Consider the following 114,591-nt stretch of genomic DNA (forward strand, 5'->3'; position numbering starts at 1 on the left):
TGGATCGGCAAGCATCCCGAGTACACCGACCTGGTGCCCGAGGCGAGGCGCGCCCGCTTCGGCCTGTGAAGCACCACACGAACACCACATATCCGCCTCCCGCATCCCCAGCCCCATCACCCGTCACGCACCAAGGAGTTCCCCATGCCCCGACACGCCCGCCCCACCGTCGTCCTGGTCCACGGCGCCTTCGCCGACGCCTCCAGCTTCGCCCGCGTCATCCCCGAACTGGCCGCCGCCGGTATGGAAGTGGTGGCCCCGGCCGTGCCCAACCGCAGCCTCGTCGACGACGCCGCGTACATAGCCTCGGTGATCCGCGCCGTCGAAGGCCCCGTGATCCTGGTCGGGCACTCCTACGGTGGTGCCGTCATCACCCTCGCCGGCGCGGAGGACAACGTCCGCGCACTGGTGTACCTCGCGGGATACGCACTGGAGGAGGGCGAGAGCCTGGGCGAGCTGCAGGGCCGCTTCCCCGACTCCGGCCTCGCCGACGCGCTCGTCTACACCCCGTTCCCGGTGGCCGGCTCCACCGAGACCGGCACTGATGTCTCGGTGGACATCGAGAAGTTCCCCGCCCTCTTCGCGGCGGACGTCGACCCCGACCTCGCCGCGGTGCTCGCCGTCTCCCAGCGCCCCCTGGCAGCACGTGCCTTCTCGGAGGCGGCGCCTGTCGCGGCGTGGAAGACCAAGCCCTCGTGGGGCCTGGTCGCCTCCTCCGACCGCACGATCAACCCCGATGTGGAGCGCTACGGGTACGAGCGCGCCGGCATGACCACCGTCGAGGTCGACTCCTCCCATCTGGTCATGCTTGCCCAGCCCAAGGCCGTGGCAGAGCTGATCCAGGACGCGGCCCGGTCCACCGCCCACTGACCCGATCGTTCAGGATCGAACGATTAGTCGATAATGTTCGAGCGCTGGTAGCTTCTGATCGCCCCTGAGGACCCCTCGGCGGGCGATCGGAGGAGATACACCCATGAGGTTCGGCGCGAGGCTCGCGCTCGCCGGCATCGCCCTCGCCGTCCTTGCCACCGCCTGCGGTGTTCCGCAGGACAGCGGTTCGCAGTCGCACACCCCCGTGGACTGTGGGCCGTACGCCAGGTACGGCGAACACCCCGGCACCAAGGTCACCGTCTACGCGGAGAACCGGGACCGGGAGGCCGACCTGTTCGAAGAGACCTGGGCGGACTTCGCGGACTGCACGGGAATCGACGTCCGGTACGAGGGGGACGGGGAGTTCGAGGCCCAGATCCAGCTCCGGGTCGACGGCGGGAGCGCACCGGATGTGGCGTTCTTCCCCCAGCCGGGGCTCCTGGAACGCTTCGCGCGGGCGGGGAAGCTCAAGCCCGCGAGCGCCGGGGTCGTGGCCCTCGCGAAGAAGGGCTGGTCGGCGGACTGGAACAGCTACGCGACCGTGAACGGCACCCTCTACGGCACGCCGCTGGTCGCGAACGTGAAGTCGTTCGTCTGGTACTCCCCGAAGTTCTTCCGCGACAGGGGACTGAACGTTCCCCGCACGTGGTCCGAGCTGATGGCCGTGACGGAGAAGGTCGCGGCGTCGGGCGTCAAGCCGTGGTGCGCGGGCATCGAGTCCGCCGAGGCAACCGGCTGGCCCGTCACGGACTGGATCGAGGACGTCCTGCTGCGTCAGCAGGGCACGGACGTCTACGACCAGTGGGTCGCTCACCAGATCCCGTTCAACGACCCGCGGGTGATCAAGGCCATGGACACCGTCGGGTCCCTCCTCAAGAACGACCGGTACGCCAACGGCGGTTTCGGTCCGGCCCGTTCGATGGCGTCGATCTCCTTCCAGGAGGCCGGCACACCGGTTCTCTCAGGCGACTGCGCGATGCACCGCCAGGCCTCGTTCTATGCCGACATGTGGCCGAAGGGCACCGAGATCGGACCGGACGAGGACGTCTACGCCTTCCTCCTGCCGGGGGCCGACCCGGCCGACCGGCCCGTCCTGGGCGGTGGGGTGTTCACCGCGGTGTTCGCCGACCGTCCCGAAGTGCGGGCGTTCCAGGAGTATCTGGCCTCCGCGGACTTCGCGAACGCGCGCATGAAGAAGGGCCCGTTCGTCTCGGCGAACAAGGGCGTGGATCCGGCGAACGCCGCCACCCCGGTCGACAGGCTCTCGATCCAGCTGCTCCAGGACTCAGGCACACAGTTCAGGTTCGACGGTTCGGACCTGATGCCCGCTTCGGTCGGCGCCGGGACGTTCTGGAAGGGAGCCGTCGACTGGATCGGCGGCGCGAGCACCCGACAGGTCGCCGACTCCGTCGAACGGTCCTGGCCGAGCCACTGATGCCGTTCGACGCCGTCGCCCAGCAGCCCAAGCTGCTGTACCTGCTCCAGGGCGTCGCCGCCTTCGCGGCGGTGGTCTCCCTGATCCTGCTCGCGCTGCACCGGGGGCCGGTTCGGAGAAGGGCCGCGGCCCTGATCCTGCTGACCCCCGCGCTGCTGCTGCTCACGGTGGGTCTCCTCCTGCCCGGTCTGCGCACCCTGGCGCTGTCGTTCACGCAGAACGGGGGAGACGCCTGGGCCGGCCTCGACAACTACGTGTGGATGGTCACCGACCCCCGGGCGCTGGTCGCGCTGCGCAACACTCTGGCGTGGGTGGTGCTCGTGCCGCTGCTGGCCACCTCGGTTGGTCTGCTCTACGCGGCGGCCGTCGTACGGTCGCGGTTCAGAGCGTTCGCGCTGCTCCTAGTCCTGATGCCGATGGCGATCTCCTTCGTCGGCGCGGGCGTCGTCTGGAAGTTCGTCTACGCCTACCGTCCCGCGGAGGCCGGGCAGATCGGGCTGCTCAACCAGCTCGTCGTCGCGTTCGGCGGCGAACCGAGGCAATGGCTCGTGGACTCTCCCTGGAACGTACTGTTCCTCATCGTGGCGATGGTGTGGACACAGGCGGGCTTCGCGGCCGTCCTGCTGGCCGGCGCGATCAGGGCCGTTCCCGGCGAGCTCACCGAGGCGGCCCGACTCGACGGCGCGTCCCCCCGCCAGATCTTCTGGCGGATCACCCTGCCGTCGATCAGACCCACGCTGCTCGTCGTGGTCCTGGCCCAGGCGATCGGCACTTTCAAGGCCTTCGACATCGTCAAGACCATGACCGGCGGGCAGTTCGACACGGGCGTCATCGCCCACGAGATGTACGACCAGGCCTTCCGCCACGGCGAGACGGGCCGCGGCGCCGCTCTCGCCGTGCTCCTCTTCATCCTCGTCACCCCCTTCGTCGCCCACCAGGTCCGGGCACAGCGGAGGGCAGCGTGAACGGCGTCCGGGAGCGTCTGGCCTCCCGCGCCTTCACGTCGATCGCCGTGGTGATCGCGATCCTCTGGACGACACCGACCCTCGGTCTGCTGCTCTCCTCCTTCCGTCCCGAGGAGGAGATCAAGACGACGGGCTGGTGGACCGTGTTCGGTACGCCACACCTCACGCTCGACAACTACGGCGAGGTGCTGTCCGGCGGCGGGAACGGGTCGGGGCGGTTGGCGGAGTACTTCGTCAATTCCGTCGTCATCACCCTTCCCTCGGTGCTGTTCCCGCTCGTGCCGGCGTTCTTCGCGGCGTACGCCCTGGCGTGGATCGACTTCAGAGGGCGGGACGCGCTCGTCGTCGGCATCTTCGCGCTCCAGGCCGTGCCGCTTCAGATGGCGCTCGTCCCCCTCCTGAAGCTGTTCTCCCAGGGCTGGCTGTTCCTGCCCGCGTGGCACCTCACCGGTCCCGCGCGTTTCGGCCAGGTCTGGTTCGCCCACACGGTCTTCGCGCTGCCGTTCGCGGTGTTCCTCCTGCACAACTTCCTGGCGGGACTGCCCCGGGACCTGATCGAAGCCGCCCGCGTTGACGGCGCCTCGCACGGGGCGCTGCTGCTCCGGATCGTGCTGCCCCTGGCCCGCCCGGCCCTCGTCTCCTTCGCCGTCATCCAGTTCATCTGGGTGTGGAACGACCTCCTCGTGGCACTGACGCTGTCGGGCGGAACGGCCGAGACCGCGCCGATGACGGTCAGACTGGCGAGCCTGGCCGGGACGTACGGCAACGAGTGGCAGCGGCTCACCGCAGGAGCCTTCGTGGCGGCGTTCGTCCCGCTGCTCGTCTTCATCGCCCTCCGTCGGCACTTCGCACGGGGACTGCTCGCCGGATCGGTCAAGGGATGAGCCTCGACCGGCCCGAGGGAGAAGGCACGGCGGTGCCCGGGAGCGCGGCGCTGAGCCGGCCCGGGCTGCGGGGCCGCGAAGCCGAGCTGGAGCGGCTGCGCGCCCTGGTCGAGGCGGTGCGCGACGGCGAGGGAGGAGCGGTCGCGCTGCTCCTGGGCGAACCCGGGATCGGGAAGACCGTACTGCTCCAGGAGACCGTCTCTATCGCGCGGGCTCACGGGTTCGTCGTCAGCCACGGGCGCGCCGAGGAACTGCACGAGCTGGCACCGCTCGCCTCACTGGCCTCCGGCCTCCTGCGCGGTGACCCGCCGCTGCTTTCCAGCACGGACTTCGCAGACCTCGCGGGCCATCACGACCAGCGCATCTGGCTCGTCGAACGACTGGCCCAGCTGATCGAGGAACGCTCGGCGGGCACACCCGTACTGATCGCGGTCGACGACGTCCAATGGGCCGACCCGCTCAGCCGGTTCGCCCTGAGCGTCATGCCGGCGCGGCTGCTCAGCTCCCCGGTCCTCTGGCTGCTCACGGGCAGGAACGACCCGGAGCCGTACGGGCAGGGGCCGCTGGCGACTACCCTCCCCCTCCGACCGCTGTCCGACACGGCCCTGGCCGAGCTGGCACGGGACGTCCTCGGCGGGGACGTACCGGAGCAGGTCGCGGAACTCCTCGACGGGGCGGGAGGCAACCCCTTCCTCGCGGCCGAGCTGCTCACGGGCATCGCGGCGTCGGGCGGGGACGCGGACGTGCCGGAGCCGCCGGAGCGGCTGGTCCTCGGTGTACGCGACCGGCTGGCCGGCCTCCGGCCGGGCACCCTCCACTTCCTGCGGATCGGCTCGGTCCTCGGCCGCGCGTTCTCGCTCGCGGACGCCGCCGCGCTGTGCGGCCGGCCCGCCTCCGGACTCAGCGCCGAAGTGGACGAGGCGATCGCCGCCGCCCTCCTCCACGACGATGGCGAACGCCTCCTGTTCCGCCACGACCTGCTCCGCCAGGCGGTGTACGCCGATCTCGCCCCCTCCGTACGCCGGGCGCTCCACCGTGAGGCCGCGAGCCGGCTCGTCGCGGCGGGCCGGAGCTCCACCGACGCGGTCCCGCATCTGCTGAAGAGCGCCGACCCCGGCGACCAGGAGGCGATCGGGCTGCTCGGCACGGCCGCCACGGACGTGATCGCCGTGATGCCCGACCTCGCCGCCGACCTGGCCGTACGCGCCCTTGAACTCGTACCGCCCCACGCGCCCATGGTGTTCGACGTGGGCGAACGGGCCATCGTCGCGCTGACCCGCGCGGGCCGGTACACCCAGGCACGGGACACCGGCGACACGCTGCTCGCCCGGCAGCCGCCCCTGGACGTCTTCGCCCGTCTGCAGTCCGTACTCGGCGACACGCTGTGGCACCTCGACGACATCCACGAGCTGACCCGACGTTCGACGGCAGCACTGGCCGCAGTCACCGACCCGACAATCCGCGCCCGGCTCACCGCCCGGCAGGCCCTCGCCCGGTCCCGCGGGCGCGACCTCGGGGCCGCTCGCGAGACCGGCGAACGGGCGCTCGCCGAAGCGGAGCGGTCCGGTGACCGGGAGGCCCGTGTCCTCGCGCTGTGGGGCCTGGGCGAGATCGCCCTCAACGCGGGCGATTGCGCCGCCGCCGCCGAACACCACACGGCGCTGAGCGTGTTCGACACGGCCTTCCTGCCCGAGGAGGCCGTCGCCCGGATCCACATGGACGACTTCGATACCGTACGGCGACTGCTCCGGACGGCGGGCGACGCTCCCCTGCGCCCCGCCATGCTGAGTTGGGCCCAGGGAACCCTGAACATGGGGCTCGGCCGGCTCGACGACGCGGACGCCGACCTCGTCACCGCCGAGCGGCTCGAAGCGGACCTCCACGTGCCCGGCAACCTGGTCAACATCCGCGTCAACCGCGGCCTCCTCGCGATGCTGCGCGGCGACCGCGAAGCCGCGCGGGAACACCTGGACGTCGTGCGGGCGACCGTGGCCGAGCGGCCGAACACGGGCAACCACGCCACGCACCAGTATTTCGAGGCCGTCGTCGCCGACGCCGACGGCGACCACGCGGCAGCGGCCGAACTGGTCCGATCCGTGCAGCGTGACCATTCCTTCCTCCGATGGCGGCTCCTGCGCCCCCATGTCGTCCAGGCCGTGCGGATCGCCCTGCGCGGCGGGGATCGGAACCTGGCCGAGGACCTCGCGGCCCAGGCTGTCGAACACGCCACCCGCAACCCCGGCGTGCCGACCGCCCAGGGGGCGGCCGCCCACGCATCCGCCTTGGCGAACGCCGACCCCGGACTCCTGGAGCGATCGGTCCGCATCCTCCTCACCGGCCCCCGGCCGCTGCCCCTCGCCGCCGCATCCGCCGACCTCGGGCGCGCTCTTCTTGCGGCAGGCGACCCCGCTGCGACACCCACTCTGACCAGGGCCCACGACATCTACGCCCAGGCGGGGGCCGATGTCGAGGCCGATCGGGTCCGGGCCGATCTGGAACGGGCCACCAGCCGCCCCGGCCGACGCACCGGAGGCCTCCGGCCGCGCCCCGGCCAGGGCTGGGACGCGCTCACGGCCTCGGAACGCAAGGTGGCCCGGCTGATCGCCGCGGGCCACACCAACCGGTCGGCCGCGGAGGCCCTCGTCGTCTCCCCGCACACGGTCAACACCCATCTGGCGTCGATCTTCCGCAAGCTCTCGGTGCGCTCCAGGGTCCACCTGGCCCGGATCGCGCTTGCGGAGGGCGACGCCGGAACAGTCACCGGCGGCTGAGTGACCTCTGCGCCCCGGTGCAAGGTGTGGTGCGCGGTACGGCAACAGGAGGTGCAGGACCGGTCCTAGCGTGACGGGCATACCGCGCCGCTTCGAGGCGCGGACCAGCCGACCCGAATCGAGGAAGCATCCCCATGCCGTACATCACCGTGGGCCAGGAGAACACCAACCCCATCGAGCTGTACTTCGAGGACCAGGGTGCCGGGCAGCCGGTCGTCCTCATCCACGGCTTCCCGCTCGACGGCCACTCCTGGGAGCGCCAGAGCGCCGCTCTGCTCGACGCCGGCTACCGCGTGATCACGTACGACCGGCGCGGTTTCGGGCAGTCCTCTCAGCCGACCATCGGCTACGACTACGACACCTTCGCAGCCGACCTGAACACCGTGCTGGAGACCCTCGACCTGCGGGACGCCGTCCTGGTCGGTTTCTCCATGGGCACCGGAGAGGTCGCCCGCTACGTGTCCACGTACGGCTCCGGCCGGGTCGCCAAGGTCGCCTTCCTGGCCTCGCTCGAGCCCTGCCTGCTCAAGAGCGACGACAACCCGGACGGCGTCGCCCCGAAGGAGTTCTTCGACGGCGTCGTCTCCGCCGTCAAGGCCGACCGCTACGCCTACTACACGGCCTTCTTCGACGACTTCTACAACCTCGACGAGAACCTGGGCACCCGCATCAGCGAGGAGGCCGTCCGCAACAGCTGGAACACCGCGGCCCGCGGTGGCTCCTTCGCCGCGTCCGCCGCGCCGTCGACCTGGTACACCGACTTCCGCGCCGACATCCCCGCCGTCGACGTGCCCGCCCTGATCCTGCACGGCACCGCCGACCGCATCCTGCCGGCCGAGGGCACCGCGCGCCCGTTCCACAAGGCGCTCCCGTCGGCCGACTACGTCGAGATCGAAGGCGCCCCGCACGGTCTGCTGTGGACCCACGCCGAGGAGGTCAACACCGCCCTCCTCGCCTTCCTGGCGAAGTGACGCCGCACCGCCCACCCGCCGGGAGATGCCGGAGCCCCCGGCGTCACCCTGGCCCCCGGTTCCCCGGCGCGGGAACCGGACGAGCTCAGGAGAGCAGACACCCCATGCAGTTCGGCATCTTCACCGTCGGGGACGTGACCCCCGACCCCACCAACGGTCGCACTCCGACCGAACGCGAGCGCATCAAGGCGATGGTGGCCATCGCGCTCAAGGCCGAGGAAGTCGGCCTGGACGTCTTCGCGACGGGCGAGCACCACAATCCGCCGTTCGTCCCGTCGTCGCCGACGACCATGCTCGGCTACATCGCCGCCCGCACCGAGAAGCTGATCCTGTCCACCTCCACGACGCTGATCACCACGAACGACCCGGTGAAGATCGCCGAGGACTACGCGATGCTCCAGCACCTGGCCGACGGCCGGGTCGACCTCATGCTGGGGCGCGGCAACACCGGTCCGGTCTACCCGTGGTTCGGCCAGGACATCCGCCAGGGCATCAACCTCGCCAAGGAGAACTACGCGCTGCTGCGCCGGCTGTGGCGCGAGGACGTCGTGGACTGGGAGGGCACGTTCCGTACGCCGCTCCAGGCCTTCACGTCGACACCGCGGCCCCTGGACGGCGTCCCGCCGTTCGTCTGGCACGGATCCATCAGGTCCCCCGAGATCGCGGAGCAGGCCGCCTTCTACGGCGACGGCTTCTTCCACAACAACATCTTCTGGCCGGCCGACCACACCCGGCGCATGGTGCAGCTCTACCGGCGCCGGTTCGCGCACCACGGCCACGGCCGGCCGGAGGACGCCATCGTCGGCCTGGGCGGACAGGTCTTCATGCGGAAGAACTCCCAGGCCGCCGTACGGGAGTTCCGTCCCTACTTCGACAACGCTCCCGTGTACGGCCACGGCCCGTCGCTGGAGGACTTCACCGAGCAGACCCCGTTGACGGTGGGCTCTCCCCAGCAGGTCATCGAGCGGACCCTGTCGTTCCGGGAGAGCGTCGGCGACTACCAGCGCCAGCTGTTCCTGATGGACCACGCGGGCCTGCCCCTCAAGACCGTCCTCGAACAGCTGGACATCCTCGGCGAAGAGGTCGTGCCCGTGCTGCGCAGGGAGTTCGCGAAGGGACGTCCGGCCGACGTGCCGGAGGCCCCCACGCACGCGTCCCTTCGAGCCGTCCGGGGGGTGTCCGCCGCATGAAGCTGATCGTCGTCTCCGCGGGGCTGAGTACCCCTTCCTCCACCCGCCTGCTCGCGGACCGGCTGGCCGAGGCGGCCCGCGACGAACTCGCCGCCAGGGGGCAGGTGCCGACGGCCGAGGTCGTGGAGCTGCGGGAGCTGGCCGGTGACATCGCCAACCACCTCGTGACCGGCTTTCCGCCGCCGCGGCTGAGCGCCGCGATCGACGCGGTGACGGCGGCCGACGGCCTGATCGTGGTGACTCCCGTGTTCGCGGCTTCCTACAGCGGTCTCTTCAAGTCCTTCTTCGACGTGATCGATCCGGACACCCTTTCCGGGAAGCCGGTCCTGATCGCGGCGACGGGCGGCACCGCGCGCCATTCCCTGGTCCTTGAGCACGCAGTGCGCCCGCTCTTCGCCTATCTCCGCGCCGTCGTCGTCCCCACCGCCGTGTTCGCGGCTTCCGAGGACTGGGGCTCGGGGGGAGACGAGTACACCGACGGCCTTCCCGGCCGCGTGCGCCGGGCGGGCGTCGAGCTCGCCGCGCTCATGGCGGCGCGCCCGGTCGGTGAAGAGCCCGAGGACGACGTCACCGTCCTCGAACGGCAACTCGCCGACCTGCGCTTCGACTGAGACGGGCCCCTGGGCCGGGCGACGGCGGGGTGGTTCATATGGTTCATACTGTTTCGCCGTATGAGCGTGAACCGAGTGACGACAAGGACCGTGCCCGAGGAGCTCGACGGCGTACGGACACCCCTCCGGGGCAGGGACGCCGAAATGGCGTTCATCGAGGAGCGGCTCGACGCGCTCGGCCGGGGCGAAGGCGGGATCGTCCGCGTCGAGGGCCCCGCCGGCATCGGCAGGTCCAGGATCCTCGCGGAGGCCGCGGCAGCCGCGAGACGGCGCGGGACGAGGGTGTTCGAGGGAGCGGCGGACCCCGACGAACAGTTCGTGCCGCTCGGCCCGCTCCTCGACGGTCTGCTCTCCGGCGAGGAACCCCTGTCCGGCGCCGTCCGCCTCAGGGACCTCGCCACGACGCCCGGCCAGCGCTTCTGGCTGCTCCAGGAACTGGGGGACCGCCTGCGGGAGACGGCGCGAAACGGCCCCCTGCTCGTCGTCCTCGACGACCTCCAGTGGTGCGACGACCTGACCCTTCTCACCTTCAACACCCTCGCGGCCGGACTCTCGTCGCACGCCATCCTGTGGCTGGTCGCCGTGCGCGGCGGCAGCGTGCCGTCGGGAGTGCGCACGACCCTGGACCGGATCCGGCAGGCAGGCGCACACGAGCTGGCGCTGGGAGCGCTGGAGGACCAGGCGACCACACGGATCACCGAGGACGTCCTCGGCGCCGCTCCCGACCCGGACGTCCTCCGCGTCGCCCGCCGCGCCGAAGGAGTCCCGCAGCTGCTGGTCGAGCTGCTCGGGTCGCTGCGGGAGGCGGTGACGATCGAGAACGGCACGGCCGGGCTGTCGGCCGGACCACCCGCCCCACGGGAACTCCCCTCGGTCGTGCGCCGCCTCGACCGGCTGTCCGACGAGGCACGGGAGCTGGTGCAGACGGCGGCCGCCGTGGGCGCCCCGGTCACCGTCGCGCTGCTGGCCGAACTGCTCGGCAGGTCCCCGGCGGCGCTCATCACAGCGGTACGGGAATCCCTCGACGCCGATCTGCTCACCGAGAGCGGCGATCGCCTCGCCTTCCGCCACGGCCTGATCCGTGAGGCGGTGGAAGCCGGCCTCCCCCTGTCCCTGCGTCAGGCCCTGCGTGGTCAAGCCGCCGAGCCGCCGCCGGGGAGCGCGGCCTCCTCTGTCGAGCATCCCGGGCCGTCGGCCGGGAGAGCACCGGCAGCTGCGGCGGAGGCCGGGACGGGAGACGCGGCGGAGGCCGACCGGCTGCGCACCGCCGCGGCGGAGTACGCGGCCACGGCTCCCGGACCCGCTGCGGAACGCAGCCTCATGGCCCTGGAACTCACCTCCGCGGACGCTCCGGAGCGGCCGCGGGTCATCGCCGAGACGATCCCGCTGCTCTGGCAGACGGGCCGGGCCGCCCAGGCGCGTGAACTGGGAGCCACCGCCCTGGCGGCCGGCGGTCTCGGACCCGAGGACGAGGCGCTCATACGCCTGGCCCTGGCACGCCTCGCCGTACAGTTCGACTTCTCCGAGGCGGTCCGGCAGGCCCGAGCCGGGGCGGCACTGCCCGGGATCTCCCTGACCGCGAGGGGGCGACTGCTCGCCATGCTCGCCGTCGGCCTGTCGATGTCGGGCGAACACGCGGCGGCCGAGCAGGTCGCCGCGCAGGCGTGGGACACCGCGGCGGCAGCGGGAGACCGCACCGCCGAGGCCACGCTGACGACGGTCCGCTCGGCCGTGAGCTTCCACCGCATGGACCTGGCCGAGGCGTTCCGGCAGGCCGAGAGGGCCGCCGCGCTGGCCGACGCCCTGGGCGTCAGCACCTCGCTGTGGCTGCCGGAGGCCTTGTGGCACGCCCTCCTGTCGAACACCACCGGACGCACCGCGGAGGCGCTCGCCGTCGCGGAGGAGGGCATCCGGATCACCAGGGAGCAGGGCCGGACGGCCGCCACCCGCATGTGGCTTATGACCCGCACCCGCATCCATCTGGAGACCGGACGGCTGTCGGACGCCCGGGCCGACGCGGAAGCCGCGTCCCCGGCGACCGACGAACCCGGCCCGGGCAACCTCGCCGATGTCACGCTCCGGTACGTGATGCTGCGCGTCGCCCTCCACACCGGCGACCGGCAGACCGCGGAGGCGTACGCGGCACAGGCGCGGCGCATGCGGAGCGACGACGCACCCGTCGTCCGGCACTTCGGCACCTGGATGCTGGCGCTGATGGCCGACTACGAAGGCCGGACCGACCGCGCCATGGCCGAGCTCGACGCGGTGATGACGTCGCCCGCCGCGGACCGGCCCGCCTACGCCGGCCTGATCGACCCTGCCGACGCCCCGGTGCTCGTCCGCCTGGCGCTGCGCGCGGGCAGGCACGAACGGGCCGTGCAGGCGGTCGCCATGGCCGAGAAGCGAGCCGTGCTCAATCCCGACCTCCCGTTCCTCGCCGCAACCGCCGCGCACGCCCGGGGGCTCCTCGACAACGACCTCGCCCCTCTCGTACGCGCCGTTCGGCTGTACGAGAACTGCTCTCGGGTGCTGGCCCGGGCGTCGGCGCTGGAGGACGCCGGACGCAAGCTGGCGGTCACCCGCAAGCCGGAAGCGGTCCCGTACTTCGAGACGGCCCTCACGCTCTATGTGCGAGCGGGCGCCGAGAGGGACGTCGCACGCGTCCGCCGGCGTCTGCGGGCCGCTGGTGTCCGCCGCCGGCCCTCGACGGCCGGGCTCTCCGGGGCATGGCCCGAGCTGACGGCCGCGGAGATACGGGTGGTACGGCTCGTGGCACAAGGGCTGACCAACCAGCAGGTGGCCGAGTACCTCTCCCTCTCGCCGCACACGGTGAGTTCGCACCTGCGCCGGGCCTTCACCAAGCTGGACACCACCTCGCGCGTGGAGCTGACCCGGCTGGTGAAGCATCGTGACAGCGGAGAGTAGTCACTTCGTATCCCCCGTGGGTGTCATGGCAATGGACGATTCGTGTGATGTGCCGACGTCGTCGCTTCCTCAGAATGATCAAGAGCCGCGGAATGGAGAAGTCCGCGGGGAACCGTTGATCGAGAGAGGAACAGCGCGTGACCGTAAGGCTCCTGCGAGCCCGCCCCGGCAGCCCCGAGCTCCAGGCGCTTGTCGACGAGCTCGCGGAGCGGCTCGGCCGGTCCGTCGCCGTCGACGACCCGCTGGTCCGCATGGTCTGCACGAGCCGCCACTTCGGCGACGAGGACCCGGTCCGCATCGGCACCCTGTTGCAGGGCCGCGCCGACAACGCGACCATCCGCTACGTCCTCGCCCAGGGCGTGACCCAGTGGTCCCGAGCCGGATTCATCGACGGCCGTGACGATCTCGGACTGCTGCCCCGTTACGTCGTGCCGCTGCGCGAGCGCGGGCACCTCCTCGGGCTGCTCATGGTGGTCGTGCCCGAGAAGGCGCTAGGAGAGCGGGAGACACATGCCATCGCCCGGGCCGCGGACGCCATGGCCGCCCAGATGTTCGGAGAGTACATCGCCGCCGACACCCGGAGGGTCGACGAGCGGGACCTGGTCCTCGCACTCGTCGGTACCGACGTCGCCGCCCGTACCACCGCACGGCGGCGAGGCAAGGAACTCGGACTGCTCGGAGCGGCGGAGCACGTCCTTGTCACCGTCGTCCAGCTGAGCTGCGCGACGGAGTTCGTGCGGCAGTCCGAGGCTGCCCTGTGGGGGGCGTTGGAGGGGTTCCGGCAGACGCGCTCTGCCCAGGGCCTCATCGCGATCGGCAGGGAGCGGGCGACGCTGCTCCAGCTGCGCGACCGCCCACCCGGCCAGGACGAGGTCACGGCACAGTCCGCTCGCATCCTGGACGAACTCCGCACCTTCCTGGGCCCGTCGGCGGACCCGGTGATCGGCGTCGGTGGCCGACACCCCGGCCTGGACGATGCATGGACGTCGTACGAGCAGGCGCTGGTGGCGGCGCGCGCGGCACGCCGACTGCCCACCCTGAAGAGCGCCGGTGACTGGGAGCTGCTCGGGGAACTCGCCGTGCTGCTCCAGCTCCCCGAGCACGCCCTGAACGCGTCCCTGGTCCCGAAGCCGCTCCGTACCCTGAGCGAGGCTCATGCCGGCGACCGCCTGCGGGACACGCTGCGCTGCTTCCTCGAACACGCGGGATCGATTCCCCGGACCGCGGACGCGCTGGGAATCCACCGCACCTCGCTCTACTACCGCCTGCGCCAGATCCAGGAGATCACCGGACTGGACCTCGACGACGGCGCCCACCGGCTCACTCTGCACCTCGGCCTCAGGATCGAGGAACTCCTCGCCCCCGGCGGCGACGGGGCCGTCTGACCACGGACTCGCTTCGACAAAGCGAGGAGGATCCACGGCCCGATTCCTACAGCTCGCGGTGGTGCGGGCGGCGGGCCCCATTCGATGATGTTCGGGACGGGCGGGAGCGATGCACCGCCTCTGACCAGGGGAGAGGTCATGAAGGAACTGATCACGACGGACGGCGCACGGCTCGCGTACCAGGACACCGGCGGCGAGGGCGTCCCGCTGGTGATGCTGCACGGCTGGGGGCAGACGCAGGCGATGTTCCGCCACCAGATCGAGGGGTTGGCGCCCGGCCGTCGCGTCGTCACCGTCGACCTCCGCGGCCATGGGAAATCCGGCAAGCCGCGGCACGGCTACCGCATCGCCCGGCTCTCCCGCGATGTGCTCGAACTCGTCGACCATCTCGGTCTCGACCGTTTCGACGCACTGGGCTGGTCCATGGGTGTCTCGGTGTGGTGGAGCTTCATCGACCAGTACGGGACCGGACGGATCCGGCGCTTCGTCGCCGTCGACCAGCCCGCGGCGGTCGCCGCCGTGCCCTGGATGACCGAGCGGGAACAGCGGGACTCCGGTGCCATCTTCGATGTGTCGGGGCTGTTGTACCTGGGTGCGGCCCTCGCGGGGCCGGAGGGCGACACGGTCCGCGCCGACTTCGTGCGCGGCATGTTCTCCGGCGAGCCCGACCCCGAGGTGCTGGCCTTCGTCGGCGAGGAGATCCGGTCGACACCCGCCTACGCGGGCGTACCGCTGCTGTTCGACCACTGCGCGCAGGACTGGCGCGACGTGCTTCCCCGGATCGATGTGCCGACCCTGGTGATCGGCTGTGAGGGAAGCCATGTGCACCCCGATTCGCAGCGCTTCGTCGCCGAGCGGATTCCCGGCGCACGCCTGCACGTCTTCGCCTCCGACGTGGCGAGCTCGCACTTCCCCTTCCTGGAGAACCCGCCGGCCTTCAACGCCGTGGTGGAGAAGTTCCTGGCCGAGGAGCCGGCGAACGGGGCGTGAATCCGCCCTCCGCCCGCACGCACCTACGGCTAGGAATCCCCATGACCCCCACACTGATGTCACGTGCGCCCGAACGGGTGCCCCGGCGAGCGCCCGATCCGGCCTCGCCCTCCTCCCGCTCGGGGTGGCTGGTCCAGATGCTTTCCGAGATGCCGGAGACGAACGACCGGACCCACGTCTACCTCGGCGTCCATGTCCGTGGGCCCGTCACCGTCGTCCACGAGCGCGCCAAGAGCCTGTTGGAGCCGAACGACCTTGTCTTCTGCGACCCGGCCCGACGGCATCTGCTGCAGTTCGGAGAAGACTGCCAGATGATCTTCTTCCGGGTGCCCCGGTGCTATCTGGGCGTCACGGAGTCGGAACTGAACCAGGTGCTCGGCGTACCCGTACGCGGCGGGGAGGGGATCGGGGCGCTGGCGTCCGACTTCCTGACCGCGCTCGCCGGCAAGGCGGAGTTCCGCCGGTCCACGATCGGGGACCGGCGTGCCCGGACGGCCGTACACCTCCTCTCCGTCCTGGTCATGGAGCTCCTCGAAGCGGACACGACGGACGAGGCCGACGACGCGTCCGGGGCCGTCAACGAGATGCTGTCCCGGATCCGCGCCTACATCGAAGAGCATCTGATGGACCCGGACCTCTCACCGGAGTCGATCGCACGCGCCCACCACATCTCCGTCCGGTACCTGCAGAAGCTCTTCCAGAACGACGGCAGCACGGTGAGCCAATGGGTGCGGGAACGCAGGCTCGATTTCTGCCGGCTCGAACTGGGCCGCTCCAGCCGGAGAATCACCATGGCCGCGGTGGCCCACCGCTGGGGCTTCAGCAGCCCCTCGCACTTCAGCCGCACCTTCCGTGGGGCCTATGGCATGAGCCCCAGCGAATGGCAGGCGCTGGCGACCTCGGCCTTCGCGCCGACGACTGCCGACGCCCAGAACGAGCGAAGTCGCTGAGCCGCGTGTGCGCCGTCGTGCCAGCGCGGATGCGCGCACGGACAAGAGGTGCCGCTTCCACGGCTCTACCGTGAGTAACGGTCGCACGGGCCTCCAGTCGAACTCCGGGCCGCACCCACACCCTGACCGTCGTGACGACGCCCCCCACGTGGCCCGACACCGAGAAGAGAACTCGCATGACCCACCCCACCGTCGTCCTGGTGCACGGTGCCTTCGCCGACGCGACAGGCTGGATAGGCGTCATCTCGGAACTGCGGAGCAGCGGTATCCCGGTGATCGCTCCGTCGAACCCGCTGCGGGGCCTGACGTCGGATGCCGCCTACCTCGCCTCCGTCCTGGCCCAGCTCGACGGCTCGGCCGTACTCGTCGGCCACTCGTACGGCGGTGCGCTGATCACCGTGGCCGGCACCGCGGAGAACGTCGTGGCGCTCGTCTACGTGGCCGCCTACGTGCCCCACGAGGGCGAGAGCCTCGGCCAGCTCCAGGCGGGCTTTCCCGAATCCCCCCTGACGGGCAACCTGAAGGAGTGGACGTACCCGCTCCTCGACGGTGACTCGGCGGTCGAGGTCACCATCGAGGAGACGGCCTTTCCCTCCGTGTTCGCGGCGGACGTGCCCGAGGACATCGCCGGCGTCCTGGCAGCGGCCCAACGCCCGCTCGCCACGGCCGCCTTCACGGAGACCGCATCCGCGGCGGCGTGGCGGACCAAACCGTCCTGGGCCCTGGTGGCCGGGTCGGACCGCACGATCAGCCCCGAGGTCCAGCGCTTCGGCGCCACACGGGCCGGCGCCGTCGTCGTCGAACTTCCGGACGCCTCCCACGCCGTCGTACTCTCCGAGCCCGCACGGGTCGCCGACCTGATCAGGGACGCGGTACGGGCGGCGAGCTGACCCACCGACCTCCGCGACGACAGGAGCGGGACCCGGCCAGTCGGGGTGCCACCCCTCGCTCGGGCCGGGCTCGGACCGGAAGGCCTCCACACCTGGCCGCGCGAGCGCAAGTAGCGGTAGCGGTACATCGGTGCCCGGCGCTGCCGCAACGGATCGAAGGGGCGTGACGGCGGCGGACGGCTGTCCGGGGTGAGGGTGTGGATCAAACCTTGTCGATGGCCACACGGCTGTGAGAGGTGGTGAGTATTCCGATGTCTTTGGCCGTCTTCAGAAGGCCGCAGCGGTCGCCCAGACGAAGGGCCTGCCCGACCTCAAGGACAGGCCACGAGGGAGCTGCAGAAGATGAAGTTCGAGGATCTCGGGATGCAGAAGGTGGGCGGCACACTCCGCCTGCCCACCGAGGCGTTTTCCCAGCGGGCGGCGCGGATGGACACGCCCGCCACGCTCCCCGAGGCACTCTGGCTCCTCGCTCGCGACCCCTCTCCAGCAGGTACCGCTGACGATGCCCGGCGCGCCGCGACCGTGATGCAGGAGGCTGGGCCCGTGGCCGCCAGTCTGCCCAGTGCCCGGGTCAACGATAACGGCCCGGTCCTGGTGACCGAGGCAACCGCCGATCCGCAAAGGCGTCTCGAAGCGAAGGCCCGCGTCGATCGGATACAGCTCATTGGCCACTTGCTTGTGGGCGCCCTTCTCCGGCTCCGTGACCGCTTCAACCCCGACGAGGCTGAACTACTGGAGATCTTCTTCGCCCCTGGGGCGCCCGAGACCTCAGCCGCGGGCATCGCCGTGCGTCGGTGTTGGGTCGTCGGGTGGTGTAGCGGCCAGGGTCTGCTGGTAGCCGGGTGGTCCGGAGGTCGCCCTGGCCCATGTATGGCCCGGATCTTTCCTCTGGAGTGGGATATCGGAGAGAAGTGACTCTGGAATCGAACGGTTTTTTATTGCTTCCCCGAGGCCAAAGAACGGTGCCCGACTGTGGCGTTTATGCAGGTCAGGCACCGTTCTCGGCTTCTTAGAAGAAGCCGAGCTTCTTGGGGGAGTAACTTACTAAAAGGTTCTTCGTCTCCTGGTGGTACAGCAGATGCACCCATGCTGACCAGGGCAAACGGCAGTTGGTATGGCTCCTTGGAGGAGGCTGGTCCGGAAATGGTCCGGATCGCGGTGCGTGCGGTCCTGGGGCGGCGGGGATGGGGTGGGACGGGAAGTTCTGGTAGCGATCGGGAGCGGGGAGCCCGGCGCAGTCGGGCGAGCTGGGGTCCTGCCCTCCACGATGGCCGGCGACAAGCGTGCCCCGCTGGCCCGAGCTCGCGGCCGCCGTTATAGCGGGCCCACGAGCAAGGCGATGTCCGTGTCTATCGAGTCGCGGGCTGTGCGGTGCACGTCATGGATTCCCGGGCCCAGTTCGTACGCGGCGATGCGATGAGGCTGCCGTTCCCGGACGGCGGGCGTCGGTGGCGATCAGCGGCCTGGTCCTCAGCTTCGTCCCTGCTCCTGAGCCGGCCGTCGCAGAGATGGCCCGCATCCTGCGCCCCGGCGGCACGCTCGCCGCGTACCTCTGGGACTACACCCAGGGAGGCATGGAACTCATCCGCTACTTCTGGGAAGCCGCCGTCTCCCTGGACGAGGGCAGCCGGGAGCTGGACGAGGCTCTCCGGCTCCCCCTGCGCGCGCCCGGTCCGTTGGACGAGTTCCTGCGAGCGGCCGACCTGGCGGACGTGGAGGTCGACGAGATCAACATCCCCACACGCTTCAGGAATTTCGACGACTACTGGGCCCCGTTCCTGGGCGGGCAAGGGCATGCCCCGCCTGAATCTCACGGGCGTGTCTCCCGGTGCCGGAAGGGACCTCGCCGCCGGTCGGTGCGGCGAGGTCCCTTCCGTACAGTGCGCCAGCGGCAGGCAGCGGATCGCAGGATCTACAAATTGCAGAAATCTGCAATTTCATAGATGCTGTGGGTGCTGTGTCCGTAGGTAGCCGCGGACACAGCACCAGGCATTTGCCCCGTTCGGGGTGGTGAGAAGGGGTGCGAGACCGTGCCGGTTCCGCTGTACCAGGCCAAGGCCGAGTTCTTCCGGATGCTCGGGCACCCGGTGCGGATAAGGGTTCTGGAGCTGCTGCAGGACGGGCCGATGCCGGTGCGGGACCTGCTGGCCGCGATCGAGGTCGAGCCCTCCGCCTTGTCCCAGCAGCTCGCGGTCCTGCGCCGCTCGGGGATCGTCACCTCGACCCGTAACGGCGCTACCGTCGTCTACGCACTGGCCGGCGGGGACGTCGCGCAGCTGATGCTGGCCGCGCGGCGGATCCTGACCGAGGTCCTGACCGGGCAGAGCGAGCTGCTCGAGGAGCTGCGCGCGTCCAAGGTTGCGGCCTCGTGAGCGTGAACACCGCCCTGACGGCCGTGCTCGGCCGGGTCCGTTCCGTCCTGCCCGCCCGGGCCGATTACGCGGTCATGGCCCGCAACCCCCGACGGGATCTCCTGGCCGGCCTCACGGTGGCGATCGTCGCCCTTCCCCTCGCCCTCGGGTTCGGGGTCTCCTCCGGGCTGGGCGCGGAGGCGGGGCTGGCCACCGCCGTGGTCGCGGGCGCGCTCGCCGCCCTCTTCGGCGGGTCGAACCTCCAGGTGTCCGGCCCGACCGGCGCGATGACCGTCGTCCTGGTGCCGATCGTCGCCCGGTACGGGCCCGGCGGTGTCCTGACCGTCGGGCTGATGGCCGGCGTGCTCCTGATCGGTCTCGCCCTGCTGCGGGCCGGGCAGTACATGCGGTACGTGCCGGCACCGGTGGTGGAGGGCTTCACCCTGGGGATCGCGTGCGTGATCGGCCTCCAGCAGATACCCAATGCCCTCGGGGTCGCCGAGCCGGAGGGGGAGAAGGTCCTGCTCGTGGCGTGGCGGGCGCTCGTGGAGTTCGTCGCCTTCCCGAACTTGACGGCGATCGGCCTCTCGGTGGGTGTCGCGGCGGTGATGCTGGCCGGGGCCCGGTGGAAGCCGAGGGTCCCGTTCTCGATCGTCGCGGTCATCGTCGCAACCGTGATCGCGCAGGTCTTCCGTCTTGACGAGGCGGCCCCGATCGGTGACCTTCCCTCCGGGCTCCCCGCTCCGTCCCTGGCCTTCCTCAACGCTTCCGCGTTCGGGTCGCTGCTGGCCCCGGCGGTCGCGGTCGCGGCGCTCGCCGCGCTGGAGTCGCTTCTGTCGGCGACCGTGGCGGACGGGATGACGGTGGGGCAGAAGCACGATCCGGACAAGGAGCTCTTCGGGCAGGGCATCGCCAACCTAGCGGCCCCGCTGTTCGGCGGCGTGCCGGCCACCGCCGCGATCGCCCGCACGGCCGTCAACGTCCGCACCGGCGCCTCCTCCCGGCTGGCCGCGCTCACCCACGCCGCGGTACTCGCAGTGATCGTGTTCGCCGCAGCCCCCCTCGTCTCGAAGATCCCCCTCGCCGCACTGGCCGGCGTTCTGCTGGCGACCGCGATCCGCATGGTCGAGGTCGGCTCACTAAAAGCGATGGCCAAGGCAACCCGCTCGGACGCCGTCGTCCTCGTCCTGACCGCCGCCGCCACCCTGATCCTCGACCTCGTGTACGCGGTGATCATCGGCCTCGTCGTCGCGGGAGCCCTCGCCTTGAAGGCAGTGGCGAGCCAGGCTCGGATGGAGCAGGTCGACTTCCGCCCGGACCTGCCCGGCGAGCACAGCGACGAGGAACACGCCCTGCTGGCCGAGCACATCGTGGCCTACCGCATAGACGGCCCCCTCTTCTTCGCCGGCGCCCACCGCTTCCTCCTCGAACTCTCCGAAGTAGCCGACGTGAAGGTGGTCATCCTGCGCATGGCGCGGGTGACCACCCTGGACGCCACCGGCGCCCTCGTTCTGAAGGACGCGGTCGAGAAGCTGAACCGGCGCGGCATCGCCGTCATGACCTCCGGCATCCGGCCCGGCCAGCGCCAGGCCCTGGACGCCGTCGGCGCCTTGGACCTGCTGCGCCCGGAAGGCCGTGAGTACGCCACCACCCCCGAGGCGATCGCCGGCGCCCGCAAACACCTGGAGCAGGCGGGCCTGCTGCCCCGTACGCATCACCGACCGCACCGCATCCGGAAGGCCGCACGATGACCGTCCCCGCCGACCTACGCATGATCGAGGTCTCCGGCACCGAAGCCCTATGGCTCCTCGAAGGCTCCGCCCAAGGCCGACTCGTCTACATCCAGCGGGAGGTGGCCGTCGTCCGCCCCGCCGCACACGTCGTGGAGTACGGACGCCTCGTCGTCCGCGCCCCCGTACAAGCCGCCACCATCCCCGGCCGGGCACTGCTGACCTACCAGGTCGATGAGATCCGGAGCCTGGCCGGGACCGGCTGGACGGTCAGCGCCCACGGCCCGGCCGATGTCATCGCCGACCCCGACGAGGCCGCCCACTACCGGCGCACCCTGCCCGGCTGGGCCCACGGCCCCCATGACACACTGCTGCGCCTGCGCCCGCAGCAGGTGTCCGGGTTCCGCCTGGCCCGCACCGTGAACGGGGCGGGCCGGTGAGCGTCCAGGTCGAGACGATGCCCTACCGGCACGTGCTGGACGTGCCGGCCAGGGGCTCGGCCGTCCGCATCGCCCGCGAGACCACCGAACTCGTCCTAGTCGAATGCGGGGTGGGCCTTCGCCACCCGAGCGTCGGCCCGGCGCTGCTGATCCTGGCCGAACTGGTCACCAACGCCGTCCGCCACGCCGCCGTGACGTCCCCGATCATCACCGTCACCTACGCGCACGGGCCGGGGGCGTTCGCGTTCGCCGTCCACGACCGCCACCCCTACCAGCCCGCCCTGTTCGGGGCGCTCGCCACCGCCCCGGGCAGCGGCCTGGCCATGGTGGTCGAAATGACGATGGAGCTCGGCGGCACCGCCGTCGTACGGGCGGACGCGGACGGGCGCGGCAAGGCCATCTGGATCACCCTTCCCCTGTGAAGCCGAGGAGCTGACGATGACGATCGAATGGCGCTACACCACCCGCCAGGACCTGGGCGTGCTGTCCCTGGCCGGGTATCTCGGCGCGGACGCCACCGACCGGTTCACCGGCGCCATCGGCTGGGCGCTCGCGAGGGGCACCGGCCCGGTCATCCTGGACCTGACCGGTCTGCTGGGCTGGTCGGCCGGCGGGCAGATCGCCGTTGCCCGGGCCGCCCACCGCCTCGCCGAGAGCGGGCGCCGACTCGAGCTCGCCGCGATACCGGCGGACGGCTCCCTTGTCCCGGACGCGACCTGTCCGCCCGTCCCGGTCCACTGCGACCTCGCCGCCGCGCTTGCCGCTCACGGAGCCCACGGGACGATCAAGCAGTGGACCACTGATGACTGGCCCACTCCGCAGTCCCCTGAGGCACCCGCCCTCACCTGAACCCAGCACACCATCCGCAAGATCAGCGACGAAGGACATCGGCACCATGAGCGACATCATCTTCAAGGACTCCAACGGCACCGTCCTGGAGGACGGGGACTCGGTCACCCTGACCAAGGACCTGAAAGTCAAGGGGACCTCCGAGACCCTCAAGCGCGGCACCCTGGTCAAGAACATCCGCCTCACCTCCCGCCCGGGCGAGGTCGAGTGCAACACGAGGAAGGTCAAGGGCCTGGTCCTGAAGACCGAGTTCCTCAAGAAGGCCTGACCGGCGAAGGTCCCACTGCGGGAGGCGAACGTCACGAAGGTGCCCCGCCGGGTCCCACGAGTTGCAAGGATCTGCAATTGTGGAGGTCGCAAGGTGTGAAGAGGGGCGAACGGATGCCTCTACGAAGGAACGGTTCCGGGTGGATGAGATGGGCAGTCACGGCAGGGGTACCCAGGTGAGCGCACCGCTGTACCAGCTGAAGGCGGAGTTCTTCAAAACGCTGGGGCACCCGGTCCGCATCCGCGTCCTGGAACTCCTCTCCGTACGCGAGCACGCGGTAGCCGAGATGCTCCCCGAGGTCGGAGTGGAGGCCGCGAGCCTCTCCCAACAGCTCGCCGTCCTGCGCAAGGCCAACCTGGTGATCACCCGCCGGGAGGGCTCGAACGTGTACTACAGCCTCACGCACCCCCAGATCGCCGAGCTCCTGCGGGTCGCCCGCGGCATCCTCTCCGGCGTCCTGGAAGGCCAGGCCGAACTCCTGGCCGACCTCAAGGCCAGCCGCCACGCCTGAACGGTGCCCCACGGTGCGGGCCCTGCGGGGCCGGCACCCCACATACGGCGGCCGTCTTCCGATAGTGCGGGTTCAACGCGCTTCTGACACCGGAAGACGGCCGCTCCCTCATATGCCGAACCTGCTCCGCAGGCGTGCGGGCCCCATTTCGGTCCCGGCCTCACTTCTGGGCGTGCTGCCCCAGGTAGAACAGCAACCAGATGAACCCGGCGAACACGTGCGTGCCGAAGATGTAGAAGAAGGCCCGCATCGCAACGCCCTTCTCTTTCCACTTCTCGTGCTCCGCCGCCGTGTCTCTCTCGGGCAGGTTGTCCGTCATGACGCGTCTTCCTTCCTGGTGCTCGGCTCCTCGACAGGGCGGCGGCACGGGCGGACGCGGACCTGCATGCCGTGTTCGCCGGCGTACTCGATGACGGCCGCGACTTCGCCGGCCTCTACCGTGCGAACCTCCGGCTCATGGCCGGTTCCGAGGTAGGTGATCTCGTACAGCTGTACGTCCCTTTGGTTCCTGCTGGTCACGGTGTGCCTTCCGGCAGGATGAAGCGGACGACCACCGTTTTGCCGTGCCCGCCGGAGGAAGGCTCGATACGGACGTCGCCGCCGAACGTGCGCGCCAGGTCAGCCACCGTGCGCAGCCCCTGCCCGGAGGTCCGACCAGCATCGGCCAGCGTTATCGGGCGCGGGTCCAGGTCCTCGACCGAGACCACGAGCAGGTGCTCGGCCATGTGGAGAGTCACCTCCGCATCCGGGGAGTCCTGAGCGTGCCGGACGGCGTTGGCCACCAGCTCGCTGACCACCAGGAGCACGGCGCCGAAGAGCGCGCAGGAGCTCTCCAGGCCGAAGAGGACCAGGGACCGTTCGCTGCGCTCGCGCGCGGCCCGCACGGAACCCGGCACCAGCGGCACCGTCCACACGTGCTTGAGCGCCTCGACGGCCGATTGCCCGCTGGGGTGCCGGGCCATCACCGACGCCTCGGACACGCCAGTGACACTGTCTGGTTCACCGGCTGTCTCCGGCTTCGGTGGCCACGCCGTGATCGTGGGCCACGCGCAATGCGTCCTCCAGCTCCTCCGCGGCCTGTGCCTCCTCGAAGGCATCGTCAGCTTCCTGTGCAGCCTGGAGACGAGCCCGCGCCACACGGGCCCGTTCCAGCGCCGCTTCCTCGAACCCGGCCACACCGCGACCCCCGTCCGCCATATCTAGAACTAGTGAATTGCATAACTCTGCAAGTCTAGCGGGTGTGGGACCGTTGGGAGGTTCACCGGCCGTGGATGATCAGGGCACCTTGCGTACCATCTGGCGGGTCAGCTCGTAGCGGGCGCCGACTGCGGCCAGGCAGCCATCGTCGACCCGGGCGGCGAGGTCCGGCTCGGCGGCGAGGTCCGGCTCGCGGCGAGGCGTGCCCGGACCCGGCGGACGTTCTCGGTGACCGCCGCACATCGCCTACCTGGCGGACCGGATCCGACCGGCAATCGACCACAGTCTTCAGGGTGAAGCCCGGATCGACGCAGTCGCTGTGAGCACGGCTTTGACGTAGCCGACGGTGTCGCGTGGACTCGGCCACGTCGCCAGGTGGCGGGGCTCGGTGGGTGCCTGCTCGAAGCTGCCGATGCGCAGGAAGACGGCGGACGGCCCGCACTTGTCCGCGTACAGGCGCCCCAGAGCCTCGACCGCGACCTTGTTCACCCCGTACAGGCCGTCCGGGTGTACGGGCTCCTGTGGCCCGGTGAGGTGCTGCGTCGGGTAGAAGCCGGTCATGAGGTTGCTGCCGGCCGGCACCACCCGCCCGATTCCGTTGCACTTGGCGGCTTCCAGGACGTTGTGCGTGCCCCGCGGAGCGAGTTGCAGAGCCTGAGCCGTCCCGCTACGCCGTGCCACCACGCGTGTCAGAGGGCGTCGCCTGCCTCGCCCCCGGGCGGGAGTCTGGTCCGTGACTGGTCCGGGAGGCGTGACTGAGCGGCTCCTTTCCGCACTTAACGTGATAGTCCTGTGTCGATGGGTGACGCTTCGGAACTGCCTTCGGGAGGGTAATTTCCGTTCCGGGAGCTCGACTTGGCGCTCTAGAAGAACCCAACTGCTTTCGGGGAATAGCTGCAATAAAGGTTCTTCGTCTGCTGGTGGTACAGCAGTTGCACCCATGCTGACCAGGTCAAACGGTAGTTGGCGCGGCATCCTGGCGAGGGTTGGTCCGGGAATGGTCCGGATCTTGGTGTGTCTACGCCGCCTCGGGCCATGTCTGTGCTGACGTAGGTGGCGTCAGCCCTCATCCCGGACGGGTAGTGCCGCTGCCTCGAACACGGACAGGTGCTGCGTGAGGCAGGGGACCAGGTCCGGATCTTGGTAGCAGCCGGCAGCGGATGCCGCCTGGTAGATGTCGGCCAGGTAGAACTCGCCGAGCGATACGACGCCCCGGAGGCCTTTGAAGAACCTGGCGGTTTCCTCCACCGTCGGCTCGACCATGGTTGACGCTGTGTAGGCGACGCGCCAGAGTTCGGCAGCCTTCGACTGCCAACCACTGACCCCTGTCACCTCAAGTTCGGAGTCGGACAGTCCGTGATATATCCGAGCCGACTTGTGCGTCCCCGCGTGACTGGCCGCCCGCACGAGGCGGTGCACGTTGATCTCGGCGTCGAGGAGGTTGCCGATCTGCTCCCTGACCCACTTGCGCTGTATGTCCGTGGGGCCACCGACGATCTTGCCGCCCCATTCTTCATCACCCGGGACCCACGTAGTTGGCCATGCTGAGTTCCATGCGCGGGTGACCGCGTCGTGGTCCATGTCCCGCCGTGCTTCGGCAAAATTGCTCATCCCGAAGTAGGTGGCGTACTGAGCGGCCTGAACGATCAGCTCGGGATCCGTCAGATCGGCCTCAGTAAGGCCTGCGAGGCTTTCGCGGAACTCGTCGACCTGTTTGGGGGTCGGGGCGTCCTCGCCGTCGCTCAAACCGCAGTGCCACACCGCAAACGCTGCCTCGAGCACCGCTTGACGCATGTCGAGATGGGCGGGCGGCCGGGTGGCACCGACGATCCGCCGGGCTCCGTCCTGTAGGACGCTGACTTTGTTCCACGCAATGCCGCAGCAGTACTTGAACTTGTTGGGGTCGAGGACCTTGTCGTAGCCCATGGCGGTGTCGATGATCTCGCCCCAGACCCAGGCGGGCAGTCCCGCGACTCGAAAGCGTTCGACGCTTGGCTTCCAGTCGCCAGGCAGCTCGATGGCTTTGCGGTCGTCGCCTTCGCCGTAGCCCCAGCGGTTCCACTCCTTCAGGAATGCGACGCGGTACTCGAGCTTGGGCTTCTCCTGTTCGAGAAGGTTGTCGGCGGCCTGCTGCATGGCGGCGGCCCAACGGAGGGCGTCGTCGGCGACGTTCTTGACCAGGGCGCTGTCGACGGTGGCGGAGCTCTTCCCGCTGTTGCAGGGCTCGCAGCTCGTGACGAGGTTGTCGGGGGTGTCCGTGCCGCCAAGCGCAACGGGGGTGACATGGTCGACGCGCAGTGGGACGTCGGGCGCGGAGGCGCCGCAGTATCGGCAGGTGTGGTTGTCCCGGCGGAGGACTTCGTATCGGAGGCGTTTGGAGACGGCCATGGAGCATTCTCTCTGGCTGTCGAGGGTGCGGTCTAGCCGGAGGTTCGGTGTGCGGCTCTCTGAGCCCAGGAAGCTGTGACTAGTACCGCGGAGCGTATGAGCAACCGGCCCTTCGTGTAGCCAGAGAGGCCGGCCCCCTCCTGCGCGTCGCAGCCGGCAAGGGTGAGGCAGGGGCGGGTCCGGGATTGGTTGGGACCTTGGTGTGCCTGGACCTGGCGGAAATGACTGTCGACCTGCGGGTGTTATCCGTCGGCACGTGTGACAAGGGGGCGTTGAGTCTGAAGCTGTTCTACACGAAGGACGGCGTGACCGAGGTCATGCAGAGGTTGGCCGAAGCTGAGGCCGATGTACAGAGCCTGGTCGAGGGAGCGATGGAGGCGATGCTCGGAGCGCGATTCCTTGCCTCCGAGTACAGCACCGGACCCGCGCACGGTGGACGCATTGACTCGCTGGGGCTCGACGAGAACGGTGCTCCGGTGATCATCGAGTACAAGCGCGCCACCGACCCCGGCGTGCTGTCGCAAGGGCTTTTCTACATGGCCTGGTTGATGGACCACCGCACCGAGTTCCAGGCGTTGGTCCGCGAGCGTCTCGGGATGACGGCGGCGTCGCAGATTCTGTGGAGCGCGCCCCGGATGATCCTGATCGCCGGCGACTTCACCCGCTACGACCTGCACGCCGTGCGGGAGCACCGCCACTCGATCGACCTGGTCCGCTACCGGCTGTACGGGGAGCACCACATTGGCCTGGAGACCGTCGCCTCGTCGCAGGGCAAAGTGCCGCAGCGCCGCCGACGCCGAAGCGACGATGGGTCTGTACCCGTTCGTCGCGCGAGCGAGGCGATGGCGGACCTGGCGATGGCCGTGGACCAGGCGCTGTTGGGGCTTGGCGGGGACGTGGCGAAGATCCAGCGCCAGACGTACGACGCGTACCGGCGGCTGCACAACTTCGCCTGCGTCACGAGCCGCCAAGACAAGGTCCTCGCGTACCTGAAGGCGGCGCCGACCACTGTCGATCTTGCGCCGGGATTCACCAGGGACGTGACGGGGCTTGGGCATCACGGCACCGGCGACCTGGAGGTCCAGCTGCGCTCGGACAAAGACCTCGAACGAGCGATGGAGCTGTTCCGGCTGTCCTACGACGCGGCGGCCTAGGCCGGCGGAGTCGGCGTTTGGTTCGAGGTTTCGGTATTGGGCCTTTCGGTAGGGCGGGCGAGGACGTGGCGGTGGAGTAGTCCATCTTCCGCACGATCCCCGGTTTCGGAAACCGGGGATCGTGCGCTATATATCGCCCATCGGTGCCGCGCGGGCCTCCTTCCGCGGGGTGCCGGGCCCTCCGAGATCGCCTGGGTGCTCTGCGCCAACATCGAGCGTGCGCACCGCCGAACAGGCAAGACGACCCCATGACGGAGCGGGCCCGGTCAGCGGTCTCGGATTTGCTCGATGCGCTGAACTGACCGGTTGGGCAAGGACATCAGGTGAAGCCCTTGATGTGCGCCAGCCACTCCTGGAACATCCCGGATGACAACACCCCATCGGGCGGGGCCGCCCGAGCCCGCTGGCCTAGCGGGCCGGTGGCTACCGGCTGCGGCGGGTGGTGATGAGTTGCCCGTTGTGGAGGCGGTGGTCGAGTTCGAGACCGCTATCGAGCATCGCGAGGACGTCGAGGTGGCGGTCGGCCGGCACGGTCGCCACCCGGCTCCGGTCGCGGCCGACGCGGATGGTTGGGTGGCGCTCACTGGGCCGTGCGACGTCGACCGGGCCGTCGGGAGTCCCCGGTACCAGCCGGGTCAGCGGAGTGGTGGTGGCGCGGTCGTCGAGAAGCCGGTTGATCGGGTCGGAGGGAGTGCGAACGTAGTCGAGGAGGTCCTGGATTTCGTAGTCGCTCGCCCCGTACTGCTGCGCCCAGCCATCGATGTGGTGTTGGGCAGTCCACCGTCGGAGGTCGGCTGAGCGGTGCCCGAGACGGGCGGCGTCGCGGCCGAGGAGGTGAGCGATGCGCCGAGAGGTGACTCCAGAGGTGAGGAGGGTCAGGGCCTGTTCGGTGTCGACGCCGTGCCGGATGTGCCAGGCGGTGTGCGTGTTCAGCCTGGGAGCGCCGGGGGAGAGCGTGGGGCTGGTGTTGACCAGGTTGATCAGGGCGCCAACAGTCCAGCTCAGGGCGTGCCCGAAGGCGGTGCTGATGTTGCGTACCGCCTGTTCGAGCGCCCACGCGGCGGGAATATCGGACTGCCAGGAGCGGGCGAGGTCGGGGATCGGGGTGCCGGAGATCCACTCGCGGAGCGCGGGGGCGATCGGGACGCTCATCTGCGTGCCCCGGGTCTCCTTGTCCTTGAAGCTCCAGGTCTTGGTGACTTCCGGGAGGTGCTCGAGCAGACGGTCGAAAACCTGGTGCTCGGTGAGGAAGTCGAGGGTGCGCTGCAGCGGCCACTCCGCCGGTTCAGTGCGCCAGTCGCCCCCAGCGGTTCCGGCGGCGTCGTCCACCGTGTGCCGGTTGAGCAGCACGGCCAGGTGCTTCGCGAGCCAGTCGAGGTAGCGGGCCGACCCCAGGCTGGTGCCGGTCCCAGCCCACCGGCCGGCTAGGGCGGGGTCGGTGCGATCGAACACAGTCGCGACCTGGTCCGAGAGGGTGAGCCACCGGCTGGTGGTCCGCCCGTTGCCGGTCTGGGACAGGGCGAACAGCGCGTCCAGGGCGTCGAGGGGTCCGCCCTGCGACGCCGGCGAGGCAGCGTGGAGGTGCAGGACGAGCCAGACGAACGAGGCGAAGTCCGCGGCGACGCCGTCCGCCAGCGCGAAGACTCCGTCTGCGTCCTGCCGCAGGGCGTCCTCGGCTGCGGCGAGATCGGCGAGGGCCTCGCTGGTCAGCAGCGTGGAGACGACGCTCAACTGCTCCGAGTCGGGGTTGAAGGTGTCGAACTCGGTGGTGCGGGGCGGGTAGGGACGGGTCAGGAAGATCCAGCCCTCGCTTTCCCGGCCGGCCCGCCCGGCGCGGCCAATCGCGTTGAGGAGTTCGGCAGGGGACAGGGCGCGCTGGCCCTCGTAGGTGAGCGGGTCGCCCTCGACCTTGTGGTGGATGATGACGGTGCGCACGGGCAGGTTGACGCCGTCGGTGAGGGTGCTGGTGCTGGCGATCGCCAGGAGATCGTCGCGGCGCAGCGCACCCTCGACGGCGTGCAGGACGTCCTCGGGCAGGGCGCCGTGGTGGTAGGCGACGCCGTGCCGGGTGCAGCGCACCAGCGGGTGCTCCTCGCCGAGGGTGTCGGCAAGGTAGTCGGTCAGGGCCGCGGTCTCGGGTCGCTCGGGCAGGCGGTCGGCGATGGCGAGCGCCGCGTCACGGGCCTCGCGCCTGGTGCCGACGACCATCAGGACGCTGCCGGAGTCGGTGAGCTCCGCAGCGCCGGCGGCGAAGACCTTGTAGTCGGCGATCCCGCCCTGAAGACGGGTCCGGGCGTTCCACCGACCTTCGGGGCCGGCGAAGCGCCGCGTGCCCACCTCGCCGGTGGTCAGCCGGGCGATGGTAGAGGAGGCGGTCGGCCGGACGGCGAGGAGGGTCTCGACCGGCACGGTGGCGAGCACTGGCGAGGGATGCTTCGTCGTCGGCAGCCGCTCCGCCAGCTCGGCCTGCTCAGCCATCAGGTTCGGGTACATGAGGCCGTGCATCCGGCGCGGGCCTCGCCAAGTGTCGGTGAAGTAGACCTCCCGCTCGGGGCGCTGCGGGTCGAGCCACGAGGCGATGTCGCCCTTGTTGCCGACGGCCGCGGACAGCAGCACCAGCCGGATGTCGCTGCGGGCCTGCAGCAGCGCGAGCAGGCTCTCCAGCACGAAGCCGCGCCTCCCCTGGCCCAGGTGGTGGGCCTCGTCGACCACGACCAGCCCGACGTCGGCCAGCGCCTCGCCAGGGTTGTTGCGGATCATGTGCATGAGCCGCTCGGGGGTGACGATCTCCACGTCCCCACCGTCCGACTCGGCTGACGAGGCCCAGGTGCCTAGTGGGAACTCCGGCTGCTCCGCCGCCAGGCGCCGCCCGAGCACCCGCAGTCGGCCTCGCAGCGCCGAGCGCATCTCCCGCCCGAGACTGCGCATCGGCGACACGTACACAACGCGCCCGGGGCGCTGCGCCAGGTGCGAGCAGATCACCAGCTGGGCCATAAGCGTCTTGCCCGCGCTGGTCGGCACGCTGATCAGGCTGCGTGACGTCGCCGGATCGAGCGGGTTTCCGCGCTCCAGCTTCAGGAGCTGGCGCTGCGGCGGCCAGAGCGTCATCACCGGCGGCCTCGACAGCGCGAAGCTTCGCGCCACTGCCGGGGGAGTCCCCGGGGGGAGTAGCCGGTAGAGGCTGCTGGCCGACATCTCCCCGCTCAGCTGGAACAGGTGCGCGGCGACCCACCGCGCCAGCCGGTCACCCCGGCCGGCCGTCTCCGTCATCACGTCCAGTAGCAGCCGCTGTGCGGCCAGCAGATCCTGCTCCTCGCCGAACCCCAGGAACTGGTACAGATGGAAGACCGCCTCCACGACGGCCTCTGCCGGCCCGTACATGGTCCCGGTCAGGGACTCGCGGCGCATCACTGCCCGCACCCCGCGCAGCTGCCGCCGCCACGCCCGCAGCGCCCGGCCCAGCTCAGGCCGGTCGAAGCCGAGAAAGACCACGCCGGCCTCCACAGCCAGGGTGCCGATGTGCAGGCGGAGTTCACCGATGTGGTCGATGAGAGGACGGGCCTGTCGGTAGACGGCGGTGGCGTTCGGGTCCTGCTCGCTGCGCCGGTATCCGGCCTGCGCGGCGAAGGCGATCTGGAGCCGTTCGACCGCCGGTCGCCGTTCGTCGCCCAGGGCGAGGTCCATTAGGTGCGCGCTGGTGGCGAAGGCCTGCCGCACGCGTACCGCGTCGTAGCCGGGAGTATCCGGGTCGAGTGCGGCGAGGCCGTGCAGAAACCACGCGGTAGCGAGCGTCTCGTCCTCGATCTCCCGCTCACCGCGGAACGCCGCGACCTCCAACTCGGTCATCGCCGCTAGCAGGTCGTCCGCGCGGGGCAGCACCCCGCCCACCCGGTACTCGCCGAGCGCGGACGCGAGCACCTCCGGGTCTAGAGTGCGCTCCACACGTACCTCCTTACGGTCTTGGCGAAGTCCTCAAGATCATCGATCGCCACCACCAGGCCCTGCAGCGCTCCCACGTGGGTATGGGTGGTGAAGTGCAGGTGGGAGCGTTCGAAGGCCGTATCCGGAGTGTCCGCGGCATTGATGGCTACGCTGACCCCGCCGCTTCCCGACCCCTTCGCGTCCACCCACTGCCGCGCCATCGAAGCGACGAACACCCGGGTGTCGGGGGCGAGCTCCCGCCCTCCCCACGAGATCTGACCCAAGTACCGCGCGCCCCAGGTATTCAGCTGCTGCCATGCCTTGCGGATGGTGTCGCTCGGCTTCGTCTTCTCCGCGGTGAACTTCTTCATCTCCCACAACCGAAAGACGAACCCCAGCTCGCTGCCGGGCATGCGGTGGATCACCAGCCCGTCGGGCCCGCTGTCGGTTACCGTCGACGACGGCGGGTCCAGGATTTCCACGCTGCGCCCGGGTTCAGGGGGAAGGTCGCGGGTGGTGAGGTACCAGAGCCACTCGCCCACGTAGCCGGTAACACCAGTATCGTCGTTGGCCTCGAACACGGGACCCGCGTACAGAAGGACGTGCGCACGGTCGGGGCCGGTCAAAGTGGTGCCAGCCAGGACGTTGTCGCGCCAGAGCCGGTAGGCATGATCGTCCAGGTCGGTGCGGGCCCGCATCATCTCCTCCGCGATGATCCAGGCAGCCGCGGCGCGGCCCTCGGGCTCCTGGCCGATGGTCACCACCAGGTCCCATGGGCACAACTGCCCATGGCCGCGGCTTTCCCTCCGGGTGAGATCGACCAGGCGGCCGCCGACGGCCAGGGCGTGCTCCATCGCCTGCTGCGCAGGTATCGACACCCGTCCCACCTCCCGCTTTTATTCTGCGCCGGGACCTGGGGGCCGACACGGGCCACCCTATCGAGCGGGAAGATCGCCGCGCAGCCTCCTGCGGAGAAATCGTCGAGTGGCTCACCGAATGCACCGTCCTGCCGTTCGCTCGCGATCTCCGGAGTCAACGAGCAAGACGGCCAGTCCTGATTCCGCTCGTCGAGGCGATCCCGTCGATCCGCTGGCGCGCCTGCGGCCCTTGTCGGGTTGGTATCGCGGGCAGATTCTGTGCCGGTGGAGACATGGACCTCACCGTCGCGAAGGGCCGCCCACTGAAGGACCTCCCGGGCACACGACTATCGGTGACCGCTCGCATCAACGCCCCGCTCGGCACCGGGAGATCGCCTAATCGAATCGGCTGCCGACGAAGGCACGGGGTCCCGGGGCGAAGTCAGCGCCCGATCGCGAACGGTGGAAGCGGCGCGCTCCTTTCAGCGACGCAGTACCTGAAAGCGCCTCGTCCGCTTCACGACATAGGACGCGGCTTTACGGAACGGCCGTAGCCCGGCAGGGCGGCAGGGAAACCGTCGGGTCGCCCAGCAGGACCAGGCTTTGGCGGTCGAGCGCGGCGAGGCGGATGCGTCGCATCTCATCAAGGACCCTGGTGTCGGCGTCGTCGTTGAGCCGTGCCTGCAGTGTGAACCACTTGTAGTACAGCTGGCCGACGTCTGCCCGGTAGTCCGCGAACGCATGGGCGAGCGGTACACCGTCGTACAGCTTGCTGGACAGGGCGTTGACGATCCGTCCGCCGAGGATCTGGCCGGTCGATTTCACCTGCAGCGTCCAGCTGAAGGTCGGCTCGACATGACCCAGCACGGCCCGGACCGGGTTCTTCCGGCCCAGTACCTCCAGTGCCGCCGGAGCCACGACCGGACCGCATTGGGCCACGGCTTCGACCGTGGCCGCGGCGGGCCACTGTGGTTCCAGGAGCGCGGTGTACAGACTGGCGCCCGCGCCGCCCGCGGAGCAGCAGGCTTGGGCGAACCAGATGCACCCGCCGGGCAGGTCCGCGGAGAGCTGTTCCACCGTGACCGGCACACGGTTCTGGTCGACCGGCAGGCCCAAAGTGGCCCGCAGCGCGTCCGGGTCGTCGAAGGGCTCCACGAGCCCGTGGCTGGAAGTGACCACGAGGCCTGGGCGGGTCGTCCCCAGCGCTTGGGAAAGGGCGCTGCCGGTGGCCTGGGGACCCACGATCTCCTGGAAGCCGGCGAGCGGAGGCGGGCTCAGCGCCTTCGCTAGCGGATGGCTGATCACGGTCCGCATCAAGCGCGTCATGACATCGCCGCAGTCGACGGTCCACACAAGGGCCTGGTCGGGCACGGCCTCAGCACCCTCCCAGTCTGTGATCAGGGCGTGGACGTAGCGGTCCAGGGCATCGCCTTGGAGGGGGATGCGGCCGACGGCGTGCCGCGTCCCGAGCGAGTACTGCACGGACCACGGGATGGCTTCCGGGCCGCCGATGATGGCCACGTACTTGGGAAGGCAGTCATTGGCCACGCCGAAGTCGGAGAGCCCGATGGCCGGGTCGTTGAAGGGGGAGCCGTCCGCGTAGTAGCGGCGGAGGTGGTCATCGCCCAGGCCGGCGTCGGGGCTCCAGCGCAGGACCACGCTTCCTTCACGGGCGGCGAGCAGGTCCTGCACGGGCCCCGGGGCATCCGCGCCTGCAGCCTTCTGCGCATCGGTGAACCGGTCGCTCTCGTCGTCCCGGAGGAGGACCCCGTACCCCACCTTGGGGTCCCGCCAGGCCGTCATGGGCGGGTCGGGACCGAACTCCAAGACCTGCTGTTCCTGCGGCATACCGTCCTGCCCCTCGCCCCACCAGGCGGCCTGTGCGCCCAGTTGTCCGTGTGCCTCCTCTGTGCCGGTCCATGCGTTGAGGCGGATTTCGGACGGCATGGGGGTGGGCGTGTTCATGGCTCCGCGGCGATGCGCGCCTGGGTCTGCGCAATCCGCGTCTCCACGTAGTCCCTCACCCGGGGTGGGGTGGTGTCCGGGAGGCTGTCGCGGTACTCCTCCCAGAACTTGAGGTAGCCGAGGAATTCGACCTTGCGGAACGAGCCGGGATGCACTCGGAACGGGCTGTGCTGTACGTAGAGCACGGGATAGGTCCACGCATCGGTCCGCTCCGGATCGGACCCGGCGAGCACTTTGCGCGGTGGGGTCAGGGCCGCCGCCCACTCGATCACCGGAACTTCACCGTCTTGGACCGCGGTCAGGATGGTGGACACCACCGCCGGGTAGAACGTTTTGCAGAACCGGTCGGCGACGCCGAGGCTCACCGTTCGGCGCATACCGACCGCTGCCGGTATGCCGAGGGAGACCAGTTCATGGGCCAGGGGCCGCGTTTGCACGGCGGCCGCGGTCTGGCAACCGCCCAGGACCACCAGCCACGGCGCACACGCCTTGAGGACGCACGCGAGGTCCTCCGCCGAAAGCAGGAGTGAGCCTATACCAGCCGGCTTGCCGACCTTCTGCGCAGCGTAGTCCGCCACCGTGGCGAACGAGAACACAGGCTCGTTGGCCCTGATCCCGCCGTGGCCGAGCAGGTGCAGGATGTGCGGTCTGGCCGCCGTGATACAGCTGGTGAGACCCGGTTCGGTGCCCGGCAGCGCCTGGACGGTGATCACCGGCCGGTCAGCCTGGCCCTCGGCCCGTTGTGCCTCCTCCTCTTCGGCAGCCCTTGCGACTGCCAGGAGTTCCTCCTGCGCGCTGATGATGTGGAGGTGCACCCCGAGCGCTCTCGCGTCACCGGTCCTGGCCGCGTTCAGCAGCCCGGTCAGTTGTGCCGTGCCGTCCCGCCCTGCGGCGGAGAGCACCGCGACGATGCGCAGCGGTGGCACGAAGCCGCAGGGGTCCACGTCCTGCTGGATCCGTGCGATCCGCCCGATGGGCCACCTGCTGAGGGCGCAGAATCGTTCCCCGTCATAAAGGTGCTCCCACGGCACCGCGTCGGCAGGGGTGGAGACCATGTGGAAGTAGAGCGGGCTGGCGGTGCCGATCTGCTGGGCAAACGCGTTATCCAGGCCTTTTGCCACCGGTGGGTGCTGTGACATTAGTGCACGGAGGGCCGCTCCGTACTCCGCCAGCGAGGGCGGGCGGTCTGCGGGGACGGCGGGCAGAGTTGTGTACTCCAGCTTGCCGATGTCCGGGATCTTCACCGGGCAGACGGCCAGCTTCATCAGTGTGCGCTTGCCTCGCTGTTCGAAGGCCACGACTGTGCGCATCACTCCTCCTCGGCCTGGAGGTAGTCGTCATCGACTCCGAAGCTGTCGACGTGGAGGTGATCCCGGTAGACCTGGGCCTGGGTGAGCCGGCGCAGTTCACCGAGGGCCTGCGCCATGCCCCGGTCGTACGCCTGCTTCATCGGCGGGGTCTCGCCGGGGACGGCGGCCGCCTCAAGCAACTTTGCGGCCTTCGCCTCCAGATAGCGTTCGGTAGCTGCCGCCCAGGTCGGCACGGATGCAGCCGAGGCATAGCGGGCCACGATCTGCTCGTCGTCCGGCACGGCCTGAAAGGCCGGAGTCAGCTCCTGACTGGTAGCGGCGTCACCCATCGAGGTGCGTCCGGTGAGCCAGCCCCGGTTCGGCTGGTCGGGGTCTGGCCACGCTTCCCCGAGCAGGGCGCCCACCCGCCGGGGCTGGAGATGGCAGAAGAGGGAGGAATGTTGGGGGATCGGTTCCGACCCGGACGGGTCGCTGAGGAACGCGTGCGCTTGGGCCAGCGCCTCGCCGCGCCGGTCGTTCCCCAAGTCGCTGTAGAACGTCGGGCCGGCCCGGTGCCGCCCCAGCGCATCGGCCAGCAAGCGCGTGGCGGCATCACACGGGTTGTCCTCAGCAGAGCCCACGCACAGCGTCGATGCGCCGACCCTGTCGGCCAGTTGCTGCAGGTCGTTGACGGTCACGTAGGCGCAGTCGTCAGGGTCGGCGGGCCTCCGCGGATCCGGACTCATGGTCAACACCGGCCGACCGCCGTCGTACGCGGCAGGGGCGACCACATACAACGCCCGTACGGCCCTGCCGCCGAGGGCGGAGGCGATCCAGTCCGGCCACAGGAACTCGGTGGGTGCTTCGGCGGGACTGTCTGCCTGAGGAGCCTCGCTCACCGGGAGGTCCCACCCTGCCGGCACCGCATCCGTGACCGGGTACAGGTGTGCTTGGACCTCGTACTTGGGAATCAGCCTGCTCAAACCCTGGTACGTGACTCCGTCCGCGAAGACGTGCGCTTCCACTCCCGGCCCGATCATCCGCTGCAGCATTCCGATGAACTCGGCCACGTAGTGGGGCGCCCAGTGGGTCTCCGGCGCCTGGTTGTGCGGCATCGCGTTTACCACGATGCCCACGCTCCACACCCGCCCCAGGTCGGCGGCCACAGGCAGCAGATCCGGCACCCTGAGCACGGGCCGGTCGATCTGCGGGATGAGCTCACGCTCCCAGGGAACGGCGCCCAGATGGCCGTACGGGGGAACCAGGCGCAGCCACATGCCCCAGGGGCTGCCGGCACGCTGCGCCATGAACGGAACCACGGTGTCCAGCAGTTTGGCCGGCACGCCGGCACCGGTCGTCGGCTCGCTGTCCGCGCTAAGCCCGTACTCGGTGACTGGCAGCCGGACCGGCTCGCCGTAGGTGCGCTCCGCTCCGTCGGGGTAGCCGACCAGCTCGGCGACGACTTCCGGCACGGTGTGCGCGAGGTCGAGCCGGACGCGGAGTATCGACCTGTGCCCTCCGCCGTGGGGTTCCATCGCAAGCTCCGGATTCCGGTGTAGTCCGTCTTCAGTCGCCCCGGGTGAGGTCGTGCAGCGCCCACCAGGTGAAACGGTTGCTGATCTCGCCGTGCCCGCGAATGGGCACCTCGCCGTCGACCTCGGCTCCTCCCTTCATGGCGATCACCCGCGCTCCTTCGGCCAGCGGGTAGTGCCCCTTGCCGGGGGCCACCGCGTCACATGTGGTCGACTGTCCGTCTAGCCCCAGCGGACCGAAGCCGCCGAGCGCGCCGTACCGGTACGTGTCCCCGACCGCGGCGGTCTCCGGCTGCTCGCCGAGGTTCCTTCCGCGCATCGCGAGGTGGAAGACGTTCGTGAGCGGCTTGTCACTGGAGGAGAACGTGGTCAGGATCGGCTGTTCGACCTTCGCCAGCACGGAGTGGTAGCCGCCTGGCTGCCCTGTCCCCACGACCTTTGGAGCGAGGCACCAGCGATTGACGGCCGGCTGGAGCAGCAGCATCGAGTGCGCCGACCGCCCGGCGGCTGCGGCGCTGAGGGCGGAAAGTACGACGCGGGCTCCGAAAGAGTGGCCGATCAGGTGCAGGCGCACGGGTGGATCGCGGTGCAGGATGCGCTCCACGAGGGGGGCGACGCCTTTGGCGCCGACCACCCCGGCGCGTGCTTTCATCTGCCAGACCGAGGCGACGCGCAGGATGTCTCGCGGATCGTAGCCCACGCCCGCGGGGGCGGGCGGGCCGCCCCTGCCTCCGCTGCCCACCGGGCCGAACGAGCCGAGGTCTTCGGAGGGTTCTGGCATCGGCTCGCCGCCGAGTTCGGTCCAGATGTCGAGCAGCCCTGCCACGTCCGGGGGCGCCGACCCGTCGTCCGGGTCAGTCGTCGCGCGCAGATTCCGCAGGACGATGGCGGCCACCTTCTCGGCGGTCATCTTGTCCACGGCCGTGCGTCCGTCCACGGCGTCGACAAACGCGCGGTCTTCGTCGGCGTTCATCTCGGCGGTGGCCAGCGCGAGAAGTTCCTCCTGCTCCGCGGCGGCGGGACCATCTGGATCGGGCGGGCCCGCGATCACAGGGCCGGTCTCCCAGGGCATGACGAAGCTGGTCGACGGCCAGATAGCGCCGACCAGTAGTGGCCGGTAGGGGCCGGGGCCGGGGTCGGCAATCCTGAACTCGGCCCGCTGTGCGATGTATCCGGCGGCGAAATTCCGGTAGCGGTCGAGGGCCTTAGCGAAGATGTTGTTCCAGCCGTGGGCGAAGAAGTAGACGTCCGTCGCCTTGGCGAGCCTTTCCTCCACTTCGGCTTCGGCGGCCGGACTGCGAAGCAGGCCGTCCTTTCCGTAACGAAGCAGGTAGAGGTCGACCGAGGCACCACCGCTGATCGGGAGAGTTTGGAACGGACCGGCCATGGCGGTCTCCTGCACGCCAGGCTGCACCCCGTTGCAGCGATCTTGATTCCATGCTCCACCCGACCCGCGAGTAGCACAAGCGGCAACTGGTCCCAAGCCGCCGCCGCGCCCAGGAGCGGTTCTCGAGGGCAGGACCGCTGCTGACGAAGAAGGCCACCTGGACCTGATCGCCGATCACTGGGAAGACTGCTGCGGCTGGCGGGGGCGCTGAAGTACGGGACGCCAAGCCCCCTGATCGTCGGCAAGCTTTCGGCGTCTTGCCGGCAGAACGCGCTAGCCGCCGCGCTGAAGGAGTGCGGGCCATCCGCAGAACGATCTACGCGGCGAAATACCGGCAACCGAACAACGGCGATTCCTTGCATGCCCTGCGCCGCCAGCTCCACTATGCCCAAAACCAAGGTCACCCGCCGTCAGCCCGAGCGGCAGAACGAGCAGGCGTGGTGCTTGGCGTGGTGACGAACGCGGTGGTCTGCTGGCACAGCGTCTACGCCGGATCCGGCAACGACATGATCAGCGGCGGAAACGGCGCCGACGCCCTCAACGGCGGTCCCGGCACCGACACGTGCTCCGCTGGCCCCGGCGACACCGTCACCACCTGCCCGTAACGAAGACCCGACGTACCCGGGGCGGTCTCGGTGACCGTCCGTCGTGTGCCCGCCCCACTGCCCTGCACCCCGTATTCACAGTGGGGCGGCTTGAGCCCGACGGCGAGGCCGACGGAGCTTGCGTGGCCGAACTCGTCGGCGACGTCCTGGACGGTTGACCTGCCTCCCAGGAAGGCGGGGGCTGCCGCCGTGGTCGACCATGGGCCGCAGCGGATTGTCGGCGGTCCGACGAGGTAGCTGATTCGGTATTTCAACGCCCTCTGCCAGTTCTACTGGGCGCGGCGAAACGAGGCCTTCTCCGGGTCCTGTGGCGGGACTGACACAAAGAAGGACGCGGCAGTCATTCGGACGCCCGCCTGAGCGTCGCACTTGGCGAACGGTGCCAACTTGCGTGCGCAGTCACAGGCGTGACAGGGGCTGGGGTTTCGGGGGATACCGGGACTGTTGTGCTGTGGAGGGCTTGACGGACGCGCTGTTCGAGGTCGGTTTGCGGGGCGGGGCCAGGACGGACGGCGACGGTGTAGAGGCTGTAGAACTCCGCGAGTGCCTCGGCTTCGGTCTCGAAGGTCATAGCCACCTGCCGCAGGTGGTCTTCGCCGTGCAGGTGGACATGGCGCCGGACACCGGTGGCGTACGTCCCCACGGCGACGGTGGTCTGGCCGTCGTCGGCGTGAAGGTGGATGATCAGGCGGCCTTCGGCGATGTCGTCGTGGATGCGCTGGGCTTCGGCGCTGACCTCACGTACTTCGTCGCGGGTGCACCAGGGGAAGGGATAGTTGCCCCAGGTCCATTCCGTGTCGATCTCTCCTTGAAGGGCCGTTTCGATCTCGACGGTGAAGCCGTATCGACTCAGCTGCTTGGCTGAGGTGTTCGCGTAGTACGGCTCCTCGTGGTCGATGCGGGCGAGGACCATGGTGTCCGGTCCGATGCTGCGGAAGCCGAGGTCGTACAGGTGAGAGCGGGCGGCGTCGCTCGTGGAGCCCGACGTCGTGGCGATCACGGCCGGGTGGTGGTCTGGGTGGAGGGCGAAGCGGATGTGCGCGTCGGCGGGGGCGTGAGGCATGAGGGGCTTTCGGTCGGGGCGGGAATGGTCATCGGCCTGGCCGGGCTGGGGTTCGTGCGGCGGGGCCGGCTCGTACGGCCGGAGTCCGAGGGGCGGCGGACGGGCGGGATGGGGGCTTCGCGCCGGGGTCGTTGGTGGCGTGGTGCCAGCGGGTCCGGACGGAGGACAGTGCGGAGAGTGCCCGGCGGCTGCCGGTGGCCAGTTGGTGGACGGAGCTTGCCTCGTCCGACGTCAGCGTCGCGATCCGGGCGGCGACCGTGACGGCCTGACTGAGGAGGGCGCGCTGGAGGATCTTCTGGCCCCAGTGCTCGGGTGCCCCGGCGGGATGGGAGACCAGGTCGAGGACCTCGTCAGGGCCGAACCCGGCGTGAAGCAGGCCGCGTTGCTGGGCTTCCCACAGCAGGGTGATGGGGTCCACGGGCGCCCCTCTGCGGGCGAGGGCGGTCAGGCAGGCGAAGAGGGCGGCGTGCACGGGGACGGTGAAGTCCCTTTCGTGTAGCCAGCGCATCCTCGGTAGGTCGTCGGGGCGGCCGGTCGCTGCGGCCAGCAGCATCCGTTCCTCGTCTTCCGCCTCCGCCGGAGCCTCGGCTGCCGGGTCGGGTGCCGCCGGGGTTCGGGGCATCGACCCGGGGTGAGAGGGGAAGGCCGTGGCCAGCTCGTCGAGGTAGACGGCGAGCTGGTCGGCGCGGGCCAGTACCGTTCCGGCCGGGTCGGGCCCCGGAGTGCGGGCGGCCTGGGAGAGGAGCCCGGCGTGCCGGCGCAGGAGACGGCGGGCATGTCCGGAGCGGACCATCTGAGCATAGGCCGGGGCATGGGCGTCTGTGGGACAGTTGCTGATGAGGATGTGCAGGTAGGCGGCTGTCAGGGCGCGGGTCTGGGCGGCGGCGAGGAGCTGGTTCGGCCACACCGGGCTGGTGCGGTGGACCTCGGGCGTGGGCGGGGGCACCGTGCGCATCGCCGCGAACAGGCTGCCGTGGGCGGCGCTGGAGAAGTGCTCGGGCTCGAGCGGGCCGATGGTTTTCAGGCGGGCGGGTACCAGGAGCAGGGCGCCGAGCAGGGCCTGCTCGGCGTAGTGGACCACGGGCAGAGGTGCCGGATCGCCGAGGAGATCCTCCTCGGCTGCGGCGCGGGCGTGGTCGGTCATCACGCCGCCAGGACGAAGTCGTCGCGGTTGAGCGTGCGTTCCACGTGCGGGGCGATCAAGTGCCCTGCGAGCAGTGGGGGGACGGCGTTGCCGATCTGGGAGAAGCGTTGGCCCTTGGTGCCCTGCCAGGGGTAGGACGCCGGGAAGGTTTGCAGGATCCCGGCTTCCTCTGCGGTGATCCGGATTGCCGGCGCCGCGGCGGCGGAGCCCAGGGTCGTGGTGGAGCGGGTGGTCCAGATGCATTCGTTGGCGCGGTTGCCGAAGAACAAGGTGGCGGCCGGCTCGGTCACGGGGCGGACGGCCGCGTTCGCCTGGCTGTTGCTGCGCAGAACCCAGTCCGGTCCGGCCGTGCAGCGCGGCGACGGCCGGGCCCCTTCCCGGCACCTGCACGGCGAGCTGGCCTTGGAGCTCCGGGAGGGTTCCATGCGGGGCGGGGGGCTTTGCCAGGCGCCGCGGTCGCGGGCGTCGGACAGCGTCTTTCGGGAGCCGGACGGGAAGGGTTCGGGTCCGCCCCCGGGTCCGCCGCCGGCGCACACAGTGGGCACGGGCCCGTCCGTGCGGCCCCAGCCCAGGGCTTCGGCCATGGACACCCATCGCTGGCGGCCGGGTCCGAAGAGGGATTCCTGCTCGCCGAGCTTGGCGTGCGTGGGTTCGGGCGGGGCGGCCCGACGAGTGCGGGAGGCGATCAGGATCGCCCTCCTCCTGGTCTGCGGTACGCCGTAGTCGGCCGCGTTCAGGATGCCGCTCCAGGTGGAGAACCCCCAGGTGCGCAGCACGGCGGCGTACTGCTTCCACAGCGGTGCGACGTCGGGCACCTCCTCCATCAGCACCCACTCCGGCTCGCCCGCGGTGTGGAGGGCATGGAGGTATCGCATGGGCTCGGCGGCCAGTAGCGACCGCGGGTCCTGGCAGGCGGCAAGGAGCTGGGGCCGGGTGTCGCGGCCGACCGCGAGGTCGGCGACCGCCTGGTGGACGAGAGGCTGGTCGACAAGACCGAGGCGCTTGCCGGCCATGCTCCATGCCTGGCAGGGCGGGCTTGCTATCAGCCCGCGGGTTCGCCCCACGAAGGGTCGGACCGGGTAGAGCGCGACGTCGGTACGGATCGTGGTCTGCCCGACTGCGGCGCGCGTCTTGCAGGCCCATTCGTCCCACTCCAGGCCGACGTCGCGCACACCCAGCACGTGCAGGGCGTGCCCCCAACCGCCCGGACCGGCGAAGAGGTCCACGATGAGGTCCCTCATACGGCCAGCCCGAAGTCGTCCCGTACCGGTTCGGGCTGCTCACGCCGGCAGGCCCACGGTGAGCAGCCGTCCACGACACCGGCTTCGAGAGCCTCCGCGTCCGGACCGGCGGGGGCGGCGATCTCGCGTTCAAGGCGGTCGAGGTGCTCGTACACCTTCTTGGGTTCCCAGCCGGTGTCCCACAAGACCGCGACGTCGATCTTGGGGAGGGTGCTGTCCGCGGACAGGCACCACAGGGCCGAGCTTTGTACCCCGGCACTCGGTGAAAGGGCGCGCAGGGCCGGGCGGAGGGTGGTGGCCGCCGTGCTGGTGGCCGGCTGATGCGGCGTGGTGGAGGTCTTGGTGGTCGTGGGGATGGCGGGTCCTTGCGGGTGGTGCCGCCCGCGGCGTGGGCGGCGTCGGTCATGGGCGGGGGCGGGAAGAGGGGGGAGACGGTTCCGTCAACGGCTTCGTGTCGGCGCCGTCGTCGCGGGCGCTGGTGGCACGGCAGGGGTGGCGTACACGGGGGTGGTGGGGGGAGCCGCGAGGAGGGTGGCGACGGCGGTCGTTCCGCCGGCGGTGAGGCGGATGCGGTCCTGGGCCGGGCCGTTGTCGTAAGCCGGTGGCGCGGTGGCGGGCTCGCGCGTGATCAGGCCCTTGCTTTCCAGGGAGCGCAGGGTCCTGATCCGGACGCGGCCGTCGCGGCTGTGGACGTACTGCCGCCCCAGGCTCTGGGCCATAACGACGTGGCCGCGGGCGGCTGCGTGGAGAGCAGAGAGTTCGGCGGCGGCCAGGCCGTCGGATGCTCCTGCCGCGGCAGGCCGGCGCCGCTGCGTTTCACGGGCGATGCCGGTGGCGGACTCGACGGCTGCCTCCGGAGCGAGTGCGGTCAGCTCCTGCGCCAGCTGCACCCAGCGGTCGACGCCGTCGGGCGGGCCGGTGCGTTCGGGGTCTGCTGGGGACGCGGCGCTGACCAAGGCCTGAGCTTCGGCCAGGTGGCGGGCCGCTTCGCTGCTGAGGTAGGCGATCTGCTTGATCCGTACCGTGGCGTCGATCAGGTCGGCGCTCGCGTACAGCTGCTGGTCCTGGACGGCTTTGACGGCCGCGAGGGACTCGTGTGCCAGCTGCGCCGCGGAGTTGGCGTGTGCACCCAGCTCTGGACCGGAGGTGTGGGTGGGTCGGAAGAGGGCGAGGGCGTCGTTGTGCCGGGTGTAGTTGCCAGCCAAGGAGAGGAGGAGTTCGACGGGTGTGCGGGGCTCGGGCACGTCGAACAACTGGTCGGCGGTGGGCTCGGTCATAGGCAGGAAGGGCCTTCGGGTGGGGCCGGGTGCCGAAACGCTCGGGACGCGGCGGGGCGGGGAGCCGGGAAATCCGGGAGGGGCGGGGAGGTGGGCCTCAGCAATGCGCGGGAAGTGCCACGTTCAGGGCTGCCGCCGAGGTCGGCTTCAGAGCCGGGATCGTGCAGCTGATGCGGCAGGCGCAGGGAGGCTGGGTGCCGGCGCGGCGGGCGTGCCGGGCTGCGTGAAGGCAGGCGCTAGCTGTTGGAGTTCGCCGGCCAGGTGCTGGGTGAGTGCCTGGCTGGTGACGAGACGGGCGTGCACCGTCTCTGGCAGTCGGTTCCAGCGGGCTTGGAGTCGGGCCCGTTCGATGAGCGCGGCGGCGGCCTCCAGCTGGGCAGAGACCAGGCCGAGCACGTTCGAGCGGAAGGCCGTACAGCTGGGCGTGCAGTGTGTTGGCGAGGCCGAGCACGGGTCCGCCGGAGGAACGGAAGTCGTAGCGGGACTCGGCGCTGCGCAGCAGGCCGAAGCTGACGGTCACGACGTGCGGCGGAGGCGGCGGGCTGGTGGAGATGCGGGTGGCGAGGGCGCGTGCGATGTCGGCGGGGGTGGGTGCGCCGACGTGGTTGGTGGGGGGCGTGAGATCTCCTAGGTGGGTACGGCGCGGTGGGGGTGGCCCGGCCGCTCAGCGACGGGCAACAGCCGGGCCTGCCAGCTTCGTTCTCGCCGGAACGGGGGGCGTGGCGGTGACGGAGCGGACCCGACGGGTACTGGCTGCGAGGAGAGCCTGGACGCCGGCGGTAGTGAGCCGCAGACCGAATCGGTCCTGGTGCTCCGGGAGCGGCGTGACGGTGATGAGCTGTTTGGTGGCGAGGGCGTCGACCGTGGCCGGCAGGACGTGCGAGGACAGTGGGGATACCACCTCCCGGATGCCGTAGTGCTCGCGGAATACGCCGTCGCCCCGCACCAGGGAGGCGAGCCCTTTGCGCTGGGCGTCGCTGATCGTGACGGTCTTGCCTCCCGCGCCCAGGCCCTCCCGCGCGGCGCGGATCTGGGCGTAGAGGAGGCCGTCGTGCCGCAGCAGGGCGGCGCGGATCTGCTCGACGGCCGACGGTGCTCGGGACAGCGGGGCGCGGGTCTGCTCCACGAGGCAGTCGGCGGAGGCGGCGTCGTCGTGAGCGAGAGCCGAGATGGTGTCCGCCGCCCGTGCGGCGGCGGTCGTGGCGGCCTCGGTCAGCTGGCGCAGGAGGGCGACGGCCTCCCGGCCGTCGAGGGTGGTCGGCGCGTCGCTCAGCGCCGCCTTGGAGAGCAGCTGGCCGCAGAGCAGCGAAGTCCGGTGCAGGGTGCCGCTGATCCGCACCATCTCCTCCAGCCGCCCAGGGCCCGCGCTGCGCTGCTTCTTGAGGCCGTCGAACCCGTACGCGGCATCGAGCAGCAGGTTGGTGAGGAGCAGTAGTTCCTCGTTGCTCGGGCCGAGGGCGAAGGACTGGGGCAAGGGGTCTCCTGGGATAGGGGAAGGCGGATGCCTGATGGCGCAGGTGCGGGCGATGGGGCGGCCCACCGTGGCGGCCGGTCGCCGTAGCCCGGTCTCGGCGGCGGCGCTGACGGCGAAGGCCATCCAGGCCGGTGGCGGGTGGCGGCGTCAGGCACGGATGAAGGCATTCGTGTAGCGGAACCGCAGGGTGTGAGGTGCGGCATCACGCGGCCTTCTTGAAGTCGGCTTGCGCAGGGGCGGCTTTGGCGACGGCTCGCGCTGTGATTGCGTCCGAGGCGGCTTTGGATGCGGCGGCCAGGTTGCCCGCACCCGGTTCGAGGTACCAGGGGCGCAGGTCGAGCGCGGCCGGGCGGAGCCCGGTGGCGAAGAGGAGGGCGGTGCCCTTGGGTAGTGCGCGGATCCGGTCCGCGGGCAGGATCCGCTCCTGCCGCATGCTGATCGAGGTGGACTTGCCCGAGTCGGAGATGGAGGTGGACTTCGTCTCGACGTCGTGGTCGCCGATCAGTCGACTGAGCTTGTCCGCGAAATCGGGATCGTCGATGCCGGCGCCGATGACCTTGATCGTTGCCGCCGACCACATGGCGTCCATGCCTGCGTCCGACCACACTTTCTGGCCCTGCCGGTAGCTCTGCAGGATCGTGATCGGGATGATCCCGCGGGAACCCAGGTGCGAGTACAGGTCCGGCAAGTCGGAGATTTTGCATACGTTTGCGGCCTCGTCGAGGATCGCGAGCATGGGCGGGTCGAGGCGTCCGCCGGTACGTTCGGCTCGGGTGGTCGCGGACCGCATCACCGAGTCCGCGCACGCCGCGATCAGCGCGGAGGCTCCGCCGCCACCGTCCTTGGAGAGCAGGAACAGTGTGTCGCTGGAGGCCACGAAATCGGCCGGGCGGAACTCCGGGACGTCCTTCTGTGGGGTCACCCAGGTGGCGATGTCGGCGCTGAGCAGGGCGGACGCGTACTGTCTCGCGGTCTCATACACGCCGTCTCTGGTTTCCGGCGGGCCCTCGACCGTTCCCTTCAACTGGGCTGCGACAGCGGTGAATCCGTGGTCGCGCAGGATGTCGAGGGGGCGCCGGTCGGCGGGGAAGGCCAGCCACTGCATCACGTCCGTGATCGGACGGTTGTCGAGGGCCGCGGCCAGGAACAGCTGGCTCAGGACGTTGCTGCCGGCCTTGGACCAGAAGTCCCCCTGCTGGCTCGCATCCACGGACGCGGCGAGGAAGTGTCCCGCCAACCGCCCCGCACCCTCCAAGGACTTCGCGTCCGCCAACGGGTTCCACCACATGGTGCGCGGTGCGTGGGCGATCTGCTGGGGGTCCATCGACCACACCCGACCCACCCGGCTGCGGGCGTCGAAGCAGGCCGTATAGGCGTCACCAGCTGCTTTGTTGCTGGTGAGGAGTACGGCGCCGGGCGCGGCCAGGATGGAGGGAATCGCCAGCGAGGTGGTCTTTCCGGAACGGGGGGCCATGATCGCGACCGCTACGTCCTCCCACCCCATCCGGACTTCGGTCTTGCTGCCCTGGAGGTTGCCAAGGAGGATCCCGGTGTCGGACGGGGCGATACGTTGGGCGTCCTTCAGGCTGGGGCGCAGGCTGCGGGCTTTGTCGGTGATCGCGGCGGCCAGGACCGGTGCGATGTCCTTGGCCTTTGCGGTGCCCACGATGCGGCGCTTCTTGTTGCCGCCGAACGTGGCCTTGTGGCGGCTCCACCACAGGCCGCTGGCGGAGGCAAGGGCGAGCAAGGCCAGGACGGGCAGGATCCGCGCACCGATCAGCAGGGACGTTTCTCCCAGGCCGGGCCAGAGCTGGTCGGGGCGTATGAGGGCGTCGGCGGGCCGGTAGGCGGCCCACGGGTGTCCGGTGAGCAGGGCGGTGAGGTTCCCGCCGAGCCAGGCGAGGTGGGCGAGGGGGATGGCGACGGCGAAGGCCCCGAGGAGGACCTTGAAGGCTATGTCGTAGCCGTCGGAGGAGGAGCTGGGCTGGGACAAGGGCGCGCGATTCCATGGAGGGGTCGGGGACGAAGGGGGTCAGCGGGTGCGACGCGGCAGCGATCCGCCGGGTGGCTGCGGCGGCAACGGTGTGCCGGTGCGGTGGGCGGCGAGGCGGTCGACCCTGTCCCACAGGGCGTACTCGGCCTGATGGGCGGGAACGCGTTCGCGGGCGATGCGAACGCTGTAGCGCAGGAAGGGGGCCATCTCCTTCTCGTCACGCAGCAGCGGCTCCGTGGAGACCATGCCGGCGAGGACCGCGGCGGCCAGGTGGGGCGGGGTGTGGTCGGAGAAGTACGACCGCCAGGCCGTACGGGCAGTGGGCTCGGAGGCCCAGGGGCCGTCGTGGGCCGTGACCTCGATGTTCAGCGCGCCGAGAGGGTGCCGGGAGACGGTGACGAATCCGTCGGGCGAGGAGATCTGGTGCTCCAGGACGGAGCGCTTCCAACCGGCCTGCTCCAGGACCTGCATCGGATCGGCCGCGCTGTCGGCCGGGCCGGTGGTGAGGGCGTCGGTGGCCGCTGCGACGATCTCGGCTGGTGTCCGGGCGCCGAAGCGCATGGTCCACGCCTTCTCGCCAGCGGTGGTCCCGGTGTGGTGCAGGGTCCACCAGTGTTCGTCCGGGTCCGGTGACAGCAGCAGTTCGGCCTGCCGGTCGCGGCGGGTGAGCCGTACGACCGGGCTGAGGGGGATGTGCGCGGGCTGCCAGCGGAATGCCTTCTGTAGCGGGGCTGTCACCCAGCGCGGGTCACCGCCGCCGGCCAGATACCGGGGGGTGACCTGGGCGAGTACCGGCGGCTTCTCGGGCTCGTTCACTCCCGCCCGCTGTCCGTGACGGCGACGGCTATGTGGTTCGCGGTGACCGTGCGGCGCGCGACGGCGAGTTCCAGGGTGTCGGCGTGGGTGGCGAACAGGCCGATGCGGGCGGAGTCGAGGTCGCCTGCGGGCGGCAGCAGGACCTCGTCGCCTTCCTCCATCAGCCAGGCCGGTCCGTGCACCCACCCGGCGGCCTCGGTGAACCCGCCGACGATGGCCCGCTCGGCGAGGGTGCCGGAGGCGGGGGCGTAGAGGACCTTGATGGCGACGGCCTGCTGCCGGGCGGGGGTGAGGTCGGGGGCCCAGCCGACGGCCAGGTCGGCGGCGATCCGCGGCAGGGACAGCCCCGTTGCCCGCCAGACCGCCCAGCCGATCCAGTCCCCGCCGATCCTCGTGTTGACCTCGATCACGCGCGGTCCGGAGGGGGGAGCCGCAGTTCCACGTGCTGAATGCCGTTCATGGTGCCGGTGGCCTTGACCGCCGCCGAGGCGATGGGCGCGACGGTCTCCAGCAGCTGGTCGCCGGCGGTGAGGGTGTGGCCGATTTCCTCGAACAGCGGCTCGGCCCCGAGTTCCTTGCGGGTCACCGCGACCGCGGTGGTCACGCCCTGGTACGTCACGCACTCGACGCTGACTTCCTCGCCGGATAGGTACTCCTCGACCAGGACGACGGTGTTGTCTCCGCCGTGGAGCTGGACCCCGCGGGTGGCGAAGGCGTAGGCGTCGGCCAGGTCCTCCTGCGTCTCGGCCTTGATGACGCCGATGCTGCCGCCGACCGAGGCGGGCTTGACGACGACCGGATAGCCGATGGCAGATGCTGCCGAGAGGGCCTCGTCCAGGGAGTTCGCCGCGGTGGACCGGGCCGACGGAACACCGTGGGCAGCGAACGCGGCGCGGCTGGCGGCCTTGTCCCGGCAGGTGCGGACCGACTCCACGCTGGTAGTGGCGAGACCGAGGTGCTCGGCCAGCCGGGCCACCGCAGTCAGGTGTCCTTCGGCCCAGGTCACCACGCCCGCGATCGGGCGGCGCTCGGCAAGCGCCTCACCAGCCGCGAAGAGGCCGGCCTCATCCTCGATGTCGCTGACGATCTCGTGGTCGACCACGTGGGGTCCTTCCCAGGTGATCGGACCGGTCGTGATGACGGCGACGTCGTAGGCATCGGCAAGCTGGCGCAGGCAGTAGCCGCGATAGATGTCGTCACCCGGGGCGACGACGAGGACGAACGGACGCAGGGACAAGCGGACTCCAAGGCAGAAGGGAAGAGAGGTTGGTTCAGCGGCGGGTCGTGCGACCGGCGGTGGCCGGCGGAGCAGGTGGCGGCGGGGTGGTGGTGTCGATCCGAGGGCCCGCGGCGGTGCGTACGGCGGAGGTGTGGATCTCCAGGACGGCACAGCCGTGGACGAACCAGCCGTACAGGGCGTTCCACGCCTCCGCGTTACGGGCGTCAACTGCAGCCTGGCGGGCCTCCGCGCTTGCATGAGGGTGGGCAGCGAGGAGGGTTCGGTACTCCGTCCTGATGGCCGCTATCTGGTCGAGCGCATCGCGCAGTTGAGTCAGTTGCCAGGCCCAGCGGTTCTGGACGGAAGGGGCGGGGACCCGTTCGAGGTCGGCCTCGGCGGCGTCGAGCAGGACGCCGGCCTCCTCGCTGACCGGTTCGAACGCCTTCCACACCACGTGGTCCCGGTCGGCCTTGCGGTCGTCGTAGCTCTCCGGGTCGTACGGCCAGCCATCGAGATCGGTGTGCTCGTCGGAGTACAGGTCCCAGGCGTCGACCGCCGCATCCGCCGCGCGCAGGAAGGCCGTAAGCCGGCTGACCATCTCCTGAAGGCCGGGGACGGAAGTGCTGCCGGAGGGGACGGATCGGGGCACGGGCTAGCCTTTCGGATTTCAGGGGCGGGATGTACGGGAGGGCGCCGGACTTGCCGGGGCGGCAGCCGGGGCCGGTAGGCGGGTGGCGATGTGGGTGCGGCGCTGGGAGCGGGCCTGTGCCCGGGCGGCGTCGATGCGGGTGAAGTGGGCTTCGACTGCCTGCTGGGGAGTGAGCGGGCTGGGGTTCTGCCGGGCGCTGTAGTGATCGAGGTCGTACATGCCGCGCAGGACGGGGACGGCCGAGACGAGCTGTTCGGCCAGGCCGGCCATGAGGTGCTCCGGGACCGGGCCGCTGATCCACATCTTCCAGATCGGCGCACCGATGTGGTCGGGCTGAACGATGCGTCAAGCCAGGTGGTCGGAGGAGTCGTTGAAGATCGGACGCAGTTCGGCACGGATCGGCAGCTCCGGTGCAGGCGAGCGGGCCTGGCCGGTGCCGTCCGGCTGGCGCTCCACGGCCCAACCCGCTTTCTGCATGTGCTCCCACGGACTCCTGTCGCCCCGGCGCGGTCCGTGGAGAAGGCCGTCGGTGAATCCGGCGATGATCTCCGCCGGCACCATCCGGTCGAAGGAGGCGTTCCACGTCCAGTCGACGGACTGGATCCGCCACGGCGAGCCGGAGGCGAACGGATCGATCACCAGCTGGTGCCGGGCCTCGTCGGGGCCAGCCAGGGCGATCCGGAGGTCGCCGGGGGCGGAGGTGAGGGTCCAGCCGGCGGCGAGCAGGGCGTGGGTGACGTGGCGTGGATCGCCGGGCCCGGCGAGGGGGCGGGGCGTGGTCTCGAAAGGGATCTTCGTGGCGTGATCCTCAGCGTACGAGGCCCGCTGGGCGGGGCTCACCGCCACGGGACCGCCTGGGCGGGTGCCCTGCGGACGGAGGCAGTCCGCAGGGGTTCCAGGGTGAGGTCGAGCAGCCGCAGGTCCTGCAGGACGGATGCGGCCTCGATGTACTCGCCCAGGGTCGCCTCGACGGTGTCGGTGCGGGGAACGGTGGTCTCCTGCGCGAGGTAGCGGGCGATGCCGCGCAGGGCTTCGCCGAGGCGGGCTGCGGTACCTGTATCGGCGTCGACGAGCGCGGCGATCAAGGGAAGGGCATCGGCCAGGCTGGGACCGGTCCGCAGGTGGGCGGCGAGGCGGTGCAGGGTCTGGGCGGACGCACGGATCTCTTCCGCGGTCAGCTGGGCGGTGGGTTCGTCGGTCATCGAAAGCTCCAGGGAGGGGAAAGGCGGTTCAGGAGCGCGGGGGTATCAGGCCGTGACCGGGCGGTGGAGGCGCCGGGTGCCGGGCCGGGCCTGGTGGTCGGGGTGAGATGTCGCCCAAGGGCGCGGCCGAGGAGGGGCGACGATGGACCGGGCCGGTCACCGGGTTCTTGCATAGCCGGGTGCCTTGCTGGTCCGGGCACGGGATGAGACCCAATTGCGGCCCCACGTGGCGGCGCGGGCGGCGGAGAGGCGGGCCTGCTGCCAGGCGCCGAGCTGGTCGGGGCGCACGGACACGGAGGTCACCCGGATCCGGTTGCTGAGCGGGACGTGTCCGCGCGGACGCATCACCGGCTCCGGGTCGGCCAAGGCCGTGGTCAGGGACTGCATCAGGTTCAGCGGGGTGCTCGCGGTGGCCTGCACGTTCCACACGGGCCCGTGCTCGTTGCGGGCGCCGACCCACCAGTGGTCCTGGCTGCCGTCACCGCCGGCTTTGACGTACTGCACGACGGCGTGCCGGTCGGGGCTCTGGGCTACGAAGTAGTCGTCCTGCTGCATGCTCCACGACTTCTCGGTGAGCGGCGCCCACACGTTCGGGGCGTGCGCCGAGCGGGGCTTGGTGAGAGCGTCGGTCAGGCCCGCGACGATCTCCACCGGGGTCTGCGGGGTGAGGGTGACCTGCCAGGCCGGCTGATGTCCCTGGGCGGCGCCGTGGATCTGCCAGCCGCCCGGCGGCTGGTAGGCGACGCGCACCATCTGGTCGGGCGAGTCGAAGGCGAGCGTCGTGCCGGACTTGCGGGTGATGTCCATCCAGCCCGAAGCGCGCAGGAACTCGCTGACATGCCGCAGGTCACCGCCGCCGGCCAGGTAGCGCGGTTCGATCAGGTAGTGCTGCTCAGCCTGCTGGGCCTGACCCCAGCCGGTCCACTGCTGCTGTCGGCTCACCGGTGCCTCCCGCGCGCCACCAGGGCGGTGGCCTGCGTGGCCGCCGGAGACGACGTGGTCAGGGGGCGGCGCGTGGCGATCTCCTCGAAGACTTCCTGGTGTTCGTCCAGGTCGAGGGCGAGGTCGTACAACGTGTTGGCGGTGCGCCCGAGAGCCAGCCACATCTCCGCCGGGAAGACGCCGCTCTGGGCATGGTGCTTGGTCACGTAGGTACCGGTGCCGACCAGGGCTGACAGCCTGCCTAGGACGCCGCTGTCGGCATCCAGGACCTGCCGGAGGATCTGGGCGGCCTGCTGCGGCCCGGCCTGGGACAGCCGCTCGGAGAGCTGGTCGAGCTGCAGGGTGATGCCGGCGGTGAGGGCGTCGGCGGTGACGGGTGGGGTCATGGGCGGTCCAGGGGGCTGTGCGTTACCCACGACGGCGGTCAGCGGGTGTGGCGGTGGATGGAGGCGGCCGGTGCGCCAACGTGGCGCGGCGGTGACATCGCGGGCCGGGGCCGGTCGGTGCCTGCGGCTTTGACGACGACGGCGCGCAGGTAGCGGCGCAACAGGAAGCGGGCGAGCACCGGTCGGCGGGCCGCGCTGAGCAGCGGGACACGGGGCCGACCGTCAGGAGTGTCAGCCGATGGCTGGGGGCGGTTGGTCTGGCGCGGGTCGGGCGCGGTCACCGGGTTCGGGCGGTGGTCCGGGCGCCGGGCTGGGGCGTGGGCAGTGTGGTCTCCGCGGATGGGCGGGCGGCGGCGCGCAGCACGGTGGCGATACCGAGGCGGGCGAGGCGGGCGCCGGCGGCCCGGACGGCGTGGGCCTGGGCCCGGGTGTCGTCCCCGCCGAGCACGTACGCCTTTGCTGTGCTCTCCCAGACGAACCCTTCAGCGAGAAGGACCTCGGCTGAGGGACGGGTGGTGGTGACCGCGGCGAGGGAACCGTCCTCGAGCCAGGTCATCACCACTTGCTCCTGCTGCGCACCGGGCCCGGGCTGCGGGGGGTTCATCGCGTTGTGCCGGACCTGGGCCAGGGCGATGTCGTAGCGCGGCAGCAGATCTGCCGTGACCGCGCGGGCGGCGCGCTCGGCGTCGGCGGGCACGGCGATCCCGTCAGGCTCGCGTACCCCGGCGTACGCCTCGGGGACGACGCCGGCCGGAGCGATGGCGGCGACGAGGAACTCCTCCTCATGCCGGGGGTGGACGGTGACGTACAGGCTCATGCCGTCGTCGCGGACGAGGTGGGCGTCAGAGCCCAGGGCGTACTCGGCGAGCGCGGCTGCTACCTCGTTGAGGTCCCATACGTTCTCGGCGTGAGTGAACTGCTCCTCGTGCCGGGCGTGCTGGTGATACTGGATGGTCCAGTGGCCGGGGAGTTCCTCGGAGAGGACGGTGGCGAACGACTCGACGTCGCGGCTGTCGTCGGCGGGCAGGGTGCGGGGGGCGGACATGGGCTCCTCGAACTTGGGGCGGGGGTCATCGGGTCCGTCCGGAGGCGGTAGAGGCGGGTGCGGCCGGCGGGGCGGCAGCGGGGAGGGCTGTGCCCGGACGGGCCGGGGCCCTGATGCGGTCGGCGAGTTCGGCGCGGGTGTGCAGCAGGTCGGCGGTGATGGGACCGAGCCGGTGCTCGGCCAGGTAGCGCATCCGGGCCGCGACGTGCCGGTCCGCAGGTCCGCCGAGGCCGTCGTAGACGGATGCAAGGGAGTGGAGAAGCTGACCCAGGGAGGCGAGGATGCCGTCGTGCGCGGCGGTCACCTCCTCCAGCCGGTCGGACACCTCGGCAGGGTTGTCCGTTTCGCGGATGGACTCGGCGAGGTTCGCGATCGACCGTCCCGTCGTCACGTAGCGGGGCTGGGTCGTGGAGGTCGCGAACTCCGCGTCGGCCTGTACCCGGTATCCGGCGGCCTGGAGCCGGGCGACGGCGAGCTTGGCCACGGCCGCCTGATCCGCCAGCTCGACGGTCGGCGACATCCGGTGCCAGGTGACCCCGCGAACCTCGCGCAGAAAGAACGTGCGTTCCAGGATGCCCTGGGCCAGCCCGTCACCGCCGCGGGCGGTGATCCGTCCGGTGTCCGCGTCCCTGGTGACCGTGATGGGCGGCCCCTTGCGCGGGGCGGCCGACATGTTCACGGGGCCATCGCACGGGCCGAGGTGGCTGCCTGCACGGGCGGTGTCGGCGCAACGGGGGCCGGAGGCGCGGGAGGCTGGAGTCGGGAGGCAATCTCGCCCAGCTGCTCCTGCAGCCCGTACAGGCGGCGGGCTGCCCAGAACAAGTCCCGTGCGGCGGCTTCGGTTTGGTCGCCGGACAGCGCGGCGGCCTGCCGGCCGACCTCCTCCACGAGCTGGCGCACGGCGGCGATCGGGCCGGACTGCTCGGCGGCGAGCTGCCGCAGGATTCCCGCGAGCGGGCCGGTCGCGGTCGGCACCCGCGGGGAGGCGGTGACCGCCGGACCGGCCGACAGGTTCTGGGGGCCGGAGCGCTGCTGGGGGCTGGAGTGCAGAAGGAGGTCGGCCGCGATGTTCCGCGCCTCGGTGACCAGGGCCTGCAGGAGCCGGCGGGGAGGGGCACTCCAAGTGCCGTCGGCACGGATCAGGTTGGCGATCACGTCCAGGCGGCCGGGCTGGCCCTGGACGGCGATCCACCGTCCTGCCGCGTCGTCGCCGGGTGGCGCGATACCTGCGACACGGGCGATCCGATAGCCGATCTCGGACCACTCGGCGTGGTTCAACTCCCGGTCCAGCGGATGCAGGTGTGCGGTGATGTGGAGGATCGCGCGCCGGTCGCCGGCGGGCCCGGAGGCGAGTGGGTGCTCCAGCGACGGGTCGGCGAGATGGTCGGCCCACGTCGCCGACTCCCATATCCGGTCGTCGTCGGTGTAGTGGTCCAGCCGGTTCCAGTGGGCCACCACCGTGCCGCCGGGCTCGGTGGTCAGGCCCTCCTCCATGCTGATCTCGCGGCCGAGCGCCTCGGCGAGGGCTTCGTCGGCGGTCACGTCACGGGAGTGGACTTCAATGATCATGGTCTCGCTCGGGGTCGGGCTTTTCGAGGGGCGGCTGCGGGCCGGCGCCTTCGCGCCGTGGCAGGACGGCGGTGATCACCGGCCGGGGCGGGCGTCGGCGACGTGGACGAGCTGATTGACGGCGGTCAGGGAGTACCAGCTGCAGTCCACGGCCTCCTCGGCATTCCCGAGGTACTCCCGCAGCGCCTTCTGGTGCATCAGGCACTCCGGGCACCGCTTGGACAGGTGCACCAGGTAGCGCGGGTGGGCGGTGACGTAGGACCGGTCGCCGCCGTTGGGATCGAGCAGCCTCCACCCGTCCTCGTCGGTCGGGGTGTGCCAGGAAGGGGCCACGACCTTCATCGCGTCGCCCCACAACTCTCCGCCGGCGGCGCCCTTGAGGACCACGACGTGCTCGCCGGGGCGGAAGTGCTGGTGGGTGATGTCCCGGTCGGGGGTGAGCGGGTCGGGCGGGAGGTAGACGGGGCGGGTCTCGGGCACGGAGGTCCTTCCACGAAGACGCTGGGCGGCGGTGGAAGACAAAGGGTCCGGAGAATCCCCGGTTTCCGAAACCGGGGATCGGCGGCTATATTGCGCGCCGCCCGGCCTACCGGAACGGGTTCTCCGTGGGCCGGTCGCGGTCATCGGCGGCCTCCAGCAGCTCGGGCAGATCGGTCCCTTCGGCCTCGCGCTGGTCGACCCACCACCCTGCCCTCGTCAGCAGCCGGACCTGCTCCTCCAGCTGGGCCCAGTCGGCTTCGTCCCAGGTGCCTTCGGTGACCAGCGCGGCGTACGCGCGGGTCACCAGCTGGTGGCGGGTGCGCTCGCCCCAGCCCAGGATCTTTTCGGGTCCCTCAAGGGGCGGCATGTCGAACTGGGTTGCCCAGTCCGCAGCGGCGGTCTGTTCTTCGGCGCGCTTGGCGGCCAGCCACTCGGCCGTGCTGGCGGCATCCGCCTGGTGATCGGCCCGCCAGCAGTCGGTGCACTGCCGGGCGGCGAGCCAGCGGGCGTATCCAGCGCGCTGGTCCGCTGAACGACTCGACAGGTCATGGGTGTTGGTGTGTCCACAGCTGTGGACGACCTCAAAAGACGTGGGGATGGCCACGGGGAACTCCTTGCAACAGAAGGGGTGGAGGGCTGGACCGGTCGCGTGGGCCGGTCGCACAGCGGTATGGCGAGGCGCCCAGGAAGCCGGGGGCACTCGGCGCCCGCGACGGCCAGCGGGTCGGACTCCATGCCCGGAGGGCGGGGCAGCCTGGTCAGCGGGAGCGTGCTGCGCTCAGTACGGGCGCCGGTCCCGGCACGCGGCGGGTGGCCGGTGGCGGTGCGAGCCGTGGCCGGTCGGGGTTCCGGGCGAGATCGAGTAGCTGGTCCCCCTCGGTGAGCCAGAGCGACATCGCGACCGTCCCGTCCTGCCCGTCAGACTCAAGAGTTGCCTCGAAGGAGTCGAGGAACGCCGTCTCGTGTGGAGACAGCTGCAGAGCCTGGGGCTGGCGCACGTGAGCGATGAGACGAGGGACCTGGTTGAGGAACCTGGCGAGCGCCCCGGCCAGCGCGGGATCGAATGGTTCAAGGATCTCGCCGGGTTCATAGGATTCTTGGGCCCAGCGCAGGTCTTCTTCGGCCTCGGCGAGCTGACCGCGCAGGAGCGCGGCGGCGTAGTCCGGCAGCAACCGGTCCCGTACGGCAGCGGCAATCGCTTCGACGGTGGGTGCGGTGACGCAGGCGGGCCCCTCCGACGCGACCGCGTCGAGTTCGTCCGGGCCAGGGAGCATGGCGCCGACCACGTAATGGGCGTGCCACGCGTCGTGGACGAGGACGAGCCAGGCGCCGTCGCCGTCGCGCCGCAGATGGGCGGAGACCGACGGATGGCTGGTCTCCAGGGCATTGTGAAGCGCTCCCCCCGAAGGGCCAGAGGCCCATACAGACTCCAGCAGGCCGTGCTGTGCGTGGGGTTCCGGATGCGCGGTCACCATCACCGTCCACCGGCCGGGCAGGGCGTGGGCGATTCGGTCAGCGACATCGCCGAGGAAGGGCTGCTCGCTGAGGATGACGGCGACGTCGAGGTCCTGAGCGCTCTGACGTAGCTGGTGGAGAGCCTCGCGGGCCTGGCCGGGATCGTCCATGGGCAGTTGGTGGATTCCGTACGGGTCCGCGGTGAAGCTGGCGAGGGTCAGGCAGGTCTCGGCCCACTGGTGACGCGCTCCGGATGCGTGGCCGGTCAGGGTGCCGGCAGTGGTGCGGTGGAGGGTGATGGTGGCGGTCGGCGGCAGGGCAGGTGTCCTTGGGTCGGGGTCGTGTCGGCGCGGTGTGGCTGCCAGGCCGGGGAGGGGGCCCGTCGTGGTCACCGGACTCGTCTGGCAGCCGAGGAGTGGGCGCCGAGAGCGGTTACGGGCACGGAGGCAACCTGGGGGGCGTTCACGCGGTGCTGCGGAGGTCGGGAGGCAGCGGCCCGGGCGATGCGAGCCAGCCGTTCGGCCGCGGAGTTCGCTTGGACCGGGGCGTTCGGCGGGGCGGTTTCCGCTGGATCGAGGGAGAGGTCCGCATGCACGGTGAACCCATGTCGACGGAGGTCATGGACGGTCTGTCGGGCGCGGCGCCGCAGGTCGTGATCGGGCTGGGTCAGCCGGAACAGATCCGCACGGCCCGGTACTGGTTCGAACTGCTCGCGCTCCAGGTACCAGGCCGCGAGGTGGGAAGTGATGGCTGTGGTGGGACGGGCGACCACACCGTGCTCGGCGTGCAGCCCGAAATGGAAGTGCGGTTGCATGGGCGGCGTCCTGATGGTCGGGGGAGGTCATCGGCTGCGGGGCGCTCGTCCGGGGAGGGAGGACGCGGCCTTGCCGGCAGCGGGAAGTGCAGGCCGGACCGTGGCCGCAGGGCCGACGGGTCGGGCGGCGCTGGCCTGCCGCAGCAGGGTCGGCGCGTCGGTCCGCCACCGGCGGAGCGTCTCGGCCGTGCCTGGCGGCAGGGCGGCAGGCGAGGACGGCGGCGCCGGCCACATGGAGACCGCCGCGGCCGGGTGAAGCAGCTGGTGGAGCCGGTCCAGGGAGGCGGAGTCCTCGCCACCTGCCGCAGAGCGCACACGGGCGAGGAGTTCAGCGGCGTGGGGGCTGAGGCGGCGCCACTCCACGGACGTCTCATCGAGGTACTGCTGCTCAATGTGTCCGAGTGTGGCCGGGTCCAGGAGGGTGCCGTCGTTGTAGCGGCCGGACTGCTGGATTGCCGTCCATGCCGTATGGAGTTCCTCGAGCCTGCCGTGCGCCGCTTCGACGGCAACCAGCAGCCGTTCGTGGACTGCCTGCTCGTACGCGGGCAGGAACGTGCCGGTGACCAGGCCGGCGGCATGGGCCGCATCCGGCGGCAACACGACCGAGCTGGGGGCGTGTGGGTCGGCGTAGTTGTCGTCGAAGGTGGCGCTGGCGAAGGCGCCGAGTAGGTATTCGTGGGCGCTGCCGGGCCGTTCGGCCAGGAGGAGTTCGGTGCCTGTGCCGTTGGTGAGCTGGGCGGCGTATGGGATGCGGATGTGCTCCACGGAGTCGATGAGTTCGCCCGCGTCCCACAGGAGGGGGACGAGGTCTTCCTGCCACACCGGGTGGGCGTAGATCTCGACCTTCACCGTCCAGGAGCCGGGCAGGCCGTCGGCCAGCGCGGCAGCGTAGTCGCCGAGGTACGGGCGGGCGCCGCCGAAGAGGTGGACGCGGTGTCGGCGCGCGTTCTCTGCGAGAGCGAGCAGGTTGGGTTTTGCCGTGTCTACGTCGTGCAGGGCGTATGTGCAGTCGGGGCGCCGCTCGAATCCGGGTGTGAGCCGCAGGGCGGTGTCGGCCCACCGGTACTGCTCGCCCACGGGGACAGCGACCAGGCCGTCGGCCGGGCTGAGGGCGAGGATGATCTGTGCCAGGCCCCTGGAACGGGGCGCCGTGTGGTCGTTCATGCTCACGCCCGGTTGGTGAGGGCATTGCGCAGGCCGTGGCCGAACGCGTGGGCATGGCGGCGGGCGGCCAGCTCCAGATCCTCGTACTGCTCGCCGCGGGTCATCTGTCCGTCGTGCTTGCGGTACCGGTAGACGGGCAGCGGGAGCAGCACGCCAGGGGCCAGCGCGGTGACGCCGACGGCCGCCATGTAGTCCTCGCCCTGGACGAGTCCGCCCATGCCGCCCGCCGCGCGCACGAGGCGGGTGCGGGCCAGGATGGTCGTCGGCCCGACGGGGAGGGTGTCCTGCGGCCGGGGCCAGTACGTCACCACGTCGCCGGCGGCGTGATAGCCGGGCGGGGCCGGGCATTCCCACAGGCGCCGGGAGCCGTCCGGCAGCCAGTCCTCGCTGTATCCGGCGACCCACCCGAGCTCGTCGGTGAAGGTCTCCAGACGTACGCCCAGGCTCCAGTCGGGGAAGACGTCATCGTCGTCGGCCCAGTTCACGAACTCGGTGCGCACCTCGTTCAGGCCGAGGTTGCGGGCGCAGGCGGCGCCGACCGGGCGAGGCAGGGCGAGGGTCCGGATCCGGGGGTCGGCGGTGATCGGGGCAGGCACGAGGGCGGGGTCGGCGCCGTCGAGGACGAGGACTGCCTCCCAGGGCACGGTCTGCCGGGTGAGGCTGGCGTGCATCTCCTGCAGGTAGGGCAGGCGCTCGGGGCGGAGCTGGGTGGCGATGACGACGGTGATCTGCGGGGCGGACAGAGACTTCTCCGGAGTGCGGTCCATGGGCGGGGCGTTCAGCGGGTGATCCGCGGTCGGGCGGGTGCGGGTGCCGGGGTGACCGGCTTCGTGATCTTCAGTGGGGCGGCGGGGGCCTGGATGGGCGCGGGCCGGTTCGAGTCCCACAGCGAGGGGGTGCCGGAGATCCGGGAGAGGGGGTCAGTGTCCCAGGACACAATGGGACCGCTGTCGTACCAGGTCAGGGCGATGACCTCGATGCCGTGGTCGTGTAGGACGTAGCCCCATTCCAGGCCCATGGCATCGGCGTTGGCGTCGGTGACCGGGATCGGCTTCGCGGGGGTGCCGTCAACGTTGAAGACGTTGTCGAAGGGTGCGCTCGGACCGAGGTCGCTGCGGGGGTCGAGCCGCTCCCGGACGCTGTCGGGGGCCCGGTCCAGGAGGTCCATGCCGAGCTGCTTCCAGTCGTGGGGGCCATCGATGAGGTGGCGGCGAAGGGCGTCGAGGTCACCGCCGAAGCGGTAGCGGGCGGCGCCGAGCAGGAGAGGGAGCTGATGGTCGGGGTAGCCGTCGTAATGGCAGTAGATGCCCTCGTAGCCGGTACCAGTGGGGCGGGCGATGAAGCTGCGGGTGCTGATGGAGGATCCCTTCGTGCAGGTGGTCAGCGGGCGCGGACGACAGGGGCTGCGAGCAGTGCGGGTATGGGCCGGGCCACGGCCGGTGGGCGGGGTCGCGTGGCGGTGGGCGTGGCGTGACGCAGGTTCACGCCGATTCCCGCTGCGGCGAGCCGGAGTGCGACAGCCTGGATGCGTACGGCGCGGTCGGCCTCGCCGTAGGAGGCGGGGAGGAGGAACGCGGCCTGGTGGGGCACGTACTGGAATCCGTGGACGTACAGCACTTCCCTGGCTTCCTCCAGGACGTCCTCGTACGGCGCCCCGACCACCCCGTCCTCGTACCAGGTCAAGGTGAGGGTTCGGTCGACCTGCGGCGGGGCCTTGCGGTGCGGGGGCTCGGGCCGGTCGACGAGACTGCGGCGCACCGCGTCGCGGGCGGATTCGTAACGGGGCAGCAGCCGCCGCGCGATGTGGGCGGCGGCACGGACGGGATCATTGGGGACCGCGATCCCGTTGGGTTCCTCGATGCCCACGAAATGGTGCGGCTCGACGTCGGGGCCCAGCGGAGCGACGACGAACTGACGTGGCCGCAAAGGCCGGTCGGTGACGTAGAGGTGTTGGCCGTCCGGACCGTGGAGGACGGCCTCGTGGCCCAGGACGTACTGGCTGACGATGTACTCGACGTGGCCGCGGTCCCAGAGACGGTCGATGGTGGCGCACTGGTCTTCGAAGGTGAGGTGCAGTCGGTAGTTGCTCGTCCACTGCCCGGGGAGACGGGCGGCGAGCGCGGAGGCGAACAGGGACAGGTCGGCGCGTGCTGAAGGCATGGGTTCCCGGGTTGGTTGAACGATTCACCGGTCAGTGCATACGGGCGTCTGTATCGAAAAGTTGCAGTTCAGCGGGGTGCAACTGGTGCTGAACCACGAAACTTCGACCTGCGACCTTCCACAGACCGCGGCCCCTGGTCAGGTGGGACAGCGCTCCGGATTCGACGCTGGTCAGACCGAGGAGTCCGGCGGCGGCTGCGAGCTGGTCGGTCTCCTGCCGGTAGATCACGCGGGTGGAGCAGTCGGCCAGCAGGCCCTCGGCCAGGGCCCGGCTCTGGCTGCCGGCGTCGCCCGCGGTGAGCAGGTCGGACAGCCGGTGGATCACCATCAAGTTCGCGATGCCCAGGCCGCGGCTCAGCTTCCACTGGGCCTGCATGCGCATCAGGAGTGCCGGATGCCTCATCAATCGCCACGCCTCGTCGTAAACCACCCATCTCCGGCCGCCGTACGGGTCGGTGAGGGCTGCCTCCATCCAGGCGGAGGCGCAGGTCATGGCGAGCACGAGGGCGGCGTCGTCGGTGCCGCCCAGGCGTGAGAGGTCGATGGACAGCATGGGCCGGTACGGGTCGAAGGCCGTGGTGGAGGGAGCGTCGAACATCCCGGCCAGGTCACCGAAGACCAGTCGGCGCATGGCGTGGGCGAGGTCGCGGGCTGCGTCTCCGAGGCGCCCGGCCAGCAGACCGCCAGCCAGGTCGAGACCCGGCCCGTCGGCGAGGGCGTGGGCGACGTCGCCGAGCAGCGGGGGCCTGCCGGACGCGGAGGCCCGGGCGACGGCGGTGCCGAGCGCGACGTCCAGGACGGTGTGCTCCATCGGCAGCAGGTCGCGGCCGAGGACCGTACGCGCCAGGGAGCCGAGCAGCAGCAGGCGGCGCTTGCGTACCTCCCCCTCCCACTCCGCCTCCGGTACCGAGGGAGGCCGGGGCGGCGCGTCCAGCGGGTTCAGCCTGCCGGGGAGCCCGGGCCCGAGGGCGATGGACGCACCGCCCAGGGCGTGGGCGACGGCCGTCCATTCCCCCTTCGGGTCGCACGGCACGTACACCCGGTACCCGAAGGCGACGGAGCGCAGCGCCAGGCTCTTGGCGAGCGCGGACTTCCCCTGCCCGATCACACCGGCCAGCAGCACGTTGGGATTGGTGAAGCCCTCGACCTTTCCGTACAGCTCGAAGGGGTCGAACGTGAAACTGCCCTCCGCGTGGAGGTCTTTGCCGATGTAGATGCCGTCGGCGCCGAGTCCGCCTTCGGCGAGGAAGGGGTAGGCGGCGCTCGCGACGGCGGTGGTCATGCGGTGGGCGGGGAGCTTGAGGCGGCTGCCGCGGGCGGAGAAGGGGCCCGGCCGCCCTGCGGGTGGGTAGGCCGCCTCGGGGTAGACGGCCTCGGCGGGCTGCTGCTCGGAGCTGGGGCCGGCGGCGGCGCGGGCGCGGGCCTCGGCGCGGGCGGTCTGCTTGCGCAGGGCGCGGCGCTGGGCCCGGCCGATGCCTTGTGGCGTGAACAGGGGGGTCGCGCTGGCTTCGCGGCGGTGGGACAAGAGGACGCTTCCGGGGTGGTGGCGGTCAGGACGCGAGGTCGGCGGGGGTGGTCTTGCGCCGCACTACGTGGGAGGCGGCGAGGTGCCGCTGGCAGATGGTCAGCACGGGCGGGCCGTCCGGGAGCCGCTCTGGGTGGCAGCCGGTGCCGTCAGACGCGGCGGGGAGCAGGTGGAAGGCGGCGTGGACGGCGTCGGCTGCCTGCCACAGGCGGGTGTGGGCCGTGGCCAGGTGACGTCCCGAGGCGGGTCGTTCGGGCCGGGTGTGCTCGGCGAGCTGCTCCAGGAGGCGGTGCAGGTCGGTGAGGTGGGCGTGGAGGGTGTCGAGGTGGTGTCGGTCGCTTGGCTGACCGGCACGGGTGGCGAGGAGGCGGGTGTGGTGGCGAAGGCCGGCGGTGGCCGCCCGGAGGTACGGGTGGGCGTCGCCGACGGGGTGTTCGTCAGGGGTCAAGGGGCTCCTCGTGGAGGGGGATGCCGGGGGCGGCGGGCGGATGGGGCTAGAGGGTGTTGCGGGCGAGGGGGAGGGCGCAGGTGGTGAAGGCGTCGGTCTGCTGGAAGAGCAGGCGCCGCAGGTCGACCTGGGCACTGGCAGCGGCGGTCTCCAGCTGGGCGCAGGCGGCGTCCAGGGCCTGGTCGGTGTCCGCGGAGACGGTGAGCAGTCCGGTCAGGGCGACGTCGGCGTGTCCGGAGATCAGTTGCTTCTCGCGGGTCTTGACGTCGGCGTACTCGACGTTGTCGGCTTCGGACTCGACCTGGCCGCGGCGCCGGCGCTCGGAGGCGTCCGAGATGATCGCGGACTTGCGCCGCTGGACGTCCCGCAGGGCGGACTCGATGCCCTGCGGCGCGTATATAAGGGAGAAGCTGCGGCGGACGCCGGTGCTGAACATGATGCTGTGCAAGAAGCCCGAACTCGTCTCGGTCCGCGGCCAGTTCTCGATCCAGTACGTCGCGTGCCGGGCGCTGTCGGTGATGACCCGGTCGGTCTCCTCGACCTGGGCGACAGGGCCGGCGGCGGCCGGGTCGGCTTCGGCGCGGCCGGTGGAGGACCACTGCTGCAGCCGGGCTGTGGCGGCGGGGTCGTACGCGGTGCGCAGCACGGCGGCGATCTCGCGGGAGCCGAGCCAGCCGGTGACGGTGAGCCCGGCGCCGCGGGCGGCCTGGGCGACGGACGCCGTGGTCTGCCCCATGACGGTGAACGCGCCGTGGAGTCCTCCGCCTGCCTGGCCGATCAGGCGCTTGGCGGCCTTGAGGTCCAGGGCGATAGCCAGGTATGCCTCGTGGGGTGCGGCGGCGGGGCCGGCGGAGTCGACGAGCGCGGAGTAGATGTGTCCGGCCACGGGGGCCTGAGGGTTGCCGTGCTCGGTCCAGTGCCGGGCCAGGCTGTCGCCGGAGTCGGGCACGGTGCGTTCCAAGACCTGGACGGTGGCGACGTGCCCGGTGCGGGCGATGCCGGCGAGCGCCCTGCCCCAGGCGCTCACGTTGGCGTTCTGGGTGGCCGGATCGAGAAGTGCGAAGGCGCGGGAGCTGACCCGGGCGACGGCGGTGAGGGTCTGGCGGTGGGGGTCGTGGATCGCGGAGGCGCCGGAGGCGGCGGTGGCCACGCGCAGGGAGGCGGTGGTGCCGGGCAGGTGCAGCAGTCCCTCGACCTGGGGGCGGGAGACGGGCCGGGCCCGCCACATGGTCTGGCCGGTACGGCGGCGGTGGGCGTAGCGGGCCACCAGCGGCGCCCAGTCGATCAGGGACCGGCCTTCCCGGCGCACCCCGACCAGGACGGCGGTGGTGATCCAGACGGGGGCCAGTGCGACGGCGCCCATCAGGCCGACGGTCAGCACGGCCACCAGCAGCAATGCCAGGGTCGAGGAGACGAGGACGAGCTGCGGGAGGGAGAGGCCCAGCAGGATCCCGCGCCGTGACCGGGTGGGGAATTTGACGGTGAGGGGGAGGACTTCGGACAAGGACGGTTCCCGGGGCGGGTCGGCCCGGGGCAGGGAGTGTGGTGGCCCTGCCCCGGGGTGGGCTGGCGGAGGGACTACAGGCCGGTCGGCGAGCCGGTCTGGGAGGCGCTGTCACCGTTGGCCGGAGCGCCGTGGGCCGGAGGCATCGGATCGGCGGGCGCACTGGTGCTCCACCCGCTCTGCTGGGATCCGGGGCCGCTCCAGCTCGGCGGACCGTCTGCCTGGCCGGTGTCCTGGCCGCTTCCGGTCCGGGCCTGCGGGGGCGCGGCCTGCTCCATCAGGTCGTGGAAGCCCCCGCCGGAGCTGCCGCCGGAGTCGCCCTTGCCCATGTCCATGCCGCCGGTCGGGTTGGAGGCGATGTCGCCGGGGAAGCCCCCGCCGCTGCCCGCAGCCTCGGCGCCACCACCGGCAGCGCCGGCTCCGGCCGCCGCGCCGCCGGTGGCCGCCGCAGCAGCCTTGCGCGCCGCGTTCTCGGCGTGCTGACGGGCAACCGTCGCGCCGGCGCCGCCGGCGCGGTGGAGGGACTCGCCGTCGGTTCCCTCAGCGGCCCAGTGCACGAACTTGAACGTCATGTACGGGCACAACAGGATCATGAGCATGATGACCATGCCTGCGGCGACGTCCGCGAGGGCGGCGACGCCGTCCTTGGCATCGGTCTTGCCCATGGCTGCGATGCCGAGCACGAAGATGATCGTCATCAGCAGCTTGGAGACGACGAGGGTGGCGGTGGCCTCGATCCAGCCGCGGCGCCACCGTCGGGCGGCTTCCCAGCCGCCGCCGGCTCCGGCGAAAATGGCCAAGGTGACGAGGATCAGGATGCCGACCTTGCGGACCATCATCACGCCCCAGAACAGGAACGCTCCGATCGCGCTGCCGAGGGCCGCGACGACTGCGACGAGCCAGCCCATTCCGGCGATGGAGCTGATCTGCTGGACCTTGACGATCCTGCGCACGGCGGAGGAGATGTCCGTCCCGGAAGCCGCGAACAGCCCGTTGGACAGGGCGTCGACGACTTCGATGGCGACGGTGGTGAAGGCGATGGCGCAGAAGGCGAACAAGACGCCGGAGGCCGTTCCGGTCACCGCTTGGGCTAGGGCTTGGCCGTCGCGTTTGATCGCGGCTCTCACCAGCTGCGCACAGAACGTCGCGACGAGCATCAGCAGGCCGATCGGCAGAATCGTCTCGTAGTTGTCGCGGAACCATCCCGCGCCGAGGTCGATGTTGGTGGTGCGGTCGATGGCCTTGGACGCGAGGTCCGCCGCGGCGGCGGCGACGTCACCGGCGCTTTCCGCCATCCACTTCCCGATCGCGCCGGCGGGATCGGAGGCGAAGTCGATCACATCGCCGGCCTTGCAGAGGTAGCCGGCGACAGGCAGGTCACAAAAGCCCACGTCGGGCGTCCTTTCGGGTGGTACAGGCGGTGGCTACGGGGCGACGCGCGGGGCTATGGCGACCAGGCGGCAGTCCTTGCCGGGTCGGCACTGGACGGCGAGGGTGATCTGCCGGTCTTCGGCACCGCCTCCGCCTCCGTTCCAGGCGAGCTGGGTTTTGCCGCGCACCGTGACGGCGTAGATGTACGCCTCGGTGATGGCTTGCGGGTTGTCGGCCAGGGCCTGCTTGAACGCGGACGGAAAGTGCGCCTCCGACGTGGTGGCGCTGGCGTGCTGGCCGTTGTCCTTCAGCCGTGACCACAGCACCGGGTCGGGGATCTGGGCCTGGACGGAGTCCCAGTCCGCGTATGCGGACTCGCCGGTCAGCCAGCTGTGCATGCCGGCGAGCTGGGCGTCGCGGCTGGTAGTGCGGGCATCGAAGGTCCACAGCATCACCGCGCTCGCCCGGGCGAACGCGAGTGGATCGGAGATCGGAGGCGGCCCGGCGACCGTGGACCCTCCTGCGGGCGCTGTCGGTACGGGAGCAGAGGGGGCCTTCGGTGCACCGGTCGGGCTGGTCTGCTTACCGGATGCCTCGGGGCTCTGGTGGCTCCCGGTCCACCAGGCGACGGCGCCGGCGAGGACCAGCAGCGCGGCCAGTACACCGGCGAAAAGCAGGACGCGCCGGGGTGGCTGCCAGCCCAGGCCGAGCACGTCGAGGGAACGTTTCCTCATCGGACCTGCTGGCCGAGCGCGCTGAAGAACGCCACGATGCCGTTGGCCGCACCCAAGCCGAGGGCGGCGGCTGCGGACACGACCGCGCCTTTCTTGCCGTTGGCTTCGGCCTGGTGGCCGCCGGAGTGGTGGCCCCAGGCCCAGACGCCGAGGCTGACGGCCAGGGCGCCGACCACGGCCACGATCCCGAACAGGTTGATCGAGTTCACGACGGTGCGCAGGACGTCGAGGCCGGGCAGGCCGCCGCCTTTGGGCGAGACGCCCGGATCGTAGGCAAGCAGGGTGAGGCGTTCGGACAGGGGTGGGGTGAGATTGGCGGGGGAGATGGTGGTGCGCTCCTTGCATGCGCAGGACACGACGGGCCCTGCCGGGGAACAGGAAGGAAAGGGGGGAGAGGGGAGGGGGAAGGGGCGCTCTGCGGCGCGAAGGTGGTCCGGTCCGCCCGGTGCCTCAAGGGCTGGCCGGGCGGACCGGTGTCACGGGAGACGGCGTGCGCTGTGGGCGGCGTAGTCGGCGAGGGTGCTGAAGCGGACCGGCTTTGTGGTGCGCGGGGCCTCGATGACGTAGCCGTGGCCGGCGTAGATACCGACGTGCTCCGGGACCGCCGGGGTGCCGCGGCTGAACACCAGGTCGCCGGGGCGAAGTTGGTTCAGCGGGACGGCGTGGCCTTCTGCGATCTGGGTGTACGTGGTCCGGGTCAGGGTGATCCCGGCCTTCTTGTACGCCTGCTGGGTCAGCGAGCTGCAGTCGCAACGGCCCATCGGGTCCGGACCGTGCGGAGCCAGGCACGAGCCGCCCCACTGGTAGAGGGTGCCGAGCTGGTTCATGGCCCAGGTGATGGCCGTCTTGGCGCGGGGATCGGCGTCGGCGGGGATCGAATACCCCTTGGGGACCGCCCCTTCGGGGATCGGTCCGGAGCCGCTGCCCTCTTCGCCCGGAGCGCATGGGTCCGTCGCCGGGATGCCCGGGGTCTGGCCTTCGGTGGGCGGCCCGGAGCCCTTCAGCGTCGGGACGATGGCCTGCTGCAGAGCGCGGGCGAGAGGCTCCCACTGGGCGTAGGCGTCGGGGAAACCGCTCAGCTGGACGGCCTGCGCGGCCTGCGTGACCGTCATCTGCTGCCAGCCGGGGACCTTCAGCAGGCCCTGGTAGAACTTCGTGCTGGCGTAGACGGGGTCGCGCACCTGGGCGGGGGTACCCCAACCCTGGCTGGGCCGCTGCTGGAACAAGCCCAGCGAGTCGCGGTCGCCGTAACTGAGGTTGCGCAGCCGGGACTCCTGGATCGCGGTGGCCAGGGCCACGATCTGGCCGCGCTCGGGCACTTCGAGCGTGATGCCGGTGGCGACGATGGTCCGGGCGTGGGGAATCTGCTCGGCGGGCAGGTCCAGGCCCTCGACGTGGACGTTCTGAGCGCCTGACCCGCCGAGGACGGCGGCGACCTGGCGCCGTACGGCGTCGGTGTCGACCGAGTCGGTGACGCAGGAGGTGCCCGGGCTCGAGGAGTGGCTCGCGGCTGCGGCGAGGACGGCGGTGCCAGCCAGCAGGGCGGGGGAGAGGCAGAGCACGCCGATCGCGGCGGCGATGCCTTTCACTCCCGGGCGGCCTCCGGCCGGCGGGCTGCGGGGATGTCACGTGGCGATGGAGAGGAAGGGGTCACGGGGAGGTCCTCGGGGGTGGGGCCCCGGCCGCACGGTGTGAAAGGGGAAGGGCCGTGCGGCCGGAGCGGTGGAGGTGGACGAAGAGCCCCGGCTCGGGTGCGTGTTGCCTCACACACCCGGTGGGACGGGGGAGGTTACGGGCGGAACATGGGTGTGCCTCCTGGGACGTTCAAGGAGCGGCCCGCAGCGGCGGGCTGGCGAAGAGCGGGACGGCGGGGAGCCTTACGGGCGGAACATCAGCGAACTCCTGGAGGGGTGCCGGGGCGGGAAACCGGGATCGAACTGGGGTGCCAGGTGGGCGTTGCCTCGCCCACCAGGGCGGAAGGGGATTACGGGCGGAACATGAGCGGCACCTCCTCGGCCGGCGCAGTTGCGGGGAACACGGGCGAGGTCAGCAGGGGCGGTACATGGGCGGCCTCCCTGTCAGGGTCTGCGGCGGGCGGGCAGGGAACGGCGAGGCGGCAGCGATGGCTGCGTGCGGGGTCACGGACGGAACACAGGGGCCTCCTGCGGGAGAGGGGAAACGGGGAAGGGTCGCCATCAGCGGTGTCCGCCGGGCAGTGACAAGACAGTAAGCCCGAATCCCCGGTCACCGAAATCACGGACGGAATCCGCTTGATTTCCGGAGTTCTTGGTCGGCGATGCGTCTCAACCGGGAATCGTCACCTACAGTTTGGGACCTCCCCGCGCCGCCTGCCCGCATATCTTGCGATGGCCGCCGCACGGTCTGGAGCCTTCCCGTCTGCATCCCTCACCGAATTGGGGTTCCCCTTTGCCGTTTTCCCTTCACCAGGGCGACGCCCTCAGCGTGCTCGCGACTCTGCCCGACGGCTGCGCCGATTCCGTCATCACCGACCCGCCGTACAACAGCGGCGGCCGAACCGCCAAGGAGCGCACGAGCCGCTCTGCCCGCCAGAAGTACGTCTCCGCAGACGCCCAGCACGCCCTGCCGGACTTCACCGGCGAGAACATGGACCAGCGCTCGTACACGCTCTGGCTGACCCAGATCATGACCGAGGCCCACCGGGCCACCAAGGTCGGGGGCACGGCGCTGCTGTTCACCGACTGGCGGCAGCTGCCGGCGACCACGGACGCGCTCCAGGCCGCTGGCTGGCTGTGGCTGGGCGTCCTGACCTGGCACAAGCCGCAGGCCAGGCCGCAGAAGGGTAAGTTCCGGCAGGACTGCGAGTTCATCGTCTGGGGCGCGAAGGGCAAGATCGACGCCGCCGCGAACCCGGTCTACCTGCCCGGCTTGTACAGCGCCTCGCAGCCCTCGGGCAAGGCTCGCCGGCACATCACGCAGAAGCCGGTCGAGGTGATGCGGGAGCTGGTGAAGATCGCCCCGCCCGGCGGCACCGTGCTCGACTTCTGCGCCGGATCGGGCAGCACCGGGGTCGCCGCGCTGCTGGAGGGACGCGACTTCATCGGCATCGAGAAGACGAAGGAGTACGCGGCTGTTGCCTCCGAGCGCCTCGCCGATACCACCCATCAGGTGCATTCCCAGGACGATTTCGCCCTGACCTCCTGACCGAGCTGCACCACAGCCCGATCCCGTGGCAGGCGGAATATAGCGGCAGATCCCCGGTTTCCGAAACCGGGGATTCTCCGGACCATCAGGGCCATCGAATTCACGGCCCTGGCTGCAAGGAGAACCCCTTTCGTGTCCGAACCTGCCGAGCCCCGCCATGGCGGGGAAATGGAGCCGGTCCGTCTGCCGGACGCTGACCTCGAATCGATCGAGGCGTCCGTCCGCAAGCTGCTCGACCAGTCGGCCGAGCAGGCCCGCATGATCGACACACTGGCCTCCGCGCCGCCTGTGGCCCCGATGGCCGCGAGCATGCCCTTCGCCGGGTTCCCCGGCATGCCGTCGTTCACCGCCCCCGCCCCGCCGCCGGACCCCAAGCCGATCTTGGAGCTGGAAGGCGAGGAGTACGAGGACGAAATCGCTGCGCTGACGGACTGGGTGGACGACCACCTCATGGACGTCTACGGCGCCGAGATCACCACCGCGGCGCCATGGTGCGAGCAGTGGCAGGAGCACCTCGACGTCGTCGCGTGGCTGCACGCGCTGTGGATGGCCTACCAGCAGCACAAGGACCCCGAGGCCGGCCCCAGTGGCATGTTCGTGTGGCACCGGGACTTCCTCACCCACTGCATGGCTTACGTCCGCGCCCCCGGCGGCCCCCTGAGCGCCTGCCAGACCGACCCGGACCGTGCCGAGCACCGCCTGCTGCGCGGGCCGGGCCCCTCCGCGCGGTCCGCCGTCCGCGAGTCGGAGGCCCAGACGACCGGCGGCACCCTGGCCCCGGACGGGGCCGCGTTGTGACGCACCCACCGCAGCCTCCGCCAGCGTTCGGCCTCTCCTTTCACCCCGAGGCCCTCAACGACCTGCTCGCCGCTCCGGGCGACATGCGCGACCTCGGGCTCGCCCTCATCCAGGACGTCGTGCGCGCCCAGGTGAGAGGGCCCGAACTCACCGCCGAGCTGACCGGCTACCGCAAGCTCTACCTCGGCTCCCGGGTGCAGTACCGCATCGTCTACGACTACCGCCCGGCCCCGCCCGGCTCCAGCCACCGCACCAACGTCCACATCGTCGCCGTACGCCCCCGCGCCAAGCACGACATCTACGACACCGTCCGGGCCCGCGTCGGCCGCCCCCGCCCCGCAGCCGGGCCCCGCGCGTACGCGGCTCGCTCCCTCTCGCCACAAGTCCGGCCGCGCCCTGCCTTCACGCCGGCGCCTCCAGCCGCGGCGTTCCCGGTCCCCGGACTCCCCGCACCCGCCCGCCTCGCCACCACGAATTCCCCGAAGGGTCCTTCGCGATGACCAACCTCACCGCCCAGTCCTCCTCCCTGCTCCAGGCTCTGATGACGGCCCTCCTCGAGCCCCGCCCGGCTCCGCACCCGCGCCACCAGGCCCTGCTGGATGCACGCGAGCGTCAGCTGGAGGTGGAGGCGGAACTGAGCGCCTGGGCCAGCCGACCGCAGCCCACCACCGAAGCCGCCCAGGATAAGGAACTCGATGACCTGAGTAATCTGCTCGTCGAGCACGCCAAGGCGGGCCGACAGGTCTCGCACCTCCTGGGCGCCGACAGCTGCTGCCCGCCGTGCGCCGACTCCGAGCAGCCGCCGACCGCCCTGAGCCGCCCCGCCGAGAACGCGGTCTCCGCCTTCGCCGCCCCGTGCATCCTGACCGCCTGCCTGGACGTCTTCGCCTTCCGCGGCAGTCCGGACGCGCTGTCCTCCGCCGACCTCGTCGCGGAGCTGCGCACCCTGCCTGGCATCGCCGAGGGACGCTGGCCGTACGCGCAACTCACCCAGACCCGCCTGGCCACCCTGCTGCGCCCGTACGAGGTGGCCAGCCGCGACATCACCCTCGGCGACGGCCGGCGCAGCAAGTCCTACCGCCGCTCGGCCCTTCTGGTCGCCATCCCGGCCGACTGCGACTGCCGCCCGTCGTGACCGCCCGCGAATCCCCGGCAACCGCCCTGGACGCCGCCATTGAGCAAGTCGTCGGCGACCTGACCGTCCTGCACCACGACCACCTCCGCGGGCTGCTCCCGGCGGAGCGGGCCGCACTCGCTGCCGTACACCGGGAACTGGTGAATGCCGAGGGCGCGGTCGCCTACCACCGCAACGTACTGAAGCGCCTGTCCTCCGGCAGCTACCCCGTGGATACCCCGCTCCTGGACCGCCTGCGCCGGACCGTGCACGACCTGGCCCAGGCCACGGCCGCCCGCGACCGGCTGCAGGAGGGTGTCGCTGCCGCCTTGGAGGCGGTCAAGGACGCCGCCCCGGCCCTCGTCCCCGCTGACGACGAGCTGACGGCGCACGACTTCGCGGCGCTCCTCTCGCTCGCCGGCGGCGGCACGATGCGCGAACACCTCCTCACCCACCGGGTCTCGGTCCGAACAGTCCAGGGCCGTCTCATCGACCTTCCGGCATTCCAGCGCCTGGAATCCCACGGACTCGTCACCCGGGACACGTCCCGAGCGCTAACCGTCGGCCAGCCGCTCGCCTTGACCGACACCGGCCGGACCGCGCTGCTCGGCACCCGCCGCCCACCCGCCATGGCCACGCCTTTGCCTGCCCGCCCGGCCGGGGCCTGGCCGGCACAAGCCCGACAGCACTGACCCAAGGTGCCCCGGGGTTCGTCCCCTTCCGCCCCTGAAGAAAGAAGCCCGCCACACGTGCCTCTTCACCAACCCGACTACGAACTGGACGGCTTCGAGCCCGCCGATGACGGCCATCAGCAGCACTACGAAGATCTCGACATCTCTTCCTTCAAGGTGCTCGGCGAGTACCGCACGTACACCGACGCCTACTTCGTCCTCCTCGACGAGGGAGCCACGTACGGCATTCCGGGAAGCCCGCAGCTCCGAGCCGTTCACGTTTCCCGTGACCTGCGCGCCCGCACCTTCGAGGTCGACTCCAAGGAACTCCCGCTGTACGCGATGGCCCAGTCGTACCTGATAGCCCGAGGCTGTCCCTCCGACGCGCTCGACGCACCGGAGGGTGTGCACGACCCCGCAGACGACCGCACCAGGGCCCTGGAGGCGCGCGTCCGCGGAGATGGTGACCACTTCGCCCTGCTGGCCAGCTACACCGACGACATGCGCGACCCCGTACAGACGGTTGTGATGCTGCGCTCCCTTGACCCCCAGGCGGCGCCGGAATTCCGGATCCTGCTGGAGCAGTTCGACTGGGACTCCAACAGCCACACCCTGCGGGAAGGCGGGTTCGAGACGTACGCCGCAGCGGTGGATTGGTGGGAGGCATGGTCGGACGAGGAGGCCCCGGCGCTGCCGCCGCCGGCTCCGACCGCACGCCGCAGCCCGGCCCAGACCGCCCCGGCGACACCCGTGCCGCCGGTCTCCCGTCGGCCTCAAGGACGCTGAACACGGCTTTCGCCGAGCCCGTTTCGGCGGACCGGCGGCGCGCAATATAGCCGCCGATCCCCGGTTTCGGAAACCGGGGATTCTCCGGACCCTTTGCAACACCACCGCCCCACTGAGGGCGGTCACTTCCTGTTGTTCTGCCTGGTCTGGAGCCATCCGCTGTGTGCCACACACCCGCGTCCATCACCGCCACCGTCCTGAGCGGCACCCCATCCCGTTCCGCCGCCATCGCGGTACTCAGCCCCGTCACGCCCCTTACGGCTCGGCGGGCCGAGCCGGTGCTCGCCGTCGCAGTCCATGCCCGTGCCGACGGTGACTCCACGGCCGTCGGTGTGCTGCGGCGCGGGGAGCCGTTCACGGCTTCGGTCACCGACGGCGCCTGGCTGCACGTCACCACCGCCTCGGGCATCACCGGCTGGGTTGACGACGGCGACCTCCGTCGCGACGGCAGCCTTCGCCCGAACTGACCCACCCGTACGTTCCCCTCTTCCAGGAGCCACCTTTCGTGTCCGACATCCCCGACGTCTTCGACGGCGACGTGCTCGGCTTGTTCGCCGAGCGGATCGAGGCCCAGTTCAGCCTGGGTCTGCCCGAACTGGCCCAGGCCGTCCAGGCCGCTCCGCACGCCAACCCCAGTGCCACCCAGGTGGTCCGCTGGTACGCGCTGCTCACCGAGGCGCAGCAGGGGGTGGAGACGGCCGAGGATGCTCTGGTCTCCGCGCTGGAGACGGCGCCGGGGGACGTGCTGGACGACCCGGTGATGGAGTTGGCCCACCGTGTGAACTTCGCGGTTGCCGCCCGTGACGGTCGGGCGCAGGTCCTCCGGTTCCTCTTGGAGTCCCCCGTCGAGCAGGCCCGCATCCAGCGGCGCTTCGGACCCCGGGTGACAACGACCCTGCCCACTGCCGTCCCGGCGCAGCCCGCGCGGATCAGGGGCGGTGCCCGATGAGCGACGCTCGCAAGCCCAGTACCCAAGACGCCCGCCTGGAGCAGGTGTTCGGCGGGCCCTTGGACCAGCTGCACCAGCGCGCGGTCCGCCCCGGCAGCTCGCCCGCCCTGGTCCGGGCCCTGGAACTGCGCGCCTTCCTCGCCTTGGCCGAGGCCCAGGTCGTACGCGTCCGCGACCGTGTCCACGCGGCCATGGCCCCCGACGCCGAACTGGACTCGCTGTCCTCGGACACGCTCCGGTTTGACGCCGAGTGGCTGGAGGCCGCACTGGCCGGCCGCACCGGCTACCGCATCGCGCTGGAGAAGCTGCTCTCCGCGATGCCGCCGCCAGCCGCCCGTCCGCCGGCCGCCCCCCTCCAGGTCCGGTCCGCCGTCGTGGGCAGCGGCCTACGGCCCGCGCCCACCGGCGTCGAGGGCGTGGCGGCGGCCCGGGGGCGCTGAGTGCCCGATCCGTACGCCGCCTCCCGGGCGGCGGGCGCGCAGATCGAAGCGCTCTACGGCCGCCCGGTCACCGGCCTCGCCGCGGACGCCGTGCCCGGCAGCATGCGCTACGCCCTGCTCAACAGCTTCGACGCCCTGCAGTACGCCGACCGCGCCGTCGCCTTCCACACCGAGCAGCTCCACCGGCTGACTCACCCCGACCGCACGATCGAATCCGTGGATGTCGGCCACATCTCCGATGCCACCCGCCGCCTGGCACACGCAGTCACCGTCCGCGACTCCCACGCCCAGGTTCTCGGTGACGTTCTGAACAGCCTGGCTCGTGTCCCCGACACCGAGTCCCCGGCGCCCGCCTCCCAGGCCGCGGCCGTCACACCGGCCATGCCGCCGGTCGCGTCTGACGGGCCCGCCCGCTCGCGCTGACCCCTCTCCTTTCTCCTTTTTCTCGTCCACCCCGCGCCGTCTGGAGTTACTGCCTTGGCTGCTGCCCGCCTGCCTTCCAACGACCTGCCCCGCGTTGCCGAAGCGCTGGAGATGATCACGCCGCGCTGGAGCGTGTGGGTGCTGATGACGCTGGCCTCCCAGCCCGGCCCGCTGCGCTACACCAAGCTCAAGGAGCACCTGCCGTGGCTCGGCGACGGCCAGCTCCACCCGCGGCTGCGGGCGCTCTTGGATGCCGGGCTCGTCGAGCGCACCGCCCAGACCCGACTGCACGTCACCTACGGCCTGACCGCACGCGGACGGGAGCTGATGCCGTCGCTGACCGCCCTGGCGGGCTGGGGCGACGGACACCTGGAGAAGAACCTCGTCCTCAATCGCGTCACCGGGAAGCCGGAGCCGGAGCGGATACCGGCTGCGCAGAACGCCGAGGACACCCTCGCCGTGATCGGTCACCGCCACGCCACCGTGCTGCTGTGGACCCTCAAGGCGCGCGGGACTTCGACCATGGCCGCACTTTCGGCCGAGGCGATGCCCGACCACAGCCCCAGCGCGATCTACCCGCCGATTCGCCGGCTCATCGACGACGGCCTGGTGGCCGTCGCCCGCGATGACGCCGCCTCACTGCAGCTGACCGCCCCGGGCCAGGCCCTCGCCCCGATCTACCTGGCTCTTTCGACCTGGGCCACCGCCCGCCCGCTTCCCGAGGCCCAGGCACACCCCGTCTGGGGCGCACCGCGCATCCCGGCCGCCACCCGCTCCGGGCAGTGGGCCGCCCACCAGGCACGCAAGACCAGCCCGGCCGTGGCCGTAGCCCAGCCGCCGGCCCCCGCCCCGGCCACCGGGTGGCGGCCCGTGGATCTGTTCTCCGCACCGACCAGCGGACCGAGCCGGTGAACCCCAACCGACCACTGCCATGTTCCGGCCGCCCGCCGCCGGTATCCCCTCGCTCCCGGCGCCCTGGCGCTGAGCCCTGACGGAAAGCCCCCCGTTGACCGCTCGTTCGACCGCCACCGCCCCGTCGGCCACGTACGGATCGGTCCTCGGCAGCCGCTACGTTGCTCGCCTGCTCGGTGGCACTCTGATCGGGCGCCTGCCCAACGGCATGGTCCCCGTCTCGCTGGTCTTGTGGGTCACTGCGGGCGGCGGGACGCTGGCGTTCGGCGGACTCCTCGCCGCGCTCTACGGCCTGGCCTCGGGGCTCTCCCAGCCGGTCAAGGGCCGGCTGATGGACAGGTACGGGCAGACCCGGATCTCCATCCCTGCCGCCGTGCTCAACTCCTCCTGCTTGCTGGCGCTCCCGTGGGTCGGTGCCGACGGACAGCAGGTGGTGGTGACCGCAGTCGTGGGGTTCGCCGGGCTGATCACCCCGCCCCTGGAGGCCGGACTGCGGGCTTTGTGGCCGACGGTCCTGCCGGATGCGGGGCGGCGGCGCGTCGTGCAGGCCCTCGATACCGGCTCGCAGGGACTGCTCTACGTGGTGGGCCCACTGCTCGCCTCGTGGTTGGCGACCACTCATGGCCCCGATACCGCTCTGCTGGCGACCGCGGCACTCGGCCTGACGGGCTCGGCGATCGTGCTGACCGCCGGTCCGTCGAGGACGTGGCGGCCGACTTCAGAGGGCGGCGCGGGTACCGGACGGCTGATGAGCAGCGGGCTGGTCATGCTGTTCGTCGGTCTGGCGGGGACCGGGTTCACGCTCGGCGCGATGAACGTCTGGGCCGCGGACATGGCCGCCGTACAGGAGCAGCCGATGCTGTCCGGGCTCCTTCCCGCCGTGTTCTCCACCGGCAGTTTCCTGGGCGGCCTGGTCTACGCCCGCAGGACCTGGCCCGGCACCACGACCACGCAACTTCTCTGCACCAGCCTCCTGTTCCTCCTTGGCTGGCTTCCCCTGCTGGCCGACCCAGGCCCCCGAGCGGCCGTCGGCCTCGTGGGGATACCGGGCCTCTTCCTCACCTTGATCATCACCAATGGCTTCCACACGGTGGACGCCCTCGCCCCGGCCTCCCGCACGACCGAGGCGTACGCCTGGCTGATCCTCTCGGTCGGCACCGGGCAGGCCGCCGGCACCGCGCTCGCCGGAGCCCTCTCCACCAGCCCGCAGATCCTCGCTGCCCTGCCCGCCGCGGGCGCCGCAACTGCGCTGACCGTCCTGACCGCCGCCCGCCCCAAACTCGGCCCCGGCCGACGCCTGGGCCGCCACCGCCGCCCACGCCACAGCCACCCGCGCCACTCGGTCTCGACGCCCCGCTAGCCGCTGTTGCCGCCCGCTCGGACTGTCGTCACCGTCCAGCCGGTCTGCTCCCCGAACGTATCCGCCCCACCCCGGAAAGACGATGCCCCCCAAGCACGCTGCCGTCCTGCGGCCACCCACCGGCCGACATGTCCGCACTCCCGACTTCGGACCCGTACGCGGCGTCTACGTCCCGCGCACCGCCGATGCCGGCGCCTTCGCGATGAGCACGTACGGCATCCCGCTGCTCGTCCTGGCCGTCACCGACTCAGCCACGTTGACCGGCTTGGCCTTCATGCTCGAATGGGTGCCCCGCCTTGGGGCGTTCGCCCTCGCGGGCACCGCCGTGGACCGGTTCGGCAGCACACGGGTCCTTCGCATCGCCTCGGTCCTGCGCGCGGCGGTCGTCCTCGCCGCAGCCGCCGTCCTGCCCTCCGTGGGCGAGGGAACGAGCGCCGTGATCACCGTCATGACGCTGGCCGCCGCGACAGGCGTCCTCACGGAGTTCTCCTACATCGCGGCCGAGACCGCGGGCGGCGCCGCGAGCCGGGACGCCGGAGGCCATGCCCACCGCGTCCAGGCCGTCCTGCTGGGCATCGACCAGGGCGCCACCCTGGCCGGCCCGGCCCTGGCCGGCGTGCTGCTCCAGTACAGCGGCGCCACCGGCATGCTCCTGATCATCGCCGCCTGCTCCCTGCTCGGCGCGGCCCTGGCCCCCCGTCAGCGTCCCGTCTGGCCCCAAGAGGCCCCGGTCCCCGTCGCCCAGGGACTCAAGATCGGATGGCGGACCCTGCGGTCGCTCCCCGCCCTGGTGTGGTTGTGCGTCGGGCTGGTGCTGTCCAACTGCGCGATCGGCCTCGTGCAGGCCGCCGGCCCCGTCCTGGTCATCAAGCAACTCGGTGGCACGAGCAGCCAGGTCGGCCTCGTCTGGTCGGCCGCCGCCATCGCCTCCCTGGCCATGGTCACCCTCGCCCGCTTCGCGATCGACCGCGCCGGCCTGTGGCCGGTCGGGGCTGCCGCAGCCGCCCTCGCCTCCCTGGCCTGCCTGGCTCTGGCAGCCGCCGACACCTACACCGTCTTCCTGGTCCTGGTGGCGCTGCTGATGGCCGGCGAAGCGGGCATGACCGTGGTGCTGCGCACCCTGCGCGCCCACCTCGTCCCGGCCGAGGTGTTCGGCAGCACCCTCTCGCTGATCATCCTGCTGCTCCTCGCGCCGTTCCCCCTCGCCGGAGCCCTGGTCGCGCTCACACCACCGGACCTGCTCGGCCACGCCATCACCGCCTGCGCCGTCCTGCAGGCCGTCGGCCTGGCCGTGGCCTTCGCGAAACTCCGCACCCATCCGGCCACCCGCCGCCCGCTCCCCGCCTGACCTCTCCCACCCCGCCTGCCATCCCGAACAGGACCACCATGCCCGAGCCCACCGACTCCACCCAGCCGCAGCACCTTCGCCTCCGCCTGCGCGAAGTGGCCGCCCTTGACGACGAGGCGTTCGCCCACTACCTGCAGGAGCGCTTCGAGCACCTGGTGACGGCCGCGATAGCCGATGCCGGCGGTCACCTCCGCCCCGCCCAGCACGACCTGCTCCACGCTCCCGCTCGCCTGCACGAACTGCGTGACGCCCTCACCTTCGCCGAGGGCGACCTCCAGGTCGCCGTCGAGCGGATGACCTACCGCCAGGACCCGCGCACCACCCGCACTGCCCGCCAGCTGAGGCAGGTCCGTACCGCCCGCCACCAAGTCCACCGGGAAACCGCCGCGCTGCGCCGGTCCGAAGACCGCACGCGCGAATCCGAGGAGACTCCTTCGACGGACACGGTCACCACGACCCGGGGCTGGCTCTCGCAGGCGTATCCCGTCCTCTTCGCCCAGCTCCTCGCCCAGGCTCACGCCGCCGCAGGGCTGCCCGCGCGCCCGCTGGCCAAGGACATCTTCGACACCGTCGAGGAAGGCTGGGCCGATGGCTACCTCCCCGCGCCCCGCCCAGCGGAGTTCGACCGCCTGCTGTCCATGGGAGCCGTGGCCTTCCGCAGCGCTGTCGCCGATGACGCCCGCAATCAGAACGACCGCGATCCGGCGCTGCGCCACCCGCTGCTGCAGCGGCGCTGGAACACGGCACTGGAGGAACTGACCAGCCTGACCGTGCCGGTGGCCCGCGCCTCCAGCTCCTCGGCCCTGGGCTCCCTGCCCAACGGGTTCGCCGACATCCCCGAACCCGACGCCTTCAAGGTCCTCAACGCGCGCCGGTTCCTGGTCGCGGCCTGGCAGCGCCGAGCCGAACACAACCGCCTGATCCACCAGTACGCGATCACGGTGACCGACCGGCGCCGCGCCGCCCCCGACCACGATCTACGGCGCCAGGCCATCGACGCGGCCCTCGACCGCCTCGTCGCCGCGCAGCCTGCCGCCGCCGCCCGCATCCTGGCCCGGCTTCGCCCGTACGCCACCGCGGACGGAAGGCTCGAGCCGGACACCTTCACCCCGGCCTTGCGCGCCCGTGCCAAGCGCGAGGTTCTCGCCGACCTCGCCGTCATCCGGAGGCTGGACACCGTGTTGCCCTCCGCGCTCCCTCCCCGGCCGGCCCTCGCCGCCCCGGCTGCCCTGACCGCCGCGCTCTGACCGCACCCCCTTCGTTCGTGGAGACGCCCTTGCCTTCATCCGCCCCCCAGTCCGCCGCCACCGTGGACGGCGACGTCTACGTCACCCCCCGCTACCTCGCCGGATCGCCCGGCTACGGCGATGCCGGCTTCGCCCCCGTCAAGCATTGGCCCCACCATCACTTCGACGAGGGCCCGCACCAGCTCGTCGTAACCAGCCCGGACCACCGCATCCGGATCGGCTGGGCCGGAGACGACTACGACCTGTGGACGATCAGCGCCGCGCCCGACGCGGTCTCCGGACCGCAGTGGACCGCGATCGTCAACCAGAACACCCCGCCCGAGCTCGTCGCCGCCCTCACCACCGCCCTCGCCCGGGACTGGGCCGATGGCCAGGACCGCTTCCTTGCGGCCCCGTCGGCGTACTGGGCCGACAGCGTGGCACCGCTGGTCGCCGCCGGCTGGCAGCGCATGGGCGCCGAGGTCGGCACCGTGGAGCTGGCTGCCCCCGACGGCAACGCGGGTGTCTACATCAACCGCTCCCGCCGCGACCTGCTGGACGGGACGGAACTGTGGGCCGGCCCTCCCGGCTGGGGCACCCGCGCGGAGATCACGTTCAGCCCCCGTACGCCCTCCCACCTCATTGCGGCCACCGCGGAGGCGTTCACCGATACAACTCCCGTGGCCCGCTGGCAGCAGGGCCTCGACCGTCAGCTCGCCGCCCTCGCGCAGCTCACGCCCGTCGTACCGCCCCGCCCTCCGGTGCCGACTCCCCGCGATCTCCGCCCCCGCATCGGGGTCCGCCCGCCCGTCGCGGTCGGCAGCGTGCCGCGCTGGAGCACCGCCACCACCCCCTCCGCTGCCCTTCCCGCCCGCGGCGCTGTACGCCGCTGACCTACAACGAGGAACCCCTTTGGCCCTGTTCACCGAACAGTTCTTCGCCGACCACCTCACGCTGCCCTACCCCGAGGCCGCCGTCGTCGGCCATGCCTACTACGCCGCCCCCGCCCCAGACCTCCCGCTGCGGCTCCGCATCGACTTCGCCCCCACGATCTACGCCGACCGCTACGACGGGCTGCGACTGCAGATCGTGCACCTCGACAAAGGACCGATCGACACCGCCGTGCTGCGCTTCGCCGACCACGGCGCCTTCGACACCCGAGACCGGCGCCTCGGACACAAGCCCGGCCAGGGCGAGTACGGCACCTTCAACGACTGGAACCACAGCGAGCCCCCCCGTGGGTCGGCATCGGCGTTACCCGGCTGCGGGCCGCGATCGACCAGTACGTACGCCTGTGGATCCCCGGCGCTCCACCGGTACGGACCAGCCAGCCCCCCGCCGCCGCGGCCCGGCAAGTTCGGATCTCTGCCGCCCGGGCGCGGTGACCACCCTCCTTCCCTAAAGCCCCGCCCCTCGGCCGTCATTGGCCCATCGCGCCTACTGACTCACCGCCGCCCGCACCCGACTTCCCCTCTCCACCGACAGGACCCTCTCCTCCTTATGCGCCTTCGCCCCGCCCGCCCCGCCCACCTGGCCGTCGCCGTCGCCGCCCTCGCGGCAGGCACCCTGCTGCCCGCGACGGCCATGGCCGCCCCGGAAGCCTCCGTGGTGCTGGGCCCCGGCTACACCATCCCCGACTCCGAGGGACACGCCGCCTCCAGCCACATCGGCGCCTACGGCCCGCCCGGACCGGCCGTCCACGGCGACACCGAGACCTACTGCGCCGACCCTGAACGCAAGGGCCCGGCCGACGCCGGCGGCTACGGCGACCCGCAGCCGGTCCCGTCCTGGACGTCGTCGGTGACCGGGAAGCCCGTCACCAAGGAGAACCTGGCCCAGGCCGCCTACGTGATCGGCAAGTACGGGCAGACCCGCGACAACGCCCAGGCCGCCGCGGTCGACGCCGTGGTGTACGAGTACCTGGCCGGCGGCACCTACGCCCTCGACGGCGACCGCGGCAAGCAGCGCCTGGCGTACCCGGTCGTCTCCCCGACCGCCCGCACCCTCGCCCAGGGCTACGTCGCCGAGGCCAAGAAGCTCGCGGGCCCCTACACCCTCCAGATCACGCCGTCGGTGAAGACCACCACCGCCGGGACGAAGGTCACCGTCGCGGTGAAGGTCACCACCACCGCCGGCACGCCGGTCCCGAAGGTCGCCGTCACGCTCGCCGAGTCAGGCTCCGGCACCGCCTCCGGCAAGGTCACCACGAACGACAACGGCACGGGCTCCTGGGAGTTCACCGCCGAGAAGCCCGGGACCGCCAGCGTCACCGCGACGGCCGAGGGGCTGCCCGCCATCGGGCTGCAGGTCCTCACGCCCAAGAACCCGGCCGCCCAGCGGATGCTGCTCGCTGGGGGCACCACCAGCGTCAAGGACTCCGCCGCCATCACCGTCGGCGAGGCCACCGGCGGCGTGACGATCCGCAAGAAGGACCCCGAAGGCACCCGCCTGGTCGGCGCAGCGTTCCAGCTCCTCGACTCCGACGGCAAGCAGGTCGCCGCAGGCAAGACGGACGAACAGGGCAACCTCGTCTTCGACAAGCTCCCTGCCGGCACCTACCGGCTGCGCGAGACCTCCTCCGGCAGCCCCGTCCACGACCTGATCGCCGAGCAGACCATCACGATCACCGCCGGACGCACCGCCCAGGCCAACGCCCAGGACCTCGTCGACCCGTTCAAGAAGGCCCGCCTGTCGGTGAAGAAGACCGACAAGAACACCGGCAAGACCCTGCCGGGCGCGGTCATCGCCATCCGCGCCGATGAGACGGACAAGACCGGCAAGCACACCCCCGGCAAGGTGATCACCAGCGTCACCACCGGGACCGACGGCACCGCGACCGTCCCCCTCGACGTCACGCTCAAGGCGGGCACCCGCTACTGGGCCGGCGAGACCAAGGCCCCCGAGGGCTACCAACTCGACGCCTCACCGGTCGCGTTCACCGCCCGTCCCGGAGCCGACGTCACCGTCACCCTCGCCGACAAGCCCACCGCGACCACGCCGCCGAGCCCGAGCACCCCGCCCGCGACACCCCCGGCCACCACCCCGCCGACGACGCCGCCCGGATCCCTCGCTCACACCGGCGCCGACGCCACCACCTGGCTGGCCGGCGGAGCCACCGCCCTGCTCGCCGCAGGCGGCGGCCTCTACCTGATCAACCGCCGCCGCCGTACGGGCGACGCCCCCAGCTGACCCCTCGCGCTGCCGGGCCCCACTTTCGGAGCCCGTGCCACACCGTCCCGCACCGCACAATCCCGCCCGGAGCACCCCTGATGAAGCACCGCCCCTTCCTCTTCACCGCGCTTGCCCTGACCGCCGCCGCCGTCCTGACCGGCCCGGCCACCATCGCCACGGCAGCCCCCTCCCCGTCCGCCGAAGCCCCCAAGGATCAAGGCGACCCCGCGCCGACGGACAAGGCCGGACTGCGCATCGCCAAGACGGACCCCGAAGGCCAGCCCGCCCCCGGAGCCGCCTTCCAACTGCTCGACTCAGCGGGTAAGACGCTCGCCGAGGGCAAGACCGGAGCCGACGGCACCCTGACCTTCTCCGACCTCGCCCCCGGCGTCGTACGCCTCAAGGAGACCTCCTCCGGCAGCCCGCTGCTGGGCACCGTCCCCGACCAGGACGTCGTCGTCGCCCCCGGCGAGCCCAAGGTCCTGGCGATCACCGACCCGTACAAGTCCGCCGGCCTCACCCTCAAAGTCACCGACAAGGCCACAGGCAAGGGCCTGGCCGGAGCCATCGTCAACATCGCCCCGAAGGACGCCAAGGACGACAAGGGCGCCTTCACCCTCACCACCGGCCCGGACGGAACCGCCAAGGCCCCGCTCCCCGTCGGCAAGAAGACCGGCAGCGCCTACACCGCCACCGAGACCAAGGCCCCGGACGGCTACCGGCTGGAGACCACCCCGGTGGAGATCACGGCCAAGCCCGGAGCCGAGACCACCGCGGCCTTCACGAACGCGGCCACGGCCAAGCCCACCGAGGAACCGACGGGGAAGCCGACGGCCAAGCCCACCGGCGATCCCACCTCCCAGCCCACGCCGACCGGCTCGCCCTCGACCGGCACCGGGGAGCCGACCGATGCGGCATCCCCCTCCAGCAGCCCGGAGATCGGCACCGCTACCTCGACCCCCACCGAACCTGACACCAAGCCCGAAGGCTCCCTCGCCCACACCGGCGCCGACAGCACCAACGGGTGGCTCCTGGCAGCCGGCGGCCTTCTTCTCGCCGCCGGAGGCGGCGCCGTCTACGCCGCCCGCCGCCGTAAGAACGACGAGAGCGACACCGGCACCGGCCAGCACCGGCGTACCGACGACAACTGACCTCACCACCACCGGCCCCGGGAACCAGACAGGTTCCCGGGGTCGACTGCGTTTCGCCCCTGTGGCCGGTGGCTGCCAGCAACGTCGCCGCCAGTTGCGCATCGTCTATAGGAGCACGGCTGCTCGTGCTTCGGGAGTCTTCAGTCGTCTGCGGCCGGGGCGCCAGAGTCAGCAGGGTCCTCCAGCGGCACGAAGAGCAAGGAGAGCGCAGCCTGGATCACCAGGGCAATGTGGTGGCGGGGTGGGGTGTCCACCAGGTCGTGGAGAACGTTGTTGCGCAGGTTCATGCCGTCGATGGGTCCACCAACGAGCGTCCGGAAGACCGTCGGCCAGGGCTCGGGGTATCCGGCCTTGCCCATGTCCGTGATGAGGGACCCGAGTTGGCTGACCTGGCCCGGCCGGTCGCCCTGGTGGTGCTGGATGAAGGCGACGTCGGCGGCCTGAATACGGCGACGCAGCAGGCCCTCGACGCGAGGGAGGGCCAGGGTGATCGCGATGTCGTCCTCGTGCTCCCAGAAGGCGCGCAGGGCGCGGGCCAGTCCTCGCATGCGGGTGGCCGGCGCGAGCGGCGGGTTGGATAGCTGGTCGAGCAGCTGTTCCTCGGTAGGGGCGAACCGTTCGTGGAGCTGGTCGAGCTGGGCCTCGATGAGGACGCCGTGGATGCCCAGGGAGAAGACGTGGGCATCGGTCCGGCCGGTCCCCGTGGCGATGCCCTCCTCCGAGAACGCGGTGACCACCGGGCCGTTCAAGTTCAGGTGTGCCGTCGGCAAGCGAAGCAGTCCGTGCTGCTCGGCGTCGATCGGGTCTGCCAGGACGGGGACCGCGGTGGCGATGGTCCGCAGAGCTGCAGGGAGGTCGGCAGCGGAGTCGATGGCCGCGCGCGAGGCGTCGACCAGCGCCGTCGGGAACTGGAACGGAGTGATCGTTCGGGTCAGGCCCAGGTCCTCGGGACGGAGCTTCTGCTGGGTACGCCGGATCTCGTCCAAGGCATCGGTCAACCCGTGGTCGCGTGCGAACACGGCGGCCTCTTCGAGTCGCATCAGCTTGGGGAGCCCGTCGAGCTGCTCGGCGTGGTCGGTGTAGGCAGCGAGGATCCGCTGCTCGATCTGCTGCTGGTCGGCAGGATCGGGCTCGATGCGGCGCATCATCTGCAGGGATCCGATGTGGTTATGGGAGTCCGCGCGGAAGCGGTCGACGGCACGCTCCAGCACGGGGCGGATGAGCTGGTGAAGGTTCTTGTCCGCCAAGAGGGGCTCGATCGCAGCGTGGACGATGCCTGGGGAGGGCTCCGGCCAGTCGAGGGCAGTGTCGGCGAGCCTGATCATCTCGGTGGTGACATCAGCCAGCTGCGGCTGGCGGAGCCTGGCGGCAAGCTCGTGCGCGGCTAGCAGGGCATCGACCGCCTTGCACCGAGCACTGACGGCGCGGTCCCCTATATCGGCCAGGAGCACGGGGACGGCCTCGCGGTAGCTGGCGATGGCCGCCGACACGTGGTCGATGGGACGGCCTCCGTGTCGGGCCTCCCAAAGAAGGTGGTGCAGGCGGGCGCGCACCATCGGATGGCCAGCCGTGTCCGCGTACGCGGTCCAGACAGCGTGGACCTGGGGAGGAAGCTGGTTCGCTGCGGTCGGCCAGGGCTCAGGCCCCGGCCCCTGGGTAGGAGCCCTTCAGTGCACCGTCGGGCTGGTGGAAGAAGAGCATCGCCGCGCACAGCGCATGCAGGTGATCCACCTCAGCCTCGGTGCGCCCCGCCTCGCCGACGGCAGCCGCCAGAGCGGTGACCATCTCCTGGTAGGAGGTGAACGGGTTGCTCGCGCTGTCCAACTTCTTCAGGACTGTTGCCTGTACCTGCGTCACATCGCCCGATCCTTCCTCAAACCTCCCTTCTTGTCAGCGGCCCCGCACTCCTTCGGCCGTGCTGGGGCATCACTCAGGGCGTGACGGCCGAGGTGGGCCGTGCCCGAAACCGGACGAGTGCACCGCCCCAAGGTCGAGTTCGCCGGTGGCAGACAGGAAAGATCCTGCAAGGACTGGTGCAACGTTGCAGCGCATGTCAACCTAGACGACCTTCCCCCCACTCGGGGTTTTCCCAGGTCAGAGAGGTGATGCTTGTGACCGTGGAGCTGTCGAACGCCGGATTCCGCACCACGATCGAGAAGTTGCGACTGCATAGCTGGCTTCTGGGGCCTGGCCAGCCGACCGAGGTCATTGACTGCTTCCCCGAGGCGAACGGCGACTTCAACCTCATCGTCGACGACCGGGCCGACACCCACATCTCGTCGGCCGACGGCAGGCTCTATCTCGGCTGGTTTCCCGACGGCCGGCCCGGAGCTGAGGAGGAGGGCTGGGTCCTGGCCGTCACCGGCACCGCCAAGGTTCCCGGCTACCGTGTCGTCTTCGACCCGCAAACCCCGGCACGGCTCGTGGCCGCTACCGTTTCCGAGGTGCTCGCCACCGCTCGACGGCAGTAGTGCCCACGCCGCCTTGAGGCCGGGACGCTCGCCCCCGTCCTCCAGTGGCTCGCGCGTCCTTCCGTGGTCCGTTCCCGTAGGCCGCGCTGCGCACATCCGCACCCACCACAACGCTTTCCACCCGTGAGGAGAACCGTGGCCCCCCAGCCCGAGCCCGGCGCCGAGATGACCGTCGCTGACCTGATGGAACACCTGTCCGCGGCGGACCCTGCCGCCCGCGTGCGGCTCGCGATCAACCCTTTCTTTCCCATGGCTCACAAGATGGGCGCCGTGACCGTGGGCGCGGACCAGGACGGGCGACCGGTCGTCTATCTCGCAGAGGACGCGGAGGCGGTGCAATACGGGTACCTCCCCAGGCCGGTCGCCGAGGCCCTTACCTGGATGCCTCCGGTTGAGCCGCCGGCCCGTGGACGGCGGCTGCGCGCTGTCTCCGACGACGATATGGGCCGCGACACCCCCTGACGACAAGGAGCACTTCTGCCCCCGTCCCCTGACTTCCCTTCCCTTCCCGCGTACTGGGTCACCCCGCGCCATCTCGCCGGCGACGACGGCCTCCTTGCCGACCAGGTCGGCTCGCACCTCACCGCGGCGGGCTGGACCAGCCTCACCCTCGTCCGAGGTCGGCGTGAGCCCGACGAATCGGACGACGCCCGGCAGGTTCTCCGCAGCACCGTCCTGTACGTCGCTCCGGATGCGCTGAGCTGGGCGCAGTGGGTGCTGGCCGACGAACCCATCCTCCTGGGTGATCAGCCGGTGGCATGGACGGTCTCTGCCCGCGCCACCCCCGCCAGCCTTCCCCAGTGGAATGCGTACTTCTCCGCCGGCAATCCGCCCGAGGCTGTCACCGACTTCCTGCTCGCCCTGGAGGATCACCCGGATCCCGCCCACGGCTACGCCGGACCGCAGACGGTTCTCGACGCGCTGGCCGACAACGGCTGGATCCGCGACATCGACACCCCCACCGCCATGTCCGACCCGCGGCTGGCCGCCACCATGGCCTTGACCGCTTTGCCGGACGAGGGCATTCAGGACGGCGACCCGCTCGCCCTCGATCCCGAGGCGGAAGCGGCGGGATGGCAGGCATGGTGCGAACCGAGGATGGGCGGCGGGCTCCTGTGGGCCGCCATGTTCTCCGCCAGCACGCCACACGATCTCGTTGCGGCCTTCGCCGCCTCTCTGGCCTCACCCGCACCGGTGCTGCGCCACACCTTGCCGGAGAGCAGCGAGGGCCAGCTCACTGTGCAACCGACTGTCTGATACGCCGACGGCCGGACCCCCTTGGGTCCGGCCGTCGGCCTTTTGCGTCGCATTACAGTCATTGATCGATGTGCGCCTCAGGAGGTGGTCGCGATACCTGCCGACGACCGACACCCCGCCCGGCCTCAGCGTTTGTGCGCGAGTCGGGCGGGGCGCCAAGCGAAGGCGGTCGCCTTTGGCCACCGGTCAGAGGCCGTGGCCCGTGGTACCTCCGGGCGGCTGGCCGCCGGGCTTGTGCCAGTGCACAGCCGGGAGACCCCCGTCTGCGGCCAGGTTCTCCGTGAGATGCGCAGCACGGGCACGGATGCCGGAACGGTGCACCGCCTGGGCGTTGGCTGTGCCGAGCAGGGACTGCCTCTCGGTGAACGCCGCCGCGGGGCGGCTCAGCGGGCTGTTGCCTTGGCCAGGGCGGTCTGCCCGTGGACGGCGACTTCCGCTGGGCTGCCGGAGATGACCAGCAGCACGGCTCCGTCGCGAATCACGGTCTGCTGGACGACGGTGCGCCGCCCGCCGGCGATGACGGTGAGGACCTGCCCCCACTGCTCGTCACCGAGACGGGGCACCGGCACCGTCTGGGTGCGGACCTCCGCCACGGTGGTGGCGGTGACCAGTTGGTACGACGGGCAGGCACCCATCGCGGTCATGATCCGCCCGACCCCCGCGGAAAGGTCCTTGGGCGGCGCGGAGTACAGCTCCTCGGTCAGTTGGGTGCCGCCGGGGCCAGTGAGGACCCGCTTCCCATGGTTCGGGAACATCGCGTACGGGTTGTCCGCGGCGCTGCCCAGCTGCTCCAGCTGCGGGCAGCCCTCGACGGATGCCTCGGGCGAAGCCGTGGATGCGGCGGGGCGGGCGGCGTAGCCGGGGCCGAGGTCGTCGGCGGTGAGCAGCCGGTCCGCCAGCCGCTCCGACGGCAGTACTTCGTGGTTGCCGGCGATGGGCATGGAGGTCTCCGCCCGAGGCGCTGCGGACGCCGTGTCGGAGGGCGGGGCGGAACAGCTGGTCAGCGCCCAGAGGGCGAGGCAGGTGCTGGTGAGGACTGTGGAATGGCGCAGGCGCATGCGGGTTCCCTGGGTCGGATGCGGGTGTGCTGACCGTGGCCGCCTCCTAGGAGCGGCAGGGAAGGAACACAGGGGTCCAGGGGCGCGGTACCCGATCAGTGGCCGATGGAGCGCAGGCCCTCCTCGAGCGTGCCGAACTTGCCGTTGCTCGGTCCGCTGTTGCGGTTGTACCAGGCCACGTCCAGCCGCGGCTCCAGAGTCTCGTGGCCGTCGCGGCAGCGCAGCCAGATCCGCCCCTCGGTGCACAGGACGACCCAGTCCCGGTACGCCTCGCACTGTGGGCAGGCACGGACATCGCCTTCGATGACCAGGGGGCGCGGCCATGGCATGAGTCGGCCCGCCAGGTCGTCATCGGTGTCCATGCGGAAGTCCGGCGGCAGGAAGTCGTCCACCACCGGGGCGGCCGGAGCGGGGGCGGGCGTCTGCTGCACCGGGTCGGGCCACTGCGGCTCCGGGTGCGCCAGCCACGGGACACCCGCCGGCCCCAGCTCCGTACGATCCTGCTTGGCCTTCCTGCGACCGAACACTCGGGCTCCCCTCCCAGTCGGCTCCCCGCACACGGCGGTGGGTCAAGAAGCGTGCCCCATGGGCCCCACCTGCGGCAACTCACAAACTCCTGAAAGCCTGGTCACTTCCGGCGGCGCTGCGTGCCCTTCGATGCCGGGCTCTCGGCCTTCGGTCCGGCGGGGCCCGACGAGGCGGCGGCGCCGTCGGGCAAGGGCATCGTCTGTGCGTCGGCCGGCAGGTCCGCAACGCGGCGCAGCCGCCACACCAGCACGTCGGACACCGACTCGGCGCTCCCCAGCTCCCGTCGGGCGGCGGCGTCGGCCAGCAGGGTGGTGGCGTCGTATCCGGCTGCCTCGGCATCGGCCAGGGTCGCCGCCAGCGCCGACCATCCGGCTTCGGCCAGGACCCGCTCCGCCAGCTCCGCCGGCAGCGCTTCCCGGACCCGGAGGACCTGGCGGCGCAGCACAGGAAGAGCCAGCGATCGGCCCCGTACGGCCAGCACGCCCATGGGCTGCGCGGCGGCGGCTCGGTAGGCGGTCCGCAGGTGCTCTGCTGCCAGGTGGGCGGCGGCGGCCTGCTGCGCGTGTGCCTTCTTCGCATGCCAGTGCCCGGCCACGATCACAAGGAAGAACACGGCGTCGATCACCATCGCAGTCGTCGCCCCGTCCTCCCCGCGCCCCAGGGCGGGACCGCTGTAGACGAGATCGCGAGCGGCCTGCCGCAGCGCCCGGTCGTGCCCACGCTCGGCTCGTACGTGAGAACGGGATGCCCGCTCGAACACGAAGGCGGCATCACGCAGCTCACGGCGGGTGTGGGCGGCACTCGTCTTCGCGAGGGCGTCGAGGATCTCGCCGGCCGCAGCGATGTACGCGGCCGTCGCCGCGTCGTCCGCCCCGGCCATGACGAGGATCGCCTGCCACACCGCCGCGCTCGCCCGACGCCGGGCCTGCGCCGGCCCCGACGCGGCCACCGGCTCGACGATCGGTTCATCCTGCCTGCGGCCGGACCAGCGCTCGCGGATTCGGGGCAGGGACAGATCTGCGGCGAGCTTCGAGCCCGGGTAGAAGATCGGTTCCCCGTCCTTGTTGAGGTCCCCCGGCAGGGCGACCGTGTAGCCCAGAAGGTCTCCGGAGGGTGCAACGCGCTTGCGGACCAGCACCCCGGAGGCGCCCAGCCGCTCGAAGAACTCCTCCTCGCTGGCAACGCCGGCTGCTGCACGTCGTACGGTCTCCCGCAGTTCCTCCCGGGGCGTGCGCTCGCGGCCCATGCGATCGGCCTTGTGGCGTTCGGCGCTGGTGGGCCGCTGGGCGGCGGTGCCGTCACCCGGATTGAGCTGGCGCAGGCCCAGTTCCTTCTCCAGGAGCCGGGCTTCGGCCTGGACGCGGACGGCGTCGAAGTCGAGGTCGGGCCGGTAGCCGTCCTCGCGGACCAGGGTGGCCAGGATGTGGATGTGATCGTCGGCATGCCGGATGGCGACCCAGCGGCAACCGGAGCCCTGCTCGGGGACGTCGATGCCGGCGGCGGCGACCATCCGGCGGGCGATGTCGCCCCACTCCTGGTCGGACAGCGTCCGGTCGGTGGGCGCGTTGCGTACCGACAGGTGCCACACATGCTTCGTCGGCCGCTCGTTCTCGTGGAGGTTGGCCAGGGGCTGGTCGAGGAGTTCCTGGAGCTGCTTGTAGGTGACTGCGGGGTCGCGGCCGGGGTCGGGGGCGGCGTGGTCCCAGGAGGCCACCAGGTGCGGGTCAATGTGTTCCTCGGCCTTGCCGGGCCCGTACAGGTAGTACAGAAGGCCGATGGTGCGCGTCCCGCGCTTGTGGATCTTGGGGACCATGACGGGTGGGGGTTCCTAGCGGTGTTCGATGAGCTGGTCGGTGGCGGTCTGGACTCGGCTGATCGCCCGCTGCACGGCGATCAGCACGGCATGGAGCTGGACGTCCGCAGGCTGGCCGCCGGAGTTGACCGCCCGGGCCAGCTGGTTGAGGTTGTTGCCGACGTGGCCGAGGTGCCGGCGGGCGGCGAAGAGCTCCGCGACCACTTCTCGTTCACCGGCGATGGCGGCGGCGGCACGGTCTGGGTCGCGGGCGGCGGCAAGCCCGCTGCGGGCGAGGAACGCGGGCAGGCTCGTACGGGATGCAGCTGCTGCGGTGGCAAGGCGGTTCTTCTCGTCGTCGTTGAGACGGACACTGCAGACATGCGAGCGCTTGTTGGCGGCGGTCTTCGGCGAGCGCTTGCGCGAAGCGTTCTTCGTGGCGCGGCGCTTGCGGCGCGGCGCGGGCTTCGCCTCCGGCTGCGATCCGCCCTCGGTCGCTGCCTTGTGGACCGGTGCCCCCTGGCTCCGGTCCGCTCCCGCCACCCCTGGGGCGGGATAGGCCAAGACGCGCTTCCCCGACGGGGAAGAGTGTCTTGGCCGATAACTTGCTCCTTCTGGGAGCGAGTTGGCGTCGGGAGAAGGGTCGTCACGGGCCCAGGATTCAGCCGACTTGACGGTCCTGTTCGACGCCGGTTCGGGCTGGTTTTCAGCGGACTGCATGGGTGCATTGGCTCCTTCCAGGAGGCCAGGTGGTGGGGGAACGGGACGGCGGCCCGGGTGCTGGTCCGGGCCGCCGTAGGGACAGGGTTCGGTCACCGGCACAGGGGGCAGCGTTCGAAGTGCCTGGCCAGGGCCCTGGCCATGTTCTGCTTCACGCCCCAGGCGTGCCGGGTGCTCGCCTTCGCTGCGGTGCTGCCCTCGTGACGGGCGGCATGGCCGCGCAGGAAGGCGATGTCGCGCTCGTAACCGGCCTTCATGTCGGCGAATCGGGTGCAGGTCTTCATCGGTGGGTGGCTCCTTCGTGGGATTTGGGGGAGGCGGTCGCAGAGCGAAGCGCGGTCAGGACGGGACCGATGTGCTCGTTGCCGAGGGGGATGCCACGGGCGCGCATGATGCTCCGCAGCTGGGTTCGGGTGATCTGCTCGTTCCCGTCCGCGGCCAGGGCAGCGGGGACGTCCGGGAGGACCAGCTCGACAACCTCTTCCTCGGACAGGCGGCGCGGTCCGGTCCGGCGCTCGGACCGTCCGCCGTGGACCTTCGCCCGGACCGTCCGGGGACGTGCCGGCCCGGTCCGAGTCCGCCTCGGTCCGGGTTTGGGGCTGGGCCGGTCCGGTCCGGCGGGGGCGTCGGTCCGGGTTTCGTCGTGGGCCGGGTTCGGTCCGGTCCGGGATTCCGTCGTGTCCGGCGGTGCGGTGGTCCGGCTCGGACCGGAGCCGGTCCGGGTTTCGGTCGCGCCGTTCCGGAGGGGCCGGGCGATGCGCTGGTGGATCTGCCGCATCAGGACTCCGAAGGCGAGCATGGCGCCCGTCGGCGGGACGGCGGCGACCACGTAGTCCAGGACCGGGACCGGACTGCCGGTTGTGCCGCTGACGCCGGCGACGTTCAGCGCGATTGATCCGGCCGACCCTGCGGCCGTCAGCCCGATTGCCCACCAGTCCGTCACCCGGCGCAGACCCGCTCGCAGCATCAGCAGCTCGCCGGCGACGATGAACATGTCCAGCGTGGCGGGCCAAGCCCACTGCCGGATGGGCGAGCGGTCCAGGCCGTGCCTCCCAGCGACTTCGGCGAGGTGGGCGTAGGAGAGCCAGAATCCGGCGCCAGTCAGGACGATGATCACCGTCCCGGCAGCGATCAGGGCGTATCGGTCGGCGGTCTCCTCGGTCAAGGGCTCCCTTTCTCCGGGCTTGTTGTGGGGCGTGGTGTGTGGCCGCCGGCGGCGCGCATGGTCGACCGGTCGGGAGGTGGCGCCGGGCAGGTCATGCCGCCTTCCGCAGAGCGTCGTTGAGCTCGCGTGTCTCGGCCTGGCGCGGTACCTGGCAGAACGTTTCCTCGGGTGCACTTCCGTCGTCGCTGCCGGCGGGGCTGGCCTGGCTGTCCGCGGCGGGGACCTTCCAGTACCGGTCGCGGTCTGCCACTGCGTGCGCAGCCCGGCGCAGGAGGTCGCGGGCGTGGTCGAAATCGACCCCGAGGACGTAGGCCAGCCGTGAGGTGCTCCAGCCGCGTACGTGTGCGGCGCGGGTGACGGCTTCGCGCTCGGCGGCGGAAAGGTGGACGTCCCGGCCCATGAGGGCGGCGCGGACCCGCTGGTAGTCGAGTCGCTTGGCGACCTTGGCCCGCCAGGGCTTGCGTTCCGCCTCGGTCAGTCCGCCCCACAGGCCCCAGCGGATGTCGTTGTCCATGGCGTGGGTGAAGCAGTCCTGCCGCACGGGGCAGGCGCCGCACAGGGTCTTGGCCTCGGCGATGTCGGCGTGGGCCCGCGGCGCGGGGAAGAACATCCGGTCCGCTTCGGCAGTGTCCAGGTCGTGGCAGTTCCCTCGGTCGTGCCACGAGATGTCGGCGATGCCACGCAGGTCGGGCACGGGCTGGGTGTTGGTGGTGATTTCGCGCATGGGATGGGTCTCCAGGGCATGCCGGATAGCGGCGAGCGGGTGCGGCACTCGGCGGTGGGTGCCGGCTGACCGGCTCGCTGGCCGGCGGTGGAAGGTGGTGGGCGCAGGTGGTCAGGCGGCGCGGAAGCGGCGGTCGGGGCCGTCAAGGTGGACCGGGGTACACATGCCGGACAGGCGGGAGATCACTCGGTCGCCGACCTTGTCCCGAAGCACCGGCTGACCGGTCGCCATCCCAGGGGTACGCACCGGCGGCAGGTTCGAAGTGACGATCGTCGGCAGCTGGTTCTGCGCACGCCAGTTCAGCAGCCGGAACGTGATCTCCTCGTTCCACTCGGACGCCTTCGCGGCCCCGAGGTCGTCCAGGAGCAGCAGCGGTATCCGCACGATCCGCCGCAGCAGGTACTCCGGATCGCCACCGCCCCGGGCCCGCATCTCGCCGTACAGGTCGGCGGCGGTCGTGGCGTGCCAGCGCACCCCGCACCCGGAGGCGGTCAAGGCGCGGATTGCGGCGTACGCCTGGTGCGTCTTGCCGGCGCCTGTGGAGCCCCACAGCAGCAGGCTGCGGCCGTGGGTGATCTCTCGCTGCCCGGCAGCCCCGAAGTGCGGGTTCAGCGGGCTCGCCGCGTGGCCGACGGCGCTGTCGGCGACGGCGCGGACCCACTCGGCTACGGCGGGGTGCTCGACGCGGGCTTCGCGGTAATCGCGCGGGATTCGCAGCTCGGCGGCCTCAAGCGCGGGGATCGCTTCCGGGGTGTCCGCGATGGGGGCGGTCGGGTCGATGCCGCGCTCGGCGAGCTTGCGCCGCATCCAGGCCATTGAGGCGTTGTCCGCTGTGGTCTGAGGGTCGGCGAGGCTGGTGCGGTTCACAGGGCGACTCCGAAGATTCCGGCGGGCTCGGTGGGGTTGAGGTACGGCGTGTAGGCGGGGGAGGCGCTGGCCCAGGGCCCCGCGCCGGAGGCGGAGGACGGGCTCGAGCTCGACGACGGCGCTGGCCCGGAGTTGAGGAGCTCGTTGACCAGGCTCGGCAGGACGCTGGGGTTCAGCCCCTTGGCGCGCAGCCGCTCCAGCGCCGGCCTCAGGACGTCGGGGCCGTAGCCCTCGTCCAGCAGTGTGCGGATCTCCTTGCCCAGGTGCCCGAGGACCTTCTTCGGCGGACGCCCTCCGGGGCAGCCGCGCAGGTACTCGGCCATCAAGACCTTCGCCGACCACTCGCTCGCGTCGGCTGCTTCCAGCACCGTTTCCGGGGAGGAGCCGAGTGCGGGCGCCTCGCGCCCCCTACGGGAAGATCCAGGATCCAAGATCCTAGATCCAGACCGTGAGTCCTCAGTGAAAGTGGCGCCCGTCACGTCGTCTGCCCGGGCCGTACCGGCCTGACCTGCGGATTCCCTCGCGGGGGTTGCCGGAGGCGGGCAGGGGGGCGATGTGGCCTCGATCTCATCCGCCTGGGCGAGAGTGGCGTGCGTCACGGTGGGGGTGGAAGCGGGTGAATCGGACGGAACGGTTCGCGTGAGTGCTCCGTGAGCGTTCGCGGAATCGCCTCCGCCGACGGTGCCGGCGGGCGCCCCGTGGACTTCGGCGGGCGCCTGTCGGGGGCTGGCCGCCGCATGGGTCTGGGTGTGGCACTGGGCACGGTCGCACTCGCCGCACGCCTTCGCCGCCTCGTGGGCCGGGCAGCGGGGCAGCCGCGAGTCCGAAGCGCGGTTGATCTTCTGGTGCCGGTCCCAGGTCACGATGTGCAGCCAGGACTTGCCGTCGCAGCCGGTGTACCGGCACACGAGGCCGACCTCGGCCAGCTGCTCAAGGTCGCGGGCGACGTGAGCGGGGGTGTGCTCCGGGCGCAGCGCCCACAGCCGTCCCGCGATGATGGCCGCGTGGTCCCGGAACCGGCCGGAGTCGTCCGCCTGGGTCAGCAGCCCGAAGAACGTGAGCACCGCGGTGACATCGACGGCGGCAAGGTCCTCGGATTCGAACGCCTCGGGCTTGATGGTACGAATGCGTGCCATCAGGCGTCACCCCCGCGCCAGAGGCCCGAAATGGGCGGGTGGGCGGCATCCGCTGCACAGTCCGCAGCGGCGGCCCGAGGGTCCGGCCTTTCGCGCAGGGGCGTGCCCATGCAAAACTCTCCCTGAGTGATGCCGCAGCTGGTGTGCCCCGTAGGAAGGGCCAGCGCGGTGATGATGGGTCTCTCCGGCCGTTGCCTCGGCTGGAGATATGACTCTTCGCGTCCGGCGCCCGGGAGTTGCCTTCTCCCGGGCGCCGACTGCGTTTACGGACTAGCCGCTTGGTGCGACCTGCATGCGTTCTTTCGCCGGTCACCGGGTTGCCTCCCGGTGGGGGACGACGAACATACGCAGACGCCCGGACAAGATCCAGACCTGGCTCTACAGAGCGTGAAAAGTTGCATGGGCCAAGCATTTCGCCGATGCGCCAGGGCGTGCAGATGTGAGTCGTCGTGCGGCAGTGCCACCCATGTGCACTTCAGGCACGCCAAGAAAGATCTTCAAAAGGGCCCCCACGTTCATGAACCGGCAGGCTGTCGCTCTGTACCGGCTGGTCAGGTCTGGATTTAAGCCCGCAGGCAAAGCCTTCGTCAACGGCACCTCAAGGGCGAATCCACGCGCGTAGATGATTGTGTGGGATGCGTGGAGGCCGCGTGGAGGATTCAGGTAACGTCCTGTATTTGTAAGGGGGTTGGATGGCAGGAATCGACTTGCTGGGAGTGGTCGTCGTCGGCATGAATGATCATTCGCCCCCTTGCAACAAAAATCGGCAAGGATTTGCCGCTTTCCTGATCATGGAAAACCGCAAGTGAGGGAATGCCCGGATTCGTCATGGATGGCGGCTGGGCGCCGGCGGCCGTGGTTGCGTGTTTAACCAACTGCCCTGTGGTCGAGGCCACAAATTACTGGTCGGTTCTACTTAGGCGTATCGTCTTTGTGGGAGACACCAGGCCGGGGGGCCAGCATTCATGCTGCCCCCGTTTTTTCATGCCCTCAGGCAGGTGCCTTCCGTGTAGAACGCGGAGACAAGGAAGAGCCTCATGGTTGCTCAGGGGATAGTCCCCTTCGGCGATGACCACGCCGAGAACAAGGGCTCACACGGCGGAGAAATCGCCGGTCAGTTCATGGGGTTCGGCGGCTGGCTGAAGAGATGGCGCCAGGCGGCGGGGATCACCCAGGCCCCAGTGGCCAAGGCCCTCGGCATGGGGGTCCGGACGTACCGCAACGTGGAGAAGGGGGCCGTCCCGCCCCGGTTCACCAAGCCCCAGTGCGAGGCGCTCGCGGATCTGCTGGGACTCGACAAGAGCGAGCGCCACGCCCTGCTGCTCTACAACATCGGCACGACGCTCGACGGTGACCCGCAGATCGACGCCAGTGCGGAACTGCGCCGGGCACTTCGCCTGCTGATCGACAGGCAGATGCCCTCGCCTACGTACCTCACCGACCGTAACTGGAACATCCTCGCCTACAACGCGGCGATGGCCGAGTGGTGGCCGTGGGTCATGGAGCCGCGCGCCAACCTCATGCGCTGGGCACTGACGAACCCGGAGGCCCGCACCCAGTACCACGGTTGGGAAATGCACGCTGCGGCCTACGTCCGCTTGTTGAAGTTCGCCCAGGCCACCCACAAGGACAACGCCGAGCTCGTCGACCTGATCGCCGAGGTTCGCCGGAACCCGGACGTGGAGCGGATCTGGCGCACCGAAGCCGACCTGGAAGCCGACAGGGACGGTCATGTCTTTCGGATGATCATCCCCGCCCTGGGCTGGGAGACCATCGAAGTCGTCTCCCACGTCCTGTACCCGGCGTCGATGCCCCACTGCCGGTTCGTAGTGATCACCTGGGTCGAGGCCGAGTCCTCCGACGACGAGACCGACGCCCTTGGTGGCAAGCGCAACGCCTGGGCCCATGCCGAGGCTGGCGCGCCCTCGACTCCGCAGCCCCCCGCCCAGGCCGAAGCCGATGCCGCCCGCCGCCGTGCGGCCCGTGCACTCACCGCCCGCCTCGTCGTCCCTAGCGCCGACGAAGCCGCAGCACTCGCCGGCCCCGAGGGCGTCCCGCTCCCAGCACTCAGCGCGCTGGCCGGGCCAAAGTGCAGACTCACCCTGTCGCCCGAAAACCACTCCGTGGTGTGGGCTATCCAGGAAGTCCCGGGAGAGTGGGGCATCACGCAGCTGGGGGCCGGAGCCGTCGTTGACCGCATCCACCAGCCGATCGTCGACCCCCAGGCCCGAGCGGAGCTGAAGCTGCTCCTGCGCGCCTCGCTTCCAGACTCCGACCACGCGGCCATCAGCCGGCTCCATGGGCAACTGCCCCAGGTTGACCTCCGGGCTGCCCTCCTTCGCGAGATCTTCAACGACCTCCAAGAGGGCGAGCGCCCGGCCCACTAACTGGTGTGGCAGGCCCATTGGCCACGAAAAGCAACTTAATGTCACGACTGGCGCCGTCTCCGTGTGGGGCCCGGGGCTGGGGCGTGGCCGTTCGGGCGGCAGAGAACGTCCTGACGGCTGATCCCCGCAGTCCCTGGTCCTTTGACGACGGAGGGTGCGCCAGTCCGTCCTCGGATCAGCCGGGCGCCTCGAAGGCACGGCAGATCCCACAGCCCTCAGGAGTCACTGTGTCCCGACACATCTACGACTGCCCCGTTCGCTGGTCGGACCTCGACGCGAACGGACACCTCAACAGCTCCCGTTACGGCGTCCTCCTGGAAGAGACTCGTATGCGCATGTTCAGCATGCTGGTCCCCAAGGACCCCGCCGAGCGCCTGGCCCGCAACTTCCTCCTGCGCGAGCAGACCATCCGCTACCAGCACCCGCTTGAGACCTGGGAGACCCCGGTCCGCATCGAAGCCTGGGTGGCCGACGTCAAGCGCGTCTCGCTCACCTTCCACTTCGAGGTCAAGGACGACGAGCATGTCTACGCCACGGCGACCTCCGTCGTGGCCGGCTACGACTCCATCCGGGGTGGTATCCGCCGCTTCGAGCAGGACGAACTCGACGTCTTCAACAGCTATGCCGACACCACCCAGGCCACCAGCGACTGAACCGCTGCGGCCCGGCCGTCGAAGTCGGACCAGGGGCGTGGACACAGCCGCGTGCGTGCCCTCCGCTTTGGAGGTCAGCGCGCTCGGATGAAGGCTCCGATCTCCGCTGTCCCAGGCCGGTAGCCGTCGGACGTGTCCACGAGCAGGGTAGGCGCGTCGAGGGAGATGTCGACGAACCCTTCGGGGCTGTAGGCGCCGACGGCGATGTCGGCAAGGAGCTGACGGTCGCCATGGGCGGCGCGATGCTTGTCCGAGTCAGCGCGTTCGGTCATGCGCTCGATGATGGTCGGTGTTGGAGTGGTGCAGCGGATGATCCGGAGGTCGGCGATCTTCGTTAGGGGTTCGAGGCCGGGGCGCCAGAGCCGGTCCTGGTAGGCGGCCTCGGTGACGACGGTGACGCCGGCCTCGAGGAGCACGCTTAGGGTGTCGAAGAAGGCTTGCATGGCCGGGATGTTGAGGGGGTCGTCCCGTCCAGGCTGATAGGCCGCGCTGCTCATGACCATGCCCTGCTTGATCTCGTCACGGATGATCGCGGGGCAGCCGAGTTCGTGGGCGAGGTTGTGCGCGAGGGTGGTCTTTCCGGTGGCGGGTGGACCGCTGACCACCACGAGGGTCGGCGGTGTTGGCATTCGCTGAGCTCCCGAGGGGTGAGCTGGTACGTCGGCGCCCGGTCAGGCGATGGACCGGGCCGGGGTTTTGACGAGCTGGAAGGCGATGAATCCGGGCTGTCGGCTCAGTTTCTCGAACGCGGCCGGGTGCTGGTGGAGACGATGATTCGGCCGTCAGGGTGCAGCACCCGGGCGAGTTCGGCCAGGGCGCGGACGCAGTCCTCGACGTAGCGGAGGACGAGCGCGAGCAGGACGATGTCGAATGTAGGGTCCGCGAATCCGTGAGCACTGGCTCCTGCGGAAACGTCGAAATCCGGGCGAGGTGCGCACTGCCGGTGTCGGTGGATGGTGCGCATTCGGGGCTGCTGGCTGACGCTGTCGGTGAGCCCAGGGGCGGGGGCGTGAGTATCAGGCGCCCGCGTGTAGGTGAGCGGCCCACAGGGACGGCGTGAGGGGCAACTGGTCCCGCAGGCTGCGGATGGTGGCGTGCAGGGCGTGCGCGGCCCGGACTGTGTCCACGTTCTTTTCGCTGTCGGTGAGGCGTGTGTAGAAGGCGTCGGCGATGTCGGCGGAGTGTTTGTCGTTGATCTCCCAGAGGGTGCCGATGACGTGGGGGAATCCGGCGAGCTGGAATGCTGCGGTCAGATGGATGGACTCGTCCAGCAGCTGCGGGTTCCGGGTGAGGGCGGTGGAGCAGGCTGACAGGTATGCCAGGCGGGCGTAGTCGAGGTTGACCGGGGTGAGGCTGGCGACGGTGAGTGGATCCTGCTGCCAGTCGTGCAGGAGCAGCCGGCTTTGGGAGGGGTCGGTGGGGTGGCTTTCACCGTGGCAGGCGAAGTGGGCGATCGTGATCTCGGCTAGGTGAGTGAACACCGCTGCCTTTGTTGGGGTGTGATCTCCCGCCCCGGTGGTGCCGGTGTCGGTGTCGGGTTCGGTGAGCAGGATCGGCTGGGGCAGCCGGGCCTGTAGCAGGGCGGCTTCGTGAGTCACGGCCGGCAATCGGCCTTGACGTTCCAGGCCGGGGGTGGAGGGCATTGCGACGATGAGTGTCTGAGCTCGCTTGGGTGGCAGTGCGGTGTGCTGGCGGGCATAGCGGAGGGCTCCGATGGTGGGGGTGTAGGAGGAGACGACCCGGTCCAGCACCGTCCGGGCCTGGTGGCCCGGGTCGTCGCGCGGGGTGTGGTGGCCGGCGGCATGCAGGGGCAGCAGGCTGAGCAGACCACCGGACGCCCACCACAGCCGCGGCCATTCCTGCCCGTCGGCAGGAGGTCCGGTGTAGCCGAGTGCATCCAGGACCGGGCCGACGGCCGTATCCCACAGCCACGCCAGAATCTCGCGCACCCGCTGCTGAGCGCCAGCCCGGTCGGCGTCGGGATCAGAATCGCTGCTGTCGGCCAGGGCTTGATGGAAGGCCTCGATGCGGTCGATGACCACCGCGGGTGTCAGATCAGGAAGGGCCACGATGGTGACGCCCTGCTCGGTGAGGAGCAGGGCATCGCTGCGGTGGTCGTTGACATTGAACGTCACCACCGGCCCCTGCCCGGCCTGTCCCCGCAAGTCATCGACCGTCGGCGGGAGCGCGAAGGAGGCGAACCCCTTCAGCCCGCGAATCTGCTCCAGCACCAGGTCCAGCTCGGCCGCCACCCGCCGCCGGTCCCGTGCCTCCATAGCCTGTTCAGGACCCGACCCAGTATCGGCTGTGGCGAACCAGACGGAGCTGGACGGTGGCTGGTCGAGCAGATCGCGGAGCTCGGTGAACCGTTCTGCCAGATCCGGATGCAGCGCACGCAGGTCAGTGAGATCGCCCCGGGTCGCCATCACCTGTGCCAGCAGGAGCACCCGACCCGACTCCAGCAAACCCAAAGCCCGGCCCGCCCGCTCATCCACCGGAGCGGACAGGTCTGCCAGCACCAACGCCGCCGCATCCCCGGCCAGCCCAGCCAACCCGCCCAGCAACTCCTGCTGATCCGGCCGGTCCAGGCCCCGCGGTGCCACCTCCGGCAGCAACCGCACCGCACCCTCCAACAACCCGGCTGCACGGCCCGGATCCGACGAAGCCAACAAACCACCCGCTGCACGCCCCGCCGAGACACGCACCGACGGCGCAGCCGAGCCCACCTCCGTAGCCATCACCAGCGCCCGCACAGCCGCGTCGAGGTCGGTCACGGCACCGGACCGTTTGAACCGGACCGCCAGCGCGTTCCCCAAGTTGTTGAGGTGCATGGCGCGGTCTGGGTGGTCAGTGGGGGTGGCCTCCACCGCCTCCCGGCCGGCCTGGATGGCGGCGTCCAGATCAGCCACGGCACCCAACTGTTCAAACCGGACGATTAGCGCGATCCCCAAGTTGTTGAGGTACATGGCGCGCTTGTGGTGGCCGACGGGGGCGGCCTCCACCGCCTCCCGGCCGGCGTCGATGGCCGCGTCCAGATCAGCCACAGCACCCAACATTCCGGATCGGGCCCCCAGCACGGTTCCCAGGTTGCTGAGGTACCCGGCGCGATTGTGGTGGCCGGCGGGGGTGGCCTCCACCGCCTCCCGGAAGGCGTCGATCGCCGCGTCCAGATCAGCCACAGCACCCAACCGTCCGAACCGGACCGCCAGCGCGTTCCCCAGGTTGCTGAGGTGCATGGCGCGGTTGGGGTGGTCAGTGGGGGTGGCCTCCACCGCCTTCCGGCCGGCGTCGATGGCCGCGTCCATATCAGCCACGGCACCCAACCGTTTGAACCGGGCCACCAGCGCACCTCCCAAGTTGGTGAGGTACGCGGCGCGGTTGGGGTGGCCGACAGGGGTGGCCTCCAGCGCCTCCCGGCCAGCATTGATCGCCGTGTCGAGGTCGGTCACGGTACCCAACCGTTCGAACCGGGCTCTGAGGGCGAGCACCAAGTTGCTGAGGTAGTCGGCGCGGTCTGGGTGGCAGGCGGGGGTGGCCTCCACCGCCTCCCGGCCGGACTTGACGGCTGCGTCCAGATCAGCCACGACACCGGACCCTTCGAACCGGATCCTCAGGGCGATCCCCAGGTTGCTGAGGTAGTCGGCGCGGTCTGGGTGGCCGGCGGGGGTGGCCTCCACCGCCTCCCGGAAGGCGTCGGTAGACGCGTTCAGATCAACCACGACACCGGACCGTTTGTACCGGGCCACCAGCGCGTTCCCCAGGTTGCTGAGGTACCCGGCGCGGTCTGGGTGGCCGGCGGGGGTGGCCTCCACCGCCTCCCGGGAGACGTCGACGGCCGCGTCGAGGTCGGTCACGGCACCGGACCTTTCGAACCGGAACCGCAGGGCGCTCCCCAGCTTGCTAAGGTTCATGGCGCGGTCTGGGTGGCCGGCGGGGGTGGCCTCCACCGCCTCCCGAGAGACGTCGACGGCCGCGTCCAGATCAGCCACCGCACCCAACCTTTCGAACCGAGCCCTGAGCGCGTTCCCCAGGTTGCTGAGGTACCCGGCGCGGTTTGGGTGGCCGGCGGGGGTGGCCTCCACCGCCTCCCGGGAGACGTCGACGGCCGCGTCGAGGTCGGTCACGGCACCGGACCTTTCGAACCGGGCCCCCAGCGCGTTCCCGAGGTTGCTGAGGGCCGTGGCGCGGTTGGGGTGGCCGGCGGGCGCGGCCTCCACCGCCTCCCGGCCGGCCTTGATGGCCGCGTCCAGATCAGCCACCACACCCGACCCTTCGAAATAGGCCCCCAGCGCGTTCCCCAGGTTGCTGAGGTACCCGGCGCGGTCTGGGTGATCGGTGGGGGTGGCCTCCACCGCCTCCCGGAAGGCGTCGATGGCCGCGTCCAGATCAGCCACCGCACCCAACCGTCTGAACCGGGCCCCCAGCGCGTTCCCGAGGTTGCTGAGGGCCGTGGCGCGGTTGGGGTGGCCGGCGGGCGCGGCCTCCACCGCCTCCCGGCCGGCCTTGATGGCCGCGTCCAGATCAGCCACCACACCCAACCGTTCGAACCGAGCCCTCAGCACGAGCACCAAGTTGATGAGACGCCCAGCGCGTTTGGGGTGGTCGGTGGGGGTGGCCTCCACCGCCTTCCGGCCGGCGTCGATGGCCGCGTCCAGATCGGCCACTGCACCCAACCGTTCGAACCGAGCCCTGAGCGCGAGCCCCAAGTTGTTGAGGTACACGGCGCAGCCGGGGTGGTCGGCCGGGGTGTAGATCAGGATGTGCTGCCACACACGAATGGTGGCGTCGACAACTGCGGGTTCGGGTGAGTCGACTACCCGTCTATGCATTGCGATGGCAGTGGCGACGGCGGCGTCGGCGAGCGAAGGGAGTAGCGGTTCGGGCAGCGCATCATCGGAAATGTCATGGACGAAGCAAAAGGTGAACATAGTCAGTGCGGTGTTCAAGTCCTCTTGGTCCCGGCCTTCGGGCGACGCCCGGTAGCGTTGCCAGTGCAGCCAGCCCAGGGAACACCGGCCTTCCACGTCCTGGTCGTCGAGGAGCCGGGTGAGGCGTTGGGCCTCGACCAGTGCGGCCGGGTCCAGCAACAGTGACAGGTCTTGCGCATCCTCGGCTTGGAGCAGGCGTGCCTGCACGGCTGCCATAAGTTCCTCACGCTCAGCCACCCATCCCCCAATCAGTGTGTGCCCTCATCGCGATGAGGGCAGTTTCCAGCGTCGCGGGCACAGGACATCCACTATGTCCGTAATATCACCAATGACTGCAGGCTCCCAGTTACCGAAGACCAAAAGGGGACAACGATGGGCGCAGCCACCGACCCGCCCGACGACCACATCGGCCCGGCGTTGGCCTACGTATGCCAGCGGCTGGACTACCTGGACGGCCTCCTAAGCCCCGCCCAGGGCACCGGGGGCGACTCACCCGAGCTACGCTCCCTCACGGACGCCGTTACCGCTGCCCAGCGACCCGGCCTGAGTGAACTCCGGGGCCTGCTGCAAGCACTCCACCAAGCAGTCCAGGCCGCAGGCGACCCGCTGGGCGTGTGGCAAGCACCCGCACAGCGGAGCCTTCATCTGCCGGGCATCTCCGGCGACACTCCGTTCGAGGCGATCTATCTGTGTCCGCTCGGCCGGTGTGCGGGACGCCGTCCCGACCGGGCCACCGTGTTCCCGCTGATTTGCACGCTCACCGGCCGGGAGCTGGAACGGACGATCCTGTGATTGCATCGGAGACGGCCAGGTGAGCGGGTTTTGGTCCGGACTCGCCGGCAAACTCGCCGAACGCTGGCTCACCCTGCTTGTCCTGCCCGGCGCCTTCTATCTCGCCACCGCCGCCACCGCCCACGCCCTGGGCTGGGCGCACGCCCTGGACCTGCCCCAACTCATCGACTCGATCACCACCTTGTCGAAGAACCCCATTGCGACCAACGTCGGCGGACAGATCGTCCTGCTCGCCGCCATCCTCACGGCTGCCGCTGCGGTCGGCATGGCCGCCCAAGCCCTCGCCTCCGTGGTGGAACGCGTCACTCTCGCTGCCGACTGGCGGACCTGGCCACGCCCCCTACGCCGAGTCGCCGAGCAGCAGACCAACCGACGCCGCAAGGCGTGGACCGCAGCTCACGCGACCTACCACCAGCTCCTCGCCGCCGCGGAAGCAGCCCGCGCCGCCGACGGCACCCAACTCCCCGACAACCACGATGAGCTCACGGTCGCCACAGACAAGCGGCACGCCGCCGACCGGCAACGGACCCACATCGGGCTGGAGGAACCCGACCGGCCCACCTGGAGCGGCGACCGGCTCCATGCCGTCGCCGTGCGCGTGCACCGCGACTTGCACCTCAACCTGCCGATCGTGTGGCCATACCTCTGGACGGTCCTGCCCGAAAACGCACGCACCGACCTGACAACCGCTCGCACGGCCCTCACCAAAGCCACGACCCTCACTGCCTGGGCCCTCCTCTACCTCCCCCTCACCCTCGTGTGGTGGCCCGCCCTCCCTCTCTCCGCAGGAATTGCCCTCACCGGCTGGCGGAAGACTCGCACTAGCACCGACACCTACGCCCAACTCCTCGAAGCCACCATCCAGCTCCACCTCACCACCCTCGCCACCCAACTCGGCATCCCCCACACCGCGGGCCCCAACCCTGCCCTCGGTGACACCCTCACCTACCACCTCCGCACACAACCTCCCGCACCAAGCCCTTGCTGACATCCATCATCAGTAGACCCTCATGCCACCGACCAGGACTCCTGGGCCTGGCACCCCGGTCCGTCCAAAATCAAGGGCCGCCCGCTTCGCCAGCCACACCACCGCCGATGCACGAAGACAAGCCGTCGCTGGCTCTGGATATCGCCACAGAACGCCCCAAAAGACCACAAGAGATCGCTAACAGACGTTCGCAGACCACAGCTAGTGCGCATCGAAACGCGGATTTGCGCGCTCACTGCGCATCATCCGCCGACAGTGCGCATCAAGAGAGCGTGTCTGAAAGATCGTGTAAGTCCGTGATGTGACAGCCTGGCCCGGGGCTCGGCCTCGGGCCCTTGGGCCGGGCGGATCGGACGAGTCATGGCGGACAAAGACGAAGCGGCCGCGTCCGTGGCCGGCGACAAGACGGTCGATGAGGTCGTCCAGCGGTTGCTGGACAAGGCTGATGCCTCCGGGGCGGCCCTGCTGGGTGAGGGCGGGCTGCTGACGGAGGTCACCAAGGCTGTTCTGGAGCGTGCTCTGGAAGCCGAGATGAGTGAACATCTCGGCTACGAGCGTGGAGATTCCGCAGGTCACGGGTCGGGGAACTCGCGCAACGGGACGTCATCCAAGACGGTCCTGACCGATGCCGGCGCGGTCACTTTGGCGGTGCCCAGGGACCGCAACGGCGAGTTCGAACCGCGGCTGGTCCCGAAGAACGCCCGCCGGCTGGCGGGGTTCAATGACCGGATCCTCTCGCTCTACGCCCGCGGGATGAGCGTGCGGGACATCCGCTCCCACCTCGCGCAGATCTACGGGGTCGAGGTCAGTCCCGATCTGATCAGCAAGGTCACCGATGCCGTGATCGACGAGCTCGTGACCTGGCAGAACCGGCCCCTGGATGCGGTCTGGCCGATCATCTACATCGACGCTTTGTGGGTGAAGATCCGGTCCGGTTCAGTGACCTCGAAGCCCGTCTATCTGGCCGTCGGCGTGGACATGGACGGTCGCAAGGACGTCCTCGGTCTGTGGGTCGGAGCCGAGGGCGAAGGCGCCACCACCTGGATGGCAGTCCTGTCGGAGCTGCGGAACCGGGGCATCGAGGACGTCTGCATCGTCGTCTGCGACGGGTTGAAGGGCCTGCCCGACGCGGTCACCGCGACCTGGCCCAAGGCCACCGTCCAAACGTGCGTGATCCACCTGACCAGAGCCTCGCTCAGGCTGTCGTCTGTGCGGGACCACCCGAAACTGGTGCCGTCCCTGAAGGCCATCTACACGGCCCCCACCGAGCAGGCCGCCGAACAGGCCCTTGACGTGTTTGAGGCCTCTGAGCTGGGCGAACGCTACCCGGCGATCGTGCGGACCTGGCGGTCGGCCTGGCCGGAGTTCACACCTTACCTGGCGTTTCCGCCGGCCATAAGGACGGTGGTCTACTCCACGAACATGGTCGAGTCCATGAACGCCCGCCTCCGCAAAGCCACCCGCAACCGCGGCCACTTCCCCTCGGAGCAGGCCGCGTTGAAGGTTCTCTACCTCGCGGTCCGCGAACAGATCAACCCCAAAGCGCGCGACGCGAACCACGTCGCCGCACACTGGAAAGAGGCACTGAACCAGTTCTCACTCTTCTTCGAGGACCGGCTCAGCATCCAATGAAATCAGCCGACTTACACAAGATCGCTGACACGCCCCATCAAGACGCGGACCCTACACCGCTGTAGGATCCGCGAATCCGTGAGCACTGGTTCCTGCGGAAGCGTCGGAATCCGGGCGAGGTGCGCACTGCCCGTGTCGGTGGATGGTGCGCATTCGGGGCTGCTGACTGACGGTGTCGGTGAGCCCAGGAGGCGGGGGCGTTGGTATCAGGCGCCAGCGTGTAGGTGAGCGGCCCACAGGGATGGAGTAAGGGGCAGCTGGTCGCGCAGGCTGCGGATGGTGGCGTGCAGGGCGTGCGCGGCCCGGCCTGTGTCCACGTTCTTTTCGCTGTCGGTGAGGCGTGCATAGAAGGCGTCGGTGATGTCGGCGGAGTATTCGTCGTTGATCTCCCAGAGGGTGCCGATGACGTGGGGGAAGCCGGCGAGCTGGAATGCTGCGGTCAGATGGATGGACTCGTCCAGCAGCTGCGGGCTCTGCGCGAGGGCAGTGGAGCAGGCCGACAGGTAGGCCAGGCTGGCGTAGTCGAGGTTGACCGGGGTGAGGCTGGCGACGGTGAGCGGATCCTGCTGCCAGTCGTGCAGGAGCAGCAGGCTTTGGGAGGGGTCGGTCGGGTGGCTGGCACCGTGGCAGGCGAAGTGGGCGATCGTGCTCTTGGCTAGGTGGGTGAACACCGCTGCCTTCGTTGGAATTGGATCCCTCGCCCCGGTGGCATCGGTATCGGATTCGGTGAGCAGGATCGGCCGGGGCAGCCGGGCCTGCAGCAGGGCAGCTTCGCGAGCCACGGCCGACAGTCCGCCTTGCCCTTCCAAGCCGGGGGTGGACGGCATGGCGACGATGAGTGCCTGAGCTCGCTCGGACGGGGGTGCGGTGTGTTGGCGGGCATAGCGGAGGGCGCCAATGGTGGGGGTGTAGGAGGACACGACCCGGTCCAGGACCGTCCGGGTCCGGTGGCCCGGGTCGTCGCGCGGGGTGTGGTGGCCGGCGGCGTGCAGGGGCAGCAGGCTGAGCAGACCGCCGGACGCCCACCACACCCGTGGCCACTCCTGCCCGTCGGCAGGAGGCCCGGTGTAGCCGAGTGCATCTAGGACCGGGCCGACGGCCGTGTCCCACAGCCAGGCCAGGATCTCGCGCACCCGCTGCTGAGCTGCGGCCCGGTCGGCGTCGGGATCAGGATCGCTGCTGTCGGCCAGGGCTTGGTGGAAGGCCTCGATCCGGTCGATGACCACCGCAGGTGTCATGCCAGGAAGGGCCACGATGGTGACGCCCTGCTCGGTGAGGAGCAGGGCATCGCTGTGGTAGTGATTGACATTGAACGTCACCACCGGCCCCTGCCCAGCCTGCCCGCGCAAGTCCTCGACCGTCGGCGGGAGGGCGAAAGAGGCGAACCCCTCCAGGTTGCGGATCTGCTCCAGCACTACGCCCAGCTCAGCCGCGACCGTTCGCCGGTCCCGTGCCTCCATAGCGTGTTCAGGAGCCGACCCGGCGTCAGCCCTGGCGAACCAGCCGGAGCTGGATGGTGGATGGTCGAGCAGATGGCGGAACTCTGTGAACCGTTCTGCCAGATCCGGATGCAGCGCACGCAGGTCAGTGAGATCACCCCGGGTCGCCATCACCTGTGCCAGCAGGAGCACCCGACCCGACTCCAGCAACCCCAACGCCCGGCCCGCCCGCTCATCCACCGGAGCGGACACGTCGGCCAGCACCAACGCCGCCGCATCCCCGGCCAGCCCAGCCAACTCGCCCAGCAACTCCTGCTGATCCGACCGGTCCAGGCCCCGCGGTGCCACCTCCGGCAGCAACCGCACGGCATCCTCCAACAACCCAGCGGCACGCAGCGGATCCGACGAAGCCAACAAGCCACCCGCTGCACGCCCCGCCCGGACGCGCACCGACGGCGCAGCCGAACCCACCTCCATAGCCATCACCAGCGCCTTCACAGCCGCGTCGAGGTCGGTCACGGCACCAGACCGTTCGAACCTGGTCCGCAGGGCGTTCCCCAGGTTCCTGAGGTATACGGCGCGGTCTGGGTGGTCGGTGGGGGTGGCCTCGACCGCCTCCCGGCCGACCCTGACGGCCTCGTCCAGATCCGCCACGACACCCAACCGGCCGAACCGGGCCTGTAGCGCGCCTCCCAGATTGCTGAGACGCCCAGCGCGATCTGGGTGGTCAGTGGGGGTGGCCTCAACCACCCGCTGGCCGACCGCAACGGCCTCGTCCAGATCCGCCGCGGCACCCAACCGGCCGAACCGGAACCGCAGGGTGTTCCCCAGTTCGCTGAGGTACGCGGCGCGGCCGGGGTGATCAGTGGGGATGGCTTCGACCGCCTCCCTGCCGAGCGCGACGGCCGCATCCAGATCTGCCGCAACACCCAACAGCCCGGACCGGCCCAACGCGCCCCCCAGGTTGCTGAGGTACATGGCGCGGTCTGGGTGGCCGGTTGGGGTGGCCTCGACCGCCTCCCGGCCGACCCTGACGGCCTCGTCCAGATCCGCCACGGCACCCAACCGGTCAAACCGGGCCCCCAACGCGTTGCCCAGGTTGTTGAGGTACGCGCCGCGGTCTGGGTGGTCGGTTGGGGTGGCCTCGACCGCCTCCCGGCTGACCCTGACGGCCTCGTCCAGATCCGCCGCAGCACCCAACCGGTCAAACCGGGCCCCCAACGCGCTCCCCAGGTTGCTGAGGTACATGGCGCGGTCTGGGTGGCCTGCAGGGGAATCCTTAACCGCCTCCCGGCCGACCCTGACGGCCTCGTCCAGATCCGCCGCAGCACCCAACCACTCGAACCGGATCCCCAACACACTCACCAGGTTACTGAGGTACATGGCGCGGTTGGGGTGGCCGGTTGGGGTGGCCTCGACCGCCTCCCGGCCGACCCTGACGGCCTCGTCCAGATCCGCCACGGCACCCAACCACTCGAACCGGATCCGCAGGGCGATCCCCAGGTTACTGAGGCACATGGCGCGGTTGGGGTGGCCGGTTGGGGTGGCCTCGACCGCCTCCCGGCCGACCCTGACGGCCTCGTCCAGATCCGCCGCAGCACCCAACCACTCGAACCGGGCCCCCAACGCGCTCCCCAAGTTGCTGAGAAAGGTGGCGCGGTCGGGATGGTCAGCTGGGGTGTGGACCAGGATGTGTTGCCACAGGCGGGTGGTGGCGTTGATAGCTGCGGGTTCGGGTGAGTCAAGTACCCGTTGATGCATTGCGACGGCAGTGGCCACGGCGGCGTCGGCGAGCAAGGGGAGCAGCGGTTCGGGCAGCACCTCATCGGAAATGTCATGGACGAAACAAGATGTGAACATAGCCAGCGCCGCGTTCAAGTCCTCTTGGTTCACACCTTCGGGCAGCGTTCGGTAACGGTTCCAGTGCAGCCAGCCCAGAAGATGCCGGCCTTCCACGTCCTGGTCGTCGAGGAGTCGAGCGAGGTGTTCGGCTTCGATCAGTGCGGCAGGGTCCAGCAGCAGCGACAGATCTTGTGCACCCTGGGCGTGGAGCAGGCGTGCCTGCACGGCTGCCAGGAGTTCCTCGCGCTCAGCCACCCGTCTGCCCAATCAGTGTGTGCCCTCATTACCGCGAGGCCAGTTCCAATCGCGGCGAAAAACGTGCTTTTTGTCCGTAATATCACAGACTATCCGTCGACTCCTCGGCAGTGTCCGGCGGCCCTCACCATGGACCAGCTCGACCCCGACAGCGAAGACCACAAAACGGGACAGCGATGAATGCAGCCAGCGACCCACCCGACGGCCAGATCGGCCCGGCGTTGGCGTACGTATGCCAGCGGCTGGACTACCTGCGCGACCTTCTAGGTCCGGCCCAAGGCGCCGGGGGCGACCCACCTGTGCTACGTGCCCTCACCGCCGCCGTCACCGCTGCCCAGCAACCCGGGTTGAATGAGCTCTGGGGCCTGCTGCAAGGCGCTCCACCAAGCGCGGGCGCGAGCGGCTGGGTGACGTACATGCGGTCGATCCGGTCGTCGGTGCCTGTCGGCAGCAGCAGCGCCTCGTCCTTGGTCTGCTCGTACAGGTGCCAGGCCACGTCGACGTAGCCGCAGCGCTCCACCATCCACGCCACGCGGCGTCGGGCACCGGGGCCGACGGGTCGTCGGGGGAGGTGAGGAGGGTGCGGGCGGCGAGGTTGTAGGGCCTCATCTGGTCGAAGAGGGGATTCGGGCCGAAGGCCGGGGGGTAGTTGAAGTCGCCGATCAGCATGCCGAAAGGTCCGTACCGCATCCCGCGCGTTGCCAGCAGCTTCGCCTCGACCAGCGCGTTGTCGGCGGAGTGTGGGTCCAGGTGCAGCGGGAGGACGGCCAGCGGCTTGGGCAGGCCGACGTCGAAAGTGGCGACCCCGGCGCCGTGGGTGGTGTTGAACCAGAAGTCGTCGTTCCATCGCAGCCAACGGCCCATGGTCTCGGGCCTGTAGAGCAGGCCGGGCCGGTAGCCGCTCTTGGAGTGCGGCAGCGGCAGCGCGTCCATGTCCAGGTCCCGCATGGCACGTCCGAGCTGCTTGTGCCCGTACAGGTTCCAGCCGGCGCACTCGTTCAGCGCGACCATGTCCGCGGGCGCCCCGATGGAGGCTATCCGCTCGGTGACAGCGGGCCAGCGGTCCTCCGGGTTGCCGTCGCCGTCCTTGAGGGCGCCGTGACCGAGATTCTGGAAGACGATCCGGATGATCTTGCTATGCGGCATACAGGACTCCATGACTGTCGTGCGCCGCATCGCCTCACAGAGCGTATTGCGGGGAGACCGGGCGGACAGATATCGGCGCGGGACGGTGGTCGTGTCAGAGCAGTTCGAGCTGGGTGGGCTGGGTGGCCTTCGGGGGCCGGCTTGCGACACGCACGAGGTGAGCGACGCTGCTGATCTGGCGGCCGGATGCAGCCTCGCCCAGCAGCGTGCGCAGGAGCACCTCGGTGACGGTGACGTCGTCCATGGCCCGGTGCCGGTGTGCCGGCTGGGGAATCCCGAAGCGGTCCAGCAGCGCGTCGAGGGAGTAGGAGGGGAGACCTGGCGCGACGTGCTTGGCCAGCAGCAGGGTGTCGATGATCCGGGTGCGGGCCATCCGCGGGCATGCCGTGCGGTAGGCGTAAAGGATGGACCCTTCCGTCGGCGCATGATGCGCGACTAGGAGCAGAGGCGGCTCGGGTAGCGCCCCGTCCAGCCCGTTCAGCACCACGGCTGCGGGCGGCGCCTGGGCGACGTCGCGCAGCGTGATCCCGGTCTGCGCGGTATCGAAGGGTGTGATCGGCGCGTGCGCCGGCGGGTGGATCAACGAGGTGAAGGAGAACCCGGTAGGCAGTGGCCCCCGGCCGCGCTCGTACTTCAGGCCCAGCGCGGCCACCTCGATCGGCTCCGGCGGCGCCCCCTTCGGTGTGGTGCCCTCGAAGTCGAGTACCACGAAGTGGGTGTTGTGGAACAGCGCATCATCCTCGAGCTGCCCACCCGGCGGCCGGGGGTTGACTGCGTTCATGAGGTGCCCCTTGGACGCCCTGTTCCGGCGGCAAGAGCATTCTCAAGATCCGCCAGGTTCTCGATCAGGAGCCGGATGCTTCTCTGGCGTTCCGACCAGTACCGTTGCAGGTCCGCATCGGCCTCGTCAGGGAGGTCGTACTCGGCGGTCGTGGCGCCGTAGAAGCTGAACAGCATGTACAACAGCGCGATCCGCGCGCAGTTGTGAACTTCGGCAACGGGCAGGGTCGGGTTCTCGGACCGGTAGGCGGCGGCCATCGCCAGCACGCAGTCGGCCCACTGGTCGGAGTTGGCGAGGGTGCGCGGGTCGCATGCCGCCCGCCCGAGCTCCCAGGCGGGCACCGCTCTGGCGGCGCGGAAGTCGATGACGCCGGTGACGACACCGGCCTGGACGAGCAGGTTGGTGCGACTGAAATCGGCGTGCAGGGCCTGCTCGACCAAGTCCTCGGGCAGATGGGCCCTCAGCCGGCCGACCTGGGTGTGCAGGTCTTCGCGCCGCTGGGCGATCTGGCCCTGCAGCTGGTCGAGGTTGTCGGCCTGCCAGCGGCGGGCTGTGTCCAGGACCGTGTCGCACTTGGCCAGGGCGTCTTCGACGGACCCCGTACGCCATCGCACGTGCTGGTGGCGCCGGGGGAGAGGATAGGCAGCCAGGATCCGGTGCATCCGGCCCAGGATCATGCCGGTGTGCTCCGCGAGCGCCACCGTCATTGCCGAAGTCGCGACCTTCCCAGGAGCCTCCTCGATCACCGCCCATGGGCTGCCGTCGGCCAGACTGAGCAGATTGCCGTCCCGGTCGGGCCAAACCCTCGGTACCGGCAACCGTGCGGCTCGGCAGAACTCCGACATGTCCCATGCTGCGCGGGCCGCTTCCAGATCAGCGGTCGCCGGGTACTCCTTGGCGAAGAGCCGTTGACCGCTGGACGTCACCACGCGCCAGTTGACGGTGTCGGTGCCCATCGGCACTTGCTCGACGGTCTCGGCCTCGATGCCGTACCGGTCGGCCAGCACCTCGGCTGTCATTTCGTCCTCCCAGTTCATCTCCTCCATGGCGGTCACCGCCTCCTGGACGGGGAGCGCATGAGGCCGTGGTTGTAGTGGGCCCGGAGGTTTTCGAGCATGGTGTGGGCCGCGTCGACGGTCTCCACGTCCTGGTGTTCCAGGCCCCACTTCAGGGCGCTCACGGCGTCCTGGGCGCCGTACGCGATACATGCGTGCCGCTCGGCCGGGGTGAGGTCGCGCCCGAAGCCGTCATAGAAGGCGGCGCGGACTTTGGGGCGGGAGGCGAGGATGCGCAGCTGGAGGCGGGGGAGATCGCGCTTCACGGCGGGCTCGACGCAGGTCCGCTCGAAGTCGATCAGCCGCAGGATCCGTGTGGTGCTGTCCCACAGCCAGTTCCTGGGCTGGTAGTCGGCGTGGCACACCTGCGCTGGCAGCGCGCCGGGACGCTCCTGGGTGAGGTGGCGCAGCATCGCCGTGACGTCGGCGGGCAGGTAGAGCGCGGCGTCGTTGAGCATCTTCTCGACGGCAGCCTCCCACTCGTCCT

The 114,591-nt window shown here is 70.6% G+C and carries 115 protein-coding genes (2 of these 115 cut by a window edge); 51 read left to right on the top strand and 64 right to left on the bottom strand.

Going from position 1 to position 114,591, the window contains the following annotated elements; translation table 11 throughout:
- The 23 genes from OG982_RS26380 to OG982_RS26490 all read left to right on the top strand — a co-directional run.
- Nucleotides 1–69: the final stretch of a GNAT family N-acetyltransferase gene (locus OG982_RS26380; protein ID WP_266782491.1), read on the top strand. It extends 246 nt beyond the left edge of the window; only the last 69 of its 315 coding nucleotides appear in the window; the start codon falls outside the window, past its left edge; it ends in the stop codon at nt 67–69.
- A gap of 75 nt (nt 70–144) precedes the next feature.
- Nucleotides 145–870, top strand: coding sequence for an alpha/beta fold hydrolase (locus OG982_RS26385; protein WP_007262653.1), 726 nt, complete (start codon nt 145–147; stop codon nt 868–870).
- A gap of 103 nt (nt 871–973) precedes the next feature.
- A complete protein-coding gene (locus tag OG982_RS26390; protein WP_266949321.1) occupies nt 974–2,305 on the top strand; it encodes an ABC transporter substrate-binding protein in 1,332 nt (443 codons plus the stop codon).
- Entirely contained in the window at nt 2,305–3,270 is a 966-nt protein-coding gene (locus tag OG982_RS26395) for a carbohydrate ABC transporter permease (protein ID WP_007262651.1), read from the top strand. Before OG982_RS26390 ends, OG982_RS26395 begins: the two co-directional genes overlap by 1 nt.
- Nucleotides 3,267–4,154, top strand: coding sequence for a carbohydrate ABC transporter permease (locus OG982_RS26400; protein ID WP_007262650.1), 888 nt, complete (start codon nt 3,267–3,269; stop codon nt 4,152–4,154). The genes OG982_RS26395 and OG982_RS26400 overlap by 4 nt, the downstream gene beginning before the upstream one ends.
- The gene (locus OG982_RS26405) at nt 4,151–6,925 is read left to right on the top strand and encodes an AAA family ATPase (RefSeq protein ID WP_266782483.1); all 2,775 of its coding nucleotides are present in this window, start codon (nt 4,151–4,153) and stop codon (nt 6,923–6,925) included. The genes OG982_RS26400 and OG982_RS26405 overlap by 4 nt, the downstream gene beginning before the upstream one ends.
- A gap of 134 nt (nt 6,926–7,059) precedes the next feature.
- A complete protein-coding gene (locus OG982_RS26410; protein WP_266782481.1) occupies nt 7,060–7,896 on the top strand; it encodes an alpha/beta fold hydrolase in 837 nt (278 codons plus the stop codon).
- 104 nt (nt 7,897–8,000) lie between these two features.
- Nucleotides 8,001–9,086 carry an LLM class flavin-dependent oxidoreductase gene (locus tag OG982_RS26415; RefSeq protein WP_266782479.1) on the top strand — a complete coding sequence of 362 codons (1,086 nt, stop codon included), beginning with the start codon at nt 8,001–8,003 and terminating at the stop codon, nt 9,084–9,086.
- On the top strand, nt 9,083–9,697 hold the full coding sequence (locus tag OG982_RS26420; RefSeq protein ID WP_266782477.1) for an FMN reductase: 615 nt from the start codon (nt 9,083–9,085) through the stop codon (nt 9,695–9,697). Before OG982_RS26415 ends, OG982_RS26420 begins: the two co-directional genes overlap by 4 nt.
- A gap of 60 nt (nt 9,698–9,757) precedes the next feature.
- Nucleotides 9,758–12,622, top strand: a complete 2,865-nt coding sequence (locus OG982_RS26425) for a LuxR family transcriptional regulator (RefSeq protein WP_266782475.1) — start codon at nt 9,758–9,760, stop codon at nt 12,620–12,622.
- 137 nt (nt 12,623–12,759) lie between these two features.
- A complete protein-coding gene (locus tag OG982_RS26430; protein ID WP_266782473.1) occupies nt 12,760–14,007 on the top strand; it encodes a CdaR family transcriptional regulator in 1,248 nt (415 codons plus the stop codon).
- A 138-nt stretch (nt 14,008–14,145) separates the two neighbouring features.
- Nucleotides 14,146–14,997: an alpha/beta fold hydrolase gene (locus OG982_RS26435; protein WP_266614012.1), complete on the top strand. Its 852-nt coding sequence runs from the start codon at nt 14,146–14,148 to the stop codon at nt 14,995–14,997.
- A 149-nt stretch (nt 14,998–15,146) separates the two neighbouring features.
- Nucleotides 15,147–15,947: a helix-turn-helix domain-containing protein gene (locus OG982_RS26440; RefSeq protein WP_266782471.1), complete on the top strand. Its 801-nt coding sequence runs from the start codon at nt 15,147–15,149 to the stop codon at nt 15,945–15,947.
- A 176-nt stretch (nt 15,948–16,123) separates the two neighbouring features.
- Complete coding sequence (locus OG982_RS26445; RefSeq protein ID WP_266782469.1) at nt 16,124–16,837, top strand: alpha/beta fold hydrolase; 714 nt, start codon at nt 16,124–16,126, stop codon at nt 16,835–16,837.
- Nucleotides 16,838–17,179: 342 nt separating this feature from the next.
- On the top strand, nt 17,180–17,752 hold the full coding sequence (locus OG982_RS26450; RefSeq protein ID WP_266949323.1) for a hypothetical protein: 573 nt from the start codon (nt 17,180–17,182) through the stop codon (nt 17,750–17,752).
- Nucleotides 17,753–18,285: 533 nt separating this feature from the next.
- Nucleotides 18,286–18,780 carry a methyltransferase domain-containing protein gene (locus OG982_RS26455; protein ID WP_266949325.1) on the top strand — a complete coding sequence of 165 codons (495 nt, stop codon included), beginning with the start codon at nt 18,286–18,288 and terminating at the stop codon, nt 18,778–18,780.
- A gap of 87 nt (nt 18,781–18,867) precedes the next feature.
- Nucleotides 18,868–19,209, top strand: a complete 342-nt coding sequence (locus OG982_RS26460) for a metalloregulator ArsR/SmtB family transcription factor (RefSeq protein WP_266949327.1) — start codon at nt 18,868–18,870, stop codon at nt 19,207–19,209.
- Between the two features lie 74 nt (nt 19,210–19,283).
- Complete coding sequence (locus OG982_RS26465) at nt 19,284–20,939, top strand: SulP family inorganic anion transporter (protein ID WP_266949976.1); 1,656 nt, start codon at nt 19,284–19,286, stop codon at nt 20,937–20,939.
- A complete protein-coding gene (locus OG982_RS26470; protein ID WP_266949329.1) occupies nt 20,936–21,358 on the top strand; it encodes a pyridoxamine 5'-phosphate oxidase family protein in 423 nt (140 codons plus the stop codon). The genes OG982_RS26465 and OG982_RS26470 overlap by 4 nt, the downstream gene beginning before the upstream one ends.
- On the top strand, nt 21,355–21,780 hold the full coding sequence (locus OG982_RS26475; RefSeq protein ID WP_266949331.1) for an ATP-binding protein: 426 nt from the start codon (nt 21,355–21,357) through the stop codon (nt 21,778–21,780). The genes OG982_RS26470 and OG982_RS26475 overlap by 4 nt, the downstream gene beginning before the upstream one ends.
- Nucleotides 21,781–21,796: 16 nt before the next feature.
- Entirely contained in the window at nt 21,797–22,207 is a 411-nt protein-coding gene (locus tag OG982_RS26480; RefSeq protein ID WP_266949333.1) for an STAS domain-containing protein, read from the top strand.
- Between the two features lie 46 nt (nt 22,208–22,253).
- The gene (locus tag OG982_RS26485; protein ID WP_266949335.1) at nt 22,254–22,475 is read left to right on the top strand and encodes an alkylphosphonate utilization protein; all 222 of its coding nucleotides are present in this window, start codon (nt 22,254–22,256) and stop codon (nt 22,473–22,475) included.
- Between the two features lie 175 nt (nt 22,476–22,650).
- Complete coding sequence (locus tag OG982_RS26490; RefSeq protein ID WP_266949337.1) at nt 22,651–22,986, top strand: helix-turn-helix transcriptional regulator; 336 nt, start codon at nt 22,651–22,653, stop codon at nt 22,984–22,986.
- 160 nt (nt 22,987–23,146) lie between these two features.
- Here OG982_RS26490 and OG982_RS26495 read toward each other — a convergent pair whose 3' ends face one another.
- The 3 genes from OG982_RS26495 to OG982_RS26505 are packed head-to-tail and all read right to left on the bottom strand — an operon-like array spanning nt 23,147 to nt 23,966.
- Entirely contained in the window at nt 23,147–23,305 is a 159-nt protein-coding gene (locus OG982_RS26495) for a DUF6126 family protein (protein ID WP_168714664.1), read from the bottom strand.
- Nucleotides 23,302–23,505 carry a hypothetical protein gene (locus tag OG982_RS26500; RefSeq protein WP_266847427.1) on the bottom strand — a complete coding sequence of 68 codons (204 nt, stop codon included), beginning with the start codon at nt 23,503–23,505 and terminating at the stop codon, nt 23,302–23,304. The genes OG982_RS26495 and OG982_RS26500 overlap by 4 nt, the downstream gene beginning before the upstream one ends.
- Nucleotides 23,502–23,966 (bottom strand): ATP-binding protein, encoded by a 465-nt coding sequence (locus OG982_RS26505; RefSeq protein WP_266949339.1) that lies wholly within the window; start codon nt 23,964–23,966, stop codon nt 23,502–23,504. Before OG982_RS26505 ends, OG982_RS26500 begins: the two co-directional genes overlap by 4 nt.
- A 58-nt stretch (nt 23,967–24,024) precedes the next feature.
- On the opposite strand from OG982_RS26505, the gene OG982_RS26510 reads away from it, so the two are divergent.
- Nucleotides 24,025–24,189, top strand: coding sequence for a hypothetical protein (locus tag OG982_RS26510; RefSeq protein ID WP_266949340.1), 165 nt, complete (start codon nt 24,025–24,027; stop codon nt 24,187–24,189).
- Nucleotides 24,190–24,471: 282 nt separating this feature from the next.
- Here the strand turns inward: OG982_RS26510 and OG982_RS26515 are convergent, their stop codons facing one another.
- Both OG982_RS26515 and OG982_RS26520 read right to left on the bottom strand, forming a co-directional pair.
- The gene (locus tag OG982_RS26515; protein ID WP_266949341.1) at nt 24,472–24,867 is read right to left on the bottom strand and encodes an NAD-dependent epimerase/dehydratase family protein; all 396 of its coding nucleotides are present in this window, start codon (nt 24,865–24,867) and stop codon (nt 24,472–24,474) included.
- A gap of 375 nt (nt 24,868–25,242) precedes the next feature.
- On the bottom strand, nt 25,243–26,571 hold the full coding sequence (locus tag OG982_RS26520; RefSeq protein WP_266949343.1) for an HNH endonuclease: 1,329 nt from the start codon (nt 26,569–26,571) through the stop codon (nt 25,243–25,245).
- Between the two features lie 221 nt (nt 26,572–26,792).
- Here OG982_RS26520 and OG982_RS26525 point away from each other — a divergent pair, with 221 nt between their 5' ends.
- Complete coding sequence (locus OG982_RS26525) at nt 26,793–27,725, top strand: DUF5655 domain-containing protein (RefSeq protein WP_266949344.1); 933 nt, start codon at nt 26,793–26,795, stop codon at nt 27,723–27,725.
- Nucleotides 27,726–28,148: 423 nt separating this feature from the next.
- Here OG982_RS26525 and OG982_RS26530 read toward each other — a convergent pair whose 3' ends face one another.
- The 6 genes from OG982_RS26530 to OG982_RS26555 all read right to left on the bottom strand — a co-directional run bounded on the left by OG982_RS26530 (nt 28,149) and on the right by OG982_RS26555 (nt 38,691).
- Complete coding sequence (locus OG982_RS26530) at nt 28,149–31,667, bottom strand: DEAD/DEAH box helicase (RefSeq protein WP_266949346.1); 3,519 nt, start codon at nt 31,665–31,667, stop codon at nt 28,149–28,151.
- Nucleotides 31,652–32,524 carry a hypothetical protein gene (locus OG982_RS26535; protein ID WP_266949348.1) on the bottom strand — a complete coding sequence of 291 codons (873 nt, stop codon included), beginning with the start codon at nt 32,522–32,524 and terminating at the stop codon, nt 31,652–31,654. The genes OG982_RS26530 and OG982_RS26535 overlap by 16 nt, the downstream gene beginning before the upstream one ends.
- Before the next feature lie 516 nt (nt 32,525–33,040).
- Nucleotides 33,041–34,468, bottom strand: a complete 1,428-nt coding sequence (locus OG982_RS26540) for a hypothetical protein (protein WP_266949350.1) — start codon at nt 34,466–34,468, stop codon at nt 33,041–33,043.
- On the bottom strand, nt 34,465–35,778 hold the full coding sequence (locus OG982_RS26545; protein ID WP_266949351.1) for a CHAT domain-containing protein: 1,314 nt from the start codon (nt 35,776–35,778) through the stop codon (nt 34,465–34,467). Before OG982_RS26545 ends, OG982_RS26540 begins: the two co-directional genes overlap by 4 nt.
- A complete protein-coding gene (locus tag OG982_RS26550) occupies nt 35,778–37,292 on the bottom strand; it encodes a hypothetical protein (RefSeq protein ID WP_266949352.1) in 1,515 nt (504 codons plus the stop codon). The genes OG982_RS26545 and OG982_RS26550 overlap by 1 nt, the downstream gene beginning before the upstream one ends.
- A 31-nt stretch (nt 37,293–37,323) precedes the next feature.
- Complete coding sequence (locus OG982_RS26555; protein ID WP_266949353.1) at nt 37,324–38,691, bottom strand: hypothetical protein; 1,368 nt, start codon at nt 38,689–38,691, stop codon at nt 37,324–37,326.
- A gap of 434 nt (nt 38,692–39,125) precedes the next feature.
- Between OG982_RS26555 and OG982_RS26560 the strand changes: the two genes are divergently transcribed.
- The gene (locus OG982_RS26560; protein WP_266949355.1) at nt 39,126–39,281 is read left to right on the top strand and encodes a hypothetical protein; all 156 of its coding nucleotides are present in this window, start codon (nt 39,126–39,128) and stop codon (nt 39,279–39,281) included.
- 340 nt (nt 39,282–39,621) lie between these two features.
- Here OG982_RS26560 and OG982_RS26565 read toward each other — a convergent pair whose 3' ends face one another.
- From OG982_RS26565 to OG982_RS26725, 33 genes are all read right to left on the bottom strand, one after another.
- On the bottom strand, nt 39,622–40,281 hold the full coding sequence (locus OG982_RS26565) for a hypothetical protein (RefSeq protein ID WP_266949357.1): 660 nt from the start codon (nt 40,279–40,281) through the stop codon (nt 39,622–39,624).
- A gap of 91 nt (nt 40,282–40,372) precedes the next feature.
- Nucleotides 40,373–41,488 (bottom strand): DnaB-like helicase N-terminal domain-containing protein, encoded by a 1,116-nt coding sequence (locus OG982_RS26570; RefSeq protein ID WP_266949359.1) that lies wholly within the window; start codon nt 41,486–41,488, stop codon nt 40,373–40,375.
- Entirely contained in the window at nt 41,488–42,729 is a 1,242-nt protein-coding gene (locus OG982_RS26575; protein WP_266949360.1) for a DNA cytosine methyltransferase, read from the bottom strand. The genes OG982_RS26570 and OG982_RS26575 overlap by 1 nt, the downstream gene beginning before the upstream one ends.
- Nucleotides 42,726–42,914, bottom strand: a complete 189-nt coding sequence (locus tag OG982_RS26580) for a hypothetical protein (protein ID WP_266949361.1) — start codon at nt 42,912–42,914, stop codon at nt 42,726–42,728. Before OG982_RS26580 ends, OG982_RS26575 begins: the two co-directional genes overlap by 4 nt.
- 255 nt (nt 42,915–43,169) lie before the next feature.
- Complete coding sequence (locus OG982_RS26585) at nt 43,170–44,006, bottom strand: hypothetical protein (protein WP_266949363.1); 837 nt, start codon at nt 44,004–44,006, stop codon at nt 43,170–43,172.
- A 664-nt stretch (nt 44,007–44,670) separates the two neighbouring features.
- Nucleotides 44,671–45,480, bottom strand: coding sequence for a hypothetical protein (locus tag OG982_RS26590; protein ID WP_266949365.1), 810 nt, complete (start codon nt 45,478–45,480; stop codon nt 44,671–44,673).
- Between the two features lie 202 nt (nt 45,481–45,682).
- A complete protein-coding gene (locus tag OG982_RS26595; RefSeq protein WP_266949367.1) occupies nt 45,683–47,473 on the bottom strand; it encodes a type IV secretory system conjugative DNA transfer family protein in 1,791 nt (596 codons plus the stop codon).
- A 39-nt stretch (nt 47,474–47,512) separates the two neighbouring features.
- Nucleotides 47,513–48,289, bottom strand: coding sequence for a DUF317 domain-containing protein (locus tag OG982_RS26600; RefSeq protein ID WP_266949369.1), 777 nt, complete (start codon nt 48,287–48,289; stop codon nt 47,513–47,515).
- Complete coding sequence (locus OG982_RS26605) at nt 48,286–48,699, bottom strand: hypothetical protein (RefSeq protein WP_266949371.1); 414 nt, start codon at nt 48,697–48,699, stop codon at nt 48,286–48,288. Before OG982_RS26605 ends, OG982_RS26600 begins: the two co-directional genes overlap by 4 nt.
- A complete protein-coding gene (locus tag OG982_RS26610) occupies nt 48,696–49,526 on the bottom strand; it encodes an acetyl-CoA carboxylase biotin carboxylase subunit family protein (RefSeq protein WP_266949373.1) in 831 nt (276 codons plus the stop codon). The genes OG982_RS26605 and OG982_RS26610 overlap by 4 nt, the downstream gene beginning before the upstream one ends.
- Nucleotides 49,527–49,560: 34 nt before the next feature.
- Complete coding sequence (locus OG982_RS26615; protein WP_266949375.1) at nt 49,561–50,157, bottom strand: hypothetical protein; 597 nt, start codon at nt 50,155–50,157, stop codon at nt 49,561–49,563.
- An 18-nt stretch (nt 50,158–50,175) separates the two neighbouring features.
- A complete protein-coding gene (locus OG982_RS26620) occupies nt 50,176–50,460 on the bottom strand; it encodes a hypothetical protein (protein ID WP_266949376.1) in 285 nt (94 codons plus the stop codon).
- 42 nt (nt 50,461–50,502) lie between these two features.
- Nucleotides 50,503–51,003: a DUF317 domain-containing protein gene (locus tag OG982_RS26625; protein ID WP_266949378.1), complete on the bottom strand. Its 501-nt coding sequence runs from the start codon at nt 51,001–51,003 to the stop codon at nt 50,503–50,505.
- The gene (locus OG982_RS26630; protein ID WP_266949379.1) at nt 50,994–51,359 is read right to left on the bottom strand and encodes a hypothetical protein; all 366 of its coding nucleotides are present in this window, start codon (nt 51,357–51,359) and stop codon (nt 50,994–50,996) included. The genes OG982_RS26625 and OG982_RS26630 overlap by 10 nt, the downstream gene beginning before the upstream one ends.
- 156 nt (nt 51,360–51,515) lie before the next feature.
- Nucleotides 51,516–52,301, bottom strand: a complete 786-nt coding sequence (locus tag OG982_RS26635) for a DUF317 domain-containing protein (protein ID WP_266949380.1) — start codon at nt 52,299–52,301, stop codon at nt 51,516–51,518.
- Entirely contained in the window at nt 52,298–52,687 is a 390-nt protein-coding gene (locus tag OG982_RS26640) for a hypothetical protein (protein WP_266949382.1), read from the bottom strand. The genes OG982_RS26635 and OG982_RS26640 overlap by 4 nt, the downstream gene beginning before the upstream one ends.
- A 277-nt stretch (nt 52,688–52,964) precedes the next feature.
- A complete protein-coding gene (locus tag OG982_RS26645) occupies nt 52,965–53,732 on the bottom strand; it encodes a hypothetical protein (RefSeq protein WP_266949384.1) in 768 nt (255 codons plus the stop codon).
- Nucleotides 53,733–53,757: 25 nt separating this feature from the next.
- On the bottom strand, nt 53,758–54,411 hold the full coding sequence (locus OG982_RS26650) for a hypothetical protein (protein WP_266949385.1): 654 nt from the start codon (nt 54,409–54,411) through the stop codon (nt 53,758–53,760).
- The gene (locus OG982_RS26655; protein WP_266949387.1) at nt 54,408–55,301 is read right to left on the bottom strand and encodes a relaxase/mobilization nuclease; all 894 of its coding nucleotides are present in this window, start codon (nt 55,299–55,301) and stop codon (nt 54,408–54,410) included. The genes OG982_RS26650 and OG982_RS26655 overlap by 4 nt, the downstream gene beginning before the upstream one ends.
- Before the next feature lie 75 nt (nt 55,302–55,376).
- Nucleotides 55,377–55,781 (bottom strand): hypothetical protein, encoded by a 405-nt coding sequence (locus OG982_RS26660; RefSeq protein ID WP_266949388.1) that lies wholly within the window; start codon nt 55,779–55,781, stop codon nt 55,377–55,379.
- Between the two features lie 106 nt (nt 55,782–55,887).
- A complete protein-coding gene (locus OG982_RS26665) occupies nt 55,888–56,385 on the bottom strand; it encodes a hypothetical protein (protein WP_266949390.1) in 498 nt (165 codons plus the stop codon).
- Nucleotides 56,386–56,539: 154 nt separating this feature from the next.
- Entirely contained in the window at nt 56,540–57,628 is a 1,089-nt protein-coding gene (locus OG982_RS26670) for a hypothetical protein (RefSeq protein WP_266949391.1), read from the bottom strand.
- A gap of 449 nt (nt 57,629–58,077) precedes the next feature.
- Nucleotides 58,078–59,220: a hypothetical protein gene (locus OG982_RS26675; RefSeq protein ID WP_266949392.1), complete on the bottom strand. Its 1,143-nt coding sequence runs from the start codon at nt 59,218–59,220 to the stop codon at nt 58,078–58,080.
- A complete protein-coding gene (locus OG982_RS26680) occupies nt 59,217–59,981 on the bottom strand; it encodes a glycosyltransferase family 2 protein (RefSeq protein ID WP_266949393.1) in 765 nt (254 codons plus the stop codon). Before OG982_RS26680 ends, OG982_RS26675 begins: the two co-directional genes overlap by 4 nt.
- 11 nt (nt 59,982–59,992) lie before the next feature.
- Entirely contained in the window at nt 59,993–60,382 is a 390-nt protein-coding gene (locus OG982_RS26685) for a hypothetical protein (protein ID WP_266949395.1), read from the bottom strand.
- 212 nt (nt 60,383–60,594) lie between these two features.
- Complete coding sequence (locus tag OG982_RS26690) at nt 60,595–61,374, bottom strand: hypothetical protein (RefSeq protein WP_266949396.1); 780 nt, start codon at nt 61,372–61,374, stop codon at nt 60,595–60,597.
- A 31-nt stretch (nt 61,375–61,405) separates the two neighbouring features.
- The gene (locus OG982_RS26695) at nt 61,406–62,899 is read right to left on the bottom strand and encodes an ATP-binding protein (RefSeq protein ID WP_266949397.1); all 1,494 of its coding nucleotides are present in this window, start codon (nt 62,897–62,899) and stop codon (nt 61,406–61,408) included.
- A gap of 25 nt (nt 62,900–62,924) precedes the next feature.
- A complete protein-coding gene (locus OG982_RS26700) occupies nt 62,925–63,347 on the bottom strand; it encodes a DUF6238 family protein (protein WP_266949398.1) in 423 nt (140 codons plus the stop codon).
- A gap of 46 nt (nt 63,348–63,393) precedes the next feature.
- Entirely contained in the window at nt 63,394–64,851 is a 1,458-nt protein-coding gene (locus OG982_RS26705) for an SCO6880 family protein (RefSeq protein ID WP_266820186.1), read from the bottom strand.
- 74 nt (nt 64,852–64,925) lie between these two features.
- The gene (locus OG982_RS26710; protein WP_266949399.1) at nt 64,926–66,242 is read right to left on the bottom strand and encodes an ATP-binding protein; all 1,317 of its coding nucleotides are present in this window, start codon (nt 66,240–66,242) and stop codon (nt 64,926–64,928) included.
- Nucleotides 66,243–66,275: 33 nt separating this feature from the next.
- The gene (locus OG982_RS26715) at nt 66,276–66,956 is read right to left on the bottom strand and encodes a hypothetical protein (protein WP_266949401.1); all 681 of its coding nucleotides are present in this window, start codon (nt 66,954–66,956) and stop codon (nt 66,276–66,278) included.
- Entirely contained in the window at nt 66,953–67,282 is a 330-nt protein-coding gene (locus tag OG982_RS26720; RefSeq protein ID WP_266949977.1) for a hypothetical protein, read from the bottom strand. Before OG982_RS26720 ends, OG982_RS26715 begins: the two co-directional genes overlap by 4 nt.
- Nucleotides 67,283–67,432: 150 nt before the next feature.
- Nucleotides 67,433–68,545, bottom strand: a complete 1,113-nt coding sequence (locus tag OG982_RS26725) for a C40 family peptidase (RefSeq protein ID WP_266949403.1) — start codon at nt 68,543–68,545, stop codon at nt 67,433–67,435.
- Nucleotides 68,546–69,383: 838 nt separating this feature from the next.
- On the opposite strand from OG982_RS26725, the gene OG982_RS26730 reads away from it, so the two are divergent.
- The 15 genes from OG982_RS26730 (at nt 69,384) to OG982_RS26800 (ending at nt 81,059) form a co-directional block, all read left to right on the top strand.
- Nucleotides 69,384–70,139: a site-specific DNA-methyltransferase gene (locus OG982_RS26730; protein WP_266949405.1), complete on the top strand. Its 756-nt coding sequence runs from the start codon at nt 69,384–69,386 to the stop codon at nt 70,137–70,139.
- A gap of 168 nt (nt 70,140–70,307) precedes the next feature.
- Nucleotides 70,308–70,937, top strand: coding sequence for a DUF4913 domain-containing protein (locus tag OG982_RS26735; protein WP_266949979.1), 630 nt, complete (start codon nt 70,308–70,310; stop codon nt 70,935–70,937).
- The gene (locus OG982_RS26740) at nt 70,934–71,437 is read left to right on the top strand and encodes a hypothetical protein (RefSeq protein WP_266949407.1); all 504 of its coding nucleotides are present in this window, start codon (nt 70,934–70,936) and stop codon (nt 71,435–71,437) included. The genes OG982_RS26735 and OG982_RS26740 overlap by 4 nt, the downstream gene beginning before the upstream one ends.
- Nucleotides 71,434–72,072 carry a DUF3631 domain-containing protein gene (locus tag OG982_RS26745; RefSeq protein ID WP_266949409.1) on the top strand — a complete coding sequence of 213 codons (639 nt, stop codon included), beginning with the start codon at nt 71,434–71,436 and terminating at the stop codon, nt 72,070–72,072. The genes OG982_RS26740 and OG982_RS26745 overlap by 4 nt, the downstream gene beginning before the upstream one ends.
- Nucleotides 72,069–72,743: a hypothetical protein gene (locus OG982_RS26750; protein ID WP_266949411.1), complete on the top strand. Its 675-nt coding sequence runs from the start codon at nt 72,069–72,071 to the stop codon at nt 72,741–72,743. The genes OG982_RS26745 and OG982_RS26750 overlap by 4 nt, the downstream gene beginning before the upstream one ends.
- A 57-nt stretch (nt 72,744–72,800) precedes the next feature.
- Nucleotides 72,801–73,508 carry a hypothetical protein gene (locus tag OG982_RS26755; protein ID WP_266949412.1) on the top strand — a complete coding sequence of 236 codons (708 nt, stop codon included), beginning with the start codon at nt 72,801–72,803 and terminating at the stop codon, nt 73,506–73,508.
- Nucleotides 73,509–73,669: 161 nt separating this feature from the next.
- A complete protein-coding gene (locus tag OG982_RS26760; protein ID WP_266949413.1) occupies nt 73,670–73,975 on the top strand; it encodes an SH3 domain-containing protein in 306 nt (101 codons plus the stop codon).
- Nucleotides 73,976–74,013: 38 nt separating this feature from the next.
- Complete coding sequence (locus OG982_RS26765; protein ID WP_266949415.1) at nt 74,014–74,457, top strand: hypothetical protein; 444 nt, start codon at nt 74,014–74,016, stop codon at nt 74,455–74,457.
- The gene (locus tag OG982_RS26770) at nt 74,454–74,897 is read left to right on the top strand and encodes a hypothetical protein (protein WP_266949416.1); all 444 of its coding nucleotides are present in this window, start codon (nt 74,454–74,456) and stop codon (nt 74,895–74,897) included. The genes OG982_RS26765 and OG982_RS26770 overlap by 4 nt, the downstream gene beginning before the upstream one ends.
- Nucleotides 74,898–75,320 (top strand): hypothetical protein, encoded by a 423-nt coding sequence (locus OG982_RS26775; RefSeq protein ID WP_266949417.1) that lies wholly within the window; start codon nt 74,898–74,900, stop codon nt 75,318–75,320.
- A gap of 54 nt (nt 75,321–75,374) precedes the next feature.
- Nucleotides 75,375–76,232, top strand: coding sequence for a helix-turn-helix domain-containing protein (locus OG982_RS26780; protein ID WP_266949418.1), 858 nt, complete (start codon nt 75,375–75,377; stop codon nt 76,230–76,232).
- A gap of 94 nt (nt 76,233–76,326) precedes the next feature.
- Nucleotides 76,327–77,592 carry an MFS transporter gene (locus tag OG982_RS26785; RefSeq protein ID WP_266949419.1) on the top strand — a complete coding sequence of 422 codons (1,266 nt, stop codon included), beginning with the start codon at nt 76,327–76,329 and terminating at the stop codon, nt 77,590–77,592.
- Between the two features lie 202 nt (nt 77,593–77,794).
- The gene (locus OG982_RS26790) at nt 77,795–78,940 is read left to right on the top strand and encodes an MFS transporter (protein WP_266949980.1); all 1,146 of its coding nucleotides are present in this window, start codon (nt 77,795–77,797) and stop codon (nt 78,938–78,940) included.
- Nucleotides 78,941–78,978: 38 nt separating this feature from the next.
- The gene (locus tag OG982_RS26795; protein WP_266949421.1) at nt 78,979–80,187 is read left to right on the top strand and encodes a hypothetical protein; all 1,209 of its coding nucleotides are present in this window, start codon (nt 78,979–78,981) and stop codon (nt 80,185–80,187) included.
- Between the two features lie 29 nt (nt 80,188–80,216).
- Nucleotides 80,217–81,059, top strand: a complete 843-nt coding sequence (locus OG982_RS26800) for a DUF317 domain-containing protein (protein ID WP_266949422.1) — start codon at nt 80,217–80,219, stop codon at nt 81,057–81,059.
- 1 nt (nt 81,060) lies between these two features.
- Here the strand turns inward: OG982_RS26800 and OG982_RS26805 are convergent, their stop codons facing one another.
- Complete coding sequence (locus tag OG982_RS26805) at nt 81,061–81,390, bottom strand: hypothetical protein (protein ID WP_266949424.1); 330 nt, start codon at nt 81,388–81,390, stop codon at nt 81,061–81,063.
- A gap of 276 nt (nt 81,391–81,666) precedes the next feature.
- Between OG982_RS26805 and OG982_RS26810 the strand changes: the two genes are divergently transcribed.
- On the top strand, nt 81,667–83,355 hold the full coding sequence (locus OG982_RS26810) for a collagen binding domain-containing protein (protein WP_266949426.1): 1,689 nt from the start codon (nt 81,667–81,669) through the stop codon (nt 83,353–83,355).
- Nucleotides 83,356–83,435: 80 nt separating this feature from the next.
- Nucleotides 83,436–84,488: a collagen binding domain-containing protein gene (locus tag OG982_RS26815; protein ID WP_266949427.1), complete on the top strand. Its 1,053-nt coding sequence runs from the start codon at nt 83,436–83,438 to the stop codon at nt 84,486–84,488.
- Nucleotides 84,489–84,628: 140 nt separating this feature from the next.
- Here OG982_RS26815 and OG982_RS26820 read toward each other — a convergent pair whose 3' ends face one another.
- Nucleotides 84,629–85,978, bottom strand: a complete 1,350-nt coding sequence (locus OG982_RS26820; protein ID WP_266949428.1) for a hypothetical protein — start codon at nt 85,976–85,978, stop codon at nt 84,629–84,631.
- A gap of 148 nt (nt 85,979–86,126) precedes the next feature.
- Nucleotides 86,127–86,345: a hypothetical protein gene (locus OG982_RS26825; protein WP_266949429.1), complete on the bottom strand. Its 219-nt coding sequence runs from the start codon at nt 86,343–86,345 to the stop codon at nt 86,127–86,129.
- Nucleotides 86,346–86,599: 254 nt separating this feature from the next.
- Between OG982_RS26825 and OG982_RS26830 the strand changes: the two genes are divergently transcribed.
- From OG982_RS26830 to OG982_RS26840, 3 genes are all read left to right on the top strand, one after another.
- Complete coding sequence (locus OG982_RS26830) at nt 86,600–86,959, top strand: DUF317 domain-containing protein (protein WP_266949430.1); 360 nt, start codon at nt 86,600–86,602, stop codon at nt 86,957–86,959.
- 165 nt (nt 86,960–87,124) lie between these two features.
- Entirely contained in the window at nt 87,125–87,421 is a 297-nt protein-coding gene (locus OG982_RS26835) for a hypothetical protein (RefSeq protein ID WP_266949981.1), read from the top strand.
- Between the two features lie 234 nt (nt 87,422–87,655).
- Nucleotides 87,656–88,216, top strand: coding sequence for a DUF317 domain-containing protein (locus OG982_RS26840; RefSeq protein WP_323139300.1), 561 nt, complete (start codon nt 87,656–87,658; stop codon nt 88,214–88,216).
- 383 nt (nt 88,217–88,599) lie between these two features.
- On the opposite strand, the gene OG982_RS26845 is transcribed toward OG982_RS26840, so the two are convergent.
- From OG982_RS26845 to OG982_RS26885, 9 genes are all read right to left on the bottom strand, one after another.
- On the bottom strand, nt 88,600–89,274 hold the full coding sequence (locus tag OG982_RS26845; RefSeq protein WP_266949431.1) for a hypothetical protein: 675 nt from the start codon (nt 89,272–89,274) through the stop codon (nt 88,600–88,602).
- A gap of 95 nt (nt 89,275–89,369) precedes the next feature.
- Entirely contained in the window at nt 89,370–89,801 is a 432-nt protein-coding gene (locus tag OG982_RS26850) for a hypothetical protein (protein WP_266949433.1), read from the bottom strand.
- 101 nt (nt 89,802–89,902) lie between these two features.
- Nucleotides 89,903–91,615, bottom strand: a complete 1,713-nt coding sequence (locus tag OG982_RS26855) for a mobilization protein (protein ID WP_266949435.1) — start codon at nt 91,613–91,615, stop codon at nt 89,903–89,905.
- Between the two features lie 15 nt (nt 91,616–91,630).
- The gene (locus tag OG982_RS26860) at nt 91,631–92,158 is read right to left on the bottom strand and encodes a MobC family plasmid mobilization relaxosome protein (protein ID WP_266949436.1); all 528 of its coding nucleotides are present in this window, start codon (nt 92,156–92,158) and stop codon (nt 91,631–91,633) included.
- Between the two features lie 248 nt (nt 92,159–92,406).
- Nucleotides 92,407–92,598 carry a hypothetical protein gene (locus OG982_RS26865; protein ID WP_266578827.1) on the bottom strand — a complete coding sequence of 64 codons (192 nt, stop codon included), beginning with the start codon at nt 92,596–92,598 and terminating at the stop codon, nt 92,407–92,409.
- Nucleotides 92,595–93,479, bottom strand: a complete 885-nt coding sequence (locus OG982_RS26870) for a DUF2637 domain-containing protein (RefSeq protein WP_266949437.1) — start codon at nt 93,477–93,479, stop codon at nt 92,595–92,597. Before OG982_RS26870 ends, OG982_RS26865 begins: the two co-directional genes overlap by 4 nt.
- A gap of 91 nt (nt 93,480–93,570) precedes the next feature.
- Complete coding sequence (locus OG982_RS26875; RefSeq protein WP_266949438.1) at nt 93,571–94,203, bottom strand: WhiB family transcriptional regulator; 633 nt, start codon at nt 94,201–94,203, stop codon at nt 93,571–93,573.
- 111 nt (nt 94,204–94,314) lie between these two features.
- Nucleotides 94,315–95,019 carry an ATP-binding protein gene (locus OG982_RS26880; RefSeq protein ID WP_266949984.1) on the bottom strand — a complete coding sequence of 235 codons (705 nt, stop codon included), beginning with the start codon at nt 95,017–95,019 and terminating at the stop codon, nt 94,315–94,317.
- Between the two features lie 47 nt (nt 95,020–95,066).
- Nucleotides 95,067–96,206, bottom strand: a complete 1,140-nt coding sequence (locus tag OG982_RS26885) for a hypothetical protein (RefSeq protein ID WP_266949440.1) — start codon at nt 96,204–96,206, stop codon at nt 95,067–95,069.
- A gap of 1,037 nt (nt 96,207–97,243) precedes the next feature.
- On the opposite strand from OG982_RS26885, the gene OG982_RS26890 reads away from it, so the two are divergent.
- Together OG982_RS26890 and OG982_RS26895 are read left to right on the top strand one after the other, a co-directional pair.
- Nucleotides 97,244–98,593, top strand: a complete 1,350-nt coding sequence (locus OG982_RS26890) for a helix-turn-helix transcriptional regulator (RefSeq protein WP_266949442.1) — start codon at nt 97,244–97,246, stop codon at nt 98,591–98,593.
- A 227-nt stretch (nt 98,594–98,820) separates the two neighbouring features.
- Nucleotides 98,821–99,246, top strand: coding sequence for a thioesterase family protein (locus tag OG982_RS26895; protein ID WP_266949444.1), 426 nt, complete (start codon nt 98,821–98,823; stop codon nt 99,244–99,246).
- Between the two features lie 74 nt (nt 99,247–99,320).
- Here OG982_RS26895 and OG982_RS26900 read toward each other — a convergent pair whose 3' ends face one another.
- The 3 genes from OG982_RS26900 to OG982_RS26910 all read right to left on the bottom strand — a co-directional run bounded on the left by OG982_RS26900 (nt 99,321) and on the right by OG982_RS26910 (nt 104,390).
- Nucleotides 99,321–99,875 (bottom strand): AAA family ATPase, encoded by a 555-nt coding sequence (locus OG982_RS26900; RefSeq protein ID WP_266949446.1) that lies wholly within the window; start codon nt 99,873–99,875, stop codon nt 99,321–99,323.
- A gap of 104 nt (nt 99,876–99,979) precedes the next feature.
- Entirely contained in the window at nt 99,980–100,210 is a 231-nt protein-coding gene (locus OG982_RS26905; protein ID WP_266949448.1) for a class I SAM-dependent methyltransferase, read from the bottom strand.
- Nucleotides 100,211–100,262: 52 nt separating this feature from the next.
- Entirely contained in the window at nt 100,263–104,390 is a 4,128-nt protein-coding gene (locus tag OG982_RS26910) for a tetratricopeptide repeat protein (RefSeq protein ID WP_266949449.1), read from the bottom strand.
- Nucleotides 104,391–104,546: 156 nt separating this feature from the next.
- On the opposite strand from OG982_RS26910, the gene OG982_RS26915 reads away from it, so the two are divergent.
- The 3 genes from OG982_RS26915 (at nt 104,547) to OG982_RS26925 (ending at nt 107,586) form a co-directional block, all read left to right on the top strand.
- Nucleotides 104,547–104,966 (top strand): hypothetical protein, encoded by a 420-nt coding sequence (locus tag OG982_RS26915; protein ID WP_266949451.1) that lies wholly within the window; start codon nt 104,547–104,549, stop codon nt 104,964–104,966.
- Nucleotides 104,967–104,985: 19 nt separating this feature from the next.
- Entirely contained in the window at nt 104,986–105,954 is a 969-nt protein-coding gene (locus OG982_RS26920) for a hypothetical protein (protein ID WP_266949452.1), read from the top strand.
- A gap of 360 nt (nt 105,955–106,314) precedes the next feature.
- Nucleotides 106,315–107,586, top strand: coding sequence for an IS256 family transposase (locus OG982_RS26925; protein WP_266949454.1), 1,272 nt, complete (start codon nt 106,315–106,317; stop codon nt 107,584–107,586).
- 206 nt (nt 107,587–107,792) lie between these two features.
- Here OG982_RS26925 and OG982_RS26930 read toward each other — a convergent pair whose 3' ends face one another.
- The 5 genes from OG982_RS26930 to OG982_RS26950 form a co-directional block, all read right to left on the bottom strand.
- Nucleotides 107,793–111,122 carry a tetratricopeptide repeat protein gene (locus OG982_RS26930; RefSeq protein WP_266949455.1) on the bottom strand — a complete coding sequence of 1,110 codons (3,330 nt, stop codon included), beginning with the start codon at nt 111,120–111,122 and terminating at the stop codon, nt 107,793–107,795.
- A 324-nt stretch (nt 111,123–111,446) separates the two neighbouring features.
- Nucleotides 111,447–112,268, bottom strand: a complete 822-nt coding sequence (locus tag OG982_RS26935; RefSeq protein ID WP_266949457.1) for a hypothetical protein — start codon at nt 112,266–112,268, stop codon at nt 111,447–111,449.
- Nucleotides 112,269–112,362: 94 nt separating this feature from the next.
- Nucleotides 112,363–113,049, bottom strand: a complete 687-nt coding sequence (locus OG982_RS26940; protein WP_266949458.1) for a PolC-type DNA polymerase III — start codon at nt 113,047–113,049, stop codon at nt 112,363–112,365.
- Nucleotides 113,046–114,095, bottom strand: coding sequence for a phosphotransferase enzyme family protein (locus tag OG982_RS26945; RefSeq protein ID WP_266949459.1), 1,050 nt, complete (start codon nt 114,093–114,095; stop codon nt 113,046–113,048). Before OG982_RS26945 ends, OG982_RS26940 begins: the two co-directional genes overlap by 4 nt.
- A 5-nt stretch (nt 114,096–114,100) precedes the next feature.
- On the bottom strand, nt 114,101–114,591 hold the 3' portion of the coding sequence (locus OG982_RS26950) for an aminoglycoside phosphotransferase family protein (RefSeq protein ID WP_266949460.1). The gene runs 412 nt beyond the window's last position; the window shows 491 of its 903 coding nt (coding positions 413–903); the start codon falls outside the window, past its right edge; its stop codon occupies nt 114,101–114,103.

Origin of the sequence: Streptomyces sp. NBC_01551, from assembly GCF_026339935.1 — a bacterium.
Lineage (GTDB): Bacteria > Actinomycetota > Actinomycetes > Streptomycetales > Streptomycetaceae > Streptomyces.

Excerpts from the sequence above, each read along its gene's own strand:
- OG982_RS26385 (WP_007262653.1), top strand. The coding sequence starts at position 145 with ATGCCCCGACACGCCCGCCCCACCGTCGTCCTGGTCCACGGCGCCTTC.
- OG982_RS26390 (WP_266949321.1), top strand. The coding sequence starts at position 974 with ATGAGGTTCGGCGCGAGGCTCGCGCTCGCCGGCATCGCCCTCGCCGTC.
- OG982_RS26395 (WP_007262651.1), top strand. The coding sequence starts at position 2,305 with ATGCCGTTCGACGCCGTCGCCCAGCAGCCCAAGCTGCTGTACCTGCTC.
- OG982_RS26405 (WP_266782483.1), top strand. The coding sequence starts at position 4,151 with ATGAGCCTCGACCGGCCCGAGGGAGAAGGCACGGCGGTGCCCGGGAGC.
- OG982_RS26410 (WP_266782481.1), top strand. The coding sequence starts at position 7,060 with ATGCCGTACATCACCGTGGGCCAGGAGAACACCAACCCCATCGAGCTG.
- OG982_RS26415 (WP_266782479.1), top strand. The coding sequence starts at position 8,001 with ATGCAGTTCGGCATCTTCACCGTCGGGGACGTGACCCCCGACCCCACC.
- OG982_RS26420 (WP_266782477.1), top strand. The coding sequence starts at position 9,083 with ATGAAGCTGATCGTCGTCTCCGCGGGGCTGAGTACCCCTTCCTCCACC.
- OG982_RS26425 (WP_266782475.1), top strand. The coding sequence starts at position 9,758 with ATGAGCGTGAACCGAGTGACGACAAGGACCGTGCCCGAGGAGCTCGAC.
- OG982_RS26435 (WP_266614012.1), top strand. The coding sequence starts at position 14,146 with ATGAAGGAACTGATCACGACGGACGGCGCACGGCTCGCGTACCAGGAC.
- OG982_RS26440 (WP_266782471.1), top strand. The coding sequence starts at position 15,147 with ATGCCGGAGACGAACGACCGGACCCACGTCTACCTCGGCGTCCATGTC.
- OG982_RS26445 (WP_266782469.1), top strand. The coding sequence starts at position 16,124 with ATGACCCACCCCACCGTCGTCCTGGTGCACGGTGCCTTCGCCGACGCG.
- OG982_RS26450 (WP_266949323.1), top strand. The coding sequence starts at position 17,180 with ATGAAGTTCGAGGATCTCGGGATGCAGAAGGTGGGCGGCACACTCCGC.
- OG982_RS26465 (WP_266949976.1), top strand. The coding sequence starts at position 19,284 with ATGGCCCGCAACCCCCGACGGGATCTCCTGGCCGGCCTCACGGTGGCG.
- OG982_RS26470 (WP_266949329.1), top strand. The coding sequence starts at position 20,936 with ATGACCGTCCCCGCCGACCTACGCATGATCGAGGTCTCCGGCACCGAA.
- OG982_RS26480 (WP_266949333.1), top strand. The coding sequence starts at position 21,797 with ATGACGATCGAATGGCGCTACACCACCCGCCAGGACCTGGGCGTGCTG.
- OG982_RS26485 (WP_266949335.1), top strand. The coding sequence starts at position 22,254 with ATGAGCGACATCATCTTCAAGGACTCCAACGGCACCGTCCTGGAGGAC.
- OG982_RS26495 (WP_168714664.1), bottom strand. The coding sequence starts at position 23,305 with ATGACGGACAACCTGCCCGAGAGAGACACGGCGGCGGAGCACGAGAAG.
- OG982_RS26520 (WP_266949343.1), bottom strand. The coding sequence starts at position 26,571 with ATGGCCGTCTCCAAACGCCTCCGATACGAAGTCCTCCGCCGGGACAAC.
- OG982_RS26525 (WP_266949344.1), top strand. The coding sequence starts at position 26,793 with ATGACTGTCGACCTGCGGGTGTTATCCGTCGGCACGTGTGACAAGGGG.
- OG982_RS26540 (WP_266949350.1), bottom strand. The coding sequence starts at position 34,468 with ATGAACACGCCCACCCCCATGCCGTCCGAAATCCGCCTCAACGCATGG.
- OG982_RS26545 (WP_266949351.1), bottom strand. The coding sequence starts at position 35,778 with ATGCGCACAGTCGTGGCCTTCGAACAGCGAGGCAAGCGCACACTGATG.
- OG982_RS26550 (WP_266949352.1), bottom strand. The coding sequence starts at position 37,292 with ATGGAACCCCACGGCGGAGGGCACAGGTCGATACTCCGCGTCCGGCTC.
- OG982_RS26570 (WP_266949359.1), bottom strand. The coding sequence starts at position 41,488 with ATGACCGACCACGCCCGCGCCGCAGCCGAGGAGGATCTCCTCGGCGAT.
- OG982_RS26575 (WP_266949360.1), bottom strand. The coding sequence starts at position 42,729 with ATGAGGGACCTCATCGTGGACCTCTTCGCCGGTCCGGGCGGTTGGGGG.
- OG982_RS26585 (WP_266949363.1), bottom strand. The coding sequence starts at position 44,006 with ATGACCGAGCCCACCGCCGACCAGTTGTTCGACGTGCCCGAGCCCCGC.
- OG982_RS26620 (WP_266949376.1), bottom strand. The coding sequence starts at position 50,460 with ATGTGGATCAGCGGCCCGGTCCCGGAGCACCTCATGGCCGGCCTGGCC.
- OG982_RS26630 (WP_266949379.1), bottom strand. The coding sequence starts at position 51,359 with ATGACCGACGAACCCACCGCCCAGCTGACCGCGGAAGAGATCCGTGCG.
- OG982_RS26640 (WP_266949382.1), bottom strand. The coding sequence starts at position 52,687 with ATGACCCCACCCGTCACCGCCGACGCCCTCACCGCCGGCATCACCCTG.
- OG982_RS26645 (WP_266949384.1), bottom strand. The coding sequence starts at position 53,732 with ATGTCCGCCCCCCGCACCCTGCCCGCCGACGACAGCCGCGACGTCGAG.
- OG982_RS26655 (WP_266949387.1), bottom strand. The coding sequence starts at position 55,301 with ATGATCATTGAAGTCCACTCCCGTGACGTGACCGCCGACGAAGCCCTC.
- OG982_RS26680 (WP_266949393.1), bottom strand. The coding sequence starts at position 59,981 with ATGGACCGCACTCCGGAGAAGTCTCTGTCCGCCCCGCAGATCACCGTC.
- OG982_RS26685 (WP_266949395.1), bottom strand. The coding sequence starts at position 60,382 with ATGGACCTCCTGGACCGGGCCCCCGACAGCGTCCGGGAGCGGCTCGAC.
- OG982_RS26690 (WP_266949396.1), bottom strand. The coding sequence starts at position 61,374 with ATGCCTTCAGCACGCGCCGACCTGTCCCTGTTCGCCTCCGCGCTCGCC.
- OG982_RS26715 (WP_266949401.1), bottom strand. The coding sequence starts at position 66,956 with ATGAGGAAACGTTCCCTCGACGTGCTCGGCCTGGGCTGGCAGCCACCC.
- OG982_RS26735 (WP_266949979.1), top strand. The coding sequence starts at position 70,308 with ATGGAGCCGGTCCGTCTGCCGGACGCTGACCTCGAATCGATCGAGGCG.
- OG982_RS26745 (WP_266949409.1), top strand. The coding sequence starts at position 71,434 with ATGACCAACCTCACCGCCCAGTCCTCCTCCCTGCTCCAGGCTCTGATG.
- OG982_RS26770 (WP_266949416.1), top strand. The coding sequence starts at position 74,454 with ATGAGCGACGCTCGCAAGCCCAGTACCCAAGACGCCCGCCTGGAGCAG.
- OG982_RS26790 (WP_266949980.1), top strand. The coding sequence starts at position 77,795 with ATGAGCACGTACGGCATCCCGCTGCTCGTCCTGGCCGTCACCGACTCA.
- OG982_RS26795 (WP_266949421.1), top strand. The coding sequence starts at position 78,979 with ATGCCCGAGCCCACCGACTCCACCCAGCCGCAGCACCTTCGCCTCCGC.
- OG982_RS26810 (WP_266949426.1), top strand. The coding sequence starts at position 81,667 with ATGCGCCTTCGCCCCGCCCGCCCCGCCCACCTGGCCGTCGCCGTCGCC.
- OG982_RS26815 (WP_266949427.1), top strand. The coding sequence starts at position 83,436 with ATGAAGCACCGCCCCTTCCTCTTCACCGCGCTTGCCCTGACCGCCGCC.
- OG982_RS26835 (WP_266949981.1), top strand. The coding sequence starts at position 87,125 with ATGACCGTCGCTGACCTGATGGAACACCTGTCCGCGGCGGACCCTGCC.
- OG982_RS26845 (WP_266949431.1), bottom strand. The coding sequence starts at position 89,274 with ATGCGCCTGCGCCATTCCACAGTCCTCACCAGCACCTGCCTCGCCCTC.
- OG982_RS26855 (WP_266949435.1), bottom strand. The coding sequence starts at position 91,615 with ATGGTCCCCAAGATCCACAAGCGCGGGACGCGCACCATCGGCCTTCTG.
- OG982_RS26865 (WP_266578827.1), bottom strand. The coding sequence starts at position 92,598 with ATGAAGACCTGCACCCGATTCGCCGACATGAAGGCCGGTTACGAGCGC.
- OG982_RS26875 (WP_266949438.1), bottom strand. The coding sequence starts at position 94,203 with ATGCGCGAAATCACCACCAACACCCAGCCCGTGCCCGACCTGCGTGGC.
- OG982_RS26880 (WP_266949984.1), bottom strand. The coding sequence starts at position 95,019 with ATGGCCTGGATGCGGCGCAAGCTCGCCGAGCGCGGCATCGACCCGACC.
- OG982_RS26885 (WP_266949440.1), bottom strand. The coding sequence starts at position 96,206 with ATGGCACGCATTCGTACCATCAAGCCCGAGGCGTTCGAATCCGAGGAC.
- OG982_RS26890 (WP_266949442.1), top strand. The coding sequence starts at position 97,244 with ATGGTTGCTCAGGGGATAGTCCCCTTCGGCGATGACCACGCCGAGAAC.
- OG982_RS26900 (WP_266949446.1), bottom strand. The coding sequence starts at position 99,875 with ATGCCAACACCGCCGACCCTCGTGGTGGTCAGCGGTCCACCCGCCACC.
- OG982_RS26905 (WP_266949448.1), bottom strand. The coding sequence starts at position 100,210 with ATGCGCACCATCCACCGACACCGGCAGTGCGCACCTCGCCCGGATTTC.
- OG982_RS26910 (WP_266949449.1), bottom strand. The coding sequence starts at position 104,390 with ATGGCAGCCGTGCAGGCACGCCTGCTCCAAGCCGAGGATGCGCAAGAC.
- OG982_RS26915 (WP_266949451.1), top strand. The coding sequence starts at position 104,547 with ATGGGCGCAGCCACCGACCCGCCCGACGACCACATCGGCCCGGCGTTG.
- OG982_RS26925 (WP_266949454.1), top strand. The coding sequence starts at position 106,315 with ATGGCGGACAAAGACGAAGCGGCCGCGTCCGTGGCCGGCGACAAGACG.
- OG982_RS26935 (WP_266949457.1), bottom strand. The coding sequence starts at position 112,268 with ATGCCGCATAGCAAGATCATCCGGATCGTCTTCCAGAATCTCGGTCAC.
- OG982_RS26940 (WP_266949458.1), bottom strand. The coding sequence starts at position 113,049 with ATGAACGCAGTCAACCCCCGGCCGCCGGGTGGGCAGCTCGAGGATGAT.
- OG982_RS26945 (WP_266949459.1), bottom strand. The coding sequence starts at position 114,095 with ATGGAGGAGATGAACTGGGAGGACGAAATGACAGCCGAGGTGCTGGCC.